The organism is Sphingomonas sp. SORGH_AS_0950, assembly GCF_030818415.1.
Classification (GTDB): domain Bacteria; phylum Pseudomonadota; class Alphaproteobacteria; order Sphingomonadales; family Sphingomonadaceae; genus Sphingomonas.
In genome coordinates this window covers 2,712,010-2,822,246 of sequence record NZ_JAUTAE010000001.1, presented here as the reverse complement: position 1 = coordinate 2,822,246, position 110,237 = coordinate 2,712,010, and the positions used below count along the sequence as shown (strand labels likewise).

Below are 110,237 nucleotides of genomic sequence, written 5' to 3'. Positions count from 1 at the left end.
CGTTGAACCACTTGCCCGACAGCGCCGCCTTGGCACCGTGCGTCAGGTGACCACCGGCGTCGAGCGACAGGCCCATGATCGTGTCGCCGGGCTTGGCCAGCGCCAGCATCACCGCGCCGTTCGCCTGCGCGCCCGAATGCGGCTGCACGTTGACGAAGTCGCAGCCGAAGATCTGCTTGGCGCGGTCGATCGCCAGCTGCTCGACCTCGTCCGACGGCGCGCAGCCCTGGTAATAGCGCTTGCCCGGATAGCCCTCGGCATATTTGTTGGTGAAGACCGAGCCTTGCGCCTCCATCACCGCCTTGGAGACGATGTTCTCGCTGGCGATCAGTTCGATCTGGGTCTGCTCGCGCTCCAGCTCGTGCGACACACCGGCGAAGACGGCGGGGTCGGCATCGGCCAGGGTGCGGGTGAAGAAGCCGGCGGGCTGGACGTCGTTAAGCGTGCTCATTGCGGATATCCTTGGGCGTTCAATTCTGGGCGGGGGCAGCGGACAGCATGTCGACGCGGCGCTGATGACGTCCGCCCTCGAACGGGGTGGACAGGAAAGCGGTCAGGCAGGCCTTGGCCATTTCCTCACCGATGACGCGTGCGCCCATGGCGATGGCGTTGGCGTCGTTATGCTGGCGGGCGAGCGCGGCGGACAGCGGCTCGGAGACGAGCGCGCAGCGACAGGCGGGATGGCGGTTGGCGGCGATCGAGATGCCGATACCGGAGCCGCACAGCGCCACGCCGCGCTCGGCGCGACCATCGGCCAGGGCCTCGGCCACCGCATGGCCGAAATCGGGATAATCGACGCTCGCCGTGCCGTCGGTGCCCAGGTCGAGCACCTCATGCCCCTGTTCGCGCAGCCAGTCCGCCAGCACGGTCTTCAACGAGACGGCGGCATGATCGGATGCGATCGCGATGCGCATGGGACGGGCGCTCCTGACGGGGTAGGAATGGAATGAGCGCGCCTTTACGCGCGCACGGGGCGGATGGCTACCCCTTCGCGCAACGGAACGTGCGCCATGGCCAGGGGTTCTGCGCGGCATGACGCGTATCCTGATCCTCGCCGCCCTCGCCACCCTCTCCGCCTGCTCGCGCGAGGCGCCCGACTCGGTGACCAACGGCGCCGCCCCGGCCAGCGGCCCCCAGGCGGCCGCGACGGCGGGCCCGGCGGGCGACGGCGCGACCTTCAACGGCGTGCCCAAGAAGAAGGCGCCGGATTATGTCGGCCGCTGGATCGGGGTGGAGGGCATGGTCCTGAACGTGAAGCATGCCGCGACGCCCGGCCGCTATCGCCTGGAGATGCAATGGGACCTCGACCACAGGGGCGAGTTCCGGGGCGATGCGGTGGGCGACACCATCGTCTTCGAGCGCAACGGCGTGCGCGAGACGCTGCGCCCGACGGGTGGCGATGCGACCGGGCTGAAATATCTGGCGGGAAAGACCGAGTGCCTGACGGTCAAGACGGGCGAAGGTTACTGCAAGTCGTAAGGCGGGGCCGTCGGGCACGGACTCGCCTTCCCGCGAATTCCAGCGTCCAACAGCCCTATCACCCCCTGTTCCCCGGCGAAGGCCGGGGCCCAGTTACCACGCCCCCGATCGAGCGGACTGGCCAAGCGTGGGAGGCCCAAGCGAAGCCTTGGCGCATGCCTCCCACGCATCGCTCTGCGCACCATTGCCTTTGCAGCAACTGGGCCCCGGCCTTCGCCGGGGAACATGGAATTACGGAGAGGCCTTAAGCCGCCATCTTCAGTTCAAGCCGTTCCCAGATCTCGACCAAGGCCGACACCAGTTCCGCCATCATCGCCTCGTCATGCGCGGGGCCGGGCGTGAAGCGCAGGCGTTCGGTGCCGCGCGGGACGGTCGGATAATTGATCGGCTGGACGTACATGCCATATTCAGCGAGCAGGATGTCGCTGATCTTCTTGGCCTTGACCGGGTCGCCGACCATGACGGGCACGATATGCGTCTCGCCCAGCATCACCGGCAGTCCCGCGTCGCGCATCATCGCCTTCAGCCGGGCGGCGGCGGCCTGCTGGCCCTCGCGCTCGACCGCGCTTTGCTTCAGGTGGCGGACGCTCGCCAGCACGCCTGCGACCAGCACTGGCGACAGCGAGGTGGTGAAGATGAAACCCGGCGCATAGGATCGGATCACATCGACGATCATCCGGTCGGCCGCGATATAGCCGCCCATCACGCCAAACGCCTTGCCCAGCGTCCCCTCGATCACGGTCAGCCGGTGCGCGACCCCGTCCCGCTCCGAAATGCCGCCGCCGCGCGCGCCGTACATGCCGACCGCATGGACCTCGTCCAGATAGGTCAGCGCATTATACTTGTCGGCGAGATCACAGATCGCTGCGATCGGCGCGACATCGCCCTCCATCGAATAGACGCTCTCGAACGCGATCAGCTTGGGCACGCCCGGATCGGCCGCCGCCAGCAATTCCTCGAGATGCGCCAGGTCGTTGTGGCGGAAGACCCGCTTCTCGCACCCCGAATTGCGGATGCCCGCGATCATCGAGGCGTGGTTGAGTTCGTCGGAGAAGATCACGCAGCCGGGCAGGATCTTGGCGAGCGTCGCCAGCGTCGCCTCGTTGGAGACATAGCCGCTGGTGAACAGCAGCGCGGCTTCCTTGCCGTGCAGGTCGGCCAGTTCGCCTTCCAGATCGACATGATAATGGGTGTTGCCGCCGATATTGCGCGTGCCGCCCGAGCCCGCGCCGACATCGTGCAGCGCCTCCTCCATCGCGGCGATGACCTTGGGATGCTGTCCCATCGCCAGATAGTCGTTGGAGCACCAGACCGTGATCGGCTTGGGTCCGTTATGACCGGCAAAGCAGCGCGCATTGGGGAACATGCCCTTGTTGCGTAAGATGTCGATGAAGACGCGGTAACGTCCCTCGGCGTGCAGGCGGTCGATCGCCTGGGTGAAGACGCGGGAATAATCCACGCGCACGTCCGTACCGTCCATGCTCATGGGTTGGGAATGTAGGACGATGCGGCGAGCGATGCGAGTCGATAACCGCGATGACTGTGATCGATCATGGTGGACATATTGTCCCAGCGCCCCCACGGTTCCCGATGCGGATCGCTCGCAAGCCCCGTTCGGGCGGGGCGAGCGATGCTATAGCGCCTCGATCCGCGAAAAGCCGCGCGCCGCCAGCCCCGGTCGCAGGGCGGCCTCGCGCGCGCCCAGATGCGTGAACACCGCCACCCCCTCTCCCGCCGAGTCGGGCCACTCCTGCCCCTGGGTCAGAAACGCGATTCGCCGCGCGATTCCCGGCCCGCCATCGACGAAGCGCACCGGATGCGGCGCCGCAGCCGTCAGTTCCGCCTCGACCAGCGGGAAATGGGTGCAGGCGTTGACGATCACGTCGATCGCCTCGCCCCCCGGCTGCCCGAACAGCCCGTCGAGCACCGCCGCGAAGGATTCGGACGACGGCGTCTCGCCGCGCAGCCTGGCCTCGGCCAGTTCGACCAGCTCGGCCGAGCCGTGCCGGATCACCCGGCAATCGCCCGCGAACCGCGCCGCCAGATCGTCGACATAGGCCTGTCGCACCGTCGCGCGCGTGCCGAGCACGCCGATCACCCGCGTCTCGCTCATCGCCGCCGCCGGCTTGATCGCGGGCACGGTGCCCACCACGGCCACGTCGAGCGCGGCGCGGACCGCGGGCAGCGCGATGGTCGAGGCGGTGTTGCATGCGATGACGATCAGCCTTGGCCGATACCGCTCCGCCAGCCGCCCCAGCAGGGCGGGTACCCGCCCGGCAATCTCCGCCTCGGTCTTTTCGCCATAGGGAAAGCCCGCGCTGTCCGCGACATAGACGAAGGGCGCGGTCGGCAGCAGGGCGCGCGCGGGGCCCGCGATCGACAGTCCGCCGACGCCGGAATCGAAGAACAGGATGGGACGCGCATCGCTCATCCCGCCGTCTTTAAGCGCCCCCCGACGCCGAGACCAGAGCGGGCCGCGATTGGACAGGCCGGGATCGCTGTTCTATGTCTGTCCCGGAGAACCGGGGGAAGACCATTGCCGACCGACATCATCTGGGGACCGCCGAGCTGGGCCTTGCTGATCGGCTATCTGCTGGGGTCGATTCCCTTCGGCATCATCCTGACCCGGATGGCGGGCGCGGGCGATCTGCGCAGCATCGGATCGGGCAATATCGGCGCGACCAACGTATTGCGCACCGGCCGCAAGGGGCTGGCCGCCGCGACGCTGATCCTCGACATGTTGAAGGGGGTCGCCGCCGTGCTGCTGGTCCGCCACTGGCTGCCCGGCCAGGAGGTGCTGGCGGCGGCGGCGGCGTTCGTCGGCCATTGCTATCCCGTCTGGCTGAAGTTTCGCGGGGGCAAGGGCGTCGCCACGCTGATGGGCGTCGTCACCGCGCTCTACTGGCCGCTGGGCCTGATCTATGCGGTGGTCTGGCTGGGCCTGCTCGCCACCATCCGCATCTCGGCGGTGGCGGGGATGATCGCGGCGATCAGCGCGCCGCTGGCCGCCGCCGTGCTCGGCCGGTTCGACCTGGTCCTGCTGCTGATCGCGCTCGCGCTGATCGTCGTGTGGAAGCACGGGTCGAACATCGAGCGGCTGCTGGCGGGCACCGAGCCGCGCATCGGCAAGACGCGTGGCTGACGCCCGGTTCGCGCAGCTCCGGCTGCTGCGGACGCATGGCATCGGCCCGGTCACCTGGCGACAATTGATGGCGCGCTTCGGCGCGGCGGAGGCGGCGCTGGACGCGGTGCCGATGCTCGCCCGGCGCGGCGGCGGCGATGGCCCGCGCATCCCCGATCCCGCACTGATCGCCCGCGAGATCGAGGCGGTCGCACGACTCGGCGCGCGGCATGTCCTGCTGGGCGAGGCCGAATATCCGCCGCTGCTCGCCGAGCTCGACACCGCGCCGCCCGCGCTGATCGTGCGCGGCGACATCGGGCTGGCGCATCGCGGCGGGGTGGCGCTGGTCGGCGCGCGCAATGCCTCGGCCGCGTCCTGCCGCTTCGCGCGGGGGCTGGCACAGGATCTGGCGGCGCAGCATGTGCCCGTCACCTCGGGGCTGGCGCGGGGGATCGACACCGCGGCGCATCTCGGCGCGCTGGAGGGCGGCACGATCGGCGTCATCGCCAGCGGCATCGACATCGCCTTTCCCCCCGAAAATGCCCGGTTGCAGGAAGAGGTGGCGACGCGCGGCCTGCTGATCGCCGAACAGCCGCCGGGCACCCAGCCGCTGGCCCGCCACTTCCCCTCGCGCAACCGGATCATCGCCGGGCTGGCGCAAGGGACCGTGGTGGTCGAGGCCGCGCCGCGTTCGGGCTCGCTCATCACCGCGCGGCTGGCGGGCGAGGCGGGGCGCGAGGTGATGGCGGTGCCCGGCCACCCGGCGGACCCGCGCGCGCAAGGCTGCAACATGCTGATCCGCGAGGGCGCGACGCTGATCCAGTCGGCGGGGGACATTCTCGAACAGATTCGCCCGATCGACCCGCGCATGGTCCGCGCACCCGATAGCGCCTACACCCCGCCGCCGCCGCAGGAGGCGAGCGATGCCGACCGGCGGCGGGTCGGCGACCTGCTCGGCCCGGTGGCGGTGAGCGTGGACGAAATTATCCGCCAGAGCGGCCGCCCGCCCGCCATCGTCCAGACGATCCTGCTGGAACTGGAGCTGGCCGGACGGCTGGAGCGCCATGCGGGCGGCCGGGTGGCGCTGGCATGATCCAGACGGAACGCCTGACCCTGCGTCCCTATGAGGTGGCGGATTTCGACGCCTATTCCGCGATGGTCGCCGATCCCGTGGTGGTCCGTCACGCCGGTCCGCCGATGTCGGGCGAGGAAGCGTGGATGCGGCTGTTGCGCTTCGTCGGCTATTGGTCAGTATTCGGCCACGGGCTGTTCGCAGTGCTCGACCGGGTCACCGGGCAATATCTCGGCGAGACCGGCTTCATGGACTTCCGCCGCGAGGTCGTGCCGAAACTTTCACCCTCTCCACCCGAAGCAGCCTGGGTCTTCACCAGCGCCGCGCATGGCAAGGGCTACGCGTTCGAGGCCGCGACCGCCGCGCATCGCTGGATGGAGCAGCATCATGCGCCCGCCGCGACCCAGTGCATCATCGCGCCCGCCAATCTCGGCTCGATCCGCCTGGCGGAGCGGCTGGGCTATGCCTTGCACGACCGGCCGACCTATCGGGGGGAAGCGCTGCGTTTCGTTCGAGAGCGTTGAACGGGGCACCCGCACCTGCCCGAACCGCCACCGCCAACGACCCAACCCCGCTTGACGGCCCCCCGCCCCCTCCCCATCCTCGCGTACGCACATAAGGGACGCGTTTCACCACTCATGCAGCTTGTCATCGTCGAATCGCCCGCCAAGGCGAAGACCATCGAGAAATATCTGGGTTCGGACTACCGCGTCCTGGCGAGCTATGGTCACGTCCGCGACCTGCCGCCCAAGGACGGCTCGGTCGATCCCGACCAGAATTTCGCGATGGAGTGGGAGAATTACGCGGACAAGGCGCGCCAGCTGAAGGCGATCGCCGACGAGGCCAAGAAGGCCGACCGCCTGATCCTGGCCACCGACCCTGATCGCGAGGGCGAGGCGATTTCGTGGCATGTGCAGGAGGTGCTGAAGAACCGCAAGGCGCTGCCCGACAAGGTGGAGCGGGTGACCTTCAACGCGATCACCAAGCCCGCCATCCTGCACGCGATGCAGAACCCGCGCGAGCTGGATACCGACCTGATCGACGCGTATCGCGCCCGCCGCGCGCTCGACTATCTGGTCGGCTTCACGCTGTCGCCGGTGCTGTGGCGCAAGCTGCCCGGCGCCAAGTCGGCGGGCCGCGTCCAGTCGGTGGCGCTGCGCCTGATCGTCGGGCGCGAGCGCGAGATCGAGGCGTTCAAGCCCCAGGAATATTGGTCGGTGACGGCCGATATGGAGCAGGACGGCACGCCCTTCGTCGCGCGGCTGGTCCAGTGGGAGGGCAAGAAGCTCGACCGGCTGTCGATCGGCACGCAAGGCGACGCGACCCGCGCCAAGGCCGATGTCGTAGCAGGCCGCTTCGCGGTCCAGTCGGTCGAGACCAAGCCCGCGACGCGCAACCCGCCGCCGCCCTTCACCACCTCCACGCTGCAACAGGAAGCCGCGCGCAAGCTGGGCTTCTCGGCCGATCACACCATGCGGATCGCGCAGCAGCTCTATGAGGACGGCGCGATCACGTACATGCGTACCGACGGTGTCCAGATGGACGGGTCGGCCATCTCGGCGGCGCGCAAGGCGGTGGCCGAGCGCTATGACGCCTCCTATGTCCCCGACAAGCCGCGCGTCTATCAGTCCAAGGCGAAGAACGCCCAGGAAGCGCACGAGGCGATCCGCCCGACCGACTTCTCGCGCGACCGCGCCGGTTCGGGCGATCATGGCCGCCTCTACGACCTGATCTGGAAGCGTGCGCTGGCGAGCCAGATGGCCTCGGCGCGGATGGAGCGGACCACCATCGACATGGCCGACGGCACCGGCCGCCATGTGCTGCGCGCGACCGGCCAGGTCGTGCTCTTCCCCGGCTATCTGGCGCTCTATGAGGAAGGCCAGGACGACAGCCAGGACGAGGAGGCGCGCCGCCTCCCCCGCCTGCGCGAGGGCGATGCACCCGCCAAGAAGGAGGTGAAGGCCGAGCAGCACTTCACCCAGCCGCCGCCGCGCTTCTCCGAGGCGTCGCTGGTCAAGCGGATGGAGGAACTCGGCATCGGGCGGCCGTCCACCTATGCCTCGATCATCAAGACGCTGAAGGACCGTGCCTATGTCCGCGTCGAGAAGAATCGCTTCTTCGCCGAGGAGAGCGGGCGGCTGGTGACGGCGTTCCTGGAACGCTTCTTCGAGAAATATGTCGGCTATGACTATACCGCCGAGCTGGAAGAGGAGCTGGACGACGTGTCCGGCGGCCGCGCCCAGTGGCAGGCGGTCCTCGACGCCTTCTGGCGCGACTTCAAGCCGCGCACGTCCGAAGTCATGGAGCAGCAGCCCTCGGCGATCACCGCCGAGCTGGACCAGTTCCTGGCACCCTATCTCTTCCCCGAAAAGGCCGATGGCTCGGACCCGCGCCTCTGCCCCAATTGCGGCGAGGGCAGGCTGGCGCTGCGCGGCGGCCGGTTCGGCGCATTCATCGCCTGCTCCAACTATCCCGAGTGCAAATATACCCGCCGCTTCGCGCAGGGCGGCGAGGGTGCGGGCGAGGATTCAGGGCCGGAAACGCTGGGCCAGGACCCCGAAACCGGACTGCCGGTCGAGCGCAAGTCGGGTCGCTTCGGTCCCTATATCCAGCTGGGCGAGGGCAAGGACGCCAAGCGCGCCTCGATCCCCAAGGATGTCGATCTCGACCTGGAATGGGCGCTCAAGCTGCTCAGCCTGCCGCGCACCATCGGCAACCATCCCGAGACGGGCGAGCCGATCACCGCGTCGATCGGGCGCTATGGCCCCTATCTGGCGCATAGCGGCAAATATGCCCGCCTGACCTCGACCGCCGAGGTTTTCGAGACGGGCATGAACGCCGCCGTGGTCAAGCTGGCCGAAGCGGCGGCGGGCGGTGGGCGTGCCGCGCGCGGCACGGCGTCGCGAGAACCGCTCAAGGTGCTGGGCAAGCATCCACGCACCGAGGCGGAGATCAAGCTGATGGAGGGGCGCTATGGCCCCTATGTCACGGACGGCGAGACGAACGCGACCATCCCCAAGACGGTCGACAAGGACCAGCTGACGCTGGAGGAAGCCGCGCAGCTGATCGACGCACGGGCGGCGGCGGCTCCGGCCCGCAAGAAACCCGTAAAGAAGGCCGCAGCCAAGAAGGCGCCTGCCAAGACGGCGGCCAAATCCGCGACGGAGAAGAAGGCTCCGGCCAAAAAGGCCGCGCCCAAAAAGACGGCTGCGAAAAAGGCGGCGGACTGATCGCGATTGCATGACGGCGTAAATGGTCGGCGGGGATAAGCCTCGTCGATCATTCCGGTCGGCCGATGACGGAGCCGTTCCCGCGCCTGCGATCCCGAATCCCTCATGTCGCGGACATGGCGGCCTCTACGCTCCGCCTTTCCCCTGCACCGGGAACACCTTGTTCAGCATTCGCCATGCGAGAGAACCGAACAACAGCCCGGTCAGCCAGACGAACGACCTGCCTCTTGCGTTATTGACCACCATCCAGTGCGGTAAATGGCCGTATCGCTCCAGCATGATCGTGACCGACATGCCCACCAATGTCGCGACCCCGACATGAACGGCGACGCGCCCAAGACGGAGGGTCACCTGGCCGTCACTCTTGTCGTCCATCGCCCCCCCAAATCGAAAACGATCAGGGCCATCTATCGGCGGGGTGTCAGGACCTCAAGCCGCACGCATCTGCGGGACATGGCCGTAGAGCATGGCGCGGGCCTGGCGCTGCGCTTCGGCGATTTCGCGCGCGGTCATGTCTTCGGCCACTTCGGACCGTGCGATCTGCGCGGGCAGGAAGCCCGCGACCGCCGCCAGGTTGAACCATTTGTGCGCTTCGATCAGGTCCAGGCGGGTGCCGCCCGAGCCGGTCGAAAAGGCGACGCCCAGATCGTACATCGCCGCGCCGTCGGTCGCCATCTGGTCGGCGATCCGGCTTTCCATCAGGAACTGCGCGGATTTGCTGCTATTGGCCATATCCATGCCCCTCTTGCGGACACCGTGTCCACGAGCATGGGTCTATGGCCATAACGGTCACAAATTGGTTAACTCATTAACCGAGTGTGATAGCGATATTATCGATCAGTCTGGTCGATCCCATGCGCGCTGCGGCCAGCAGGCGGCGGGGACGATCGGCGGCGGGATCGGGGGCCAGCGTCTCGGCATCGGCCAGGGCGACATAGTCCACCTCGAACCCGGCGGCGGTCAGCGTGGCGCGGGCATCGGCCAGCACCGTCGCCACCTCCTCGCCCCGCCCGATCGCCCGCGCGGCGACGCCCAGCGCGCGGGGCAGCGCCACCGCCTTGGCCCGCTGTTCCTCGTCGAGATAGATGTTGCGCGACGACAGCGCCAAACCGTCATCGTCGCGCTGGGTCGGCACGCCGACGATATCGATGAGGAAATCGAGATCGGCGACCATGCGGCGGATCACCGCCAGCTGCTGGAAATCCTTTTCGCCGAAATAGGCGGCGTCGGGGCGGACCTGGTTGAACAGCTTGGCAACGACGGTGGCGACGCCGTCGAAATGGCCGGGACGCGCCTCGCCGTCAAAGCCCTCGCTGACGCCCGCGACATGGATGGTGGTCGCATGCCCCTCCGGATACATGGTCTCGACGCCGGGCATCCAGACGGCATCGCATCCCGCCTCGGTCAGCATGCGCAGGTCGGACGCCTCGCGCCGGGGATAGCGGCCCAGATCCTCGCCCGCGCCGAATTGCCGGGGATTGACGAAGATCGACGCGACCACCTTGGTTCCCGGCCGCTTCGCCGCCTCGATCAACGCGATATGCCCGGCATGGAGCGCGCCCATGGTCGGCACGAACGCCACGCGCGCCCCCTCGGCCCGCAACGTGCCGAGCGTCGCGGCCAGCGCTTCGCGATCCCGAATGACTTCCACTGATTTTACCCCTCGTTCCCCACGCCGAGGGCTTCTATGAAGGGTGGCAACGGGGATCAATAAGGAAGCGACGAGTTGCCGGAGCGGCTATCTTCAACCCACGTGATTGTTTTTGCCAATGAAAAAGGTGGCACTGGCAAATCGACGACGGCGGTCCATGTCGCCATCGCTTTGGCCGCCAAGGGGGCCCGAGTCGCCTGTCTTGATCTGGATCATCGTCAGCGTACTGTCGGCCGGTATCTGGAGAATCGCGCCGAGACGATCCGGCGCACGGGCCATGCCCTGCCCATGCCGGTCCATGCGACCCATACCACCCAGACCGAGGAGGGGTTCGAGGAGCTGTGGTTCGGCCTGTCGCAGGATGCCGATTTCCTGATCGTCGACACGCCGGGCCGCGACGACCATTTCGCGCGGACGGCGGCGGCCTTGTCCAACACGCTGGTCACGCCGATGAACGACAGTTTCGTCGATTTCGACCTGATCGGCCAGGTCGATCCGGAGAGTTTCCAAGTCACGCGCCCCAGCTTCTATTCCGAGCTGATCTGGGACGCGCGCAAGCAGCGGGCGCGCGCCGACGGCACCACCATCGACTGGGTCGTGCTGCGCAACCGGCTTCAGCATATCGAGGCGCGCAACATGCGCCGCGTGTCGGACGCGCTGACCCAGTTGTCGCGCCGGGTCGGCTTCCGGATCATTCCGGGGCTGGGCGAGCGGGTCATCTATCGCGAAATGTTCCCCAACGGCCTGACCATGATCGACTCCAAGGAATTCGGCGCGATGGGGCTGGGCCATGTCGCCGCGCGGCAGGAACTGCGCGAGATGATGGCCGCGCTCCAACTGCCCGAGCCGGGCGAGGACGGTTCCGCGCTGGGCGGCACGACCGAAACCGACGCGGCCGCATGATCGGATACGGGATGCGGACGGCGTGAAATGGCTGATCGCGCTGGCGGTGATCTGGCTGGTGTGGCGCTACATGCCCCGCCCGGCCAGGGCGGCGCGCACGCCCCGCCTGCCGCGTGACGAGGCGGAGGCTCTGGCGATCCTCGACCTGCCGCCGCATGCCGATGCCGAGGCGATCCGCCAGGCGCATCGGCGGCTGGTGAGCCAGGTCCATCCCGATCGCGGCGGATCGGCCGAACTCGCGCGGCGGGTGAACGCCGCGCGCGACCTGTTGCTGGACCGGCGTGGTGGCTGAACGCGCCGCCGCGATCCATCCCAGCGCGTGCCGCGAATATGACGTACGCGGCACCGTGCCCGAGACGCTGGACGAATCCGCCGCCTATGCGGTCGGGCGCGGCTTTGCCAGCCGGGTGCGGCGCGCAGGCGGCTCCCGCGTCGCGGTCGGGCGCGACGGCCGGCTCAGCTCGCCCGCACTCGAGGCCGCGCTGGTCGAGGGGCTGTGCGAAAGCGGCGTCGATGTCGTCCGGCTGGGGCTGGGCCCCACCCCGATGGTCTATTTCGCCGAAGCAACCCTAGGGGTGGACGGCGCCGTACAGGTAACGGGCAGCCACAATCCCCGCGACGACAATGGCTTCAAGATGGTGCTGCACCACCGCCCGTTTTTCGGCGAGGATGTGCAGGACCTGGCGCGGATGGCGCGGACGCGCGACTGGACCACAGGCCAGGGGCGGGTGAGCGAACACGCCATTCTCGACGCCTATGTCGACCGGCTGATGGCGGGCTATGCCGGGGGTGCCTATCGCATCGGCTGGGACTGCGGCAGCGGCGCGGCGGGCCCGGTCATCGAGAAGCTGGTCCAGCGCCTGCCGGGTGAGCATCACACGCTGTTCACCGATGTGGACGGTCATTTCCCGCATCATCACCCCGATCCGACGGTCGAGAGCAACCTAGACGCGCTGAAGCGACTCGTGGCCGAGAAGTCGCTCGACTTCGGATTCGCTTTCGACGGCGACGGCGACCGGATCGGCGCGATCGACGGGCTGGGCCGCGTGATCTGGGGCGACCAGATCCTGATGCTGCTGGCCGGGCCCGCACTCGCCGAGCATCCCGGCGCGCCGATCGTCGCGGACGTGAAGGCCAGCCAGGCGCTGTTCGACCATATCACGACGCTGGGCGGCCAGCCGGTGATGTGGAAGACCGGACACAGCCTGATGAAGACCAAGATGGCCGAAACCGCCGCACCGCTGGGCGGGGAGATGTCGGGCCATATGTTCTTCGCGGGCGAATGGTACGGGTTCGACGATGCCCATTATGCCGCGATCCGCCTGATCCGCAGCGTGCATCTGGCAGGCCGCTCGATGACCGAGCTGCGCGGGGCGATGCCCGCGATGGTCGATATTCCCGAAACGCGGATCGTCATATCCGAATCGGACAAGTTCGCGATCGTCGACCGGGTGGCGGCGGCGCTGGCCCGTGACGGGGCCGAGGTCAACGACACGGATGGCGTCCGGGTGCGGACGGCGGATGGCTGGTGGCTGTTGCGGGCGTCCAACACGCAAGCCGCGCTGACCGTGCGGGCCGAGGCCGGGAATGCGGCGGGGCTGGAGCGGGTGCTGGCGGAGTTGGACCATTACCTCGCGATGGAGGGGGTACACCGGTAACGCCGGGCGTGGCCTTCGACTTCGCTCAGGCCGAACGAAGGTTGGGGAAATCGGCGTAACATCCGTCGCTCCGTTCAGCCTGAGCGCAGTCGAAGGCCAAGGGACGCCCCTCCGGAGCGCCCCCCACTCCCCGATCAGATGTCCCCGATCATCTCCGACAGCACTTCCAGGCACGACACGCCCAGCTTCGCCGACCGCTCGCCCGACCAGCCATGGACCGCGTCGGGATTGGGATCATGGTCCTTGAACGGCATTTCCAGCGTCACCGACACCGCGCCGAACCGCTCGGCGAGCTGGTTGGTGGACATGGCGAGGTTGGCATTGCCCGCGCTTGCCTTTTCATAGCCCATCTGGGTCTGGAAATCGGGGGTGTGCGCAGCCAGGCGGCGACCGAATTCATAGAATTTGGCGCCATGCTCCTCGGTCCAGCTCGGAATCCCCTCGAACCCGGCGATGAAGTTCGCCGGGATCGCCTCGTCGCCATGGACGTCGATCGCGAAGTCGACGCCGGTCCGGTCCATGCGGTCGCGCACGCACAGCACTTCGGGGCTGCGCTCGGGGCTGGGCGCGTGCCATTCGCGGTTGAGGTTCACCCCCACCGCATTGGTGCGCAGATGCCCGCGCCGCGTGCCGTCCGGATTCATGTTGGGCACGATATGCACCGTCGCCGCCGCCAGCAGCGACTCCGCCGCCGGGCTGGTCAGCCAGTCGAGCGCGCCCTCCATCCACCATTCGGCCATCGATTCGCCCGGATGCTGGCGGGCATAGAGCCACACCTGCTTCGCACCCGAACCGAGGCGGAAATAGTCGATCGGCTGGCCGTCGAGCGTCTGGCCGATCTCTTCGTGATGGACGCCGCGCGCGGCGATCCGCGCGACCAGGTCGTGGTGGCGCTCCATCGTATAGGGCGCGAAATAGGCGAACCAGACCAAGTCCGATTCGCCCGTCCACTGCCACTCGATCACCCCGTCGGCATAGCGGGTCGGGGTCATGCGCCAGTCCTGCCGGTCGGTCGAGGTCCGGACATGATAGCCCGGCCAGCCATCGGCAAAGGCCGAGCCTGCACCGTTCAGGATCCGGAAGGTCAGCGTGCGCCCCTTCACCCCACCGGCCCGGAAATAGAACCACTGGTAGAAGTCCGAATCCCGGTCGTTCACGATCTCCAGGTCGACCCGGTCGCCCTCGATCCCGACAAGGCGGATATTGCCGCCATCGAAGGCGGCGTTGATGGTCAGCGTCATCGGCTTACTTCACCTCGATGGTGCGGCCCGACTCGCCGGGGAATTTGGTGAACAGCGCATCGGCCAGCTTGGCGGCCTGGGCCTGGGCATCGACCTTCGCCACCGCCTCGATCGGGGCGATGTTGCGCGCGCTGCCTTCCCAGATCGGCGACTGGTCGGCGCGGCGCTTGATCTGGACCGACAGCTCGGTGCCGATGATCTCCTGCGGACGGCTCTTGCCGATCGGGAAGCTGACGCCCCCGCCCAGCCCGACACCGCCGCCACGACCGCCCGAGAAGCTGCCGCCGCCCAGGCCGATCGAGAAGGGCGACGGGCGCGGCGGGCCCAGCCGGTTGGCGCGGGTGAAGGCCACGGTCGCGATATAGTCGGGCTGCGCATCACCCTGGGGCAGCGTGTAGCCGTTGCGCAGCAGCGCGGTTTCGACCGCGGCGGCATAGGTCTTGAACTCGATGCTGGCGGGGCCGGTGTTCGACAGCGGCTCGACCCGGACGGTCCCGCGCGCGATCGGCTCGCCCAGATGATAGCGAATCACCTCGGTCGGTGGCAGGCGCCCACCCGTGGTGGAACAGGCGGCCAGCGTTCCGGCGGCGGCCGCGAGGATCAGGAGCGAGCGGGCTTTCATGAGTGGGGGGCACCTTGAAGATGTTACGGATGGGCAACGCATGACATATGGGGGTTGATCCAGCGGCGGAAGAGGCCGCGTAGCGGATGACCGTCATGTCATGCCCCAACCTTGACTTGGCCGCCCTTTGCCACTAGGCGGCGACGCTTTCCAGATCACCCTCCAGTTCAAAAGAAGCGAATCGATCATGAAGATCCGCAATTCCCTGAAGTCGCTCAAGGATCGCCACCGGGACAACCGCGTGATCCGCCGTCGCGGCCGCACCTATGTCATCAACAAGACCAACCGTCGTTTCAAGGCGCGCCAGGGCTAATCGCTCTTGGGGCTGATCGAACAGGACGAGGCTGGCGGCGTGTCCGCGGCCCGTTCCGATCGGCCGACCGCCGTCATCTTCGACGTCGGTCGCGTACTCTACGACTGGGATCCCCGGATCCTGTATCGGCGCCTGATCGCGGACGATCGGGCGCTCGATGCGTTTGTCCGCGATGTCGTCACGACCGAGTGGCATTTCCAGCATGATGCGGGCCGCGACTTCGCCGACACCTCGGCGGAGCTGATCGCGCTATACCCGCAGCATCGCGACTTGATCGCCGCCTGGGGCCCGCGCTTCGGCGAGAGCATCGGCGATCCGATACCGGGGATGCATGAACTGGTCGCCGAACTCGATTCGGCGGGCGTCCCGCTGTTCGCGATCACGAACTTCAGCCATGAATTCTGGCCGCCCTTCCGGGCGCGCGAGGCGGCGTTGTTCGATCGTTTCCGCGCCATCGTGGTGTCGGGCGACGAGAAGCTGGTGAAGCCCGACCCCGCCATCTACGCCCTCGCGCTCGCCCGGTTCGGGCTGGAGCCGGGGCAGGCGGTATTCATCGACGACAATCGCGCCAATATCGATGCGGCGGCGGCGATGGGAATCCATGCGCTGCATTTCACCGACGAGGCGACGCTTCGGCCGCAGCTTCGGGAATTGGGGTTGGTGGCCTAGCCGCACGGCCAGCCCGTGCGCTTTGACTTCGCTCAGCGTGAACGGAACGCGGGAGCAAACTCCGTTCAGCCTGAGCGTAGTCGAAGGCCACGCCCCGACCTCACCGCGCCAGCGACGCCAACTGCGCCTGATTGGCCTGGCTTGCCTCGGTATCCAGCAGCGCCGGATCGAGATGATCTCCGACCATCTGGTCGGTGACGATCACATTGGTCCCGACCGTAGTGATCGAGAACAGCTTCTTGGCAAAGGCGCTGGGCAGCCGGATACAGCCATGCGAATCGGGAAATCCGGGATTGTTGCCCGCGTGCAGCGCCACGCCGTCCCAGGTCAGCCGCTGCATGAACGGCATCGGCGCCGAATTGTAGAGATTGCTGCGATGCATCTCGCGCTTCTGCAGGATCGGGAAGATGCCGACCGGCGTGTCCTTGCCATCCTTGCCCGTCGATACCGACGCCGCCGCGATCATCGTGTCGCCACGATAGACATAGGCGCGCTGCATCGGCAGGCTGACGACGACCGTCACCGGCTGGGCGACCGGATCGACCGCCGCCATTTGCGGATCGGCCCAGACGAATCGGTTGGGCGCCAGCGCGGCGGCGGCCTGGGCGATGGTGGCGGTGGCAGGCCCCTCTTCGGCGAAAGCGGGTGCGGCCAAACCCAGAGTGGTCACCCCGAGCAGGGCGGCAAAAGCGAAAGCCTTCATATCCCTTTTCCTTGGCGAGTTCATAATTTCTTAAACACGTCAAGCCACATTTGGTGCCGAGCGAAATTTTTTACGCTGAGCCGGAACTTTCGCCGAATCGATGGAACCAAGCGATCAACCGATAGGGGGAAGGGCAGAAAAACGGCCCCTTCCCTGCTATCTAGGAGTCGCGGGAATTCTGGGGTTTGAAGGATCATAATGCTCGAAAATCTGGACGCTGCGCCGGGTCGGCGCGCGCTGTTGAAGAACGCGCTGGTGTTGGCCGGGGCGCTCGCGGTTCCGGGTGCGGCAAACGCCCGGGGTCGCCTGACCGCGGGGGATCTCCGCCCACTTCGCCAGCCGCCGGTTCCGAAACATCCCACGCTGCCCGGTGCGCCCGATCCGATCCCGGCGCAGCCGATCCTGGCCTCGTCGCGGGTGGTGCGTCCGGAACTGCTGCGCGCGGCGATGGCGTCGCTGCAACGGCATAACGGACGGATCGGCCAGCGCGACCGGATGGCGATCGTCGACTTCGCGGTCGGCTCGTCCGAACCGCGCCTCCACCTGATCGATCTGGTCAGCGGCAAGAGCCAGTCGCTGCTCGTCTCGCACGGCAGCGGGTCGGACCCGTCGCACAGCGGCTATCTCCAGCGCTTCTCGAATGCGTTCAACTCGAATGCCAGCAGCGAGGGTGCCTTCCTGACCGACGATTATTATGTCGGCAAGCATGGCCGGTCGCAGCGTCTGGTCGGGCTCGATCCGACCAACGACAATGCGCTGGGCCGCGCGATCGTGATCCATTCGGCCTGGTACGCCAATCGCGACATGATCCGCACCCATGGCATGCTGGGCCGCAGCCAGGGCTGCTTCGCGGTCGGCGAGAGCGACTTGGACCGGGTGTTCGCCAATCTCGGCCCCGGCCGGATGATCTACGCCGCAAAGGTGTAAATCCCATCCTCCCCAAGCTTTGCTTGGGGAGGGGGACCGCCGCGAAGCGGTGGTGGAGGGGCAGGGGCGTTCTCGACAGGGTGACACCCCTCCGTCATCGCTGACGCGATGCCACCTCCCCTTGCAGGGGAGGAAGGGAAACGACATTGCGATCCCCGATGGCGGGGGTTAAGCCCCCGATCCTCATGGTCCAGCCGCTCATCATCGCCGTCCCCAAGGGACGCATCCTGGCCGAGGCGCTGCCGCTGCTCGCCGCCGCCGGCATCCGGCCCGAACCGGCCTTCACCGACAAGGACAGCCGCGCGCTGCGCTTCGCGACCGATGTCCCCGGCATCGAGCTGATCCGCGTCCGCGCCTTCGACGTCGCCACCTTCGTCGCGCATGGCGCGGCACAGCTGGGTATCGTCGGATCGGACGTGCTGTCCGAATTCGGCTATTCCGAGCTGTACGCGCCCGTCGACCTGAAGATCGGCCATTGCCGCATCTCGGTCGCCGAGCCCGTCGCGATGGCGGAGGGCGACGATCCGCGCGGATGGAGCCATGTCCGCGTCGCGACCAAATATCCGCATATCACCAGCCGCCACTTCGCCGCGCGGGGCGTGCAGGCCGAGTGCGTCAAGCTGAACGGCGCGATGGAGCTGGCCCCGACGCTGGGCCTGGCACCGCGCATCGTCGACCTGGTGTCGTCGGGCCGCACGCTGAAGGAAAACGGGCTGGTCGAGGTGGAGGTGATCGAGGAGGTCACCTCGCGGCTGGTCGTCAACCGCGCTGCGATGAAGACGCGCAGCGCCGTGGTGCCGCTGGTCGAGGCGTTCCGCCGCGCGGTGGCCGAGAGGGAAGCGGCATGATCCGGCTGAACACGCAAGAATCGGGCTTTGCCGCCGCGTTCGACGAACTGGTCGATGCCCGGCGCGAGAGCGATGCCGATGTCGCGCGCGACGTGCAGGTGATCCTGCGTGCGGTGCGCGACGATGGCGAGGCGGCGGTGGCGGCCTTCACCAAGCAGTTCGACGGACACGACCTGGCCGAAACCGGCTGGCGGATCGAACCGGCCGATTGCCGCGACGCCTATGACGCGCTGGAGCCCGAACTGCGCGCCGCGCTCGACCTCGCCGCCGCGCGCATCCGCGCCTATCACGAAAAGCAGAAGCCGACCGACACCGACTATGTCGATGCGCAGGGCGTACGGCTGGGCGCGCGCTGGACGGCGGTCGACGCGGCCGGAATCTATGTCCCCGGCGGCCGCGCGGCCTATCCCTCCTCGCTGCTGATGAACGCGATCCCCGCCAAGGTGGCCGGGGTCGAGCGGCTGGTGATGGTCACGCCGACCCCGAAGGGCGAGATCAACCATCTCGTCCTCGCCGCCGCGCATCTGGCGGGGGTGGACGAGGTATGGCGGGTCGGCGGCGCACAGGCCGTGGGCGCGCTGGCTTATGGTGCGGGCCGCATCCAGCGGGTCGATGTCGTCACCGGCCCCGGCAATGCCTGGGTCGCGGAGGCCAAGCGCCAGGTCTATGGCATGGTCGGCATCGATATGGTCGCGGGCCCCTCCGAGATCGTCGTGGTGGCCGACGGCAAGAACGACCCCGACTGGATCGCCGCCGACCTGTTGAGCCAGGCCGAGCACGACACCGTCACCCAGTCGATCCTGTTCACCGACGATACCGACTTCGCGACCCGCGTGGCCGAAGCCGTCGACCGGCAGATTCCCGAACTGGCGACCGCCAGCGTCGCGCGCACCGCCTGGGATGCGAATGGCGCGATCATCGTGGTCGATTCGCTGGAGGCCGCGATGCCGCTGGTCGACCGGCTCGCGCCCGAGCATCTGGAACTGGCGGTGGACGATCCGCAGGCCCTGTTCGACCGGCTGCGCCATGCGGGCTCGGTGTTCCTGGGCCGCCATACCCCGGAAGCGATCGGCGATTATGTCGCCGGGCCGAACCATGTCCTGCCCACGGGGCGCCGCGCGCGCTTCGCCAGCGGGCTGTCGGTGCTCGACTTCATGAAGCGGACCAGCTTCCTGGGCCTGACCGAGACTGCGCTGGCCGAGCTCGGCCCCGCGACGGTGGCGCTGGCGCATGCCGAGGGGCTTCCGGCACATGCCAAGTCGGTGGCGCTGCGGTTGCGGCTCAACCGATGATCGTCGCGCCCGCCGCGCCGGAGCATCGGGAAGGATGGCTGGCGTTGCGGGCGGCGCTCTGGGGCGAGGAGGCGGGCGATCCGGCGGATTTGCCCGAGGGTGACGGCAATTTCGTTGCAATGGAGAATGGCCGGGTGATCGGCTTTGCCGAGGCGGCGGTGCGGCGGGATTACGTCAATGGCTGCGACGGCTCGCCGGTGCTTTTTCTCGAAGGGCTGTATGTCGATCCGGGCCATCGCCGCCAAGGGGTGGCCGGGGCGCTGGTCGCGGCGGTGGCGGATTGGGGCCGGGCGCAGGGCTGTGCCGAGTTCGCGTCAGACGCCGAGTTGGCCAATACCGACTCGCATGCGATGCACCGCGCGCTGGGGTTCGCCGAAACCGAGCGGGTGGTGTATTTCCGTCGGGAGTTGTGAGGGTTTCGGCCCTTGGCCTTCGACTTCGCTCAGGCTGAACGGGGCTTAGTATCCAGCCCAGTTCCCCAACCTCCGTTCAGCCTGAGCGAAGCCGAAGGCCACGTCCCACCCAGCCTCTCCCAAAATACGTGACGAATTGGCGACAGCCCGGTAAAGGCCCGCCAATGACTCGTCCCACCGCCCGTACCCAGGCGCGCGCCGCCGCGCGCCTTGCCGCCGTTCAGGCGCTTTATCAGCACGACATGGAACAGACGCCGCTGGCCACGCTGCTCCACGAATTCCACAATCACCGCATCGGCGCGACCATCGAGGATGTCGAATATGCCGATGCCGACATCGATTTCTTCGACGACATCGTGAAGGGCGTGCATGCCCGCCTGGGCGAGATCGACCGGGCGATCGAGGACAAGCTGGCCAAGGGATGGTCGCTGAACCGGCTCGACAAGCCGATGAAGGCGATCCTGCGCGCCGGCACCTACGAACTGCTCGCGCGGCACGACGTGCCGGTCGGCGCGGTCATCAGCGAATATGTCGACGTCGCCCACGCCTTTTACGAAAAGCGCGAATCGGGCTTCGTCAACGGCCTGCTCGACGCGATCGCCAAGGTCGCGCGGGCCTGAAGCCCCACCCGCCCCGATGACCGAGGCGGAGTTCATCGCCGCGTTGCGCCGGATGCCGCTGCATCCCGGCGCGCGCGGGCTGATTGACGACAGCGCGGTGCTGACCGCCGCGCCGCTGGTCGTCACCACCGATACGCTGGTCGAGGGGGTGCATTTCCTGCCCCATGACCCGCCCGCCGATGTGGCGTGGAAGCTGGTCGCGACGAACCTGTCCGACCTCGCCGCCAAGGGGGCGCTGGTCGAGGGCGTCCTGCTCAACTATCCGCTGGGCGACGCCGCCTGGGACCGCGCGTTCCTCGCCGGGCTCGACGCCGTGCTGACCCGGTTCCAGGCCCGGCTGATCGGCGGCGACACGGTGACGATGCGCGGGCCCCGGACGCTGACGCTGACCGCCTTCGGCCGCGACGCCGCCGCTCCGTCGCGCGACGGGGCCAAAGCGGGGGACGGCCTGTGGGTCACCGGGACGATCGGCGATGCCGGGCTCGGTCTCGCGATCGCGATGAAGGGCGATGGCCCCACCGCCCTGCGCGACGCCTATCGCCGCCCCGTCCCGCGCCTGGCCGAAGGCCGCGCGCTGGGCCCCGTGGTTCATGCGATGATGGACGTGTCGGACGGCCTGCTGATCGACGCGATGCGCATGGCGGGCGCGAGCGGGCTGGCGGTGGCGATCAACCTCGACTCGGTCCCGCTCTCCGCCGAGGCGCGCAGCCATGGCGGCGAGGATCGCGCCGCCCGGCTGGCCGCGGCGACCGCGGGCGACGATTACGAACTCCTCTTCGCCCTGCCCCCCGACACCCCGCCCCCCGTCGCGGCGACGCAGGTCGGCCAGTTCGGTCCGGGCGAAGGCCTGCGCCTGTTCGACGCTGGCGGCCCGGTTCCCCTGCCCGCACGGCTTGGTTTCGAGCACGCGCCCTCGCGCTGAATTTCCTTTTCCACGCCGATCGCCCACTGCTAACCTGCATCATCAGGGCATGGGGAGATCGCCCGGCCAAGGGGGGATAGCGTGACGACGGGTGTGACGAGGATGCTGGGCGCGTCGGTGATGACGCTTGCCCTGATGAGCCTGACCGCGATGACTCAGGACCAGGCCGCCCCGCCGCCCACGGCCGCCAGTCCGTCGGCGGCCGCCGCGCCCGTCCCGGTCGAGGCCTTTGCCGCGCTGCCCGAATTCGACAGCCCGGCCTTGTCGCCCGACGGCACCCGCATCGCCGCCAAGCGCGCGATCGACGGCAAGCAATATCTGATGGTCGCCCCGCTGATAAAGGGACAGGGCAAGCCTGCGCTGGCCGCGCTCAGCGACAAGGTCGACGTGAATTGGTGGCGCTGGGTCAATGACGAATGGCTGGTCGTCGGGCTGGGCAGCCAGGACACGATCCGGGGCGAGGATTATTACGTCACCCGCCTGATCGGCATCCGCGCCGACATGACCAAGATGGTGCGGATCGATTGGGAGAATTCGGGCTTCCGCGCCGACGAACTGCTGTGGACCGCACGCGACGGCAGCACCCGCATCCTGTTCGCCAAGCAGACCGGCATCTACGAGATGCAGGACGTCTATCCGTCGGTGTACGAGGCGGATGTCGCGACCGGGCGGGTCAAGCGGATCGCCTCCGGCCAGACCGATGTGTGGGACTGGTATGCCGATGGTGACGGCCAGTTGCGCATGGGCGTGCGCTATAGCGACGACACCCGGCAGAAGAGCGTCCTCTATCGCCGGTCCAATGCCGAATCGTTCCACACCATCGCACGCGCCAATGGCCGCAAGGACGAATCGGTGTTGATTCCGCGCATCTTCCGCGCCGACGGCACCGCACTCGCGATCGATGACAGCGACGGCTATGACGCACTCTACGAAGTCACGCTTCCCGACCTGAAGCTGGGCCGCAAGCTCAGCAGCGTCACCGGCTATGACATTGACGGGGTCATCGGCAACGAAGCGGGCAACGACATTTCCGCCATCCGCTATACCGACCAATCCTATCACGACGCCTGGACCGATCCGCGGATCAAGGAATTGCAGGGTCTGATCGACAAGGCCGTCGCGCCGCGTCGCGCCGAGATCACCTCCTGGGACAAGGTGCGGAACCGCTTCCTGGTCGAAGTCGGCGGCGCGTCCCAGGCGGGCGCACTCTATTATTGGGACATCGATTACGGGACCATGCAGTTCCTGACCTGGAACAATGCGCAGTTGCGCGGGCGGCGCCTCTCCCCGGTGCGCAGCGTCCGCTATAGCGCGCGCGACGGCACGTCGATCGAGGCGATACTGACATTGCCGCGTGGCAAGTCGGACAGGAACCTGCCGCTGATCGTGCTGCCCCATGGCGGGCCGTTCGCCCGCGATTCGGAAAGCTGGGACTGGTGGACCCAGTATCTGGCGGAGCTGGGCTATGCCGTGATCCAGCCCAATTATCGCGGCTCCTCCGGCTATGGCACCGCTTTTGCCCGCAAGGGAGAAGGCGAATGGGGCCTGAAGATGCAGGACGACCTCAACGACGCGGTCACCTATCTCGCCAAGGAAGGCATTGCCGATCCCAAGCGGGTCTGCATGGTCGGCGCCTCCTATGGCGGTTATGCGGCCATGCGCGCGGCACAGCGCGACGGAGCGCTGTATCGCTGCGCCATTTCCTATGCGGGCGTCTCCGACCTTCAGGCGATGAAGCGCTACGACTCGCGCTTCCTGTTCAGCAAGACGCGCGCCGACTGGCTGCAGAAACAGGCACCCGACTATCACGCGGTGTCGCCGCGTTTCGGCGCCGCCGACATGACGATCCCGCTGTTGATCGTGCACGGCAAGGCGGACAAGCGCGTGCCCGTCAACCAGTCGCGGATGATGGTCGCGGCGCTGAAGGCGGCGGGCAAGCCGGTCAATTACATCGAACAACCGCTGGCCGACCACCATTTCACCCGCGCCGAGGACCGGCTGGAATTCCTGAAAGCCATGGCCGCCTTCCTGGCCAAGCATAACCCGGCCTGACCGTTCCCTCGCGGTTGCGGGGGGCCGCTCCCCACCTTGCCGAAGGCGTCCCGCAACCCCATATCCCAGGTAGATTCGGCGCGCCTTTCCTTTTGGGGCCATTGCGGCTATGGCGGCGCCTCTTCGACATACCCTATAACACGACGAACCGAGGTATTTTTTGGCCAAGGAAGAACTGCTCGAGATGCGCGGCCGCGTGGTGGAACTCCTCCCCAACGCGATGTTCCGCGTCCAGCTCGAGAATGATCACGAGATCCTGGGGCATACGGCAGGCAAGATGCGCAAGAACCGCATCCGCGTGCTGGTCGGCGACGAAGTGCTCGTCGAGCTGACGCCGTACGACCTGACCAAGGGCCGGATCACCTACCGCTTCAAGTGAGCGACCGGCCCCACATGCCGCTCGTCCTTGCATCCTCCTCCCCGCGCCGCCGCGATCTGCTGGCGCGGCTGGGAGTCGTGCCCGACCGAGTCGCCTCCCCCGATATCGACGAAGCGCCGCGCGCCGCCGAGCTTCCCCGCGTCTATGCGCTGCGGCTGGCGGTGGAAAAGGCGCAGGCCGTCGAGCGTGCCGAGGGCGAGATCGTCGTCGCGGGCGACACCACCATCGCGCTGGGCCGCCGCATCCTGCCCCCCGCCGAGACCGAGGCGGTGCAGCGCAAGCTGCTGCGCCTGATGTCCGGACGGCGGCACCATGCGCTGTCGGCGGTGTGCGTGATCGACGCGACCGGCAAGGCGCGCACCCGGCTGGCCGACACCATCGTCGCGTTCAAGCCGCTCTCCGAGGACGAGATCGACGCCTATGTCGCGTGCGGCGAGGGGCTGGGCAAAGCGGGCGGCTATGCCATCCAGGGCCGCGCCGAGGCGTTCGTCCGCTTCCTGCAAGGGTCGCATTCGGGGGTGATCGGCCTGCCGCTGTTCGAGACCCGCGCCCTGTTGAAAGCCGCCGGGCTGCCACTTGTCTGAATGGCTCTATGAGGCCGGGATCGGCGAGGCACGCGCCGCGCTGGTCGCGGATGGCCGGATCGTCCAGGCCGCAATCGAGCCGACCGCCACCCTGACCGTCGGCACGGTGGCCGAAGGGCGGCTGGTCGAACTGCTCCCCGGCCGACAGGGCCGGGTGACGCTGGCGGGCGGCGGCGAGGTGCTGCTGTTGCCGGTGCCCAAGGGGATGACGCAAGGCTCCGCGCTGACCGTCATCGTCACGCGCGAGGCGATCCCCGAGCGCGGCCGCGCCAAGCTGCCCAAGGCGCAACAGGCCCCCGACGACGCGACGCCCGCCCCCGGCCCCGATCTGCGCGCCCGCATCGCCGCCACCGGCCTGCCGGTCCGCGAATTGCGCGCGCATCAGGCGGACGATCTGGAAGCGGCGGGCTGGTCCGAACTGCTCGACGAGGCGGTGACGGGCGAGATCGGCTTTGGCGCGGGCGTGCTGCGGATGACGCCGACCCCGGCGATGACGCTGTTCGATGTCGACGGCTCGCCCCCGCACGAGCCGCTGGCGATCGCGGCGGCGCGTGCGGTGGCCGGGGCGATCCTGCGCCACGGCATTGGCGGGTCGATCGGGATCGATTTTCCGACACTGGAGGGCAAGGGCCCGCGCCAGGCGGTGGCGGAGGCGCTGGATGCCGCGCTCCCCCTTCCCTTCGAGCGTACGGCGGTCAACGGCTTCGGCTTCCTCCAGATCGTGCGCCCGCGCCCGCGTGCCTCGATCCCCGAGCGGCTAGCGATCGACCCCGTCGGTGCCCGTGCCCGCGCGATCCTGCGCCAATGGGAGCGTGAGCCGCCCGGCCCGGCGATGGTCCACCGGCTCCCCGGCCCCCTTTACGATCGATTGATGGCCCAGCCCGACTGGCGCGACGAATGCGCGCGCCGCACGGGCCGCCCGCTGCAACTGGAACGCGCATGACCACCTGCCCCATCTGCGACAAGCCGACCGCCGCCGACCACGCCCCCTTCTGCTCGCGCGGCTGCAAGGACCGCGACCTGCTGCAATGGCTGGGCGAGGGTTATCGCATTCCGGTCAAAGAAAATGACGAAGAGGGGCTGGACACGGGACAAAGCCACCCGTAAAGGCACGCCTCCAATCGCAATCGCGGTGTGGGCCCAAGTAGCTCAGTTGGTAGAGCATGCGACTGAAAATCGCAGTGTCGGTGGTTCGATCCCGCCCTTGGGCACCATTTTTCTGACATCGATGATGTTTTGACGGTTCGTTTCTGGCGGGCTGTTTTCGCGTGGCTGGCGTTGACCCATGGCCTTCGACTTCGCTCAGGCTGAACGGGGCGTAGGATCGGGTCCTGTTTACAAACATCCGTTCAGCCTGAGCGAAGTCGAAGGCCACGCCCCACACCACTCCCCCTACCCAACCCTCCCCTGACGGGAGAGGGGCTTCAGGGTTACGGGCTGCTCCTCACGGATAACTGACGGTCTTCGGAATCTCCGGAATCTCGATCCGCTCGGCATCGTCCCCCGGCACGGTCGGAAACTCCCGCGCGCGCCAGGCCCGCTTGGCCTCCTCGATCCGTTCGCGGCGGGAGGAGACGAAATTCCACCAGACGTGGCGCGGCGTGGTGAACGCATCGCCGCCGCACAGCATCACCCGCCCGCCCGATTCGGAGCGCAGCGTCGCCGCGATCCCCGGCTTCAGAATATAGAGCCGCTGCGGCTCCAGCGGCATCCCCTCCAGGCTCGCCTCGCCCAGCGCGCAATAGACGGCGCGTTCCTCGGCGGAGGCGTCGATCGGAATGCTCCCGCCCGGCTCCAGCGCGATGTCGGCATAGATGGTGCCCGCATAGGTGGTCGTCGGCGCACGCTCTCCCCACAGCTCGCCCATGATGACCCGCGCGATCGCGCCCTGCCCCTGAATCACCGGCAGCGCCTCGGCCCCGATATGCTCGAAGGCGGGGTCGATCTCCTCCTGCGCTTCGGGCAGCGCCAGCCAGGTCTGGATGCCCGACAGGATCGACCCCTGCGGCCGCGTCTCGCCGGGCGAGCGTTCGGAATGGACGATGCCGTGCCCGGCGGTCATCAGATTCACCGCCCCCGGCTCGATCATCAGGTCGGTGCCCAGCGAATCGCGGTGCCCCAGCGCGCCGTCGAACAGATAGGTCACGGTCGACAGGTTGATATGCGGATGCGGCCGCACGTCGATCCCCGATCCGGGCGCCAGCTGCGCCGGGCCCATCTGGTCGAAGAACAGGAAGGGGCCGACCATCGTCCGCTCCTTGTTGGGCAGCGTCCGGTGCACCTTGAACCCGCCCAGGTCGTGGGTGGACGGTTGCAGCGTGCGCAGCAGGAAATCGTCAAACATGGGTCGCCTCCGTGGCGTCGAGCAGCTCGATCAGGTCGGTCGGGAAATAGGGTTCGGCGTGCGCGGCCAGTTCGTCGCGGGTGAACCAGCGCTAGCTCTGCATGACCCGCTGTTCGAGCGCGGTATGGCCCGCGCCCGTCACCTCATGCGCGTCGATGTCGACGCGGAAATAGCGTTCGTCGGCATCCACCTCGACCCCCTCGATGGTGCGGAATTCGACCTGCCGCCGGGCGACCTGCGGCCCGCAATCGCGGTCGAGCCCGGTTTCCTCCAGCAGCTCGCGGCGCGCGGCGTCCTCATAGCTCTCGCCCGGATCGACCGCGCCGCCCGGCGTGCACCAGAAGGGCGGGCGATCGCCGGGGGTGAAGCGGAACATCAGCGTCCGGCCCGCCCCATCCACCAGGAGGATGCGCGCGGCGGGACGGGGCAAGCGGGTCATTCGGCATCAAGCTCCGGATAATGGCGGAAGATTCCGTCTTCATTGAACGCCTGTCGCCGCTCGCTGTCCAGATAGGCGGCGATGCCGGGCAGGGTCTTCACACGGTCGTGCAAGCCGATCAGCGCGGGATAGTCGCCTTCGACCGCCGCCATCCGTTTCGGGAACATGTAGCGCAGGCCCGCGACCAGCTGGAACAGCGAGGTGTCGACCGGCGACCAGCGTCCGCCCGCCATCCAGTCGCGGTCCTCGAGCGCATCCTCGAAATAGCCGAGGAATTTGGGGATTCGCTCGCCCCGAAACTGCGCGGCGGCGCGCGCGGCCTCGGGCTTCTGCTCGTGATAATAGGCGCCGGTCGCGACCGGGTGATGGACGTTGTGGACCTCGGCCACCATGTCGCTGATCGTCAGTTGCAGCTGGTGGAGCCAGAGACGCTCCCCCTCCGGCGCCAGGTCGTGCCGCTCGGTCAGCCAGTGGAGGATGTTGGCGACCTGCACGATCGCCTGTCCCCCGGCACGCAGATAGGGCGGCGCGAAGGGCGGGCGATCGCCCTTGCGCATATCCGCGAGCAGCGCCTCCGCGCCCTCCACCACGCCCCGGTCGCGATAGGGCAGACCTGCGGCCTCCAGCGCCAGCCGGACGAACTCGCCGCGTCCCGGCAGGCCGGGCCAGTACCACAGGTCATAGGGCATGGGCTTATTCTCCGGGCGCCTTCGCGCTGATCGCCAGCGCATGGATACGCTCGGACAACAGATCGGCCAGCGCGTGGTTCACCCGGCGCTGGCGGGCGACGCGCGACTCCCCGGCGAACAGGGGCGATTCGACGATGACGCGAAAATGGCTCTCGCCGGTGCCGTCATCGCCCAGATGGCCGCGATGCATCGCGCTTTCGTTGATGACCTCCAAATGGGTGGGGGCCAGCGCCTGCGTCAGGCGGGCGGTGATCTGGTCGGCGACAGGAGCGGTGGTGATATCGGTCATGGCCCCTATATAGACGGTTTTTCGGGACAAGCGGATAGCCGTGGTACGTCGGTCGAGCAGCGATACCTCCAAGGACAAACCCGGCGCGCGGTTTCACGGCCGGGTCGAGAATACCGGCCGCGCCTGCGACCATGCCGGTTGCGCCGAAGCGGGCGAGTTTCGCGCGCCCCCGCCCGAGGGCACGCGCAGCGGCGACGGACCGGGGCAGTTCCGCTGGTTCTGCCTGGAGCATGTCCGCGCGTTCAACAGCCGGTACAATTTCTTCGAGGGCATGAGCGCCGACGAGATTCACCGCGCGCAACGCCCCTATGCGGGCTGGGAGCGCGAGACGCGCGCCTTTGCGCAAGGCGGCACCGATCCGGGGCCGCGCTGGGCCGATTTCTCCGATCCGCTCGACGCCATCGCGGCGCGCTATCGCCGCGAGGCCGCGCCCGAACGCAGCGACGGCAAGCCGCTGTCGGGGCAGGATCGCGAAAGCCTGAAGGTGCTGGGGCTGGAGGCGAATGCGGACCGCAGCGCGCTGCGGCGACGGTATAGCGAGCTGGTGCGGCGCTATCACCCCGACCGCAATGGTGGCGACCGGAGCCATGAAGGACGGCTGCAAAAGGTGATTGCGGCCTATCAGCAGTTGCGTCAGGCCCCCGCGTTCGCCTGAACCCCTTATTTCTCCCCTGCAAGGGCAGAAGCGGGTGGAAGGGTGTTACCCTTTCGATAGCGGGACACCCCTCCGTCAGGCCTGCGGCCTGCCACCTCCCCTTGCAGGGGAGGAATTTAGGGCGGATCGATATTCAGGACTTCTTCTTCCCCTCTCCCCTGGACAGGGGAGAGGGTTAGCGAAGCTTGCCAGCCTTCTGGCTAGCGCAGCTTGGGTGAGGGGTACAGCGAGCCCAAAGGCTCGCGCGCTCGCGGTGCGAGCGTCCACCCCTCGCCCAGCTCCGACTAAGCCTTTGCTCTCGCAAAGGCCAAGTCTGCGCAACCCTCTCCCCTCTGCGAGGGGCGAGGGAAGGAAAGGATCCGCCCCAGTTACCTCCGCGGCCCGACCAGCCCGAATCGCGCGCCCTGCGGGTCCAGCGCCGACAGCGAATAATCGCCGCCGGGAATTTCCATCGGCCCGAACACGATCGTCCCGCCATGCTCGGTCACGCGCGCCGCCGCGGCATCGATGTCCTCCACCGCGAAGTAGAAATGCCATCCCGGCACGCCCCCCGGCGGGCACCCCATCAACGCGCCCAGCACCACCGGCCCATCGGCCAGGAAGCGATATTCACCCAGCTCGCCCATCGGCATCCCGCCGCGATGGGCCCAGCCGAAATGCCGCTGGAAAAAGGCGAGCGCCCGGTCGGGGTCGCTGGCGATGCGCTCGTTCCACACGACATGCCCGGTCGCGGGGCCGGTGCCATGCTCGACAAAGGCGCGCGACGGGCGCTCCTCCTCCGCCGCCATGATATAGAAGGGCGCGCCCAGCGGATCGGCGACCAGCGCCATCCGCCCGACGCCCGCCATGGTCCAGGCGGGCATCAGCACCGATCCGCCATCCTCGACGATGGTGGCCAGCGATTCGTCGACATCGACGACCGGCAGATAGCCCAGCCAGACCGGCTTGCCCGCCGCCCCCGGCGACCGCTGCATCAGGCCGCCGATCGCCTCGCCCTCGGTCGTGGCGAAGATTCGGTAATCCAGGTCGGCGATGCCGCTGTCGCCCACCTGCCAGCCGATCACGCCCGCATAAAAGGCCTGCGCCGCCGCCGCATCGTCGGTCAGCAATTCGTACCAGATGAAATTCGCCATTACCCCACCCCATCTTATTGCCGATCTGTCAGGGCGTTATGACGCTCCCCGGAGCCGATTCGGCGGCCCGTCGGCTCCCCCGACGATGACGCCCAAGCCCTGCCGACGCAATCGCCGCGACCGGGCCGATCCGCCATCTTCCTGCGATCACCGCCATTGAGTAGGGAGCCGCGCTTGGCCTAAGGCGTTGAGCGACGAGACGAGGGCCTGATGACCAACATCCCGAATACGCTTCCCGACAGCCGCGATACGACGATCCTCGACGCACCCGACAAGATGGTGTCGGTGCGCGACCTGTTCGGCATCGATACCGACATGGAGGTGCCCGCCTTCTCCGAAGCCGATGAGCGCGTCCCCGATCTCGATCCCGCCTATGTGTTCGATCCCGACACGACGCTGGCGATCCTGGCCGGTTTCGCGCACAATCGCCGCGTGATGGTGCAGGGCTATCACGGCACCGGCAAGTCGAGCCATATCGAACAGGTCGCCGCCCGCCTGAACTGGCCGTGCATCCGCATCAACCTGGACGCGCATATCAGCCGTATCGACCTGATCGGCCGCGACGCCATCGTCCTGAAGGACGGGCAGCAGGTGACCGAGTTCCGCGAAGGGCTGCTCCCCTGGGCGCTCCAGACGCCGACCGCGCTCGTCTTCGACGAATATGATGCAGGCCGTCCCGACGTGATGTTCGTGATCCAGCGCGTGCTGGAGACCGAGGGCAAGCTGACCCTGCTCGACCAGAATCGCGTCATCCGCCCCAGCAAGTGGTTCCGCCTGTTCGCCACCGCCAACACCATCGGCCTGGGCGACACCAGCGGCCTGTATCACGGCACGCAGCAGATCAACCAGGGCCAGATGGACCGCTGGAACATCGTGGTGACGCTCAACTATCTGCCCGCCGCGACCGAGGCGCAGATCGTGCTCGCCAAGTCGGGCGAATATGACAAGCCCGAGGGCAAGCAGCTGGTCGAGAACATGGTCCGCGTCGCCGACATGACCCGCAAGGGCTTCATCAACGGCGACATCTCGACCGTGATGAGCCCGCGCACGGTCATCACCTGGGCGCAGAACACGCTGATCTTCAACAACGATCCGGGCTTTGCCTTCCGCCTGTCGTTCCTGAACAAGTGCGACGAGAACGAACGCGCGCTGGTCGCGGAATATTATCAGCGCGTGTTCGGCAAGGACCTGCCCGAGAGCGTCGTCAGCCGGGCCTGATTCCCTTGGGCAACGAAACCCCTCTCGACCGGTTCAAGGCGGTCCTCGGCGGCACGGCGCGCACCATCGCGCAGGAGCCGGAGGTGGAGCTGGCCTTCACCGCCGACGCGCCCGCGCAATCGGGCAAGCATATCCGCGTGCCGATGCCCGGCCGCGCGCTGCCGCCCGAACAGGTGGCCGAGGCGCGCGGCTTTGCCGATGCCTTCGCGCTACGGCTGAAGCTGCACGACACCGCGCTCCATGCCCGCGCCGCGCCGGCCGAGGCGGTGGCGCGCGCGGTCTATGACGCGGTGGAGACCGCGCGGATCGAGGCGCTGGGCGCCCGGGGCTATGCCGGGATCGGCGACAATCTGGCGCATGCGCTCGACGTGCGGCTGCGCTCCGATCCGATGACGCGCGCGCGCAACCGCGACGAGGTGCCGCTGTCGACCGCGCTCGGGCTGCTGCTGCGCGAGCGGATGACGGGGCGTCCCTCGCCCGCCGAGACCGCACCCGCGCTGGCGCTGGTCCGCGACTGGCTGGAGGGGGCGACCGATCTCGACGCGCTGGCGGGCGCGATGGACGATCAGAAGAGGTTCCAGACGCTGGCCGCGCGCATGCTCGCCGACCTCGAACTCGCCGAGCCCCCCGCCGAGCCCGAACAGACCGATGAGGGCGGCGACGACCAAGAGGGCGAGGACCAGCAGAATGAGGACGAAAGCGACGATCAGGACGACGAACAGGGCCAGGGCGAAGGCGAGGTAGAAGCCCGCGCCGAGAAGCGCGACTCGGACAGCGAGGACGGCGAATCGCAGGAGCAGAGCCAGGATTCGCTCGACGATCTCGACGGCGAACCCGGCGAGGACGGTGACGAAGGCAGCCAGCCGACCCGCCCCAACCGTCCGATGAACGATCTGGCGTCGCAATTCGACTATAAGCCCTGGACCACCCAATATGACGAGGTGATCGCGGCGGGCGAGCTGTGCGACGCCGACGAGCTGGCGCGGCTTCGCGGTTATCTGGACCAGCAGCTGGCGCATCTGCAATCGGCGGTGTCGAAGCTGGCCAACCGGCTGCAACGCCGGTTGATGGCGCAACAGTCGCGGTCGTGGGACTTCGACCAGGAAGAGGGGATTCTCGACGCGGCACGGCTGGCGCGCGTGGTGGTCAATCCCGGCCAGTCGCTGTCCTACAAGATCGAGCGGGATACCGATTTCCGCGATACCGTCGTCACCTTGCTGATCGACAATTCGGGCTCGATGCGCGGGCGGCCGATCGGCATCGCGGCCATCTCCGCCGACATCCTCGCGCGCACGCTGGAGCGGTGCGGGGTGAAGACCGAGATCCTGGGCTTCACCACCCGTGCGTGGAAGGGCGGGCAGAGCCGCGAAACCTGGCTGGCCGCCGGGCGTCCGCCGCAGCCGGGGCGGCTGAACGACATTCGCCACATCGTCTACAAGCAAGCCGACGAGCCGTGGCGGCGCGCGCGCAACAATCTCGGCCTGATGATGCGCGAAGGGCTGCTCAAGGAGAATATCGACGGCGAGGCGCTGATGTGGGCGCATAGCCGGTTGATTGCGCGGCCCGAGGAGCGGCGCATCCTGATGGTCATCTCCGACGGCGCGCCGGTCGACGACTCGACGCTGTCGGTGAATTCGGGCAGCTATCTGGAGCGGCATCTGCGCCAGGTGATCGGCTGGATCGAGAGCAAGAGCCCGGTCGAGCTGGTCGCGATCGGCATCGGTCATGACGTGACCCGCTATTACGCCCGCGCGGTGACGATCATGGACGCCGAGCAGCTGGGCGGCACGATCATCGAGCAGCTGGCCAGCCTGTTCGACACCCCGTGAGCCGGATCGCGCCCCCGGCGGAGGGTTTCGTCGGGCCGGTCAAACGCTCGATCACGATCGCGGGCCACGCGACCTCGATCAGCCTGGAGCCGGTCTTCTGGACCGCGCTGGAAGAGGCGGCGGCGGCGCATGCCCTGCCGCTGTCCGCGCTGGTGGCGGAGATCGACGCGCTGCGGATCGGCGCGGAGGATCCCCCCAATCTGGCAAGCGCGATCCGGTCCTGGCTGTTCCTGCGGCGGTAATCCGGTTCGCGAAGGGGCGGAGATGGGCTTGGTCGACGCGCCACGGATGAGTATTGCCCTTGGGCGAAGGGGGGCGTGGGCTTCGACTTCGCTCAGCCTGAACGGATGGAGGGACTTATGCCACCCGGACCCTTGGCATGACCGCAGCATGATCGCTTTCGACACAGACCATGCCCCCATTCCCTCCCCCCGTTCGGCCTGAGCGAAGTCGAAGGCCATGGGATGACGGTTGCCCCCGGGGCGAAGGACGGGGCGTGGGCTTCGACTTCGCTCAGCCTGAACGGATGGAGGGACCTACGCCGCCCGAACCCTTGGCATGATCAGGGCTTAATCGCTGTCGACACCGACAACACCCCCATCCCCTCCCCCCGTTCGGCCTGAGCGAAGTCGAAGGCCATGGGATGGCGGTTGCCCCCGGGGCAAAGGACCGGGCGCGGGCTTCGACTTCGCTCCGCCTGAGCGGAGGTGGGGAAGACACCCCCCCCGATTGACGCCGCCGCTCGGCTCCGGCAGGGCGCGCCGTCTGTTTCGGGGTATGTGTGGCCGGCATTACGCATCGCGACCGGGGATTGCGGGTCCATCGCTGGCTGGGGCTGGTGAGCGGACTGTTCGCGGTCGCGCTGGCGCTGTCCGGCGCGATCCTGGCCTGCGCGCCGCTGATCGAGCGGATCGCCGCGCCGGACCGATACCGGATCAGCGGCGAAACCCGGATCGCCGCACAGGCCTATAGCGACGCCGCGTCTCGCCGTCTGCGCCCCGGCGAGCGGATCGCCACGCTGGCGCTCGGCGAGGGATCGGCGCCGGTCGTCGTGACGCTCGACCGGGCGAGCGACCGTGCGCAGCGCCAGCTGTTCCTCGACCCGCCGACCGCGCATATCCTCGCCAGCGGCTGGCGCGACGGCGGGGTGATCGGCGCGGTCCGGCGTCTGCATGACGGGCTGTTCCTGGCGGGGGCGGGACGATGGATTGTGGGGATCGCCGGGATCGGCATCGTCCTGACCGGCCTGAGCGGGTTCTGGGCAGCGTTGGCCCGCCAACGACCCGCCAGGCGCTCTGGCCGGAGAGGCGACGCCGTCAGGGCCTGGCATCGGGGGATCGGATTCTGGTCGGCGGTCCCGGTGCTGGCCATGACCGTCAGCGGCATCGCGCTCGCCTTGTCCGGTACGGCCACCGCGCCGCGCCCCGCGCCGCCGGTCGCCCGCCCCGCCCTGCCCGTCGCGCGGGTGGTGGCGAGCGCGCAGCGCTGGTCACGAGGGTCGCTCTCGGCGATCGACTGGCCGACCGAGCGATCGGCGGACTGGACCTTGTCTTTCGCGGGGTCCGCGCCCGGCGTCGTCAAGGTCGCCGATGACAGCGTCGGCGCGGTCGCCGCGCCGGGTCATGCCGCGCCGGTGATGCTGTCCTGGGCGCGCCGCCTGCATGATGGTCGCGCCATGTCCTGGGCCGGGCGCGCGCTGGCGGTGCTGGTCGGCCTGCTGGCGCTGGGAACCGCGGCGACCGGGCTGATCGCCTGGACGCGGCGTCCGAAGGTCAGACCCGCTCGACGCTGAGCAGGTCGGTCGCGTCGAGGCCGAGCAGGTCGATATGGTCGCGGATGCGCGGCCATTGCACCGCCAGGAAGCTCTCGCGCTCGGCGGCGCGCAGCCGCTCGGCGGCCCCCGGCATCACGAACATGCCGACGCCGCGCCGCACCTCGACATAGCCGTCGTCCTGAAAGCTCTGATAGGCCTTGGCGACCGTCAGGGGGTTCGCCCCCTGGTCCGCCGCCAGCGCGCGGACCGAGGGAAGCTGGTCCCCGGTCCGGTAGGTGCCGTTGAGAATGCCCGCCGCGATCGTCCCGCGCAGGCGGATATAAACCGGGCTGTCGTCGCCGCTAAGAGCTGTCATGCCAAGTTAATACAGCAATGCCTCAGCAAAGTCGAGGGGCTATGGTGACAACGTTTGCACGATCGTCGCGGCAGCGGCTCGGCCTATCCGCCCCAGCTCGACACGATCCGCGCCATGTCCGGGCGCGGCCGTTCATCGAGCGGGCGGCCCGGCGTGCCGAGGAAGACGAACCCGACGATCCGCTCGGGCGCGGCGCCGAATGCGTCGCGCACCGCATCGGAAAAGGCGGGCCAGCCGGTCAGCCAGCCCCCGGCATAGCCCATGGCATGCGCGGCATGGAGCAGGTTCATGCACGCCGCCCCCGCCGACAATTCCTGTTCCCACAACGGGATGTGGCTTTCGATGCGGGGAGAGGACAGGACGACGACCAGCGACGGCGCCTGATGCGCGAACTGGTCCAGCGCGGCGATCTCGGTCGCGCCCGCCTGGGGCCGTTCGGCGCGGTACGCCGTTGTGATGACCTCCGCCAGTCGGCCGCGCGCCTCCGTCGGCACGATCACGAAGCGCCACGGCGCCAGCTTGCCGTGGTCCGGGGTGCGCGCGGCGATGGTCAGCATCTCGGCCAGCTGGGCGGCGTCCGGCCCCGGCGCGACCAGATCGCGCGGCTTGCCCGAACGGCGCGTCGCCAGCAGCGAAAGCGGGGTCGTACGGTCGTTGAACACCATGTCGGAGGAGGAATCGCTCATGGGTTCGATCCTTACGGCGTCGCGCATGATATTTACAGTCGCGGCTTTGCCGCTAGGTTACCGAACCATTACGCCCCAGCGTGCCGACCGGCGCGCGGGGCGATTTCGATGGAGTAAACGCCGGCATGGCGACTGCGTATGAGGCCGCCGCGCGCGGCAAGACGGTTTTGGGGCATCCCCGAGGCCTGTTCCTGTTGTTCTTCACCGAAATGTGGGAGCGTTTTTCCTTCTACGGGATGCGCGCCATCCTGGTCTTCTACCTGACCAAGCATTTCCTGTTCACCGACGAACCCGCCTTCGGCATCTACGCCGCCTATATGTCGCTGGTCTATTTCACGCCGGTGATCGGCGGTTATCTGGCCGACCGCTATCTGGGGGCCAGACGCGCGGTGCTGGCGGGGGGCATCTTCATCGCCTTCGGCCATTTGCTGATCGCGGTGATGGAAGGGCCGCAGGGCGCGCAAGGCGTCTATCTGGAGGGCTTCTACCTGGCGCTGGCCGCGATCGTGATCGGCACCGGGTTCCTCAAGGCCAATATCTCGGTGCTGGTCGGGCAACTCTATGCCCGCGACGACATGCGGCGCGATCCCGCCTTCTCGATCTTCTATATGGGGATCAACGGCGGCGGCGCGCTGGGGCCGATCGTGTGCGGCGTGCTGGGCGAGACGGTGGGCTGGGCCTATGGCTTCGGCGCGGCGGGCATCGGCATGTTGCTGGGCCTGGTCGCCTTTATCGGGCTGAAGCGCGAACTCCACGGCGCGGGTGAAGCGCCCTCGCTGCCCGCGTTGCGCGCGCCGGTCGTGGCCGGCCTGTCGCGCGAATGGCTGATCTATCTGGGCGCGATCGTGGCGACGCTGGTGACGTGGCAGTTGATCCGGCATCAGGACGCGGTCGGCACGCTGCTGATCGTGTTCAGCATCGGCACGGTGGGCTTCATCCTGTGGCGGGCGGTGTTCACCCTGGGCAAGATCGATCGCGACCGTATCCTGGCCGCGCTGTTCCTGATCGCGCTGTGCCCGCTCTTCTGGGCGCTGTTCGAACAGGCGGGCTCCTCGCTCAACGTCTATACCGACCGCTCGGTCGATCGCAGCCTGCTCGGCTGGACGATCCCGGCCTCGGCCTTCCAGTCGGTCAACTCGATCTTCATCATCCTGCTGGCCCCGGTCTTCGCGGCGGTCTGGACCCTGCTCGCCAAGCGGGGATGGGAACCGAGCGCACCGTTCAAGTTCGGCATCGGGCTGGTCGGCGTGGGCGCGGGCTTTCTGGTCCTGGTGGCGGGGGCCGCGCTATATGCCGGAGCGCCGACGCCGGTGATCTTCGTCATCCTGGTCTATCTGATCCACACCATGGCCGAGCTGTGCTTCTCGCCGGTCGGGCTGTCGGCGATGACGCGGCTGTCGCTGCCCAGCATGACCGGGCTGATGATGGGCACCTGGTTCCTGGCGACGGCGGCGGGCAATTTCATCGCCGGGCTGATCGCGCAGGCGACCGGCGGCGAGGGCGCGGGGCCGGACAAGGTGCTCGACGTCTATACGCGGATCGGCTGGTTCTCGATCGGGATCGGCGTCGTCGTGCTGGTCGTCTCGCCCTTCATCGCCAGGCTGATGCACCTCGACCTGCTGAAGGCCGATGCCGCACTGGCGGGCGACAAGGAACTGGCCGAACCGGCGGCGGCGGGCGTCGATACGCGGCTGGAGCAGAAGCCGCTGTGAACCAAATGGGGCGGTTCGGGATGACCCAGCCGCCCCTTTTTCCCTACCCCCCTGCTCTTCCGATCACCCCCACCTCCGTTCGCACTGAGCGAAGTCGAAGGGCGCGGGATGACGCCTGCGGACAGGCCGGGGCGTGGGCTTCGACTTCGCTCAGCCTGAACGGAGGTTCGGGGGTATTACTCCGGCGAGCGGCTCAGAGCCGCGTCATCGCCATCGCCCGCTCGCCATAACGCGGCCCCGCCGTGCCGCCCCGCGGAGCCGCTTCGTCCAGCGTCGCCAGCTCCCCGGCCGAGAGCGTCAGTTCGGCCGCCTTCATCGAATCCTCCAGCGTCACGCGCCGCTTGGAGCCGGGGATCGGCACGATGTCGTCGCCCTGCGCCAGCAGCCAGGCGAGCGCCACCTGCGCGGCACTCGCGTCATGCGCGGCGGCGATCTGCTTCACCACTTCGACCAGTGCCATGTTCCGGTCGAAATTCTCCTCCGAGTAACGGGGATCGTTCCGCCGATAATCGCCCTCGGGCAGATCTTCGCGCCGGGTGATCTGCCCGGTCAGGAACCCGCGCCCCAAGGGGCTGTACGGTACGAAGCCGATGCCCAGCTCGCGCACCACGGGCAGGATGTCGGCCTCGACATCGCGCTCCCACAACGAATATTCCGACTGGACCGCCGCGATCGGGTGGACGGCGGCGGCGCGGCGGATCGTCTCGGCGCTGGCCTCGGACAGACCCAGCCGCCGGACCTTGCCCTGTTCGACCAGCCGCCCCATCGCGCCGATCGTATCCTCGATGGGGACGTTGGGATCGACCCGGTGCTGGTAGAACAGGTCGATCGTCTCGACCCCCAGCCGCCTGAGCGACCCCTCGCACGCGCGCTGGACATTGGCGGGGGTGGAGTCGACGCCCGTCATGCCGTTCTCGTCATAGCGGAAGCCGAATTTGGTCGCGATCACCACCGCGTCGCGCTGGCCGCGAATGGCACGGCCGACCAGTTCCTCATTGACCAGCGGGCCATAGATTTCGGCGGTGTCGAACAGGGTCACGCCCAGCTCGATCGCGCGGTGGATGGTCGCGATGCTCTCCGCCTCGTCGGCCTGGCCGTACATGTTCCGGCCGACACCGGCCATCGGCATGCAGCCGAGACCCAGCGCAGAAACCTCGAATTCGGGGCCGAGCGTGCGGTATTTCATGGGGTGTCCTCGTCGATGGTGCGGCTGGCTCGGGAAACGGTCGCGGTCGCGGCAAGGTCCATGCTGACATTGCCGAGCGTCCGGAAGATGTCGGGAATCGTCTCCACCGCGATCAGCAGCCCCAAAGGCGCGGCGGGCACCCCCAGCGCGACGCAGACCGGCGCGATCGAGGCGAAGAAGGTGATCTGGGACGGCAGGCTCGCCGAGCCCAGCGAGCACAGGATCGCCACGACCACGGCGGCCGCGACCGAGGCCATGCCGGGCACGATCCCGAACCAGTCGGCGATATAGAGCGCCACCGCGACGTTCATCGCGGGCTGGGTCGCGCGGAACATCGCGACCGCCATCGGCAGGACCAGGCTGGCGGTGCCCGGCGCGATGCGCAGCACCTTGGTCCCCTCGACCATCGCGGGCAGGCTGGCGAGCGAGGATTGGGTGGAGATCGCCACCGCCTGCGCCGGGGCCAGCGCGCGGGCGAAGCGCGCCAGCGGCACACGCGCGCCCAGCATCGACACGCCGTAAGCCATCAGCATCACGATCACCCCGATGCTGGCGATGATCGCGATATAATGGGCCAGCGCCCCGAACGCGCCCCCGCCCGCGCTCGCCCCGACGACGAAGGCCAGCGCGAACACGCCCAGCGGCGCCAGCCACAGCACCCATCCGATCAGGACCAGCATCGCATCGCGGATCGCGGTGAAGAATCGCAGCAGCAGCGCACGCCCCTCGCCCTCGATCCGGGTGATCGCAAAGGCGAAGGCCAGCGTGAACAGGATCAGCGACAGGAGCGCATTGTTGGTGGCGGCGGCGAAGATATTGGTCGGCACGATGCCGGTCACGAACTCGGCGACGGGCGGCGGGGCGGCGACCGGCTCGGCATGGCCCAGCGCCGCCTTCAGCGCCTCCGCCGCGTCGCGCGGGATCGGCACCGCGTGCAGCAGCGCGGGCGTGACGACAGCGGCCATCGTCGCGGTCAGCGTGACCAGGATCAGGAAGGTCAGGATCGCCCGCGCGGCGATCCGCCCGGCCTGCGCCGCCTCGGCGGTGGCGGTCACCCCCGTAATCAGCAGCGTGACGACCAGCGGGATGACCGTCATCTGCAACCCGTTCAGCCAGAGCGTGCCGACCGGCCGCGCGACCGCGACACCCGCTTGCGCCACCCCGGGCGAGGCCGCCGCCAGCCCCACCCCCGCCAACAGACCGGCGGCCAGACACAATAGGATCAGCGTGGCTCGGGACATGAAGGGGCCTCGGTTCCTTTGAGCTTTTGGAAAGGTCACGCTAAACGGGGCGCGACCGCATGGTGTTTCCTCTTAATCCGGCAGGGACTTGGCCGCATGGCAAGAAAATATTTCGGCACTGATGGCATTCGCGGCGCCACCAATGGCGCGGTGATGACCGCCGAGATGGCGATGAAGGTCGGCATGGCGGCCGGTGCCTATTTCCAGCGCGGCGATCACCGCCACCGCGTCGTGATCGGCAAGGACACCCGCTTGTCGGGCTATATGCTGGAATCGGCGCTAGTCGCGGGCTTCACCAGCGTCGGCATGGACGTGGTGATGCTCGGCCCGCTGCCCACGCCTGCGGTCGCGATGCTGACCCATTCGATGCGCGCCGATATCGGCGTGATGATCTCGGCCAGTCACAATCCCTTTGCCGACAATGGCATCAAGCTGTTCGGCCCCGATGGCTACAAGCTGTCCGACGAGGCCGAGGAATCGATCGAGGACCTGATCGAGCAAGACGTGCCGCTGGTGGCCTCGGGCAAGATCGGCCGCGCGCGCCGGGTCGACGACGCCGCCGGGCGCTATATCCACTTCGCCAAGTCGACATTCCCGCAGGCGCTTCGCCTGGACGGCCTGCGTGTCGTGATCGACTGCGCGAACGGCGCGGCGTACAAGGTGGCCCCCGCCGCCCTGTGGGAACTGGGCGCGGACGTGGTCGCGATCGGCGTGACCCCCAATGGCACCAACATCAATGACGGCGTCGGCTCGACCGCGCCGCAGACGCTGGCCGAGACGGTGGTGGCGAGCGGCGCGGATATCGGCATTGCCCTCGACGGCGATGCCGACCGCCTCATCATCGTCGACGAGACCGGCGCGGTGGTCGATGGCGACCAGCTGATGGCGATGATCGCGACCAGCTATGCGCGCGAAGGGCGACTGGCGGGCGGTGGCCTGGTCGCCACCGTCATGTCCAATCTGGGGCTGGAGCGGCATCTGGCCGCGCAGGGGCTGGGCCTGATCCGTACCAAGGTCGGCGACCGCCATGTCCTGGAGGCGATGCGCACGCGCGGATACAATGTCGGCGGCGAGCAGTCGGGGCATATCATCCTGTCCGACTATGCCCGCACGGGCGACGGGCTGGTCGCCGCGCTCCAGGTGCTGGCCGAGCTGAAGCGCGCGGGCGCGCCCGCCAGCGAGGTGCTGCACCGCTTCGATCCGCTGCCCCAGCTCCTGAAGAATGTCCGCTTCGCGGGCGGCAAGCCGCTGGAGCATGAGAAGGTGCAGGGCGTCATCGCCGCCGCCGAGGCCGAACTGGCCGGGCGCGGTCGCCTGGTCATCCGCCCGTCGGGCACCGAACCCGTCATCCGCGTGATGGCCGAGGGCGAGGACAAGCGCCAGGTGGAGACTCTGGTCGACCGCATCTGCGACGTGGTGCGCGAGGTGGCCGCCTGATGCTGGAGATGCGTCCCGATTGCGAGCGCTGCGGCGCGGACCTGCCCCCGTCCCAGGGCGGCGCCTTCATCTGCTCGCTGGAAACCACCTTCTGCGCCGAATGCGCCGACGAACTGGACGAGATCTGCCCCGATTGCGGCGGCGAGCTGCTCGACCGGCCGACCCGCATGGGCCGCGTGCTGAAGGCCAATCCCGCCTCCACGCAAGGCCGTTTTCGCGGCTGACCTCGACCCCGCGTGCCCGCCGCTCTATGCGGGCCTCATCACTTTGAAGGAGTTTCCATGCCCCAGCTCGTCCTGATCCGCCACGGCCAGTCCGCCTGGAATCTCGAGAACCGCTTCACCGGCTGGTGGGATGTCGACGTGACCGCACAGGGTGCGGCCGAGGCGCGCGCGGCGGGTGCGATGATGGCCGAGAAGGGCCTCGACTTCGACCTGACCTTCACCAGCCTCCAGACCCGCGCGATCAAGACGCTGAACCTGGCGCTGGAGACGATGGGCCGCCTCTGGCTGCCGACCGAGAAGCATTGGCGGCTGAACGAGCGCCATTATGGCGGGCTGACCGGCCTGGACAAGGCGGAGACGGCGGCCAAGCATGGCGACGAGCAGGTCAAGATCTGGCGCCGCAGCTTCGACGTGCCACCGCCCCCGGCGGATGCGGGCGGCGAGTTCGACGTGTCGGGCGACCGCCGCTATGCGGGCATCGACGTGCCGCAGACCGAGAGCCTGAAGGACACGATCGCGCGCGTCCTGCCCTATTGGGAAGAGCGCATCGCGCCTGCGCTGCGCGACGGCAACCGCGTGCTGATCTCGGCGCACGGCAACTCGCTGCGCGCGCTGGTCAAGCATCTGTCGAACATCCCCGACGACGAGATCACCGGCCTGGAAATCCCGACCGCGCAGCCGATCGTCTATGAGCTGGCCGACGACCTGACGCCGACGGACCGCTATTATCTGTCCGAGCGCTAAGCGATCGGGAGACGGGGGGCGATCTAACCCGCGATCGCCTCACGTCCCAACCTCTTCGCGCCATCGCGGCTTCGCGTGAACCATTTGATTTCACGCGAAGCCGCGAAGCCGCGAAGATTTTTGTTCGCGCGGAGGCGCGGAGGCGCGGAGAGTTGGTCCGCGCGGCAGGTCTATTGTTCCCATCGGAGCCTGCCATCGTCTTCCGTTCGACGGGGAGGGCTACGCGGCGGCCCCTACCGACACCTCCGCGTCTCCGCGTCTCCGCGCGAACCAAACTCCATCCTCCGTTCAGGCTGAGCGAAGTCGAAGCCCACGCCCCCACGCTCCGGCAAAATCGCCCGCCACCATACCCGAACGCATACGGAAACTTGCCCCCCTCGCCCCGTCCCGCTAGGCAGCCCGTTTCCCCGGCAACGGGGCCAAAGGGGCTAAGGCGGAACAGCGGATATGACGTCGGTCGGGATCATCATGGGGTCCACTTCGGACTGGGAAACCATGCGGCATGCCGCCGAGACGCTGGAGGCGCTGGGCGTGGCGCATGAGACCCGAGTCGTCTCCGCGCACCGCACGCCGCAGCGCCTGTTCGATTACGCCACCACCGCCGCCGATCGCGGGATCAAGGTCATTATTGCGGGCGCGGGCGGCGCGGCGCACCTCCCCGGCATGGCCGCGTCGATGACCCATCTGCCGGTGCTGGGCGTGCCGGTCGAGTCCAAGGCGCTGAAGGGCATGGATAGCCTGCTCTCGATCGTCCAGATGCCCGGCGGCATTCCCGTCGGCACGCTGGCCATCGGCAAGGCGGGCGCGATCAATGCGGGCCTGCTCGCCGCCTCGATCCTGTCGCTCTCCGACGAAGACCTCGCCGAGCGTCTGAAGGACTGGCGCCAGCGCCAGACCGACGGCGTCGCCAACGATCCGCAAGGGTAAGCCGATGCTGAAGCCGGGTTCGACGATCGGGATTCTGGGTGGCGGCCAGCTGGGCCGGATGCTGGCGGTGGCGGCCGCGCAACTGGGGTATCGCACCCATGTGCTCGCCCCCGACGAGGAAAGCGTCGCGGCGCAGACCGCGTCCGCGCTGACCCGCGCCGATTATCACAATACGGTCGTGCTCGCCGACTTCGCCGCCGCCTGCGACGTCGTCACCTATGAGTTCGAGAATGTCGATGTGACGCCGGTCGAATGGCTGGCCGAGCGGCTGCCCGTCCATCCCGCGCCCGCCGCGCTGCGCGTCGCGCAGGACCGGATCGCCGAGAAGAGCTTCGTCGAGAAGGTTGGCGGCCGCCCCGCCCCCTGGGCCGCGGTCAATTCCGCCGCCGACCTGACCGCCGCGCTGGAGCGGATCGGCTGCCCCGCGATCCTGAAGACCACGCGCTTCGGCTATGACGGCAAGGGCCAGGCGCTGATCCGCGAGATGGCCGATGCCCCCGCCGCCTGGGAAGCGATTGGCGGCCCCGCCGTGCTGGAGGGGTTCATCCATTTCAGCCATGAATTCTCGATCCTGGTGGCGCGCGGGACCGACGGGACGACCGTCCGCTACGACCCGCCGCACAATATCCACCGCGACGCGATCCTGCGCACCTCCACCCTGCCCGCGCCGCCCGAGATCGGGGCGCAGGCCGAGGAGGCGACCGCGCTCGCCATCCGCATCGCCGAGCAGCTGGGCTATGTCGGGGTGCTGGCCTGCGAATTCTTCGCGACCGAGAACGGCCCCGTCTTCAACGAGATGGCCCCGCGCGTCCACAATTCGGGCCATTGGACGATCGAGGGCGCCGAAACCTCGCAGTTCGAGAATCATATCCGCGCGATTTGCGGCCTGCCGCTGGGCGACACGTCGCTGACGGGTGCGTGGGTGCAGATGGAGAATCTGATCGGCGACGATGCCTGGGACGGCGCGTTCACCGAAAAGGGCACCCATCTCCACCTCTATGGCAAGGCCGAGTCGCGGCCGGGGCGCAAGATGGGGCATATCACGCGCGTGACGCGCTGAGCGGGCGTCACGCTATCGCCGGACGGTGAAGGTCACGGGCACCAGCACCTGCGCCTGATAGACCTGATCGCCCTTCATCACCGGCCGGATCCGGAATTGCCGGTAGAGCCCCAATGCCGCCGCGCCGAAACCACGCCCCTTGGGACGCTCCGCCGCGATCGAACAGCTTTTGGGCGTTCCCGGCCGGGGCACGTCGCATAGCAGCACCGCGATGCCGCTGACCCCGCCCGCCCAAGCCATTTTGGGAAAGGCTTTGTCGATCAGCTCCTGCGGCGGCTTTTCGATCCATTCGGCAAGCGCGTAGCGGAGCCGCCCTTCGCCCGGACCATCGCCGTCGCCGCGTCCACTACCGGTGCCGCGCCCCTCGCCGCCCGTCCCGCGCCCGCTGGCGATTCCCGTCCCCAGCCCATCCGAGATCGCCGTCCCGACGCGCAAGGCCGGCTCGGCCGCCAATCCCGCCGCCGGGGCGGGCAGGTCGACCATGTCGAACCGGGCAGGCGCGACCGCCGCCGGGGCGGCCTGTCGGGCGGGACGCGCGGGCGCCGGGCGTGGCGATCCGCCCCCGGCGGTCGGACGCGGCACCAGGCTCTCGCGCTTGACCGGGGCGGGTGCGACCGGCGGCGGCGGCACGGGGACGGGCGGAGGCTCCGGCGGGCGGGGCACGTCGAACAGCGTCAGCAGCGGCCGGGCCGGGTCGTCGGTCAGGCGATGCCGGGGCTGTCCCCAGATCAGCAGCGCCAGGATCGCGGCATGGACCGCGACCGTGGCGACGACCGCCACCGATCGCCGCCCATGATCCCGCCGGACCGAAACGCTGTCCTGCATCGCGCTATTCTCCCGGACGGAGGATCACCGCGATGCTGATCGACGTCAAGTCCGCGCCCAGTCCTCGCCGATCCGGCGCAACACGTCGAGCGGCACGCGGCCGTGGCGCAGCACGGCGGTATGGAACGCCTTCAGGTCGAACCGCGCGCCCTGCTGCTTCCGGGCGGACTCGCGAATGTCGACAAAGACCGAATGGCCCAGCTTGTAGCTCGCCGCCTGGCCGGGATTGACGCAGTAGCGTTCGACCTCGCGCGTCGCGAACCCCTCCGCCTCGCCCTCGGCCTCGACGAAATGGCGGATCGCCTGTTCGCGGGTCCAGCGCATATGGTGAAGCCCGGTATCGACCACGCAGCGATTGGCGCGGAACAGCAGGAACTTCAGATAGCCCAGCTGCCCCAGCGGATCGTCGTCATACATGCCGATCTCGTCCGCCAGCTGCTCGGCATAGAGCGCCCAGCCTTCGCCATAACCCGAAAAGCCGTTGAGCTTGCGGATCAGCGGCAGCCGCGTGTTGGACAGCGCCAGCCCGCCCTCCATCTGATGCCCCGGCAACCCTTCGTGATAGACGGTCGTGGCCAGGCAGAATTTGGGCCAGTCGGCGCTGTCCTTCAGGTTGAAATAGACCAGGCCGGGGCGCGATCCGTCGATCGCGGGCCCCTGCGCAAAGGCCGCCGCCGCGCCCGCCTCGGTCTGGGGCGGCACACGGCGCACTTCGAAGCCATAGGGCGGCATGCGTTCGAACACCTGCGACAGGCGGGTGCGGATCGCATCCAGCCGCGCGTTGCAATAGGCGATGGCGGCGCGCTTGCCCTCGTCGGTATTGGGATAGAGCTGATCGGGATTCTTGTAGAGCGCGGCCATGCGCTGCCCCACCGTGCCCTTGGTGAAACCCTGCTTCTTCAGCAGCGCGTCGAGCCGGGCGGACAGCATCGCCGCCTGGTCGCGGCCGAAGCGATGGACCTCGTCGGGCGAGAAGCTGGTCGTCGTATTGGCCTTGAGCGCGACCGGATAATAGGCCGCCCCCTCGCGCAGTTTCCACACGCCCGCATCATGCGTCGCCTTGGCCCGCAACGCCTTGGCATAGGCGAGCTGGCGATCCAGCGCGGGCAGCACCTCCGCCTCATAGATTTTCGTGGCCGCCTGCGCATGGCGGTCGCCCAGCCCCTTTTCGGCGGCGCGGCGCGCGAGCGACCGGACGACCAGCGCCTCGCTCGCGGGCTGGCGGGTCTTGCCCATCTGTTCGATCGCAAGGTCGAGGATGAAGTCGGGCGGCACCACCCCCTGCCCCGCATCGTGGCGCATCCGGTCGGTCTGCGCGTCCATCTGCTGCCCGAAGGCGCGCAGCCGCATCAGATAGGCGTCGGCATCGCCCGCATTGGCGATCTTGTGCTTGGTGTCGAGAAAGTCGGGGACCGACTGATAGGCGCCCGACAGCTGCGACACGACATAGGGGCTGGGCCCATAGGAATAGCCGCCGAAATCGAACGCCTGCACTGCTTCCGCCGAGCGCCGGGTATAGAGGACCGATTCCAGGTCGATCCGCTCCTCTGGCGACAGGGTGGCGGGGTCGATCGCCTGGAGCCGGGCCAGATCGGCCTTGGTCGCCGCCTTCGCCGCCGCGATCCCGGCGGGGGACTGATCAGACAGACGCCCCCGCAGATCGGCATTGGCGCCGGTGTCGAGGCCAAGGCTGGTCGCGCCCTCCGGACTGCGGCGAAGCTGTTCCTGGACCAGCGTGTCGAACAGCGCGGTCAGGCGGGCGGATGCGCTGGTCTGGGCCAGAACCCCCTCGCTGCCCGCCGCCACGGCCAGCGCCGCCGTGCCCCCCAGGAAATGCCGCCGGTCGATCATGCTTGCCCCCTTTTGGTTTTCGACCGCCAGCGTAACGGGATTTGGCGGGAATTGAAGCGGTTATGGGGCGGGTGTCTGTGCATGGGCTTCGACTTCGCTCAGCCTGAACGGCTGCGGGCAAAGACCCATTCCACCCGACGTTCAGCCTGAGCGAAGTCGAAGGCCAAGGGAAACCCCCAAAGAAAAAGGGCGGCCCGTCCTGCGACGCACCGCCCTTCCCCCGCTCAAGGCGTAAAAATCACCCCGCGCGCGTGCCCGACAGCGGGAAGCTGCCGAACGCGCCCGCGCCGACCGATCCGGTCAGCGTGTCGCCATCGGCGGTCGCTTCGCAGTCCAGCGTCATCGGCATGGGCGAGGAGATCGACATCTTCCAGTGGATCGTGTTGCCCGACACGCTCCCCTCGATATCCATCGCCCCCATCTGGCCGCCGCCCGAGCCGGTGAAGCGATCACCCTCGGTGGTGACGGTCAGGGTCATCTCCTGGTCGCCCAGGGGCGACTTGACGGTGCAGTTCCAGGTGCCGTCGATGTCGGCCATATTCGCTCTCCCTTATTGTCCGGCGGCGGGGGCGGGCCCCGCCACATCGGCCGCCTCGACCACCTCGACCGGCAGGCCCAGCGTATCGAGCTGCGGCTTGACCGTCTTGGCATCGCCGACCACGACCCAGATGAATTGCCTGGGGTTCAACGCCGCCTCGATCGACTTGTTCAGCTCGGGCAGCGTCATCGCCTGATACCGCCGGGTGATCGTCGCATAATAATCGTCGGGACGGCGGAACAGGTCGTTGGCCTGCATCGCCGACAGCACCGCGCCCGACGTCTCGAAGCTGCCCGACAGCGAGCGGATCGCCCCGGTGATCGCGCGATCGAACTCCACCTGGTCCATCGGCTTGGTGGTCAGGAATTCGGTGACGTCGGTGCGCAGCGCGTCGATCGACGGGCCGGTCTTGTCCGCCTGCACCGGCGCCGACATGACATAGGGCGCCGCGAATTCCGAGGTCTGGAAGCCGCCGCGCACGCCATAGGACCAGTGCTTGTTCTCGCGGATATCGGTGTTGATCCGGCTGAGGAAGCTGCCGCCCAGCGCGTCGTTGGCGGTGTTCTGCACCAGCAGATTGTCGATGCCCTTCAGCCCCGTCGGCGCGCCCGCCAGGATCATCGACTGCGGGCTGTCGGGCCGGTTGACCAGCACGATCCTGGGTGCCGAGGGCTGCCCCGCCGCGAAGTTCTTGACCCCCGCCGCGCCCGTGCCGCGCCAGTCGCCCAGCACCCGGTCGAGCGCCGCCTTCACCTCGGCCAGCGGACGGTCGGAGGTGACGAAGATCTTTGCCTTGTCGGGCCGCAGCCACGCCTGCTGGAACGCGATCAGGTCGGCGCGGGTCAGCGCCGCCACCGCCTGCGGATCGCCCGCGCCCTGCGCCTTGGCATAGGGGCTGGTCGGCCCATAGACGAGCGGCGGCAGGACACGGCTCGCCAGCCCCTGCGGGCTGGTCAGCTCCTGCTTGATACCCGCCAGCGTCTGCGCCTTGACCCGCGCCAGTTCGGCATCCGGGAAAGCGGGGTTGCGGACGATATCGGCATAGAGATCGAGCGCGGGCGCCAGATTGGCGCTCGGCACGTCGAGGCCGACGACCGTGCGGTCGTTCGATGCACTCGACCCGATCGAGGCGCCCAGCCGCTCCTGCTCCTCGGCGATCGCGATCGTGTTGCGGTGGGTGGTTCCCTCGTCCAGCATCGACTGGACCAGGCGCTGCGTCCCCAGCTTGCCGGGCACGTCGGCGGCGATCCCGGCGTCGAACGACATCGCGATCTGCGTCACCGGCACGGCGGTCCGCTGCGCGTAGATCAGCTCGATCCCGTTCGCCAGACGGCTGCGCTCGACCGCCGGGAAGCTCAGCGGCTTGACCTCGCCGACTTCGGGCAGGCTGCCGCGCGTCCCCTTGACCGGCTGGTCGGGCGCGGCGGGCACATCGGCGCGCGGCGGCACCTTGGCCTCCTCATAGGCGTCGCGCGCGCCGGGCACGACGGTCAGCGTATAGGCCGGGCGCGACAGCCACTTATCGGCCACCGCCTTGACGGTCGCGGGCGTCTGCGCCGCGATCGCCAGCAACTGCTTCTTATATTTGCCCGGATCGTTGGAGTAGAGCGCCCCCTCGGCCAGCGCCACCGCCTTGCCGCCAAAGCCGCCGACCGATTCCAGCCCCTCGACACGGCCCGACACGAACCGGGTCACGGCGCGCCGCACCTCGTCGGCGGTCGGGCCGTTCTTCAGGAAGTCGGCCAGGATCTCCTGCATCCGCTTGTCGACCAGCGCCGGATCGACGCCGGGGCGGACGATCGCGGTCATGTTGAACATGCCGACCTGTGCGAAGGGACGATCGCTGGCCGACACCTGCACCGCCAGCTTCTCCTGCTTGACCAGGATATTGTCGAGCCGCGACGAGGCCAGCCCGCCCAGGATCGACCCCGCGACCACCAGCGGCGCGCTTTCGGGATCGTTCAGCCCCGGCACCGCCCAGTTGCGGCTGATCATGACGGCGGCGACGCGGTCCTTCATCTCCTCGTTGACGGGCGCGGGCAGGGTCGGGATGGCGACGGTCGGCAGGACGCTCTTGGGGCCCGGCTGGATCGCGCCGAAATATTTTTCCACCAACGGCTTGGCGGTGGCGACGTCGATATCGCCCGCCAGCACCAGCACGGCATTATTGGGGCCGTAATGCTGCCGGAACCAGTCCTTCACCGTGTCGAGCGTCGCGGCGTCGAGATCGGTCATCGAGCCGATGGTGGTATGGGCATAGGGATGGCCCGCGGGGAACAGCCCCTCCAGGATCTTGTACTGGGTCAGGCCGTAAGGCTGGTTGTCGCCCTGGCGCTTTTCGTTCTGGACGACGCCGCGCTGCTCGTCGAGCACGCTCTGCGTCACCGCGCCGAGCAGATAGCCCATGCGGTCCGATTCCAGGAACAGCGCGCGGTCGAGCGCGGCGGTCGGCACCGTCTCGAAATAATTGGTCCGGTCGAAATAGGTGGTGCCGTTATAGTCGGTCGCGCCCACCGACTTGAGCGGCGCGAAGAAGTCGCCCGGCGCATTCTCCGACCCGTTGAACATCAGATGCTCGAACAGATGCGCGAACCCGGTCTTGCCCTTGGGCTCGTGCTTCGAGCCGACGTCGTACCAGACGCTGACCGCGACGACGGGCGCCTTGCGGTCGGTATGGACGACGACGCGCAGGCCGTTCTTCAGGGTGAAGGTCTGATAGGGGATGTCGACCGCCTTCACGAGGGTCGATACGGGCGCGGGCTTCGCGGTGGCGGCGGCCTTGACCGCGGTCTGTGCAAGAACGGCCTGGCCCGGCAGGACGAACGCGAGGGCGGCGGCGCCGGTCAGCGCCACGGACTTGATACGCATGATCTTTTGAGTCTCCCCACTCAGTAAGGGGTCGAGCATAGCGGGCGCGCGACGGACCGCAATCCCGGTCCGACACAGCGATTTCGCCGCATCCCGCTTGCCACCCTTTCGCAATCGAAACGGCCATCCCATCTTGCGGACAGCATCATGCGCCCACCCCTTGTGTTGCCAATTTGCAACACCATCTGACCTGGAAAGCGACAGGAACCCCAGATGAACCTCGAAAAATTCACCGACCGCGCCAAAGGCTTTCTGCAAGCCGCGCAGACCGTGGCGATCCGCAACAGCCATCAGCGCATCGCCCCCGAACATCTCCTCAAGGCGCTGATCGAGGACGATCAGGGCATGGCCGCCGGTCTGATCCAGGCGGCGGGCGGCGACGCCAAGCGCGTCGAGCGCGAGACCGATGCCGCGCTCGGCCGTATCCCCGCCGTCTCCGGCTCGGGGGCGCAGTCGTCACCCGGCCTCGACAATGACCTGGTACGCGTGCTCGACCAGGCCGAGCAGGTCGCGCAAAAGGCAGGCGACAGCTTCGTCACCGTCGAGCGGCTGCTGCTCGCGCTGGCGCTGGCCTCCACCACGGCGGCGGGCAAGGCGCTGGCGGCGGGCGGGGTCAATCCGCAAGGACTGAACGGCGCGATCGAACAGCTGCGCCAGGGTCGCACTGCCGACACGACGGGGGCGGAGGACCGGTACGACGCGCTGAAGAAATTCGCCCGCGACCTCACGCAAGTGGCGCGCGACGGCAAGCTCGACCCCGTGATCGGCCGCGACGAGGAAATCCGCCGCACCATCCAGATCCTGGCGCGCCGGACCAAGAACAACCCCGCGCTGATCGGCGAACCCGGCGTCGGCAAGACCGCGATCGCGGAAGGGCTGGCGCTGCGCATCGCGAACGGCGACGTGCCGGATACGCTGAAGGACCGCAGGCTGATGGCGCTCGACATGGGCGCGCTGATCGCGGGTGCCAAATATCGCGGCGAGTTCGAAGAGCGGCTGAAGGGCGTGCTGGACGAGGTGAAGGCCGCCGAGGGCGACATCATCCTGTTCATAGACGAGATGCACACGCTGATCGGTGCTGGCAAAGGCGACGGGGCGATGGACGCCTCGAACCTGCTGAAGCCCGCTTTGGCGCGCGGCGAGCTGCACTGCGTCGGCGCGACCACGCTCGACGAATATCGCAAATATGTCGAGAAGGACCCCGCGCTCCAGCGGCGGTTCCAGCCGGTCTTTGTCGGTGAGCCGACGGTCGAGGACACCATCTCGATCCTGCGCGGGCTGAAGGAGAAATACGAACTCCATCACGGCGTCCGCATCACCGACGGCGCACTGGTGGCGGCGGCGACGCTGTCGAACCGCTACATCACCGACCGCTTCCTGCCCGACAAGGCGATCGACCTGATGGACGAGGCCGCCAGTCGCATCCGCATGGAGGTGGAATCCAAGCCCGAAGAGATCGAGACGCTCGACCGCCGCATCCTGCGCCTGAAGATCGAGCGCGAGGGGCTGCGCCGCGAAAGCGACGCCGCCAGCATCGACCGACTCGGCCATCTGGAGGAGGAACTCGCCAACCTCGAGGAACAGTCGCACGCGCTGACCCAGCGCTGGCAGGCCGAGAAGGACAAGATCGCGGGCGAGGCGAAGCTCAAGGAACAGCTCGACCAGGCGCGGATCGAACTCGATCAGGCGCAGCGTAGCGGTGACCTCGCGCGGGCGGGCGAGCTGTCCTATGGCCGCATCCCGCAGCTGGAGAAGCAGCTGGCCGAGGCGCAGTCCGCGACCGAGGGCGCGATGCTGCGCGAGGAAGTCACCGCCGACGATATTGCGGGCGTGGTCAGCCGCTGGACCGGGGTGCCGGTCGACCGGATGATGCAGGGCGAACGCGAGAAGCTGCTCCGCATGGAGGAGGTGATCGGTGCGCGCGTGATCGGCCAGGAGGATGCGGTCCGCGCCGTCTCCACCGCCGTCCGCCGGGCGCGCGCCGGGCTACAGGACCCGAACCGGCCGCTGGGCAGCTTCCTGTTCCTGGGGCCCACGGGCGTCGGCAAGACCGAGCTGACCAAGGCGCTGGCCGAATTCCTGTTCGACGATCCCTCCGCGATGGTGCGCCTCGACATGAGCGAGTTCATGGAGAAGCACAGCGTCGCGCGGCTGATCGGCGCCCCTCCCGGCTATGTCGGCTATGAGGAAGGCGGCGTCCTGACCGAGGCGGTGCGGCGGCGGCCCTATCAGGTCGTGCTGTTCGACGAGGTGGAGAAGGCGCATGGCGACGTGTTCAACGTGCTGCTCCAGGTGCTGGACGACGGTCGCCTGACCGATGGCCAGGGGCGCACGGTCGACTTCTCGAACACGCTCATCATCCTGACCTCCAACCTGGGCAGCCAGTATCTGGCCAATGTGGAGGACGGGCAGAGCGTCGAGAGCGTCGAGCCGCAGGTGATGGAGATCGTCCGCGCGCATTTCCGCCCGGAATTCCTCAACCGGCTGGACGAGATCATCCTGTTCCACCGGCTGGGCCAGAGCCATATGGGCCCGATCGTCGACATCCAGGTCGGCCGCGTCGCCAAATTGCTCAGCGATCGCAAGATCACGCTGCACCTGACCGACGCCGCGCGCGAATGGCTGGGCCGGGTGGGCTACGACCCGGTCTATGGCGCACGCCCCTTGCGCCGCGCGGTCCAGCGGCACCTCCAGGACCCGCTGGCCGAGGCAATCCTGCGCGGGCATGTGAAGGACGGCGCGACCGTCACCGTGGATGAGGGCGACGGCAAGCTGGCGTTGTCGGTGGGGTGATTTCACCACAAAAAAAGGGGCGGTGGCAAATGCCACCGCCCCCAGTTGTGGTCCATCTGGGATCTTAGAAGGTGACGCGTGCCGTCACCGAGAACAGGCGACCCAGCGCGTCGTAGGTCGACGGATAGGTGTTGCCGCTATTGTAGCTGGTCGAGCCGATCGACGAACCGACGAACGGCGGCTTGCGATCGAACAGGTTGCGCACTGCGAACAGCAGCGAGAACCGGTCGGTCGCCTGGAAGCGCGTCGTCAGGTCGAAATAATGATAGGCACCGATGCGCTGGAACGCGGCGACCGGGGCACCACCCGACTCAATGTCGGACGCCAGCGCCAGCGGCTCATACTTGGCCGGGGCCAGGTAACGCCACAGGACCGACAGATCGACCTTGCCCACCGACAGCGTGGTCCGCTGGTTGAACGAGAACTCGGGCTGGATCGAGCCGCAATTCACCGAATAATAGCTGGTGCACTCGCGGTAGATCGAGCTCGGGGTCGCCTGGAACTTCGAACGGCTGGTCCAGTTGCCGTTGAAGGCCAAGGCCAGCTTGCCGAAGCCCAGATCGTGACGATAGTTCGCCGCCACGTCGATACCGTCGGTCAGCAGCTGGCCGAGATTGGCCAGCGGCGTGGGCAGACCAGGGGTCGACGCCGAGCTGCCGTCGAGCCCGCCGGTCAGCGGATTGCGACGGATGCCGGTGCACGCCGTGCTGGTTGCGCTGGCAGCGGACAGATTGCCGAAGCAGCTGTTGATCACGTCGCCTTCGGTCGGCGAGCCGATCGCGTTGGTCACCTTGATGTTGTAATAGTCGACCGTCAGCGAGAAGCCCGACAGGAAGGTCGGCTGGATCACTGCACCCACGGTGAAGGTGGTCGCCTTCTCAACGCCCAGATTGGGGTTGCCGCCGCCGGTGATGTTGATCTGGCCCGACGAACCGTTGGCGATGTTGCCGATCGTCGAAGCCGGTGCGCCCTGCGCCAGGCAGACCGCGCGCAGATTGGCGTTGTTGACCGGCGCGGCGCCCGCGCAGGGGTCGTTGGCCAGGTTGCCCAGCTGGGTGATCGTCGGCGAGAACAGCTCGCCGATGTTCGGCGCACGCACCGCGCGGGTGTAAAGGCTGCGCAGCTTGAACGCCGCAACCGGCTCCCAGCTACCGCCGGCCTTCCAGGTCCAGTTGCCGCCCGAACGCGAATAGTCCGAATAGCGGGCACCGGCTTCCAGCGTCAGGCTGCGGAAGAACGGCTTGTCCTCGATCAGCGGCGCGACGACTTCGACGAACCCTTCCTTCACGTCATAGCGGCCGCTGGCGTCGGGCGAAGCCGCACCGTTGCCGAGCACTTCGTCGGGCGTCTGGGTGGCGACGTCCGAGCTCGTGCGCGCGGTATACTTACGATACTCGCCGCCCAGCGCGATGCTGATCGGGGTCGAGGCCAGCGGGCTGGACACGCCGAAATCGCCCGACACGACGCCGCGCAACGTGCCCAGCGTGGTCTGCACCGTGCTGCTGGTGTTGGCGCCGAGGATGAAGGCGAGCTGGTCGGCGGTGATGCTGCCAGCCGGACCGAACAGGTTGATCGGAACGCAGTTGTTCGACGTGTCGACGCAGCTCGTGGTGCTGGTTGCCAGCGACGCCTGCTGCAGACGCGAGAGCAGACCGTTGCCCGACTGGCGCTGAACATTCTCGCTCTCGCCATAGGTGCCGAACACGTCATAGCTGAAGTTGCCGAACAGCGCGCCGCGCACGCCGGCGCGGATGTTGAACAGCTGCGTGGTGTATTCGCTGATGCGGGGGCCCGCCTCTACGAAACGACGCGATGCCGCCGTGGTGAAGGTCCGGTAGTTGGGATCGGTCGGGCTGGTCGCAGAGTAATAGGAATTGCACTGCGCCTGGGTCGGAGCCTGGATACCCGCCGTGTTCGGATCGGCATCGACCGCATTCAGACAGAAGGTGTTGCGCGCGGCGGCCGGGATATAGGGGTTGCTGATCGGAATGGTCAGCGCATTGCCGAAGGTCCCCGACGGCGCGATGATCGTCGACACGGTGTTCTTCGAGAACATCGCCTGGCTGTAGAATTCCAGGTGATCCGAGACTTCATACTTCGTCGAACCGAAGATGTTGAAGCGCCGGAACGGCGTCTGATAGATGTTGTACGGATTGAAGTTGAACGAGTTGTACGTCGGGACCAGCGCACCCGTGGTCGGGTCGATCTGCTGGGTCACCAAATTCGGCACCGAGAAGCGCCCCGGCACGGTGGTGCCCGAACCGCCTGCCTGACCGGTATAGGAATCGATCGACTGGATGCCGAACGTACGATCGCCCTGATAGACGGGGTCGGTTTCCTGATAACCGATGCTCAGCACCGCATTGCCGCGGCCATCGTCCATGTTGGTGCCGACGGTCAGTTCGGTGCGATAGCTGTGGCCGTCGCCCTTGCCGGTGATCTGGTCGGTAACGGAGAAGTCGACGCCCGAGAAATCGCTGCGCGTGATGAAGTTGATGACGCCTGCGACCGCGTCTGCGCCGTACGTGGTCGACGCGCCGCCGGTCAGGATGTCGGTCCGCTCGATCAGCGCCAGCGGGATGTTGTTGAGGTCGGTCGCGCCGGTGAGATCGGCAGGCGCGATACGCGCGCCATCGACCAGCACGAGGTTGCGATTATAGCCCAGGCCGCGAAGGTTGACGAACGAGGCACCACCATTGCCGTTGTTGACCTGCGAACCCAGCGAAGGAACCGCACCCGGCAGCTCGCGCAGAATCTGCTCGGCGGTGTTCACCTGACGCAGCTGGATTTCTTCCTGGCCGACGACGGTGACGGGGCTGGTGGCGACGATGTTCGGATTGCGGATCAGCGTGCCGGTCACGACGATGTCGCCGCCGGTGGTGGCCGTCGAGGTCGACTCGCTGGTCTGGGTGCCCGGCTCCTGTGCGGCCGTCGGCGCGGCGACCGGGGCATTGCCCGTGGTCTGGGCGAAGGCAGGCATTGCACCGAAGACCGCGGTACCGGCCAGCAGGCTGGTCGCCAGCAACTGGCCCTTGAAGATCTGTTTCATGTCTTACCCCTTTTGAGCGCTCCGTAAGGGGGCAGAGCGCGTTCCTGCGCAGATTGACTCTGCTGCATGGCTTCGTGGGTAAACGGCCTATAAAAGCTTATACAACCGACATTTAGCTAAATTGCCACCTTTTTGCTGCATTGTAGCATAAGTGTCACAGCCACAGTGACCGACCTTTGCGGACGAGCGCAAGCCCCGCCCGACGTGTAACAATAATAGAAACTTGCGTCTTGGGCATTCACAAGGAATACCGTGCCTTAGCCGGTCATTCCCGATCCGGCGGCGCAAAGGGAAATGCGTCATGTCTCCATTCTTGCCTCTCGTCATGGCCCTGCAGGCCGTACCGGCGCCGTCCGCCACCCCGCCCGCCAAAGCTGACGCGGAAAAGGTGATCTGCAAGCGGATTGTCGAGACAGGTTCCTTCATAAGGGCGCACAAGACATGCGCGACGCGTGCCCAATGGGCGCGCAGCAGCGAAGCCAACAAGGCCGTCGCGCAGCGCATGGTCGAGGACAATAGCGGACGGCCCACCGGCCAATGACATGGCGGGCGGCGGTGGTCGGGCTCATGTCGGGCATCCTATTGGCACCTTCGGCCGCGACGGCTCAGGTATCGGACGGCGGCACGGTTCGCCAACTGGACCAGCTGAGCCAGTGCAGGGCGATGACCGACGACAAGGAACGGCTGGCTTGTTTCGATCGGGCCAGCGCAGCCATTCTGGCATCGCGGGCGGCCGGCGACCTGATGGTGCTCGACCGCAAGGCGGTAATCGCACGTAAGCAATCGCGGTTCGGGCTGGCGGTACCGACCAGTGAGATGTTCGGGGGCGGCAGAGCCGACGAGGTCACCGACGTCCGACAGTTGGACAGCACCATCAAAACCGCCAGCGCCGCCAAGGCCTATGGTCGCTGGAACCTGGAACTGGCCAATGGTTCGGTCTGGCAGACGGTCGATGCGTTGACCTTTGGCCCCAGCAAGGGCGATGCGATCACCCTGAAGGAAGCGCCACTGGGCGGCTATCGCGCGACGATCGCTGGCGGCCGCTCGATCCTGGTCAAGCGGATCCGCTGACCCCCCTCACCCCATCGGCCCCGTCACCAGCAGCGGGTCGAGCTTGCGCCCGCGCCATTGCAGGCTCCAATGGAGGTGCGGGCCGGTGGCGCGGCCCGTGGCGCCGACCGCGCCGATGGGTTGGCCCTGGCGGACATGGTCGCCGGGGCGGACGTCGATGCGCGACAGATGCAGGAAGGCGCTGTTGAGACCCTGGCCGTGGTCGAGCATCAGCAGATGCCCCTCCAGCGTGAAGGGCGTGTCCGCCGCCAGGATCACGACGCCGTCGGCAGGCGCGCGGACGATGGTGCCGGTGGCGGCGGCGATGTCGGTGCCGGAGTGATAGCTGCCCGGCTCGCCGCGATAGATTCGCTGTGCCCCGAACAGGCCGGAGATGCGGCCCCGGACCGGCCATATCAGCGGCTGACGCCAGCCCTCCGCATCGGTGACCTGGGCACGGGCGGCGCGGATCCGGTCGAGCTCGGGCGGGCGCAGCCGCTGGAATTCGGGATCGGGGACGGGATATTTGGGCAGGCGGTCGAGCCGCTCGATCCGCCAGGCGCGCGGCGCGACGGTCAGGCTCTGGCGCAACTGGCGACCGTCCGCCAGCGTCGCGACCAGTTCGGCGGCGGGTCCGGCGTCGCGGTCGAACCCGATCAGGAAGGCCCCGTCCGTCGTGAGCGGCACATCCTGTCCGTCGAGCGTCATCGCGACCGCGCCCGTGGGCGCCTGTCCCCGGATCAACCCGCCCTGGCTGAGTTCACCGGTCCAGCGGAACGCCGAGCGGGCGGCGGCGGCGGGCGACGCGACGGTCTGCGCCGGGACCGGGGACAAGCCCAGCCCCGCGACCAGCAGCCCCAGCGCGACACTGCCCGCCCTCCTCATTGCGGGGCGAGCACCTGCGCGGTCGCCTGCGCATCGGCATAGGCTTCCTGTCGGCTGGCGCTCCAATATTTCAGCTCCTCGAGCGGGATGCGACGGCCGGTCACCGCGCAGACGACATGGTCGCCCGGCGACAGGACACGAAAGCCATTGGCCAGATAATGGAGCCGCGCGGGGCGATCGGTGTTCGACATCAGCATCTTCGTCACTTTCGGGTCAAAGGAGCGTGGGCTGGTCCGGCCGGGATTGATCCGGCCTGGGCTCCCGTTTGGGCTTGTCATAGGTTTTGGGGGCGGGGCGCTCAACCCCGGCGCGGCTACCGTCCCCGTCCACCGCAACATCGACCGTGCCGTCGCGGAAACGCAGCGTCAGCGTGTCCGCCGCGCGCGCCGCCTCGGCCGAGGACAAGGTCTCGCCGCCGGGCCGCGCGGTGATGCGGGCATAGCCGCGCTCCAGGATCCGGTCGGGGTTGAGCGACTGGACCAGCCGCCAGGTCGCGGCCAGCCGGTCGCGCCCGCGCTCGACCTGGCGTTCCAGCACCGCCGGGCGCAGCGCCGCGCCCGCCCGGTCCAGCCCGCCGCGCGCCAGCGTCACCCGCCGCTCCAGCCCGCGATCGAGCCGCGCCCCCGCCTCGTCGGCGCGCTGGCGTTGGGGGCCCAGCAACTGGTCGCGCTTGGGCAGAAGGCGGGCCATGGCGTCCAGCCGCTCGCGCCCCCGCTCGACATAGCGGCGCGCGCAGCGTTCGGTCCGCTGGCGGTGGCTCGCCACCGTCAGGCGCAGGTCGGCCAGCACCGGCACCGCGATCTCCGCCGCCGCCGTGGGGGTCGGCGCGCGCAGGTCGGCGGCATAGTCGCACAGCGTCGTGTCGGTCTCATGCCCCACCGCCGAGATGATCGGGATGGTGCAGTCGGCGACCGCGCGGACCACCACCTCTTCGTTGAACGACCACAGATCCTCGATCGAGCCGCCGCCGCGCGCGACGATCACCAGATCGGGACGCGGCACCGGGCCGCCGGGCGCGATCGCGTCGAAGCCCCGGATCGCGGCGGCGACCTCCCTGGCCGAGCCCTCGCCCTGTACCTTGACCGGCCAGACGATGACGTGCGTCGGGCAGCGATCCTCCAGCCGGTGGAGGATGTCGCGGATCACCGCGCCGGTCGGCGAGGTGACGACCCCGATCACCGGCGGCATGAAGGGGAGCGGCCTTTTCCGCTCGCGCGCGAACAGCCCCTCGCCCGCCAGCTTCGCCTTCAGCTTCTCGAACAGGGCCATCAGCGCGCCCGCGCCCGCCAGCTCCATCCGCTCGACGACGATCTGGTATTTGGACCGGCCGGGGAAGGTGGTCAGGCGGCCGGTGGCGATCACCTCGATCCCGTCCTGCGGCTGGAAGGGCAAGCTATTCGCCGCCCCCTTCCACATCACCGCGTCGATGACGGCATTCTCGTCCTTCAGGCTCATATAGACATGGCCCGAGGTGGCGCGCTTATATCCGGAAATCTCGCCGCGCAGGCGGACATGGCCGAACTCGCCCTCCACCATCCGCTTCAGCTTCAGGCTGAGTTCGCCGACCGACAGCGCGAGCGCGTTGTCGCCGGCGATCTCCTCGGCTACCAGCCTCGCACTTTCGTCATAGGGATAAGGATCGGGCATGAACGTCCTGCTGCTGGGATCGGGGGGCCGCGAACATGCGCTGGCATGGAAGCTGGCCCAGTCGCACGGGTTAGATACGCTCTACGCCGCGCCCGGCAACCCCGGTATCGCCGCGCATGCGACCTGCGTCGGCTTGAACGCGACCGATCACGCCGCCGTGGTGGCGTTCGTGAAGGAACACGCCATCGGCCTGGTCGTGGTCGGGCCCGAGGCGCCGCTGGTCGACGGGCTGGCCGATTCGCTGCGCGCCGAGGGCGTGCCGGTGTTCGGCCCGAGCAAGGCCGCCGCGCAGCTTGAGGGCTCCAAGGGCTTTACCAAGGACCTGTGCCGCCGCGCCGACATCCCGACCGCGGGCTATGTCCGCGTCTCGACCCTCGCCGACGCGCAGGCGGCGCTCGCCACGACCTTCGGCCTGCCCGTCGTCATCAAGGCCGATGGCCTGGCGGCGGGCAAGGGCGTGACCGTCGCCTTCACCCGCGCCGAGGCCGATGCCGCGATCGCCGACCTGTTCTCCGTCCCCGGTGCCGAAGTCGTGATCGAGGAATTTCTGGCCGGCGAGGAGGCCAGCCTGTTCGTCCTGACCGATGGCGAGGCGCTCCTCCCCTTCGGCTCGGCGCAGGATCACAAGCGCGTCGGCGACGGCGATACCGGCCCCAATACCGGCGGCATGGGCGCCTATAGCCCCGCGCGCGTCCTGACCCCCGAGCTGGAGCGCCAGGCGATCGACCGGATCGTCCGCCCCACCGTGGATACGCTGCGCGCCGAAGGGACACCCTTTTCGGGCGTGCTCTATGCCGGGCTGATGCTGACCGAGCAGGGGCCCAAGCTGATCGAATATAACGCCCGCTTCGGCGATCCCGAATGCCAGGTGCTGATGCTGCGCTTCCAGGGCGATCTGCTGGCGGTGATGCTGGCGGTGGCCGAGGGGCGGCTGGCCGAGCTGCCCGCGCCCGCCTTCTCGGACGATCCGGCGCTGACCGTGGTGATGGCGGCTTCGGGCTATCCCGGCACGCCCAGCGCGGGCGGAAGCATCGATGCGATCGACGCCGCAGAGGCGACCGGCGCGGTCGTGTTCCAGGCGGGCACCCGGATGGACGGCGAGCAGCTGGTCGCCAGCGGCGGCCGCGTGCTGGCGGTCACCGCCAGCGCCGCCACCGTGGGCGAGGCGCAGGCCGCCGCCTATCGTGCGGTCGACGCGATCCGCTTCCCCGACGGCTTCTGCCGCCGCGACATCGGCTGGCGCGAGGTCGCGCGGGAGGCCGATGCGCAGGGAACCGAGGCCTGAGCCTGACGATTGGGCTCGCGATCGCGGCGATGGGACAATAGGGTAAGGCCATGAACGAGACTTCTGCGACGGCGCAAAGCCTGATCCCCGATGGCGTGGCGACCATCACCACCATCCATTTCGCCCTGATCGCGCTGGTCGCGGTGGCGGCGATCGCGGTCATCCTGATCGGGATGCGGCTCAAGCATCGCCGGAACAAGGCCACCCGCCAGGTCGAGGACAATGCCGAGGAAGCGGGCGTCGCGCTCCGCCAGCCCGACAGCGCCCCGATCCGCGAGGCCGAGCTGACGCAGCCCCGGCCCGTTCCGGAGCCCGCACCAGCGCCTGCACCCGCTCCGGCTCCGGCCGCCCCGCCGCCACCCCCGGTCATGCCCGCCCCTGCGGCACCCGAGGAATCGCCGGTGGCGGACGAGCCGCTGAACGCCGAGCCGGTCGCCGCGGCCGCCCCGCTGGCCGCCAGCCCCGCCGCCGAAGCTGCTCCGCAACCTGCTCCCGCCCAGGCCGCGCGGCCCGAGGATCAGCCGATCACGCTGCTCAAGGGCCTGGGGCCGAAGCTGACCCAGAAGCTGGCCGAACATGGCATCACCACGGTCGGCGACATGGCGGGGCTGAGCGAGGCGCAGGCCCAGTCGCTCGACGCGCAACTGGGACCGTTTTCGGGCCGGATGGCGCGCGACCGCTGGCTGGAACAGGCGCGACTGCTGGCGGCGGGCGACCGTGCGGGCTTCGAGGCGGTGTTCGGCAGGCTCTGACGGAACGGGGGCTTTGCCGGTCGGTTGAGGTGCGATGACGACACTCGATCCCGCCACCACCGCGCTCATCCTCATCGACCTGCAACGGGGCATCGTCCCGCGCGCCGGTGGCCCCCGCTCAGGCGACGAGGTCGTGGGCACCGCCAAGACGCTCGCCGCCCGCTTCCGCGCGGCGGGTGCGCCGGTCGTGCTGGTCCATGTCGGCTTCACGCCCGAGACGATGCCCAGCCAGACGGTCGACCGCCCCAGCCTGCCGCCCGAGGGCACCCCGCCCGACTTCAGCGAACTGGTCCCCGGCCTGGCCGAGCCCGGCGACATCGTCGTGCTCAAGCATCACTGGGGCGCTTTCACCGGCACCGACCTGGACCTGCAACTGCGGCGACGCGGGGTACGGACGGTGGTGATCGCGGGCATCTCGACCAATATGGGCGTGGAATCGACCGCGCGGTCGGCGTGGGAACTGTCCTATGACGTGGTCATCGCCGAAGATGCCTGCGCGTCGCAGTCGAGCGAACTCCACGCCTTTGCGGTCGACCATATCCTGCCGCTGATCGCGCGCGTGGTGGCGTCCGGGGATATTCGGTTGGAAGGTTGAGTCCCGCCATCGATCCCGCCCATGGCGGATCGCCATTCCGCGATGCCTTTCCTTCCCTCGCCCCTCGCAGAGGGGAGAGGGTTGCGCAGACTTGGTCTTTGCGAGAGCAAAGGCCTAGTCGGAGCTGGGTGAGGGGTGGGCGCTCGCTCCGCGAGCGCGCGAGCCTTCGGGGCTCGCTCAACCCCTCACCCAAGCTACGCTAGCCAGCGGGCTGGCAAGCTTCGCTAACCCTCTCCCCTGTCCAGGGGAGAGGGCAAGAAGAAGCAATACTGAATGTCGATCGGCCGTGACCTTTCGGTCAAGACGGGTGGGGGGAACGGCATGGAATTCCTGTTCGAGATCCTGATTCAATATGGCGGCGAAATCCTGATCCAGCTGCTGATCGAGACGGCTGCGGAGATCGGGTTACACAGCATGGGCGAAACCTTCACCAAGCCGAAGAACCCGGTCATTGCCACCATCGGCTTCACCCTTTGGGGCCTGGCGGCAGGCGGACTGAGCCTGTTGCTGTTCCCATCCTCGCCCATCACCAACCCGGACTGGCGCCGGATCAATGTGATCGTGACGCCGTTCGTCGCGGGCGGCGTCATGGCGGTGATCGGCAGCCTTCGGCGGCGCAAGGGCCTGTCCCTGATCCGCCTGGACCGCTTCGGCTATGCGTATGTGTTTGCGCTCGTCATGGCGCTGGTCCGGTTCCGCTGGGCCGGATAGGCGCGTCTTCGCGTCGCGGGGCCGCCGCAGCGGGCTATCGGTCTGCTACGCTTCGCTGACCAGAAGCTTGTCGATCCGCCGTCCGTCCAGGTCCACGACCTCGAAGCGCCAGCCCTGCTCGACGAAGCTCTCGCCCTCGGTCGGCAGGTGGCGGAACACCGCCAGCGCCAGGCCCGCCACGGTCGCATAGTCGCGGTCGTCGGGCAGGTCGATGCCCAGCCGGTCGGCCAGCGCGTCCGCCGCCATGGTGCCTGCGACCAGCAGCGAGCCGTCATCGCGCTCGACCACCGAGGGGGCCTCGCCCGGATCGGCGTCCGAGGCGAACTCGCCCGCGATCGCCGCCAGCAGGTCGGCCGGGGTCACGATCCCTTCGAAATGGCCGTACTCGTCATGGATCAGCGCCATCGGCACCTCGGCCTGGCGCAGCGCCAGCAGCACGTCCATCGCGTCGATCCGGTCGATGACGACGGGGGCCTTGCGCATCAGCTGCTTGAGGTCGAGCGGCTCGCCCCGGAACAGCGCCATGGCGATATCGCGCGCCTGCACCACCCCGACCACCGCGTCGATCGAGCCCTCCCCCACCGGCAGGCGGGTGCGCGGGCTTTCGAGCAGCTTGGCGCGGATCGCGGCATCGTCCAGCGTGCAGTCCAGCCAGTCGATCTCGGTACGCGGCGTCATCACCTCGCGCACCGGCCGGTCGGCCAGCCGCACCACGCCCGAGATGATCGAGCGTTCATGCTCCTCGATCACGCCCGACTTGGACGCCTCGGCGACGATCAGGTGCAGCTCCTCGGCGGTCACCTGATCCTCATTGTCGCGGTTCAGGCCCAGCAGCTTGAAGATCACCCCGCTGGTCGAATCGAGGATCCAGACGATCGGCGCGGTGCCGACCGCCAGCCAGCGCATCGGCACCGCGACGAAGGCGGCGATCGGCTCGGGCTTGCGCAGCGCAAACTGCTTGGGCACCAGCTCGCCTAGGATCAGCGAGGCATAGGTGGTCAGCCCGATCACCAGCGCGAAGCCCAGCGTCGCGGCGGTCGAGGGCGCGATGCCCAGCGTCTCCAGCCGCGCGGCGGTCGGCGTGCCCAGGCTGGCACCCGAATAGGCGCCCGCGATGATGCCGGTCAGGGTGATGCCGATCTGCACCGTCGACAGGAACTTGCCCGGATCGGCGGCCAGCGTCAGCGCGGCCTGCGCGCCCTTGCGGCCGCTGCGCGCCATCGCCTCCAGCCGGGCGCGGCGCGACGACACGATCGCCAGCTCGCTCATCGCGAACGCCCCGTTCAACGCGACAAGCGCGAGGATGATGAGGACGTCGATCCACGGAAAGGGGGGCAGCGGTGCCATCGGTACAGGGTGCTCATAGCGGGACGGGAGGGCCTTCGACAACTCCCGTCGTCATGTTCCGTTCAGATCGCTTGCGGAACAAGCGCCACCGGGTTCGCGTTTCCGGGAGTGAGACGCGACAATCTAACAAGGGTTATGCGCATGAAGACGTCCGCTAAGTTCCTGTCCATGGCCGCAATGTCGGCGGTGCTCGCCACCTCGGCCTGCACGACCGATCCCGAAACCGGACAGCAGCGCCTGTCCAAGGCCGCGATCGGCGGCATCGGCGGCGCGGTCGGCGGCTATCTGCTTGGCGACCTGGTCGGCGGTCGGCGCGACCGGACCGAGAAGATCCTGGGCGCCGGCATCGGCGGCCTCGCCGGGGCCGGGATCGGCGCCTATATGGACAAGCAGGAGCGCGACCTGCGCGCGCGGACCGCGGGCACCGACGTGCAGGTGGTGCGCCAGGGCGACGACCTGCTGCTGAACCTGCCCTCGGGCATCACCTTCGCCTATAACTCGTCGCAGGTGCAGCCGCAGTTCCGCCAGACGCTGGATCAGGTCGCCGACATCCTGTCTCAGTATAAGCAGACCTATATCGACGTGTACGGCCACACCGATTCGACCGGCAGCGATGCGTACAACCAGCGCCTGTCTGAACAGCGCGCGGTCTCGGTCGCGGATTATCTCGCCTCGCGCGGGGTGCAGCCCGCCCGCATCGGCACGCGCGGCTTCGGCAAGTCGCAGCCGATCGCCTCGAACGACACCGAGGAAGGCCGCGCCGCCAATCGCCGCGTCGAGATCAAGATCGTGCCGATCCGCGAGGGCGACCTGCGCTGATCGAATCGTGATTCGCGACCATGGCAAAGGGCTCGGACGGGATACCGTCCGGGCCTTTTTGCTTTGTCCGGAAGCGCATCATCCGCCCTTATGGACATGGATGCGTATGAATCCTTCGGCAAGCGATGGTGGCTCGAATTGCCCGGCAACGGACAGGATGGCGGCTTCCGGCACGATCTGATCGGCGGGGCGGCATGCGTTGCGTGACAGGGCGATGGCGACCGGGGTATCGATCCACACTGCCTCGATCGGCATGTCGGCCTGCTTGGCGATGGCGACGATCCTCGCCCGGTGCCGAATGCCGGGTAACGCCGCATCGAAATAGACGGTTGCCGGGCAGACAGGTTGAGAGGCAATCCAACAGGTCTTGCCCGAACCCTGGATACCGCAGACCAGAATGACCCGCCCGGGCCGGGGAAGGCGGGACAGCGCCTGTTCCAAGGCCGCATAGCACCAGGCCCAGGCGGCTTCGTTCCGCTCGGCCGTCCAAACTCGCCCATGATCGGTTTCGAGAAAGGCGTCCGGGTTGATGACGATCTGATGAGTCGCCGACATCGTCTGTCGCCTGCCTTATCGCCGGACCGCGAAGAAATCGCGCAACAGGCCCGCCGCCTCCCCCTCGCCGATCCCGGCATAGATGTCCGGCCGGTGGTGGCAGGTCGGCTGCGCGAAGAAGCGGGGGCCGTGCTCGACCGCCCCGCCCTTGGGATCGCTGGCCGCATAATAGAGTCGCGCGATCCGCGCATGGGCGATGGCCCCCGCGCACATCGCGCAGGGCTCCAGCGTGACCCAGAGGTCGCAATCCTCCAGCCGGTCGCGGCCTAGTGTCGCGGCCGCCGCGCGAATCGCCTGGATCTCGGCATGGGCGGTGGGGTCGTGCAGGCGGCGCGGCGCGTTGGCCCCCGTGGCCAGGATCACGCCATCGCGAATCACCACCGCGCCGACCGGCACCTCTCCGGCCTGCCCCGCCTGGGCAGCGGCGTCGAGCGCGGCACGCATCGGGGCGGGGAGCGGAAACATGCCCCCTCCCTGCCGCGCGCGGCGAACAGGGGCAAGAGCGGTGCCCCTGCCCCTTATGGCTTATTGCGCGTTGTCGGCGGGCTTTTCGACCTTCACCGTGGGCACCTCGACGGTCTTGGTCTCGGTGCCGACCGAGACCTTGGGCCCCTCGGCGCGGAAGGCGGGGGCCTGCACCACCGCCGGACGGGTCTGGTCGATATTGACCCAGCCCATCGCCATGGCCCCGGCGACCAGCAGGAGGACGATGCCGATAAGGACGAGAAAGGCGCGCATGGGTCTGGCTCCATCAGGTTCGTTGCCGTAACAACGCCCCGTTCACCGGGCCGGTTGCACGGGCCCCGATGGGGAATCGGTTGACGCGGACGCCGGTACGGGTTATCCGCGCGGCCTTTCCGGGCATTGCCTGAAACCAGGATAACGATCATGTCGCGCATTTGCGAGCTGACCGGCAAGGGCCGGCAGGTGGGTAACAACGTTTCCCACGCCAACAACAAGACCAAGCGTACGTTCCTGCCGAACCTGCAGAACGTCACGCTGATTTCCGACGCGCTGGAAAAGAGCGTCCGTCTTCGCGTTTCGACCCACGGCCTGCGTTCGGTCGAGCACAATGGCGGCCTCGACAACTGGCTCGTCAAGACCTCGGACGACCAGCTCAGCCTGCGCGCCCGTCGCCTGAAGCGCGACGTCGTGAAGAAGCTGGCCTCGACCCAGACCGAAGCCGCCGCCGCGTAATTTCGCGACGCGACTGCCGAGGTTTCGAAGCCCGCCGCTCCCCGGAGCGGCGGGTTTTCGACGTTTGGTTGGGCGTGCGTAGGGGCATGGGCCAGGTCGGATCGACAGTCAGGATTGCGTCTTCTTCCCCTCTCCCCTGGACAGGGGAGAGGGTTAGGGTCAGGACCCATTGATGTGAGCGTCGCGATCTGATTCAGGCTTCCGCAAGGAGACCGGGATGAGCGACCTGTTTTGGCTGACGGACGAGCAGATGGAGCGCCTGCAGCCGTTCTTTCCCAAGAGCCACGGCAAGCCGAGGGTGGACGACCGGCGGGTGCTGAGCGGCATCGTGTTCGTCAACAAGAACGGGCTGCGCTGGCGAGATGCGCCCAGCGCCTACGGCCCGCACAAGACGCTGTATAACCGGTGGAAGCGCTGGGGCGAGCGAGGCGTGTTCACGCGCATGATGGAGGGGTTAGCTGCGGGCGATGCCGAGCCCAAGACCGTGATGATCGACGCGACCTACCTGAAGGCGCACCGCACGGCATCGAGCTTGCGGGTTAAAAAGGGGATCTCGGCCGCCTGATCGGTCGGACCAAAGGCGGCATGAACACCAAGCTCCATGCCGTTGCCGATGCGAACGGCCGCCCCTTGAGCTTCTTCATGACCGCCGGCCAAGTCAGCGACTACACCGGCGCGGCAGCGCTGCTGGACGAACTGCCAAAAGCGCAGTGGCTGCTCGGGGACCGCGGCTACGACGCCGACTGGTTCCGCGACGCCCTCCAGGCCAAGGGCATCCAGCCCTGCATCCCGGGCCGGCGATCACGCAACGAGCCGGTCAGGTACGACAAGCGTCGCTACCGGCGTCGCAGCCGCATCGAGATCATGTTCGGCCGCCTTAAGGACTGGAGGCGCGTCGCTACCCGCTACGATCGCTGCCCCACGGCCTTCTTCTCCGCCGTCGCTCTCGCTGCCACCGTTATCTTCTGGCTGTGATCAACGAGTCCTGACCCTAGCGAAGCTTGCCAGCCTGCTGGCTAGCGCAGCTTGGGTGAGGGGTTGAGCGAGCCTGTAGGCTCGCACGCTCGCAGAGCGAGCGCCCACCCCTCACCCAGCTCCGACTAAGCCTTTGCTTTCGCAAAGACCAAGTCTGCGCAACCCTCTCCCCTCTGCGAGGGGCGAGGGAAGGATAAGGCATCATGGAATGCCGATCGGCCCTGGGGCGTGGCCTTCGACTTCGCTCAGGCTGAACGGGTGTCAGCATCCGTGTCCGCGATTCGCCTGGTCCATTCCAAACCGCCGTTCGGCCGATGCGAAGCCGAAGGCCGCGCGAATCGCCCGATCAGCGTCGGTCCAGCCGGAATTTCAGCAGATAGCTGCGCTCGATCGGCAACTGGTTGTCGTCCGACACCAGCCACAGGATCGTCGCCCCGCCCTCCTGCGTCACCGCGACCCCTTCGAAATTGTCGTGGATCAGCGGCGCGTCGAGTTCGGCGAGCAGATGCCCCCGCACCACCCGTCCCGGCGCGATTCGCTCCGCCGGGACCAGCATGATTCGATTCGAGAATCGGAACGGCAGCCGGAATCGCCGCTCGACCACGATCAGCGCGCCGTCGGGCAAGGCGGCGACGTCCGCCACATCGTAATCGGGCGACACGCGATAGGCGAACAGGCGCGGGCGGTGGCGCAACGGATCGCCCGCGAAGATCAGCCCCTGCCGCGTGGTCTTGCGCGACGCCTCGCCCCCACGCCACAGCGTGCGGCGAATCTTGGCCTCTTCGGAAATGGTGACGAATCGCCCGTCGGGCATCCGGGCCAGCGATTCGGGGCCGCCATTGATCGGCCAGCGCTTCATGCCGCGCGGCGCGACGAATCCCTCCGCGCGGGCGAAGCCGGGGGCATAGCGCCAGATCTGGTTATAGCGCTCGAACCCCACCCATAGGGCGCCGGTGCGCGGATCGACCGCCATCGATTCGCTGTCGCGGTCCCATTTCTGCCACCCGATCCCCGGCCCCGCGGGCAGGTTGGCGAAGCGGATGCCGTGCGGACGCCAGTCCCCGCCCATCGCGAACTGCACGACATTGCCGCCGTCGCTGAGCAGGGTGAAACGGTCCCCCGTCACCGTCAGCGACGAGAATCCGCCAAAGGCCGGATCGCGGCTGGTCAGCGCCACACCGCCCAGATAGGTCAGCGCGCCCAGCGTCCGGCGCGACGGATCGCGCGGGTCGAGCGCGACGCGGCGCACGTCCATCTGCCCCCGCTGCTCCAGCAGGCCCAGCCGCGCCTCACCCGACCATCCGGGGATACAGGCCAGCAGCAACAGGCAGGACAGGAGGATACGCATGGCGCCTCATACGCGCCGCGCCGCAACACGACAGCGCCAAAAATACGGCCGCCCGATCGGATCGGCACAGGCTGGCGCGGATGAACGGCGGATAACCGGGGCATTCAGGAAAGGCTCAAGCCGAATCGTCCAGAAGCGGATCAACGGCGGACGGGACCGCCGATCGAAACGAAATATCGGGAGTGATACCATGATGAAGACCCTGACCCTGGCGGCGACCACGCTGGCGATGCTCGGCGGCGCTGTCCTGCCTGCGACCGCCGCGGATGCGCACCGCTATCGCCGGGCCTATCATGCCGATCGCTACGACCGGGGTTATGAGGATGGCGCGCGCGCCGAATATCAGGCGCGCAAGTGCCGCCGCTCCGGCACCACCGGCACCATCGTCGGCGCGGTCGCGGGTGGCCTGCTGGGCCGGACGATCGACACCGATGGCGACCGCACGCTGGGCACGCTGATCGGCGGCGGTGCGGGCGCGCTGGCGGGCCGCGCGATCGAGCGGTCGGGTCGTCCGGGCTATTGCCGCTAACACAGTTCGGGCGGGCGGGGCCTGTATCTGCCCCACCCGCCCCGGTTTTCCTCGCGTAGCGTATCGAGGACGGAACGCCGATCTCCCCCGTGGAGGTCGGCGTTCTTGCATCAGTACATGTGCTGGCCGCCGTTGATCGACAGGGTCGAGCCGGTGACGAAGCCCGCCTCGTCCGAACACAGGAACGCGACGCCGCGCGCGATCTCATGCGCCTGGCCCAGTCGGCCGACCGGGATCTTGGCGACGATCTTCTCCAGCACGTCGGCGGGGACGGCGGCGACCATGTCGGTGTCGATATAGCCCGGCGCGATCGCGTTCACGGTCACGCCGACGCGCGCGCCTTCCTGCGCCAGCGCCTTGGTGAAGCCATGGATGCCCGACTTGGCGGCGGCATAGTTGACCTGGCCATACTGGCCCGCCTGGCCGTTGATCGAACCGATATTGACGATGCGACCCCATTTGCGCTCGCGCATGCCGGGGAACACCGCCTTGGCCATGTTGAAGCAACCGCCCAGATTGGTGTCCATGACCTCCTTCCACATCTGGTAGGTCATCTTCAGCAGCGTGCCGTCACGGGTGATGCCCGCATTGTTGACGACGATGTCGACCGGGCCCAGTTCTTCGGCGACCTGCGCGGCGCCCGCCTGGACCGCGTCATAATCGGCAACGTCCCACTTATACGCCTTGATCCCGGTGCGTTCGGAGAACTCGCGAGCGCGTTCGTCATTGCCCGCATAATTGGCGGCGACGGTCACGCCCGCCTCTTTCAATGCCAGGCTGATCGCCTCGCCAATACCGCGCGTACCACCCGTCACAATCGCGACCCGTGCCATCAAACCTCTCCCATTTTCCGATTGTGGCTTAAAAGGGGCAGAGGTCATCCGCAATGGCGAAGACCGGGCGAAACGTAATATTACGCTACGGCAACCACCCCTGAAGCTCGCGTGCGATCAATCCGCGCAGCATCGCGATCCCGACGTCACTGTCGTTGAGGCAGGGCAGATAGGCGAAATGGGTGCCGCCCGCGCCCTCGAAACTTTCGCGACCGCGAATCGCCAGTTCCTCCAGCGTCTCGATACAGTCGGCCGAGAAACCCGGCGCCAGGATCGCGACCTTGCGGATGCCCCGTCCGGGCAGCGCCTCCAGCACGGTGTCGGTCGCGGGCTCCAGCCATTTGGCGCGGCCGAATCGCGACTGGAACGCGACCAGCAATTCGCGGTCGCCCAACGTGTCCTTCATCGCCTCGGCCAGCAACCGCGCGGTCTTGCGGCAATGGCAGTGATAGGGGTCGCCCAGCTCCAGCGTGCGCTGCGGCATGCCGTGGAAGCTGGCGACGACCGCCTCGGGGGTGAAATCCAGCGCGGCGAGCTGCGTCTCCAGCTGCGTCTTCAGCGCGTCGATATAGAGCGCATCGTCATAATAAGGCGGCAGGGTGCGGATCGCGGGCTGCCAGCGCATCGTCGCCAGATGCGCGAAGGCCCGGTCATTGGCGGTCGCGGTCGTCGCCGCGCAATATTGCGGATAGAGCGGCGCGAGCAGGATCCGCTCGCACCCCGCATCCTTCATCGCCTGTACCTGGTCGGCAATGGCGGGACGGCCATAGCGCATCGCCCAGTCGACCATGACGCCGGGCCCGAACGCGTCCTTCAGCGCCGCCGCCTGCGCCTTGGTGATGGCGGCGAGCGGCGAGCCGTCCTCGCGCCAGACCAATGAATAGGCATGGGCCGACTTCTTGGGCCGGGTGTTCAGGATGATACCGCGCAGGATCGGCTGCCACAGCAGGGCGGGAATCTCGATGACGCGGCGGTCCGACAGGAATTCGCCCAGATAGCGCTTCACCGACTTCGGGTCGGGCGCGTCGGGGGTGCCCAGATTCATCAGGAGCACGCCGATCTTCGGACGCGGGACGGGCGGATGGTCGGGGGGCAACATCAGGCGGACAACTCCATCGGCAGGCTTCGTATCCGTGGGAAGCCCGGCAGGGTGGCAAGCGCATTGGCGATGGCGGGCGCGACCGGCGGCACGGCCAGTTCGGACACGCCGCCGGGGGCTTCGTCCGAGCGGATCAGCTCGACCGTGATGTCGGGGGTGTCGGCCAGACGCGGCAGGTTCAGCGCCCCCAGCCGCGCGGGCTCGGCCAGTCCCTGGACGAAGCCGACCGCGCCGCCGCGCCATGCGGCGAGCCCGAAGATCAGCCCGCCCTCGATCTGCTGGCGCACGATGTCGGGGTTGACGATCCGCCCGGCATCGACCGCCGCGACCAGCCGGTCGACGATCGGCCGCCCCGCGGCGTCGCGGTGGACCTCCGCCATCACCGCGACGAAGCTGCCGCGAAAGGCGTGCGCCGCCACGCCCTGCCCGCTGCCCGCGCGGCCCCCTTCCCATCCGCCCAGCGACGCGGCGGTGGACAGGCAGCGCGCCAGGCGCGGCGCCTCGCCCAGCATCGTCATCCGCCAGGCCAGCGGATCGGCCCCGGCGGCCTGCGCGCATTCGTCGAGAAAGGATTCGGTCACAAAGCCATGACCGACATGGGCGCCGCCGCGCACATGGCCGGTCGGGATGGGCAGCTCGACGGCGTGATGATCCACCGCCAGCGCCGGGATCGCATAGGGCGGCACCGCTCCCCCCATCGCATAGGCGTCGCCCCGCGCCATGCCCGCCCGGACGAACCCGCCGGGCATCAGCCGCCCGGCCAGATCGCGGCCGGTGTCCGGCGCGGCGACGCGCGCCCGCCACGCCAGCAGCCGCCCGCCCGCCACGCGCGCGGTCATCTCGGCCCGCATCGGCGCGCGGTACGCGTCGCGGCGCAGATCCTCGGTCCGCGACCAGAGGAGGTTGACCGGCCGCTTCAACCGGACCGCGATCACAGCCGCCTGCGCCGCCGCCTCGCTCTCAAGCGCGATGCCGAAGGATCCGCCGATCGGCATGGGGTGGACGATCACCCGGTCCGGCGCGATCCCCGCCGCCCGCGCCGCGATTTCGCGCGCCCGGACCGGGGCCTGGGTCGGCAACCACAGCTCCAGCCCGCCGTCGCGCCAGGCGGCCACCGCCGCGCGCGACTCGATCGCGGCATGGACCCCCACCCCGATCCGATAGCGTGCCGCGATCCGCCCCCCGCCTTCCAGCGCAGCCTCGACATCGCCCTGCGAGGCGACCGAGTGCCCCTTCCCCGCCAACGCCGCGTCGAGCGCGCGGGCCATGTCCGCCGTCGTCGGGATCGGCCCCTCGGTCACGGCGCGCGGTGCCAGCGCATCGAGGCCCTTTTGCGCGATCCACCAGCTGGCGGCGGCGACCGCGACCCAATCGTCGCCCTCGACCACATCGACCACGCCCTGCACCCGCATCGCCGCCGCGCGGTCGATCGCGATGGAGCGGGTCCGCCCCCAGGGGGCATGGCGAACCGCGACATGCACCATATCGGGCAAGCGGATATCCGCGGTGAAATTGGCCGAGCCATCGACCTTGGCGGGTGAATCGAGCCGGGGCAGGTCCCGGCCCGCCAGCGCGCCCGCACCGCCGCTGCCCAGCGGCAGGGGCTCGGGCACCGTCTCGCCCGCCGCCGCCTCGGCCAACTCGGCGAAGCGCAGCCGCTGCGCGCCATGGGTGATGAAGCCCTGCTTCGCCTCGCATGCGGTCCATGCGACGCCCCAGCGCCGCGCCGCGGCCTGCGCCATCAGCGCGCGCGCGGTCGCGGCGGCGGCGCGTGCGGGGGCCTCGAACATGCGGATCGAACTCGACCCGGCGGTCAGCATCACCATGGCCCGGCGCAGCCATTCGGCGCGCACCGCCTCGGGCAGCCGGTCGAACGCGCCCTCGAACAGCGAATCGACCCCGACGCTATTGGCATAAAGCGGGCCGAGCGGCGCGGACTCGACCGCGACCGTCCGCCAGTCCGCGCCCAGTTCGTCGGCGACGACCTGCGCCAGCGTCGTCGCGATCCCCTGCCCATGCTCGGCCTGGGGCACCGCGACGGTGACGATGCCGTCGCGCCCGATCTTCAGCCATGCGCCGAACGCCTGCTCGCCCGGCTCGGTGGCGAGATCGGGCACATAGGCGCGCGGCCACAGCCCCCAGGCGACCAGCAACCCCGCCCCCGCGCCCCCGCCGATCAATATGTTGCGCCGGTTCAGTTCCATCCCCGCCAGCCTTAGCCGACAGGCAGGAGCAGACAAGCCGGGGGTTTCGCTGTCTCAAAGCGACGGAGTCGATTGTTCGCGCGATGCCGCGAAGTCTCTTGGTTCGCGCAGAGGCACGGACGGCGCAGAGGGGGACCCGCCGCACGATCATCCCGCCATCTCGATCGGCAGACACTGTCATGCATGATAAGCAGACTGGCCTGGCGGCCGGACCGGACACCTCTGCGCCCTCCGCGCCTCTGCGCGCAAAAATCTTCGCGCCTTCGCGGCTTCGCGTGAATCCCGTTCGGCGACCGTCCTGGCGTGGCCTTCGACTGCGCTCAGGCTGAACGGCGGGAGGGAATGGGTCTGGATACAAAAGACCGTTCAGCCTGAGCGCAGTCGAAGGCCACACCCCACCCCACCAAGCCCCCACGGCACCGAAGCCCCGGTCTTGGTGTTGTCTCACGACCGCTCTATGGAGACGGGCCAGAAAGGGAAACGCGCTTGATCCTGTCCATGCTCGCGGCCGCCGGCGGCCATATCCGGTTCGAGGATCTGGGGTTGCACCCGGACATCTTCTCGATCGGCTTCTTCACGCTGCGCTGGTACAGCCTGGCCTATATCGCCGGTATCCTGTTCGGATGGTGGTATCTGGGCCGGATGCTCGACCGGCCGGGCGCGCCGATGTCGCGGACCCATGCCGACGATCTGGTCTTCTATGCCACGCTGGGGATCATCCTGGGCGGGCGGATCGGCTATGTGATCTTCTACGCGCCCGAGATGTTCCTGCACCCGGTGCGGATCCTGCGCCTTTGGGACGGAGGCATGAGCTTTCATGGCGGCGCGGTCGGCACCGGGGTCGGTGTCATCCTGTTTGCGCGCAAGCACAAGCTCAACTGGCTGCGCATCCTCGACTATCTGGTCTGCGCCGCGCCGGTCGGACTGTTCCTGGGTCGCCTGGCCAATTTCGTGAACGGCGAGCTGTGGGGCAAGCCGTCGGACGTGCCCTGGGCGATCGTCTTTCCGCGCACCGTCCCCTTCGGCCTGCCCGACCCGGCGCGCCACCCCAGCCAGCTGTACGAAGCGGGGCTGGAGGGGCTGGTCCTGTTCGCGGTGATGAGCTTCGCCTTCTGGCGGACCAAGGCGCGCTACGATCCCGGCAAGCTGTCCGGCCTGTTCCTGCTCGGCTATGGCATCGCCCGCTTCATCGTCGAGTTCTTCCGCGAACCCGACCAGCAACTGCGCGCCTTTGCACAGATGACCGGGCTGCACATGGGCCAGTGGCTGTGCGTGCCGATGATCCTGGGCGGGCTGTACCTGATGAACAGCGCCAAGGCCCGCCGCGTCCGCGTAGAGCCGATCGCGGGCAGCGACAGCGTCGCCTGACGCTCTTGCGGGCGGGCGTGCCGGGGGGCAGAGCGGGGGCATGACGAACCCGCTGATCCCCCCCGCCGATCATAAGCCCGAGCCCGAGGACGCGCTGCCCGAACGGCTCGCCCGCGCGATCGCGCTTGCCGGACCGATCCCGGTGGCGCAGTTCATGGCCGCCGCCAATGCGCATTATTATGGCACCCGCGATCCGCTGGGCGCGGGCGGCGACTTCACCACCAGTCCCGAGATCAGCCAGATGTTCGGCGAGCTGGTCGGCCTGTGGTGCGCCGACCTGTGGGACCGTGCGGGACGGCCCGAGATACATTGGGTCGAACTGGGTCCGGGGCGCGGCACGCTGGCGGCGGATGCGCGGCGGGCGATGGCGAAAGCGGGACTGACGCCGACCATCCATTTCGTCGAGACCAGCGCGACGCTCCGCACCGCGCAGCGCGAGCGGGTCGCGGACGCCCAGTGGCACGACACCGTCGAGACGCTGCCCACCGACCGGCCGCTGGTCGTCGTCGCCAACGAATTCTTCGATGCGCTGCCGATCCGCCAGCTCGTCCGGCGCGGGGATGGCTGGCATGAGCGACTGGTCGCCGCGCAGGACCTGTTGTTCCTGCCGATCGCCGGGCCGCCGGTGCCCCCGGAGATCATCCCCGAACCGCTGCGCACGGCCGAGGCCGGGTCGGTGATCGAGGTGTCCCCCGCGAGCGTCGCGGTGATGCGCGGCCTGTCCGCCCGGATCGCCGCGCAAGGGGGCGCCGCGCTGATCGTCGATTACGGCTATGAAGGCCCCGCCATCGCCGACACGCTCCAGGCGGTGCGCGTCCATGCCTATGCCAATCCCTTCGACCGGCCGGGCGAACAGGATCTGAGCGCGCATGTCGACTTCACGACGCTGGCCGCCGCCGCGCAGGGCGCCGGCCTCGCCGCCTTCGGGCCGGTGACGCAGCGCGACCTGCTCGGCGCGCTGGGGATCGACCAGCGCACCGCCGCGCTGGCCCGCGCGCATCCCGACCGCGCCGATGCGCTGCTCGCCGATCGCAACCGGCTGATGCAGGACATGGGCACGCTGTTCCGCGCGCTGGCGGTGACGCGGCCCGACTGGCCGGTGCCTGCGGGCTATGGCGCATGATCGCCTATCGCGACGCAGGCCCGGACGACGCCGCCCCCCTCGCCGTCATGGCGCGGACGGCGTTTACCGAGACGTTCGGCCATCTCTATCCGCCCGCCGACCTGAACGCCTTTCTGGACGAGGCCTTCGGCCCCACCGGCCTGCCGTCGCAGATCGGCGATCCGGCCTTTTCGATACGCCTGGCGCTGCAGGGGGATGCGGTGATCGGCTTTGCCAAGATCGGCCCCGTCGCCTTTCCCGGCGACTGGCCGGACGATGCGGTCGAGCTGTACCAGCTCTATGTCCTGTCGAGCCATCTGGGCGCGGGTGTCGGCCCCGCGCTGATGCGATGGGCCATCGACGCGGCCCGGCTTCGCGGCGCGCGCGACCTGATGTTGTCGGTCTATGTCGACAACCACCGCGCCAAGGCCTTTTACGCGCGCCACGGCTTTGTCGATGTCGGGCGCTATGACTTTGCGGTCGGCGACACGATCGACGAGGACCGGATCATGAGGCTGTCGCTATGACCATCGAAACGCTTCGCACCCCGCTATTGGGGGATGTGCCGCACGGTTTTCTCGGGCGGCGCGGCGGCGTGTCGGCGGGGATTCATGGCGGGCTGAATGTCGGGCTCGGCTCGCAGGACGATGCCGATGCGGTGGCCGAGAATCGCCGCCGCGCGCGTGACGCGGTGCTGCCCGGCGCGCGGCTCGTCACCTGCTACCAGATCCACTCGGCCGAGGCGGTGACGGTGCTGACCCCGCCCGAGGACGATGTCCGCCCGCATGGCGATGCGCTGGTGACCGACCGGCCGGGGCTGCTGCTCGGCATCCTGACCGCCGATTGCGCGCCCGTCCTGTTCGCCGATGCCGAAGCGGGGGTGATCGGCGCCGCGCATGCGGGCTGGAAGGGCGCGTTCGGCGGGATCACCGACGCCACGCTGCTGGCGATGGAGGCGCTGGGCGCGCGGCGCGAGCGGATCGCCGCCGCGATCGGCCCGTGCATCGCCCGCGCCAGCTATGAGGTCGATGCCGCCTTCCTCCGGCGCTTCGTCGAACAGGCGCCCGAGAATGAGCGCTTCTTCGCCGATGGTCGCCGCACGGACCATTACCAGTTCGATCTGGAGGCCTATGTCACGCATCGCCTCGCCGCCGCCGGGGTCTCGCGCGTCGCCGCGCTGGGCGAGGACACCTATGCGCAGGGCGACCGATTCTTCAGCTTCCGCCGCGCCACCCACCGCACCGAGCCATCCTATGGCCGCCAGATTTCGCTGATCGGCCTGGCCTGAGCCTCGCCAAAGCCGTTTGCCGCGCTATCCTGCCCGTATCGCCGCCGACAGAGCGGCCCCCTCGTTCGCAAGGAAACCGACATGCCGACCGAATCCGATCTGACCGGCGTCCCGCCCCAGACTCAGAGCCCGGCCACGGCCGAGCGCAGGAGCGATGCGACCAGCATCGGCGACCGCAAGCTGAGCCCCGCGACGCTGATGATGGGCCATGGCTTTGACCCGACCCTGTCCGAAGGATCGCTCAAGCCGCCGATCTTCCTGACCTCCACCTTCGTCTTCCCCAATGCGGCGGCGGGCAAGCGCCATTTCGAGGGCGTGACCGGCAAGCGGCCGGGCGGCGCGGACGGCCTGGTCTATTCGCGCTTCAACGGGCCGAATCAGGAGATATTGGAGGATCGCCTCGCCATCTGGGACGAGGCGGAGGACGCGCTGACCTTTTCCAGCGGCATGGCGGCGATCGCCACGCTGTTCCTGTCGATGGTCCAGCCGGGTGACGTGATCGTCCATTCGGGTCCGCTCTATGCCGCGACCGAGACGCTGATCGGCCGCATCCTGGGCCGGTTCGGGGTGAAGTGGCTCGACTTCCCCGCCGGTGCGACGCGCGAGGAGATCGACGCGGTCATGGCCCGGGCGGCGGAGATCGGCCGGGTCGCGCTGATCTATCTGGAAAGCCCCGCCAACCCGACCAACGCGCTGGTCGATATCGAGGCGGTGGCGGCGGCGCGCGACGCGGCCTTTGCCGATTCGGCGGAAAAGCCCCCGATCGCGATCGACAACACCTTTCTGGGCCCGCTGTGGCAGCGGCCGCTGCGCCACGGGGCCGATCTGGTCGTCTATTCGCTGACCAAATATGCGGGCGGCCATTCGGACCTGGTCGCGGGCGGCGTGCTGGGGTCCAAGGCGCACATCGCCACCATCCGGTCGATGCGCAACACCATCGGCACCATCTGCGACCCCAACACCGCCTGGATGCTGCTCCGCTCGCTCGAGACGCTGGAGTTGCGGATGAGCCGCGCGGGCGAGAATGCCGCCAAGGTCTGCGCGTATCTGCGCGATCATCCCAAGGTCGAGCGTGTCGGCTATCTCGGCTTTCTCGACAGCACGCCCGGCCTGGAGCGGCAGGCCGATATCTATCGCCGTCACTGCACCGGGGGCGGTTCGACCTTTTCGCTCTATCTCAAGGGCGGCGAGGCGGAGGCGTTCCGCTTTCTCGACAGCCTGCGCATCGCCAAGCTGGCGGTCAGCCTGGGCGGGACCGAGACGCTGGCGAGCCACCCGGCCGCGATGACGCATCTGTCGGTCCCCGACGAGCGCAAGGCGGCGCTGGGCATCACCGACAATCTGGTGCGCATCTCGATCGGGGTCGAGGATGCGGGCGACCTGATCGCCGATTGCGAACAGGCGCTGGCCGCGATCTGACCGGACGAAGGGGGGAGCGCCGCCTCCCCCCTCACGCCGCGGCGAGCGCGGTATAGAGCCGCGCGGTCAGCCGCCCCAGCGTCGCGCGGAACAGCGTGGGATCGCCCAGCGCCCGCGACAGGGTGATCGCCCCCTGGATACCGCTGACCACATCCTGCGCCAGGGTCAGCGCGCGGTCGTCGTCCACCCCGCCCCGCGCCAGCGCATCGGCCAGCACCGCGATCCAGCGTTGGAAATAGCCCGCGATCGCGACGCCAAAGGGTTCGCGCGTCGCTCCCAGACCCCAGGCGCCGATCAGGCATGCCTGTTGCCCGGAGCGGTAATAACGGTCGATCGCGACCATCATCGCATCGATACCGCCGCGCGGGTCCTCCGCCTGGGCAAGCGGCGCGAAGACCTGGCGTTCGAACCAATCGCCGATCTCGGCCAGCACCGCCTCGGCCATCTCCTGCTTGCCGCCGGGGAAGAAGTGATAAAGGCTGCCCCGCCCCAGCCCGGTCGCCGCGCCGATCAGCGACAGGCTGGCCCCGGCATAGCCATGTTCGCGGAACACCTCGGCCAGCCCCGGCAGCGCGTCGGCCCGCTCGGCGATCAGCCGCGCCACCGCTACAGCCCCAGATCGCTCAGCGAGGGATGGTCGGCCGGACGGGTGCCGAGCGGCCAGCGGAACAGCCGCTCGGCCTCGACGATCGGCAGGTCGTTGATCGACGCGATCCGCCGCCGCATCCGCCCGTCCTCGGCAAAGTCCCAATTCTCATTGCCATAGGATCGGAACCACTGGCCCCGGTCATCATGCCATTCATAGGCGAAGCGAACCGCGATCCGGCTCCCCTCCTGCGCCCAAAGTTCCTTGATCAGCCGATAGTCGCGCTCGCGTGCCCATTTACGGCGCAGGAAGGCGACGATCTGATCGCGCCCCGTGATGAACTCGGCGCGATTCCGCCAATGGCAGTCGGGAGTATAGGCCTGGGCGACCCGCTCGGGATCGCGGCTGTTCCACGCATCCTCGGCGGCACGGACCTTCTGTGCTGCGGTGTCGCGGGTAAAGGGTGGCAAAGGCGGGCGTGATGCCATGGCAGATGGGATCGCGTGATTGATCTTGTACCGATTGGTACAGTCACAACCGACGCGAGGCAAGGGCTGGCATGAGGGCGAGAATCAAAGCGCCACAAACATATAGGTGGTGGCATGACGCGCTCATCTAGAATCGCTTCTTCTTCCCTCTCCCTTGGACAGGGGAGAGGGTTAGCGAAGCTTGCCAGCGTGCTGGCTAGCGCAGCTTGGGTGAGGGGTTGAGCGAGCCCAAAGGCTCGCGCGCTCGCTTCGCGAGCGCCCACCCCTCACCCAGCTCCGACTAAACCTTTGCTTTCGCAAAGGCCAAGTCTGCGCAACCCTCTCCCCTCTGCGAGGGGTGAGGGAAGGAAGGGCATCGCGGAATGTCGAGCGGCCGTAGATGACGAGGGAGTGGGGGCGTGTCCGCAAGCATATGGTTTACGGCGATGCCCCACCCAACCCCTCCCACGGAGGGGTTGGACTCATATGGATTCGATGCGATGCCATCATGGCTCAAGGACCGTTCACAGCAGCGAGGGCCCCAGACGCCAGCGCGGCCGAGACATGCGCCGCTGTCCGAATCGCCCCATCCCAGAAACGAAAAGGCCCGGCGTCGCATCGCTGCAACGCCGGGCCCTGTCGCCCGAAAAGGGATGGCTTATTCAGCCGAGGGGATCAGCCCTCGTTCTGCAGGTTCACCGCGGCATACTTGCCGCGACGATCGACCTCGATCTCGAACTGCAGACGGTCGCCCTCGTTCAGCGAACCCATGCCGGCGCGCTCGACGGCCGAGATGTGAACGAACGCGTCGGGCTGGCCGTCGTCGCGCTGAATGAAGCCGAAGCCCTTCATTGCGTTGAAGAACTTGACCGTGCCGGTCGCCTTCTCGCCGGTCAGCTGGCGCTGCGGGGCGCCGCCGAAACCACCGGCCGCACCGCCGCGGGGACCGCGGTCACGGTCGCCGCCGAAGCCGCCTTCACGCGGTTCGCGGGGTGCGCGATCCTGGACCGGAAGCGGCTCGCCTTCGATCTTCAGCTCGGTGGCCGAGATGCGGCCGCCGCGATCGACGAGCGTGAAGCCGAGCGGCTGGCCTTCCGCCAGGCCAGTCAGGCCGGCCTGCTCGACCGCCGAAATGTGGACGAACACGTCTTCGCCGCCGTCATCACGCACGACAAAGCCGAAGCCCTTCTGCGCGTTGAAGAACTTGACGACGCCCGTGCCCTCGCCAACGACCTGGGGGGGCATGCCGCCGCCACGACCGCCGCCGAAGCCGCCACCGCCGCCGCCACGGAAACCGCCGCCGCCGCCGCCGAAGCGGTCACCGCCGCCGAAGCCGCCACGATCGCCACCACCGCCGAAGCGGTCGCCGCCACCGAAGCCGCCGCCGAAGCCGCCACCGCCGAAGCGATCACCGCCGCCGAAGCCGCCACCAAAGCCGCCTTCATCGCCGCCGCCGAAATTGTCCCGCTTGTCGCGACCACGCGTGCCGCGATTGCCTCGGCTACCTCTATCGAAACCCATAAGCCCTGTTCGTCTTCCCGGTTCGCCCGCAAATGCTATCTTCAAGAACCGTGCGCCGGACGAAGAGCGCGGGTCTTTTGGCGCCAAACCTTTTGCGCCTAGTTGCTATCCATAACGCAGAAGCTCTCCCATCGCGAACGAAATCGTGCACGCGCCTCTCTGTTCATCGCGAACGAGGCAGATTGCGTCGGAATTGTGGCCGAAACTCCACAATTCCTGTGGAAAAAAGCGGAGGCATCGGCCCGCCGATTCGGCCGATCGCGGTTGAGGCTTTCCCCCGCCCCCGCTAGGGCAGGACATATGACCGTTCATCTGCATGAAGAAGACATCCCCGCCGACCTGTTCGCCGCCGGCGCCGCGATCGCGGTGGATACCGAGACGATGGGCCTGATCACCCCGCGCGACCGGCTGTGCGTCGTCCAGCTGTCGGATGGCGGCCCGGACGAGCATCTGGTGCGCTTCGGCCCGGACAGCGACTATGCCGCGCCCAATCTGCGCGCGCTGCTGGCCGATCCGGCGCGGCTGAAGCTCTATCATTTCGGGCGATTCGATATCGCCGCGATCCGCCATTATCTGGGCGTCGTCGCCGCGCCCGTCTATTGCACCAAGATCGCCTCGCGGCTGATCCGCACCTATACCGACCGCCACGGCCTGAAGGAGCTGGTCCGCGAGCTGCTGGGCGTTGAGCTGTCCAAGGCGCAGCAATCGTCCGACTGGGGCGCGCCCGAACTGTCCGATGCGCAGCGCGAATATGCCGCCTCGGACGTGCGCTATCTGCACCGGATGAAGGTCGAGCTGGACAAGCGGCTGGTGCGCGAGGGGCGGATGGAACTGGCCCAGGCCTGTTTCGATTTCCTGCCCGCGCGCGCCGAGCTGGACCTGGCGGGCTGGCCCGAGGTCGATATCTTCGCCCACGCCTGATCCGCCCCGCCCTTTAGGAAGCCGCCGCCATGTCCGAGATCGCCGATCGCGTCCGCACCCAGCGCCAGCGCTGGGCCGCGCCGGGCAGCCGCCACGACCGGTTCGTGACGGCGGCGCGCTGGATCCTGCCCAGCGCGATCGGCGTGCTGACCGCGTTCCTGGTGATGGCGCCGATCTATTCCTCCAGCGAGGTGTCCTTCGTCCTCGACAAGAAGAAGGTCGAGGTCGCGCGCGAACGGATGAAGATCCAGGCCGCGCAATATCGCGGCGTCGACGACAAGGGGCAGCCCTTCTCGCTCGACGCGGGCTCGGCGATCCAGCGCAGCTCGGCCGAGCCGGTGGTGGAGCTGAACCGACTGGCCGCCGCGATCCAGCTGTCCGACGGTCCCGCCACGGTGCGCGCCAATTCCGGGCTGTACGACATGCGGACCGAGCAGGTGAAGCTGGACGGCCCGCTCAACGTCCAGTCGCAGGGCGGCTACAACCTCCAGACGCAGAACGCGACGATCGACCTGCAACAGCGCACGCTGGTATCGGGGGGCGCGGTGACGGGCCGCATGCCGCAGGGCCATTTCAGCGCCGACAGGCTGCGCGCCAATCTGGAGGATCGCACCGTCCGGCTGGAAGGCAACGCCCGCTTGCGCATCGTGCCGTAAAGCACGAAATAGCCGACCATGAACAAGTTCATCGCCGCGACGGCTCCTGCCCTCATCGTCCTTGCCGTGTCCGCGGCGGCGCAGGTCCGGCACAACAGCCGCGCGCCGATCGATTTCGGCGCCGATGTCATCGAGTTGCAGGACAAGCAGAATCGCGGCGTCCTGTCGGGCAATGTCTCGCTGCGCCAGGCGGAGATGACGCTGACCGCCGCGCGGATGACGATCACCTATACGGGCCAGGTGATCGGCGGGAAGCCGCAGGTGTCGCGCTTCGACGCGTCGGGCAATGTCGTGGTCAAGCGCCCCAACCAGACCGCGCGCGCCAATTACGGCATCTATGACCTGAACCGCCGGGTCATCACCATGCTGGGCAACGTCACCCTGACCCAGGACGGCAACACGGTGAATGGCGGGCGGCTGACCATCAATCTCGACACCGGGCGCGCGGTGATCGACGGATCGTCGGTGGCGGGCGGCGCATCGGGCGGCAATGGCGGCACGGTGTCGCGCGCGCCGTCGGGCCGGGTCACGGGCACCTTCTCGGTCCCCGATCGCAACTGACGCGTGACGCCGGGCGCCCGCCCGCGCTACCGTGGTTGCCAATGAAGGGAACAGACTGGCCGATGGATATGGAAACCCCGATTCGCGAGGCGCAGGAGCACAGGCCCCCTGTGGCCGAGCCGCCCGTGGCGAACGGCCTGCAGGTCGTGTCCATCGCCAAGAGCTATGACAAGCGCACCGTCCTGACCGACGTGTCGGTCTCGGTCGGGCGCGGCGAGGTGATCGGGCTGCTCGGCCCGAACGGCGCGGGCAAGACGACCTGCTTCTATTCGGTCATGGGGCTGGTGAAGCCCGATTCGGGCCGCATCATGCTGGACGGCGAGGATATCACCGGGCTGCCCATGTATCGCCGCGCGATCCTGGGCCTGGGCTATCTGCCGCAGGAAACCTCGATCTTTCGCGGGCTGTCGATCGAGAAAAACATCCTGACCGTGCTCGAACTGGCCGAGCCCGATCCCGCCGAGCGCGCGCGCAAGCTCGACAAGCTGCTCGAGGAATTCGGGCTGACCCGCCTGCGCGCCGCGCCCGCCATGGCGCTGTCGGGCGGCGAGCGGCGCCGCGCCGAGATTGCGCGCGCGCTGGCCGCCGATCCGTCGATCATGCTGCTCGACGAACCGTTTGCGGGCATCGACCCCATCTCGATCGCCGACATCCGCGATCTGGTGAAGGACCTGAAGCGGCGCGACATCGGCGTGCTGATCACCGACCATAATGTCCGCGAGACGCTGGACATCGTCGACCGCGCCTACATCATCTATGACGGCCGCGTGCTGTTCACCGGATCGCCCGAAGAGCTGGTGGCCGATGCCAATGTCCGCCGCCTCTATCTGGGCGAGGGCTTCTCGCTCTGACCGCATGAGGACCGCGCCCCGCTCCGCCCCGTTCCGCTTCATCGCCTTTGCCGGGCGATGGGCACGGGGCGTCGGATCGGGGGTATCCGCATGAGCCTGGCCCCGCGCCTCGACATCCGCCAGTCCCAGTCGCTGGTGATGACGCCGCAGCTGCAACAGGCGATCAAGCTGCTGGCGCTGTCCAACCTGGAGATCGAGGCGTTCATCGCCGAGGAGGTGGAGAAGAACCCTCTGCTCGACGCGACCGCGATCCGCGACGTCGCCACCCCCGAGCGTCCCGAGCGCGAGGCGCCCGCCGGTGCCGACGAGCTGGTCGCGGGCACCGCGCCCGCCGAGGATCGCGGGCTCGACCTGGATTATGCGACCGAGAGCCATCAGCAGGACAGCGTCGCCGATGGCGGCACCGGCCCCGACGGCGGGCTGTCGCTGAACGGCGCGGGCACGGGCGGGGGCCTGGGCGGCGAGGATGGGCCCGACTGGGATTCGTTGGCCAATGATGCACCGGGGCTCGCCGAGCATCTGGGCGCGCAGGTCGCGATGATCCTGTCGGGCGCCGACCTGACGATCGCGACCCATATCATCGACCTGCTGGACGAGGCGGGCTATCTGACCGCACCGCTGGCCGAGATCGCCGAGCGGCTGGGCGTCCCGCTGGCGCGCGTCGAATCGATCCTGTCGGTCGTGCAGGGGCTGGAGCCGACGGGGGTCGGCGCGCGCGATCTGGCCGAATGCCTGGCGCTCCAGGCGCGCGAGGCCGACCGCTACGATCCCTGCATGGCGCGGCTCATCGCCAATCTCGACCTGCTGGCGCGCGGCGACCTGGTCCGGCTCAAGCGGATCTGCGGGGTCGATGACGAGGACATGGCCGACATGATCCGCGAGCTGCGCGGCTATGATCCCAAGCCCGGCTGTCGCTATGGCGGCGAACCCGCACAGGCGGTGGTGCCCGACCTGTTCGTCACCCGGACCAAGGCCGGCTGGGGCATCGAGCTGAACACCGCCACCCTGCCCCGCGTGCTGGTCAATCGCCGCTATTATCAGGAACTGCGCCACGGACCGCAGGACAAGGGGTCCAAGGCCTGGCTGGCCGATTGCCTGGCCAGCGCCAACTGGCTGATGAAGGCGCTCGACCAGCGGCAGCGGACGATCATCCGCGTCGCGACCGAGATCGTGAAGCAGCAGGAGGCGTTCTTCCTGAACGGCGTCGCGCATCTGAAACCCCTGACGCTGGCGCGGGTGGCCGAGGCGATCGGGATGCACGAATCGACCGTCAGCCGGGTGACGAGCAACAAATATCTCAGCTGCGCGCGCGGGCTGTTCGAGCTGAAATACTTCTTCACCAGTGGGATTGCGGCGGCGGATGGCGGCGATGCGGTGTCGGCGGAGGCGGTGAAGAGCGCGATCCGGACGCTGATCGCGGGCGAAGGCGCCAAGATCCTGTCCGATGATACGCTGGTCGAACTGCTCCAGGCCAAGGGCTTCGACATCGCCCGGCGCACCGTCGCCAAATATCGCGAATCGATGGGGATCGGCAGCTCGGTCCAGCGACGGCGCGCGCGCGCGCTCAACGGCTGACCACCCCGCCATCTTGTACGTGGACCAAGGTGTATTATATTGAACATACACTGGCACAGGAGTGCGCCGTCGATGGGCAAGAAGAAGCACAAGAAGAAACAGAAAAAGGCGGCACGCGCCGAGCAGGCCGGGCCCGCCACGGCGTCGCCGTTGCACCGGGTCGGGCAGGTCCTGCTGGATCAGGCGCGCAGCCCGATGGGACGCCAGCTGATCGCCACCGGCCTGGTGGTCGCCGCCGCCGCGCTGGCGCGCGATACCCAACGCCCGAGCACCGAAGACTCCTCCGAACCCCCGCCGCAGGACGGCCTGCCGCGCGATCCCGCTCCGTCGGTCCCCGGCGTTTCGGAAGCAGCGGCCTTTGCGGGCATGGCGCTGTCCGCGCTCGACCAGTTCATTCGCCGCAAGACGCCCGAGGACAAGACATAGACGCGGTCGTTCGTCCCCCTCACCTTCAGGCCGGGGTCGACCGCATGGGACGCCCCGCCCATCATTGCGATGCGATACCCGCGTCGACATGATCGCTTGTCGGCGCTGACGCCTCTGGTGGTCATCGAATCAGGTTGGACGGGGGGAGCGACCCGGGTCGCTCGACCCCCGGCACCGACGCGCGATGCCGGTCTTTCCGGCGGCTTCCACTCCTGCTTATCTTGTCATTGAAGCGCGGCGATGCGGCAACCTAGGCGCATGCCCGCCGAATGCATAGCAAAAAAAAGGCTGGTCCGAGGACCAGCCGTGAAAGTTTTTAGGAGAGGATGCCTGAAAGGCCCGCTCTCTTTGGCCGATCGACGCGATTAGCACAACTGCAAGCTAAACAATTTTTGTTGCATTTTTTGCAATCGTGGAACCGAAGGGGCGTGGAAACAGCTGGGTAATTGCTTGCAAAACCACGCTGATGACGGAGCCGTCATCCAATTCTTGATCTGGATTTAAACATGCTTCGCCAAGCATTGCCCGGCTTGCCGACCCTATCGCCGTGCATCTGTGCCCATCAGCCGCAGCAACGCCGTCCCAAATAGAGATATTGGCGCCTCACCAAGTCAAACGAATAGAGAAACGGATATATTTGACCCATTTCCGCTCCGGACGGTTGACGCGGCGAGATTGACGGTTAGGTCAAACCATAAATAAAAAAGGAGCGTATCATGGCCGACGACCCTATCGATGTGAATGCCGTAGAACTGGCGACCGAACTGACCATCGCGTGGCTGGGTAATCCCAACACCCGCACTTCGTCCGAAGAGGTTCCGGCCTTTCTGCACAAGATGCACGAAACCGTATCTTCGCTTCTGGGCAGCGCGCCGCAGGCCGCCGATGTCGAAGCGCCGACCGAATATGTTCCGGCGGTTTCGGTCCGCAAGTCGCTTGCGTCGAAGGATCACATCGTCTCGATGATCGACGGCAAGCCCTACAAGACTCTGCGCCGCCATCTGGCGACCCATGGCCTGACGCCTGAGGAATATCGCGAGCGCTACGGCCTGAAGCCCGACTATCCGATGGTCGCCGAGAGCTATTCGGAAAGCCGTCGCGCGATGGCCAAGAAGATCGGCCTGGGCCGCAAGCCCGGTCCGCGCAACGCGGGCGCCGCGCCTGCCGCGCGCAAGCCGCGCAAGGCCGAGGCCGCCGACGCCGAATAAGCGACGACGCGATCGACCGATCGCATAAAGGCCCGTCCGACCGTCCTGCTCGTCTCCCGGAGCAGGATGGTCGGGCGGGCCTTTTGCTTGGGTGGGGTTGTCATCCCATCCCTTTCCCCTGGACAGGGGAGAGGGAAGAATACCCCTTACGGACTGTCGATCCCCCAAAGACGCCCGGACGAAGCGGACCGTCCCGCTTACTGCCCGAAAGCGCCCTTGCGGTAGAGCAGCGTGATCGCCACGCGGCGGTTGCGCGGGTCGGAGGGGTTGTTCGCGATCATCGGTTCGCGATCGGCGACGCCCTCGATCCGCTCGAACCGCGACTCCGGGAGCCCGCCCGATGCCAGCCGGCGACGGGTCGCCTCGGCGCGGCTGGACGACAGCAGCCAGTTGTTCATCGCGCGCGGATCGCCATAGGGCACGCCGTCGGTGTGGCCGCGGATCATGATCGTGTTGGGCACGTCGGCGACCGTCTTGGCGATCGTGCCGATCAGCTCGGACGCCTCCGGGGTCAGCGTGGTCGTCCCCATCGCGAACATCGAATAATTGGCATTGTCGACCAGGTCGATGCGCAGCCCGTCGTCGGTCGGGATGAAACGCACCTGCTGCGCCAGCTTCTTGAGCTGGGGCGTGACCTCCATCTTCTTCAGAAGCTCGCGCTTGACCGCGTCGAAGGTCTGCTGGTCGCGCGCCATGCTGTCGGGATTGCGCAGCGAGCCCTTGTTGCCGGTGCCCGCCTTGTTGCCGCCCTGGCCGTTGATCTTCATGACCATGGTCTGGGTGATGGCCGCGCTGCTTTCCTTGCGCATCTGGCCCAGCCCCGCGCCGCCGTTCAGGACGCCGCCGCCGATGCCCACCGACTTGGTGTCGAGCAGGGTCGGCGCGAAATAGTCGGCGATGCCCTTGCGCTGCTTCTCGGTAGTGGCGCCCAGCAGCCAGAGCAGCAGGAAGAACGCCATCATCGCCGTCACGAAGTCGGCATAGGCGACCTTCCACGCGCCGCCATGATGCCCGCCATGACCATCGGCGATGATCTTCTTGACGATGACGATCTTGGGCGGCTCGTTCTTGCCGTGCGGTGCGCGGGCCATGGCTTATTTGCCCCGCAGGCCGTCGAACACCTCGGCAAAGCCGGGCTGGTCCTTGTGCGCGATGCCGGAGCGTGCCGCCTCGATGACCAGCGGCTGCGGATGGCCGTGGAGCGAGGCGATGATGATCTGCTTGACCACGTGATAGATGGCCGCGTCGGCGTCGATCACCTGCTTCAGGCGGCCCGCGAACGGGTTCACGATGCCATATGCCAGAAGCACGCCCATGAAGGTGCCGACCAGCGCCGAGCCGATCATGCCGCCCAGCACGCTCGGCGGCTTGTCGATCGAACCCATGGTCTTCACGGCGCCGCGCCTGCCGCGCGCAAGCCGCGCAAGGCCGAGGCCGCCGACGCCGAATAAGCGACGACGCGATCGACCGATCGCATAAAGGCCCGTCCGACCGTCCTGCTCGTCTCCCGGAGCAGGATGGTCGGGCGGGCCTTTTGCTTGGGTGGGGTTGTCATCCCATCCCTTTCCCCTGGACAGGGGAGAGGGAAGAATACCCCTTACGGACTGTCGATCCCCCAAAGACGCCCGGACGAAGCGGACCGTCCCGCTTACTGCCCGAAAGCGCCCTTGCGGTAGAGCAGCGTGATCGCCACGCGGCGGTTGCGCGGGTCGGAGGGGTTGTTCGCGATCATCGGTTCGCGATCGGCGACGCCCTCGATCCGCTCGAACCGCGACTCCGGGAGCCCGCCCGATGCCAGCCGGCGACGGGTCGCCTCGGCGCGGCTGGACGACAGCAGCCAGTTGTTCATCGCGCGCGGATCGCCATAGGGCACGCCGTCGGTGTGGCCGCGGATCATGATCGTGTTGGGCACGTCGGCGACCGTCTTGGCGATCGTGCCGATCAGCTCGGACGCCTCCGGGGTCAGCGTGGTCGTCCCCATCGCGAACATCGAATAATTGGCATTGTCGACCAGGTCGATGCGCAGCCCGTCGTCGGTCGGGATGAAACGCACCTGCTGCGCCAGCTTCTTGAGCTGGGGCGTGACCTCCATCTTCTTCAGAAGCTCGCGCTTGACCGCGTCGAAGGTCTGCTGGTCGCGCGCCATGCTGTCGGGATTGCGCAGCGAGCCCTTGTTGCCGGTGCCCGCCTTGTTGCCGCCCTGGCCGTTGATCTTCATGACCATGGTCTGGGTGATGGCCGCGCTGCTTTCCTTGCGCATCTGGCCCAGCCCCGCGCCGCCGTTCAGGACGCCGCCGCCGATGCCCACCGACTTGGTGTCGAGCAGGGTCGGCGCGAAATAGTCGGCGATGCCCTTGCGCTGCTTCTCGGTAGTGGCGCCCAGCAGCCAGAGCAGCAGGAAGAACGCCATCATCGCCGTCACGAAGTCGGCATAGGCGACCTTCCACGCGCCGCCATGATGCCCGCCATGACCATCGGCGATGATCTTCTTGACGATGACGATCTTGGGCGGCTCGTTCTTGCCGTGCGGTGCGCGGGCCATGGCTTATTTGCCCCGCAGGCCGTCGAACACCTCGGCAAAGCCGGGCTGGTCCTTGTGCGCGATGCCGGAGCGTGCCGCCTCGATGACCAGCGGCTGCGGATGGCCGTGGAGCGAGGCGATGATGATCTGCTTGACCACGTGATAGATGGCCGCGTCGGCGTCGATCACCTGCTTCAGGCGGCCCGCGAACGGGTTCACGATGCCATATGCCAGAAGCACGCCCATGAAGGTGCCGACCAGCGCCGAGCCGATCATGCCGCCCAGCACGCTCGGCGGCTTGTCGATCGAACCCATGGTCTTCACGATGCCGAGCACGGCGGCGACGATGCCGAGCGCGGGCAGCGAATCGGCCAGGCTCTGAAGCGTGCCCTGCGGCCCCTCGACCTCGTGGTGGTGGGTCTTGATCGCATTGTCCATCACCTCCTCGACCGCATGCACGTCGAGCGTGCCCGACGAGACGACGACCAGCCGCAGCGTGTCGGCGATCAGGTTGACCAGCGTATGGTCGGCGACGAGGCGCGGATATTCGGCGAAGACCGACGAGGACTTGGGGTCCTCGACATGCGGTTCCAGCGCGATCGGGCCTTCGGTGCGCAGCATCTTCATCAGCTTCGAGACGAGGAAGATGACGTCGAGATAGTCCTGCTTCTTGTATTTCGGACCCTTGAAGATCTTGCCCATCGCGCCGCCCAGCGCCTTCAGCTCCTTGCCGGAATTGCCGATGACGAGCGCGCCGACGGCCGCGCCGCCGATGATGAGCATCTCGTGCGGGATCGCCTCGAACACGGGGCCCAGCTTGCCGCCGGTGATGGCGAAGCCGCCGAACACCATGCCGAGCAGGATGACGAGGCCGATGGCAGGAAACATGGTGAACCGATTCTCCCGAAGACCGGCGCTGTGCCTGTCAGACCACCCGCCTACGCCTCTTAGGTCAAAATAGGGTTACCGGGCGCGGGCCCGGACAGCATCACTTGAGGTAATCGAACAGCGACAGGTTCGACAGCTTGGTGAAGCTGGCCTGGGTCGCCTGCAACACGGTCATCGTCTGCTGCAACTGGGTGATGGTCGTGACGGCATCGGCGTCTTCGACGCTGGAGCGGAGCGCCGTGCGGTCGGTGGCGGCCTTTTGCTGCAACCCCTGCTGCAATTCGACACGCGCCGCGCGCGCGCCGACCGAGGCCTGCACGCTCGCGATATTGTCGTTCGCGGCACTCAACTTGTTCATCGCGTCCTTGATGGACGCGCTGACGTCACCAGATCCTGACTGAAGTGCGGTAACCAGGTTGTTAAGCACGTTGAGCGTGTCGTCGCTGCCCGCCTTGAACACCCGGTCCGCGCCGACCGACACGTCGATCGACTGGCCGTCGGCGATCGGGATGTCGGAGACACTGGCCCCCGAATAGACATAGGTGCCGTTGACCTGCTTGACGGCATCGGTTCCCGCCGCCGCGCCGAACAGCGGCAGGCCGCGCGCATCCTTGGAATTGGCAAGCCCGACCAGCGCGTCGCGAATCGAGGCGATCTGGTCGCCCACGCTCGACCGGTTGGCGGCCGACAGCGTGCCGTTGGCGGCCTGGGTCGCCAGTTCCAGCGCCTTCTGCACCTGCTTGCCGATCTGGCCCAGCGTGGTGTCCGCCTGTTGCAGCAGCGATCCCGCCACCGTCAGATTGGTCTTGTAGACCGCGTCATTGGCGTCGCGCCGGTTGAACTCGGCGATCTGGGCCGATGCGGCGGCGTCGTCGGATGGGGTCTGCAGCTTCTTGCCGGTCGAAATCTCGACCTGCAGCGCATTCGCCTTGCCCGTCAGCTCCGACATCCGGCGCGACGCCGTTTCATAGAAGACGTTGGTGGAAATCTGCATGGCCGTTACCGGAGCTCGAGAATGGACTGGAAGGTGTCGCGCGCGGCCTGGATGACGCGGCTCGACGCGGAATAGGCCTGCTGGAACCGCATCAGCGTCACCGCCTCCGAGTCCAGCGTCACGCCCGAAGCCGCCGACAGCGTGGCCTTGGCGCCGTCGCTGATCGCGGTCTGCGCCTCGGCGACGGTCTGGCGCTGCTTGAGCGTGGTGGCGTTGCCGGTGACGATCTGGGTCAGCCGGTTTTCGAAATTGCCGGTGCTCGTGTTGCTGCGCGCCTGTTCGAGCAGGGTCAGATTGTCGGCGTTGCGCGATCCCGCGCCATTGCTGGCCGCCGCGATGCCGGAGCCGCTGGTCAGCAACAGGCTCATATTGGCGGTGCCGTCGGTCAGGGCGAACATCTTTGCGCCCTGCTGACCGTTCACGTCCTGGCCGCCCGCCTGCAAGGTATTGACGGTGTTGACGAAATCCTTCGCGACCTGGTTGAAGGCGCCGCGCGTGGCGTTGATCCGCTCCGCCCCGTCGAGCATCCCCGCCATCAACCCGCCGGTGGGGATGAAGTCCTGAAGCTCGCCCTGCACCGCCACCTTGAAGGACACGCTGCCGTCGGTTCCGCGCTGATAGGTCACCGAACCCGTCACGTCGGGTGCGGCCAGCACCGGCCCGGCGCGATCGCCCAGCCGCACCGTCGCGCGCCCCAGATAGTCGGTGGTGCTGGTGATGTCGGCCAGCGCGCTCATCTTGGTCAGGATCTGGTCGCGCTGGTCGGTCAGTTGCGCCGCCGCCGCCGTTCCCGCCTGGGTCCGGCCCAGCCCGTCATTGACGCGCACCAGCGAGACGGCGAGCGAGGACAGGTCCTGCGCCGCCTGCCGCGCCTGGCCGTCGAAATCGGACTGGACCTGGTCGAAGGCCGCATTGGTCGCGCTGAAGGCGCTGGCGGTCGACCGCGCCGCCTCCAGCATCGTCGCGCGCAGCGCGTTCGAGCTCGGATCCGAGGCCAGGGTGCGCGCGGCGGTGAAGAAGGAGGTCAGGCGGGTCTGCACCTGATCGCCGGTCAGCGTGCTCTCGATCCGGCTCAGCCAGGTCGCCCCCGTCTGGGTCCGCGACAGGTCGGAGGTGGCGGCGCGCACCGCGGCGGTGGCATAGACGTCGGTCGAACGCGCGATGCCCAGCACCACCACGCCCGAGCCCGCCGACACCTTGTTCGCCGACAGCCCCGCCGCGGGCGAGACCTCCTGCGTCGTGACCGTCCGGCGCGAATAGCCGTCCGTCGCGACATTGGCGATATTCTCACCAACGGCGGTCAGCGCGGTTTGATATGCGCGGACGCCCGAAGCGCCGATAGAGAGCAGATCGCTCATGCGACTCGTGCTACATTATTTCTGGTTAACGGCAGGTTGAGATTTGGCGAGGAAGGCGGTGACCGCCTTGCCGATGCCCAGCGGCGCCTGGACCGCCATCGTCTGCGCGACCTGTTGATCCTGCATGTCGCGGAACGTGTCCAGCGCCTTCGATTCGAACATCGTGTCGCCCAGCTTGGTCTGGCGCATCGCCTTGAGCATCATGCCGGTGAAGATCGCCTCGAACTGGGTGCCCGCCTTGTCCAGATTGGCGCCGTTGGACAGCCGCCGGGTGTCGGTCGACACGCTTCCCGAAATCGCCGAGGCGGGGGCGGAAGTCGGCGAAATCGCCGAGCTGGGTGCGATGCTCTGGGTCACAGGACGATCAACTCCGCTTTCAGCGCGCCGGCTTCCTTCAGCGCTTCGAGGATGGCGACCAGGTCGGACGGGGCCGCGCCGATCGCGTTCACCGCCTTGACGATGTCGGCGAGCTTGGGACCGGGGGCCAGGACGAACATCGGACGACGCTCCTCCTCGACCGAGACGCCCGATTTCTGGGTGATCGCAGTCTGGCCGCCGCTCAAGGGGCCGGGCTGGCTGACGCGCTGCTGCTCGTCGATCTTCACGGTCAGCTTGCCGTGAGTCACCGCCGCCGGGCCGACCCGGACCGCCGAGTTGATGACGACGGTGCCGGTGCGCGCGTTGACGATCACCTTGGCGGGCGGCTCGGCGGAGGCGACGTCGAGATTCTCGATCTCGGACATCAGCGTGGCGCGGACATCGGCACCCATCGGCGCGCGGACCGCGACCGACACGGCGTCCATCGCCTGCGCAATGCCCATGCCGAGGCGCGCATTGATCGCCTGCGCGACATTCTGCGCGGTGGTGAAGTCGGCGCGCGCCAGGTTGAAGGTCAGCATCGGCGCGGTGTCGAAGCCGGTCGCGACCGCACGCTCGACCGTCGCGCCCTCGGGGATGCGGCCGGTGGAGGGGACGTTGACGACGATCTTCGACCCGTCCGCACCCTCGGCACCCAGGCCGCCGACCGCGAGATTGCCCTGCGCCATCGCATAGATCTGGCCATCGGCGCCCTGGAGCGGGGTGAGGATCAGCGCGCCGCCGCGCAGCGACTTGGCCTTGCCCATCGAGGACACGGTGATGTCCAGCTTCTGCCCCGGCTTGGCGAAGGGCGGCAGCTCGGCGGTGACCATCACCACCGCGGCGTTCTTCATCCCCGGATTGGCGCCCGGCGGCAGTTGCAGGCCGAACCGTGAAACCACCGCCTTCAGCGACTGGACGGTATATTCCAGATTGTCGTCGCCCGTGCCCGGCAGGCCGACGACGACGCCGTATCCGGTCAGCTGGTTGGTGCGGATGCCCTGGAAACCGCCCAGATCCTTGATCCGGTCGGCCGAGGCCGGGGCCGCGATCAGGAGCGTGGCGAGGAGCGTGAGGAGGAAGCGGATCATGTCTCTATGCCTCAGAACGGGCTGACGGCCTGGAAGAAACGGCTCAGCCAGCCCTGGCGGCTGGCGCGGGCGACGTCGCCCTTGCCGGTATAGGCGATCTGCGCATCGGCGACGCGGGTCGATTCGACGCGGTTGTCGATGCCGATATCGGCCATGCGGACCAGCCCCTTGATCCGGATGAACTCGTCACCGCGGTTCAGCGTCACGCGCTTCTGCCCCTGGACCAGCATGGTGCCGTTGGGGAATACCTGCGCCACGGTCACGCTGATCTCGCCCGACAGCGAGTTGGACTGGTCGGCCGCGCCCGAACCGTTGAAGTTGCGGCTGCCGCCCATGCCGATATCGGTCGACTTGAGCAGCGAGCCCAGCGGGCCGGTGGTCGGCGGGTTGATCCCCAGATCGCCCTTCGAGCCGAGCTTGGAGGTCGCCGACTTGGACGCCGCCGTGCGCTCGACGAGGACGATGGTCAGCGGATCGCCGACCCGGCGCGCGCGCCATCCCTCGTACAGCGCGGCATAGCCGTCGGCCGCCTGGAAGATCGAGCCGTTGGCGGGCTGGACCGGCTGGGCGGGCATGGGCGCGGGGCGGGTGGTGGTGAAATCCTCGACCGGCTGCTTCTTGCCGAAGAGGCTGGCCTGCGCGGGCAACGGCGCGAGCGCGGCGACGACCATCGCGGCGGCCGCCGTCGACAGCGCCAGTTCGATCCAATAGTCGAAACGGGAAAGAGCCAGACGCATCACCGGCCTCACAGATTCTGGTTGGCGTATTGGAGCATCTCGTCGGTCGACTTGATCATCTTCGAGTTGACCTCATAGGCGCGCTGGGTCTCGATCATGTCGACCAGCTCCTCGACGACGTTGACGTTCGACCCTTCGAGCATGCCCTGGCGGATCTGGCCGCGCCCCTCGAGCCCGGCGACGCCCATGCCGACCGCGCCCGAGGCGGCGGTCTCGGTCAGGTAATTGTCGCCCTTGGACTGGAGGCCCGCCGGGTTGGGGAAGGTCGCGACCTGGATCTGGCCGATCTCGGCGGGGGCGACCTGGCCCTGGATGGTGGCCGACACGGTGCCGTCGGAGCCGATGGTGATCTGGGTCGCGCCCTGCGGCACGGTGATGCCCGGCATCACCTGATAGCCCTCGGACGTGACCAGCAGCCCCTCGGCCGAGCGCGAGAAAATTGCCCGCGCGGGTATAGCCCAGCGTCCCGCCCGGCATCTGCACCTGGAAGAAGCCCTCGCCGTCGAGCGCCATGTCCAGGCTGTTGTTGGTGGTCTGCATCGACCCTTGCGTGTTGATCCGCGCTGTGCCCTGGATGCGCACGCCGGTGCCCAGGTTCAGGCCGGTCGCATATTTGCTCTCGGTCGAGCTGGCGGCGCCCGGCGCGGTGATCGTCTGATAGGCCAGCGTCTCGAACGCGGCGCGATCGCGCTTGAACCCGGTCGTGTTGACGTTGGCCAGGTTGTTCGAGATGACCCGCATGCGCATATCCTGGGCGTCGAGCCCGGTGCGCGCGATGTGCATGGCGGCGGAAGACATAAACCCCTAATCCTCAGCTCGGCAGCCGCATCAGCGATGCGCTGTTCTCGTCCATCGACTTGGCCTCTTTCATGAGGTTGGCCTGCACCTCGTAGCTGCGCTGGTTCTCGATCATGTCGACCAGCGTCTGGGTCATGTTGACGTTCGACCCTTCCAGCGCGCCCGACTGGACGGTGGCGTCCATGTCCTGCGGCAGCGCCCCGCCGCCCTTGACGCGCAGCAGATTGTCCAGCCCCTTGACCGTCTGGCTGCCGCGCGTGTCGGCCAGCTTCATCCGGTCGATCACCTGCGGCTGGGTGCCGGGCCCCGCGCCCAGCGGCACGATCGACAGCGTGCCGTCGGGCGAGACGCTCATCGAATTATAGGGGGGCACGGTGATCGGGCCGTTCTGGCCGATCACCGGATAGCCGTCGCCGGTCTGCAGCACGCCCGAGGCCGTGACCTCCAGGTCGCCGCGACGGGTATAGGCTTCCGACCCGTCGGGGGCCTGCACCGCCAGCCACGCGCTGGAGGTCGCGACCGCGACGTCCAGCGGATTGCCGGTATGCTGGACGGTGCCGGGCTGGCGGTCGGCGTCGGTCACTTCCTCGGCGGTGGGCATCCGCGCCTCGAACGCCGCGCCGCCGCCCTTCAGGTCGATACGGTCGAACACGACCCGGTCCGAACGGAAACCGATCGTCGAGGCATTGGCCATGTTGTTGGCGATCGCCGACTGCGCCGACATGTGCGCCCGCAGTCCCGTCGCCGCCGTATAGACCAGCTTGTCCATCGCTGCCCCCCGTTACCTGTCCCGTTACCCGGCCCGTTTCGCTTAGCTGCGGATGTTGAAGATGGTCTGCGAGATCTGGCTCGACGTATCGAGCGCCTTGGCATTCGCCTGGAAATCGCGCTGCGCCGCGATCAGGTTGACCAGCTCCTCGGTGATGTCGACGTTCGACCCCTCGATGGTGCTCGACCGGATCGCGCCATAGGCGCCCTGGTTGGCGGTGCCGAACTTGGCCGCGCCCGACTTGCCGGTCGCCTCCCAATAGCTGTTCCCCTCCTGGCGCAGGCCCGGCATGTTGACGAAGGTCGCCACCGCGACCTTGCCCAGCGCGGCGGTCTCGCCGTTGGAGAAGGAGGCGGTCACCAGGCCGTCGTCGCCGACCGACACGCCCGACAACAGGCCCACCGACTTGCCGTCCTGGGTGCGCGAGGCGACCGAGAAGATCGAACCCGACTGCGACGAGCCGGTATAGTCGATCGACAGCGGCTGCGACGTGGTCGAGGTGCGCGGGGTGAAATTGTCGAACTTGGTCGCCCCGGTCGGCGACTTCAGGTTGCCGCCCGAATCGAAGGTCATCTTGATCGGGTCCTTCGACCCGCCATTGGTCGTCATCTGCTGATCGCCGACGAAGCTGTAGACCAGCCAGCTGCTGCTGCCGTCCGAGGGCTGGATCGCATTGCCATTGGCATCGACCGGCAACGGCGCGCGGACATAATAGTTGGTCAGCGTCATGGCATTGCCCGCCGTGTCGTAGATCTTGGTCTGGGTCGTGTTGTTGTACGTGCCCATGTTGGTGCGGTCGAACGCGGCGGTCGGCGCGACGGCGGTGCTCGACAGGTTGATGGCCATCGTCACCTTCTTGGTGGCGACCGGCGTGCCGCTGGTCGTGGGCAGCTGAAGGCTGGTCAGGCCGTCATTGCCGAACGCGGTGACGTTGCCGTCCTTGTCGACCGGGAACACCTGGACGCGGTTGCCCTGCGTGTCGGTCACATAGTTCTTGGTGTCGACCTGGAACGAGCCGTTGCGCGTGTACTGGAGCGTACCCGCGGTGCCGCCCGCCTGCACCGTGAAGAAGCCGTCGCCCGAAATGGCGAGGTCCAGCGCGTTGGAGGTGCTGGTGTAATTGCCCTCCTTGAACTCCTGCCGGTTGGCCTTGACCACGGTGCCCGAGCCGACCTGCTTGAACGGGTCGGTGGCGAAATTGGCGGCCATCACGTCGGCGAATTCGGCGCGGCTCTTCTTGAAGCCGTTGGTGCCGACATTGGCGAGGTTGTGCGAGATGACCGACATGTCGGTCTGCGAAGCCTGAAGGCCGCTGAGCGAGGTGTAGAAGGACATGGGCTATCTTCCTGGTACGTGAAGGGGGATCAGCCGACGGCGCGGACGGCGGAGAGCTGGACCTGGCCCAGACCGGCGACGGTCAGGACCGGCGAGCCGGTGGAGGGCAGCGAGACGGACTGGACGGGCGCCCAGACCAGCGAGCGGCTGGTGACGGCGGTGCTGCCGTTGTTGGCGGACACCGAGATGGTGAAGGGCCCCGATCCGGCGCTCTTGCCGTCGGCGGTCTTGCCGTCCCAGTCATAGCTGGCCGCGCCCGCCTTCTGCGCGCCGAGCGACAGCGTCTTGAGGACCCCGCCGCTGGCATCGGCGATGGTCACCGTCACGTCGGACGCCGCGGCATCCAGTTCGACCTGGCCCGCCAGCCCGCCGCTGGTGCGGCCATAGGCGGTCGTGCCCTGGGTCAGCACGGTCTTGCCGACATAATTCATCGCGGCCGACGGCGTGGTCCCGGTCAGCTTGTTCGCGAGCGAGGTCAACGTGGTGTTCATCTCGGAGATGCCCGCCACGCTGGAGAATTGCGCCATCTGGGCGACCATCTGGGTATTGTCCATCGGCGAGAACGGATCCTGGTTCTTCAGCTGCGCGGTCAGCAGCTTCAGGAAATCGGCCTGACCCAGCGTGGTGGACTTCTTGGCCGCCGTGGTGGTCGAGGACGAGCCGGTCGACCCGGTTCGCGCGATGCCCAGACTGTCGAGCGTCGACTCGAGCGCGGTGGATGTCATGATCAGCGTCCCAGCTTGAGGGTATCGAGGATCAGCGACTTGGCCGTCTGCATGACCTCGACATTGTTCTGGTAGGTGCGCGAGGTCTCCATCATGTCGACCAGCTCGCGGGTCTCGTCGACGGCGGCCTCGTAGATATTGCCGTCCTTGTCGGCCAAGGGGTTGTTCGGATCGTGCCGCTTGGCGGGGTCCTCCCCGGCGGTCACGATCTTCTCGACATCGACGGTGGACAGGCCGGTCGCGGCGTCGAAGCTGGTGCGGAAGACCGGCTTCATCGTCTTGTACGCAGTCTCGGCCGACCCGGCGACGCCGCCCGCATTGGCGAGGTTCGACGCGGTGGTGTTCATCCGCACAAGCTGCGCCGACATGGCGCGGCCCGCGACCTGGAAGATGGAGAGAGGCGTGTCGGCCATCGCTTATTCGCCCTTCAGCGCACGGGTGATGGTGGAGATGCGGCCGTTCAGGAACGACAGCGTCGTCTGATACTGGACGGCGTTTTCGGCGAAGGCGGTCTGTTCCTGGTTGAGTTCGACCGTGTTGCCGTCGAGCGAAGTCTGGAGCGGCACGCGATACTTCGTCGCGCCGGCGATCCCCTTGCCCTGGCCCTGGTCGGAGCCGCCCTCGATCGCGGCGAGCGCCGCCTTGAAATCGATGTCGCGCGCCTTGAATCCGGGGGTGGAGGCGTTGGCGATGTTCGAGGCCAGCACACCCATGCGCTGCGCCCGGACTTCCAGCGCCGCGCCGTGAATTCCGAAAAGCGTTTCTGCGGCCATCGTTCAACCTCCTTTCCCACGCGGATCATCGCGATAGCCGGGGATACGCAATCACCGTGCCAACCTGTCGAAAGGCGCGGAAAGGCGCGGGGTCGGGCTGGCCCGGCCGCCCGGCCCGCCCACCCTCCGGCAAGGCGTTGCCGCCTTTTGCCGGTAGGCGGCAACGAAGCGGCAGCAGGGTCCTGCCGCCCCGCCCGTGCCGCGCGCGCCGCCCCGACGCGCTCCCCCCACCGGGTGCGACTTTGGCGAATCCGCACAGGCATTTGGCCCGGTCTTTGCGTGGCGGCGCGCATGATAGCCCTTCCACCGCTCCACCAGTTCTTCGACTCCGCGGCGCTCGCCATCGTGCTGGGCGGGACGCTGATCGCGACGCTGTTGCGCACGCCATGGCGTGACGGGCGGCGCGCGCTCCGGGCGCTGGCCGTACTGGTACGGAAGCCCTTCGCCGCCGAGCCGCTGATCGAACAGATCGCGCATCTGTCGCGCGTCGCGCGGCGGCACGGGGTGCTGACGCTCGATCGTTCGGTCGTCACCGACCCCGATCTGGCCGAGGCGATCGCCGCGATCGTCGATGGCGAGGGGCCGGAGGCCGTGACCGCGCGGCTCGACCTGGCGCGGCAGGGCCGGATCGAACGCCATGTCGCGGTCGCCGATATCTGGACCGGCGCGGCCGAGGTGGCGCCCGCCATGGGCATGGTCGGCACGCTGATCGGACTGGCGGCGATGTTCGCGACGATGAACGATCCGCAGCGGATCGGCGGCGCGATGGCGATCGCGCTGCTTGCCACCCTCTATGGCGCGCTGTTCGCCAATCTGGTCGCCCAGCCGATCGCGATGCGGCTGCGTCGCGCCGCGCGGATCGAGGCGTTCGAGCGGACCCGCATCGTCGCCCCGCTCGCCGCCCTGGCCGCGCGCGAGGCCCCGCGCCCCTCGCGCGGATCGACGGCGTCGTCCAAGTCGGGCCCGTCCTCGCCGCCCAGCCTGATGAGCGTGGCATGAGCGATCCGGTGTTTCCCGATCCCGTGCCCTCGCGGCCGATCTGGCTGATCACGCTGGCCGACCTTGCCCTGTTGCTGGTCGGCTTCCTCGTTCTGGTCCAGGCGACGGGGGCGGAGCGGCGGCCCGCGCTGCTCAACGGACTGCGCGCGCAGTTCGGCGCCAACACCGATCCCGCGTCGCAGGCGCTCCGCCTGCCCCCCGCCCCGCCGCCCGCCATGCCGGTCGCCACCGCCTCGCTGAGCTTCGCCCCCGGTTCGGCCGAGCCGGTCGATCCCGACCCGCTGCTGGGCCCCTGGGCGCGCGAGGCGCTGGCCGATCCGCGCATCCGCCTGTCGATCACCGGGGCGACCGACGGCAGCGCCGCCGATGTCGATCCCGTCACCCATAGCGCGGTCGTGCTGGCCGCCGATCGCGCCCGCGCCGCCGCCGCGCTGATCGGCCCCGCCGCCGCCGACCGCCTGATCCTTTCCACCGCCGCCAAGCCGGGCCCGCGCATCGCGATGGTCACGCTCGTCTTTGCCGGCGATCCGCCACGGAGACCCTGATGATCCTGTCGCTGCTTCTGGCCGGTGCCGCCGGCTTTCAGGATATTGCCGCGCTCGACGCCGCCGTCACCGCCTTTACCGGCCGCCCCGTCGGGGTGGAGGGGGGCGCCCGGTCGCCGGTCGATGCCAGGCTGAAGCTCAGCCAATGCCCCACCGTCGCGCTGTCATGGCGCACCGAGATGCACGACGCGGTGGTCGTCACCTGTTCCAGCCCGCAATGGCGCATCTTCGTGCCGGTGCTGGCCGTGCCGAAGCCCGCCGCCGAGCCGCGCCCGATTCCCGTCGCCGCCGCCCGGGTGGAGCCGGTCATCCGGCGCGGCGATCCGGTGGTGATCGAGGCGGGATCGAACGGCTTTTCGATCACCCGCGAAGGCGTGGCGATGGCCGATGCCGCGCCCGGCGCGCATTTCCTGGTCCGCATCGATTCGTCCCGCCAGCCGGTCCAGGCGGTCGCGCTGGCCAGCGGTCGCGCCACCCTGCCCGGCTGGGCCGAATAGCGGAATGCCCATGGGCCGGAAAATCGGGGGCGAGAGCGTAAATTCCCCCTAAAGATTCCCCGGATTCGGCCGTTACCCTCCATGTCAGCGGAACCAGAAGGTGCGGACATGGTGGATGTAACAAGGCTGAGTGCCGGGGAAGCGAGGATCGGGCGGATCGCCGCCGTGACGCGTCCCAACGCGCTCGCGGCGAGCACCCAGACCGCTCCGAACCCGGCCAAGGCGGCCAGCGAGACCAGCGGCGTCGGCAATCTGGCACGCGATCTGGCGGCCCAGCCGCCGGTCGACATGGATCGCGTCGCCCAGATCAAGAAGGCCATCGCCAATGGCGATTTCCCGATCCTGCCGGCGACCATCGCCGACCAGATGATCGCCCTGAAGCTCGACTGGAACGGTAAATGACGCGCCGTGACGCCCTGATCCAGGTCATCGAGGCCCTGCACCGCGAAATCGCGGCGCTGAAGTCGAACGACGTGGTCGCCCTCGAACGCGCCACCTCCGAGAAGCTGGCCGCGATCGAACAGGTCGCCGCGCTGGGCACCGGCCCCGCCGGACCCGAGCTGCGCGAGCTGGCCGACGAGGCCAACCGCCTGAACGAGACCTGCCGCATCTATGTGAACCTGATGGCGGCCAATGTCCGTCGCAAGCTCCAGACCCTGACCGGGGATGCCGGCATGGGCTATCGCCCCGCGATGCGCGCCTACGCCTGATTGCCGCTTGCCGGGCGGCAAGCCGTTGCCGCTTTGCCGCCACGCCCCCTGCCGACCCTGATGGCCGGTCCTGCCGGTCCCCAGCACGAAAGCCCGCTTTGCCGGGCTTTTTTCCTGTCCCGCGCCGGATTCGCACCGCCCCCCGGCAGAGTCGCGGGGAATTGGCACGCCCTTTGCTGAGTAGAGCCCGAACAAGGGCTTTTACCGAACAGCATGACCGTCCAACCCGTCTCTCAAACCAGGATCCAATCGGCCATCGCGCTGGCGTCCAGCCGCACGGGTGTCGATTTCGGCTATCTGCTGGGGCAGGCCAAGCTCGAGTCCGGGCTGAACGCGAATGCCCGTGCGGGGACCTCCTCGGCCTCGGGTCTGTACCAGTTCGTCGAGCAGAGCTGGCTCGCGGTGGTCAAGAAGCACGGCGCCGAGCATGGCCTGGGCTGGGCGGCGGATTCGATCGGCCAGTCGGGCGGACGCTATCATGTGTCGGGCGAGGCGCGCACCGCCGTCATGGGGCTGCGCAACGATCCCACCGCCGCCTCGCTGATGGCGGCCGAACATGCCTCGGACAACAAGAGCGCGCTGGAGGCGACGCTGGGCCGCGAGGCGGGCGGCACCGACCTGTATATGGCGCATTTCCTGGGCCTGGGCGGCGCGACCAAGTTCCTGAGCAAGATGGCGTCGAGCCCGCAGGCGACCGGCGCCGCGCTGTTCCCCGCCGCCGCGCGCGCCAACCGCTCGGTCTTCTACGCCGCGAACGGCCAGCCGCGCACGCTCTCGGACATCTATAACCGCTTCGCCGACAAGCTGGCGGGCAGCAGCGCCGACAGCGACGCGACCCGCGCCGCCAACCTGCAATTCGCCGCACAGGCGCTCGCGCTGAAGGGCATGGGCGAGGATGCGACGGTCGTCACCGGTAACAACGAAAGCGCCGCCGACGCCATGGCCTGGGCCAACAGCACGATGAACCGGCTGGGCCTGCGCAACGGATCGGCCAGCATCACCGACAGCGACAGCGTGCTGCGCCCCAAGCCCGACCATGCGCGGCTGGCGTACATGATGCTCGCGAGCATGGGGGGTTAAACGATGGGCAAGCTGTTTTCCGGCGGCCGCACCATGGCCCTTCCCGCGGCGATCCTGCTGCTCGTCCTGGTCATGGTCGTGCCGATCCCGCCCGCGCTGCTCGACATCTTCTTCGTCGCCAATATCGCGATCAGCCTGGCCGTCCTGATGGTCGCGCTGAACGCCGAAAAGCCGCTCGACTTCTCGGCCTTTCCGACCGTCCTCCTGTTCGCCACGCTGTTCCGCCTGGGCCTCAACGTCGCCTCGACCCGTATCGTGCTGGTGCACGGTCATGAGGGCGAGAGCGCGGCGGGCCATGTCATCGAGGCGTTCGGCACCTTCCTGATCGGCGGCGACTATGTCGTCGGCCTCTTCGTCTTCGCGATCCTGATGATCATCAACCTGATCGTCGTGACCAAGGGCGCGGGCCGCGTGTCCGAAGTGTCGGCGCGCTTCACCCTGGACGCGCTGCCCGGCAAGCAGATGGCGATCGACGCCGACCTGAACGCCGGGCTCATCACCCCCGACCAGGCCAAGGCGCGCCGCGTCGAGGTGTCGACCGAGGCCGATTTCTACGGCTCGATGGACGGTTCGTCCAAGTTCGTGAAGGGCGATGCGGTCGCCGCGATGCTGATCCTGGCGGCCAACATCATCGGCGGCCTGATCCTGGGCCCGGTCAGCCACGGCATGGGCGTGGCCGATGCGGCCAAGACCTATATCCTGCTGGCCATCGGCGACGCGCTGGTCGCGCAGCTGCCTTCGCTGATGCTGTCGATCGCCGCCGCCGCCATCGTGACGCGCGTGTCGTCCGACAAGGATCTGGCGGGCCAGATCGGGTCGCAGTTCGGCGCGTCCAAGACCTGGATCCCGGTCGCGGTGATCCTGGGCCTGCTCGGCGCGCTGCCCGGCATGCCGCACCTCGTGCTGCTGCCCGCCGCCGCCATTGCCGGGTTCACCGCGTGGAAGCTGCGCCAGATCGAGAAGCGCCCGGTCCCCGTCCCCCCGCCCCCCGCCGCCGAGCCGGTCGATCCCTCGCGCATCGGCTGGGACGAGGTCATCGACGGGATGCAGGTGCATATCGACATCGGCTATGGCCTGGTGCCGCTGGTCGACGAGCGTCGCGGCGCCCCGCTGATGGCGCGCATCACCGGCGTCCGCCGCCAGCTGTCCAAGGAACTGGGCTTCGTCGTGCCGCAGGCGCGGGTCCGCGACGACATCAATCTCGGGCCGTTCAACTACCGCATCCTCATCAACGGCGTCGTCGCCGCCGAGGATCAGGTGTCGCCCGACGAGATGCTGGCGCTCGACACCGGCCAGGCCTTCGGCACGCTGGACGGCAAGCCGGTCCAGGACCCGACCTTCGGCCTGCCCGCGACCTGGATCCTGAAGGGCGACGCCGATGCCGCCACCGGCATGGGCTATCTGGTCGTCGATCCGGGCACCGTCATGGCGACCCATCTGAACCACATTCTGGGCTCCAACGCCGCCGAGCTGCTCGGCCCCGACGAGGTCCAGTCGCTGCTCGACGGGCTGAAGGAGCGCGCGAGCCAGCTCGCCGCCTCGCTCAGCCCCAACCCCCTGCCGCTCACCACCCTGACCCAGGTTCTCAAGGGCCTTCTTTCGGAGAATATCACCTTGAAGGAGTTCCGCCGCATCGCCAGCGCGATCGCCGTGGCGGCCCAGAAGACGCTCGACGCCGAAGAGATTGTCGAGCTGATCCGGCCGCAGCTGGGCGCGCTCATCATCCAGAAACTGTGCGGGATGCGCGAACCGCTGCGCGTCATGACGCTGGACGGCCAGCTCGAAGGGCTGCTGGGCCAGGCCATGCGCGCCGACACCGCGCGCCGCCATGTGATCGAGCCCGACCTGGGTCGTCGCATCACCGAGGCGCTGACCCATGCCGCCCAGCCGCTGATCGCCGAGGCCAAGCCGTTCGCGCTGGTCGTCCAGCCGGGCGTGCGGCTCGCGATGCGCAAGCTGCTGCGCACCTGCATGCCCGACACGCCGGTCCTGTCCTTCTTCGAGGTGCCCGAGGAGAAGGCGGTCGAGGTCGTCGCCGTGATCGGCGCTCCGCAGGCGCTGGCCGCATGAGCGCGCATCCCCTGAGCGGCGCGTTCGTCAGCGCCCAGAGCCTCAACCCGGCGAATTTCGATCCGGCGCTGGCCAACCCCACGGTCGCCGACCGCCCGATCACCTATCGGCCGACCGTCCGTCGCCCCGGCGGCGACACCGATGCGATCATCCGCCAGCATCTGCCGCTGGTCCGCCGGATCGCGTGGCATGTGCATGGATCCATGTCGAGCCTGATCGAGGTCGAGGATCTGGTCCAGGTCGGGCTGGTCGCGCTGGTCGAGGCCGCCGCCTCGTTCGAGGAGCGCGGGGTCGAGTTCGGCCATTATCTGAAGTCGCGGCTGCGCGGCGCGATGATCGACGAGCTGCGCCGCCAGGCGACGACGACGCGCGGCGCGATGCGCCGCCGCCGCCAGTATAGCGAGGCGGTCACCACCCTGTCGCAGTCCGGCGGCCAGGCCCCGACCGACGAGGCGGTGGCGGAAAAGCTGGGCATCTCGGTCGAGCGGCTGCGCGCCGACTACAAGACCGCCGAGGCGGTGCGGATGGAGGCGATCGACGATGTCTATGCCGACGACCTGCCCTGGTTCGCCGACGACACCCCCGACGCCTTCGAGCAGCTGGCCGAAAGCGACCTGCGCGACGCGCTGATCGCCGCCATCTCGGCGCTGCCTGAGCGCGAGGCGATGGTGATCCAGCTTTACTATGTCGAGGAACTCAACCTGGAGGAAATCGGCCAGGTGCTGGGCGTCGGCGCCGCGCGCATCTGCCAGATCAAGAGCGCGGCGCATGCCCGCCTGAAAAAGGCGCTCGCCAGCCAGCGATAAGGCGATTCCTCCCCTGCGAGGGGGAGGAACGGGCCCGCGCCATTTCCGATGGCGCCATCTTCCTCTAAGCGCGTCCCCGATGACCGGGGACGCCGATGTTCGCACGCCATGAACGCCGACTGATCGCACGCTATCTGTGGCCGGGCGCGGGCGGGCGGCTGGTGTTGCTGGTCGCCGCGATCGGATGCACCGGCGTCATGATCGGCGTCGCCGCGCTGGTGCTGGTCATCGCGGTCATGAACGGCGCACAGACCAGGCTGGCCGACAGCGTCGCGCCGGTCGATGGCCATCTCAGCGTCACCGTCCCCGCCCGTGCCGCGATGACCGAGGGCCAGGTCGCCGCCGTCATCGCGCACCTGCCCGGCGTCGCGCGCACCGAGCCGATTCGCGAGCTTACCGCCGCGCTGTCGATCGACGGGCGGATCACCCCCATCCAGTTGCAGGGTCGCGACCCGGCGACGCTCGCCCGGCTGGTCCCGACGATGCGGTCGGCGCTGGCCCATAGCCCGGACCCGGCGAACGCGGTCGCGATCGGACAGGATGCCGCGCTGCAACTGGGGCTGTTCCCCGGCGATACCATCGCGATCGGCCGGGTCCGGCTCGGCCCCGACCATATGCCGTCGCTCGACCTGTTCGACGCGAGGGTCGCCGCCTTCTATCCCGACGAGGACAAGGGGAGCGACCGGGTGACGGTGTTCGCCCCGCTCGATTCGCTGCCCATCCTGAAGGACGACGCCGCCGTCACCCGCCGGATCGCCGTCGTCCTGAGCGACCCCGCGCGGGAGGCGGCGGTCGCGGCGGCGATCCGCAGGCGACTCGGCCCCGGCTATCCGATCACCAGCTGGCGGCAGGCGAATCGCGCGCTGCTCGCCGCGCTCGTCACCGAAAAGATTGGGATGACGATCGCGGTCGGGCTGGTGACCCTGGTCGCGCTGTTCAACATCCTGTCGTCGATGACGCTGCTGGCGCGGGCCAAGCGGCGCGAGATCGCGATCCTGCGGACGATGGGCGTGTCGGTGGCGAGCATCGCGCGGATCTTCACGACGGTCGGCAGCATCATCGCGCTGACCGGCGCGGGCGTCGGCCTGGCGCTGGCGGCCGGATTGCTGACCCAGCGCGCCGCGATCGTCGCTGCGGTGCGCCATCTGTCCCCCGCGCGGCAGGCGGAATGGGACGTCTTTCTGTCCTTGCCGATCGGGATTTCGCGAACCGAGCTGGCCGCGATCGGCCTGAGCGTGGTGGCGGGGGCGGTGCTGGCCAGCCTCTATCCCGCGTGGCGGGCGGGGCGGACCTCGCCCGCGCTGGTGCTGCGCGCCGATTGAGCGCGGACATGAGTAAACCCCGGCGGCACGGAGGCCGCCGGGGTTTGTCCTGCAAACCGGCCTGGCGAGGGACTCGCGGCCGGTCGGCCCCGTCACCCGAGTGGGGGCGCGGTGCCGGGGCGCTCAGGAACCGGGTGTTACTGGCCGAGCAGCTTGAGCACGCCCTGCTGGGACTGGTTGGCCTGGCTCAGCATCGCGGTCGATGCCTGGCTCAGGATCTGGGCCTTGGCGAGCGCGGTGGTTTCGGCCGAGAAATCGGTGTCCTCGATACGGCTGCGCGCATCGGTCAGGTTGGTGACGTTGGAGGTCAGGTTGTTGACCGCCGACTGGAGCCGGTTCTGCGTGGCGCCGAGGCCCGCGCGGATATTGGCGACCTTGCCGATGGCCGAGTCGAAATTCTCGAGCGTCGCCGTGGACTTCACCGAGCTGTCGGTCGGCGGACTGGCATTCGGATCGCCCAGGACCATGACGTTGGTCATTTCGGTCGCCGTCGTCAGGTCGCTGAAATTCATGGTGATGGCGTCGCTGGTGTTCGCGCCCGCCTGGATCTGGACCGCGCCCGAATTGCCCGCGGTGCCGTTCAGCAGCTTCTGCCCGTTGAACTGGGTGTTGCGAAGGATCGTCGAAACCTGTGCCGCCAGGGCGTTCTGTTCCGAGGTGATGTTCGCCTTGTCGTTGGTCGAATAGATGCCGTTGGCCTTCTGCACCGCCAGTTCGCGCATCCGCTGGAGCATGTTGCTCACTTCCTGGAGCGCACCTTCGGCGGTCTGCGCCATCGAGATGCCGTCATTGGAATTGCGGATGGCCTGGTTCATGCCGCGCACCTGCGCCGACATCGAGGCGGCGATGGCGAGGCCGGCGGCGTCGTCCTTCGCGGAATTGATTCGCTTGCCGGTCGACAGGCGCTCCATCGATACATTCAGCGCTTCCGATGCGGCGCCGTTGGCGCTCGACGCGCGTAACGCCGAAATATTACTGGCGATAACCGTCATGGTCGTTCTCCAAAGCCGGAGCTCTCCGCCGCCCCCAAGGCGAAGGTCGAGCTGCCAAGACGGGTAACGACCGCCTGGGACCAGACTTTAGAGAAAAGAGTCGTTTGGGCGCGTTTTTTCGGGCGGAGCCCCCCGGCACCCTATTATAAGGTACCGGGGGGTCCACCTTCCGCGACCGAGGGGATAACCGCGGTCGGCATTCGCCCAGGGCGTTAGCCGAGGAGCTTCAGCACGCCCTGCTGCGACTGGTTGGCCTGGCTCAGCATCGCGGTGGACGCCTGGCTCAGGATCTGCGCCTTGGCGAGCGCGGTGGTTTCTTCCGAGAAGTCGGTGTCCTGGATGCGGCTGCGCGCTTCGGACAGGTTGGTCATGTTCGAGGTCGCGCTGTTGACCGCCGACTGGAGACGGTTCTGGGTGGCACCCAGGCCCGCGCGGATCTTCGACACGTCGGCGATCGCGGCGTCGTAATTGTCCAGCGTGTCCGACTTCAGCGAGGTCGAACCCGAAGCCGGGGCGAAATCGACC

117 protein-coding genes, 1 tRNA gene and 3 pseudogenes (2 of these 121 only partly in view) are annotated in these 110,237 nt (G+C 68.1%); 65 read left to right on the top strand and 56 right to left on the bottom strand.

Going from position 1 to position 110,237, the window contains the following annotated elements; translation table 11 throughout:
* A protein-coding gene (glyA, locus tag QE385_RS12620; RefSeq protein ID WP_307102337.1) for a serine hydroxymethyltransferase crosses the window boundary here: on the bottom strand, window positions 1-451 show its start. Its footprint begins 848 nt before the window's first position; 451 of the gene's 1,299 nt are visible here — the first part of the coding sequence; its start codon is at window positions 449-451; its stop codon lies off the left edge, out of view.
* Between the two features lie 19 nt (window positions 452-470).
* Window positions 471-914, bottom strand: a complete 444-nt coding sequence (gene rpiB / locus QE385_RS12615) for a ribose 5-phosphate isomerase B (protein ID WP_307102335.1) — start codon at window positions 912-914, stop codon at window positions 471-473.
* A gap of 118 nt (window positions 915-1,032) precedes the next feature.
* On the opposite strand from rpiB, the gene QE385_RS12610 reads away from it, so the two are divergent.
* Window positions 1,033-1,479: a hypothetical protein gene (locus QE385_RS12610; RefSeq protein WP_307102333.1), complete on the top strand. Its 447-nt coding sequence runs from the start codon at window positions 1,033-1,035 to the stop codon at window positions 1,477-1,479.
* Window positions 1,480-1,723: 244 nt separating this feature from the next.
* Here the strand turns inward: QE385_RS12610 and hemA are convergent, their stop codons facing one another.
* Entirely contained in the window at window positions 1,724-2,965 is a 1,242-nt protein-coding gene (gene hemA, locus QE385_RS12605; RefSeq protein ID WP_373424665.1) for a 5-aminolevulinate synthase, read from the bottom strand.
* 147 nt (window positions 2,966-3,112) lie between these two features.
* The gene (murI, locus tag QE385_RS12600; RefSeq protein ID WP_307102328.1) at window positions 3,113-3,910 is read right to left on the bottom strand and encodes a glutamate racemase; all 798 of its coding nucleotides are present in this window, start codon (window positions 3,908-3,910) and stop codon (window positions 3,113-3,115) included.
* A gap of 105 nt (window positions 3,911-4,015) precedes the next feature.
* Between murI and plsY the strand changes: the two genes are divergently transcribed.
* From plsY to topA, 4 genes are all read left to right on the top strand, one after another.
* On the top strand, window positions 4,016-4,621 hold the full coding sequence (plsY, locus tag QE385_RS12595) for a glycerol-3-phosphate 1-O-acyltransferase PlsY (RefSeq protein WP_307102326.1): 606 nt from the start codon (window positions 4,016-4,018) through the stop codon (window positions 4,619-4,621).
* Entirely contained in the window at window positions 4,614-5,693 is a 1,080-nt protein-coding gene (gene dprA / locus QE385_RS12590) for a DNA-processing protein DprA (RefSeq protein WP_307102324.1), read from the top strand. The genes plsY and dprA overlap by 8 nt, the downstream gene beginning before the upstream one ends.
* Window positions 5,690-6,196 carry a GNAT family N-acetyltransferase gene (locus QE385_RS12585; RefSeq protein WP_307102323.1) on the top strand — a complete coding sequence of 169 codons (507 nt, stop codon included), beginning with the start codon at window positions 5,690-5,692 and terminating at the stop codon, window positions 6,194-6,196. The genes dprA and QE385_RS12585 overlap by 4 nt, the downstream gene beginning before the upstream one ends.
* A 114-nt stretch (window positions 6,197-6,310) precedes the next feature.
* Window positions 6,311-8,902 carry a type I DNA topoisomerase gene (topA, locus tag QE385_RS12580; RefSeq protein ID WP_307102321.1) on the top strand — a complete coding sequence of 864 codons (2,592 nt, stop codon included), beginning with the start codon at window positions 6,311-6,313 and terminating at the stop codon, window positions 8,900-8,902.
* Window positions 8,903-9,028: 126 nt separating this feature from the next.
* On the opposite strand, the gene QE385_RS12575 is transcribed toward topA, so the two are convergent.
* The 3 genes from QE385_RS12575 to panC all read right to left on the bottom strand — a co-directional run bounded on the left by QE385_RS12575 (window position 9,029) and on the right by panC (window position 10,553).
* The gene (locus tag QE385_RS12575; protein ID WP_307102319.1) at window positions 9,029-9,277 is read right to left on the bottom strand and encodes a hypothetical protein; all 249 of its coding nucleotides are present in this window, start codon (window positions 9,275-9,277) and stop codon (window positions 9,029-9,031) included.
* Window positions 9,278-9,331: 54 nt separating this feature from the next.
* Window positions 9,332-9,634 (bottom strand): hypothetical protein, encoded by a 303-nt coding sequence (locus QE385_RS12570; RefSeq protein WP_307102317.1) that lies wholly within the window; start codon window positions 9,632-9,634, stop codon window positions 9,332-9,334.
* 76 nt (window positions 9,635-9,710) lie between these two features.
* Window positions 9,711-10,553 carry a pantoate--beta-alanine ligase gene (gene panC / locus QE385_RS12565; protein ID WP_307102315.1) on the bottom strand — a complete coding sequence of 281 codons (843 nt, stop codon included), beginning with the start codon at window positions 10,551-10,553 and terminating at the stop codon, window positions 9,711-9,713.
* A gap of 75 nt (window positions 10,554-10,628) precedes the next feature.
* On the opposite strand from panC, the gene QE385_RS12560 reads away from it, so the two are divergent.
* Genes QE385_RS12560 through pgmG form a run of 3 tightly spaced genes read left to right on the top strand, consistent with a single transcriptional unit; the run spans window position 10,629 to window position 13,114 of the window.
* Window positions 10,629-11,456, top strand: coding sequence for a division plane positioning ATPase MipZ (locus QE385_RS12560; protein ID WP_307102313.1), 828 nt, complete (start codon window positions 10,629-10,631; stop codon window positions 11,454-11,456).
* Window positions 11,457-11,478: 22 nt separating this feature from the next.
* Complete coding sequence (locus tag QE385_RS12555; RefSeq protein WP_307102311.1) at window positions 11,479-11,748, top strand: DnaJ domain-containing protein; 270 nt, start codon at window positions 11,479-11,481, stop codon at window positions 11,746-11,748.
* Window positions 11,741-13,114: a phosphoglucomutase/phosphomannomutase PgmG gene (gene pgmG / locus QE385_RS12550; RefSeq protein WP_307102309.1), complete on the top strand. Its 1,374-nt coding sequence runs from the start codon at window positions 11,741-11,743 to the stop codon at window positions 13,112-13,114. The genes QE385_RS12555 and pgmG overlap by 8 nt, the downstream gene beginning before the upstream one ends.
* Window positions 13,115-13,248: 134 nt before the next feature.
* Here the strand turns inward: pgmG and QE385_RS12545 are convergent, their stop codons facing one another.
* Both QE385_RS12545 and QE385_RS12540 read right to left on the bottom strand, forming a co-directional pair.
* Complete coding sequence (locus QE385_RS12545) at window positions 13,249-14,355, bottom strand: M14-type cytosolic carboxypeptidase (RefSeq protein WP_307102307.1); 1,107 nt, start codon at window positions 14,353-14,355, stop codon at window positions 13,249-13,251.
* A 4-nt stretch (window positions 14,356-14,359) separates the two neighbouring features.
* The gene (locus QE385_RS12540; protein ID WP_307102305.1) at window positions 14,360-14,977 is read right to left on the bottom strand and encodes a DUF4136 domain-containing protein; all 618 of its coding nucleotides are present in this window, start codon (window positions 14,975-14,977) and stop codon (window positions 14,360-14,362) included.
* A gap of 187 nt (window positions 14,978-15,164) precedes the next feature.
* Here QE385_RS12540 and ykgO point away from each other — a divergent pair, with 187 nt between their 5' ends.
* Both ykgO and QE385_RS12530 read left to right on the top strand, forming a co-directional pair.
* Entirely contained in the window at window positions 15,165-15,290 is a 126-nt protein-coding gene (gene ykgO, locus QE385_RS12535) for a type B 50S ribosomal protein L36 (RefSeq protein ID WP_003046794.1), read from the top strand.
* 39 nt (window positions 15,291-15,329) lie between these two features.
* Window positions 15,330-15,959, top strand: a complete 630-nt coding sequence (locus QE385_RS12530) for an HAD family phosphatase (protein ID WP_307102301.1) — start codon at window positions 15,330-15,332, stop codon at window positions 15,957-15,959.
* Between the two features lie 100 nt (window positions 15,960-16,059).
* Here the strand turns inward: QE385_RS12530 and QE385_RS12525 are convergent, their stop codons facing one another.
* On the bottom strand, window positions 16,060-16,662 hold the full coding sequence (locus QE385_RS12525) for a L,D-transpeptidase family protein (RefSeq protein ID WP_307102298.1): 603 nt from the start codon (window positions 16,660-16,662) through the stop codon (window positions 16,060-16,062).
* Window positions 16,663-16,860: 198 nt separating this feature from the next.
* Here QE385_RS12525 and QE385_RS12520 point away from each other — a divergent pair, with 198 nt between their 5' ends.
* From QE385_RS12520 to QE385_RS12465, 12 genes are all read left to right on the top strand, one after another.
* Entirely contained in the window at window positions 16,861-17,589 is a 729-nt protein-coding gene (locus QE385_RS12520; protein WP_307102297.1) for a murein L,D-transpeptidase catalytic domain family protein, read from the top strand.
* Window positions 17,590-17,774: 185 nt separating this feature from the next.
* Window positions 17,775-18,437, top strand: coding sequence for an ATP phosphoribosyltransferase (gene hisG / locus QE385_RS12515; protein WP_261271083.1), 663 nt, complete (start codon window positions 17,775-17,777; stop codon window positions 18,435-18,437).
* A complete protein-coding gene (gene hisD / locus QE385_RS12510; protein ID WP_307102295.1) occupies window positions 18,434-19,729 on the top strand; it encodes a histidinol dehydrogenase in 1,296 nt (431 codons plus the stop codon). Before hisG ends, hisD begins: the two co-directional genes overlap by 4 nt.
* The gene (aac(6'), locus tag QE385_RS12505; RefSeq protein WP_307102292.1) at window positions 19,726-20,142 is read left to right on the top strand and encodes an aminoglycoside 6'-N-acetyltransferase; all 417 of its coding nucleotides are present in this window, start codon (window positions 19,726-19,728) and stop codon (window positions 20,140-20,142) included. Before hisD ends, aac(6') begins: the two co-directional genes overlap by 4 nt.
* 164 nt (window positions 20,143-20,306) lie before the next feature.
* Complete coding sequence (nusB, locus tag QE385_RS12500) at window positions 20,307-20,762, top strand: transcription antitermination factor NusB (protein ID WP_307102290.1); 456 nt, start codon at window positions 20,307-20,309, stop codon at window positions 20,760-20,762.
* Window positions 20,763-20,778: 16 nt separating this feature from the next.
* Window positions 20,779-21,684 (top strand): thiamine-phosphate kinase, encoded by a 906-nt coding sequence (gene thiL / locus QE385_RS12495; protein WP_307102288.1) that lies wholly within the window; start codon window positions 20,779-20,781, stop codon window positions 21,682-21,684.
* 81 nt (window positions 21,685-21,765) lie between these two features.
* Window positions 21,766-23,736: a S9 family peptidase gene (locus QE385_RS12490; RefSeq protein WP_307102286.1), complete on the top strand. Its 1,971-nt coding sequence runs from the start codon at window positions 21,766-21,768 to the stop codon at window positions 23,734-23,736.
* 160 nt (window positions 23,737-23,896) lie between these two features.
* The gene (gene infA / locus QE385_RS12485; protein ID WP_007403889.1) at window positions 23,897-24,115 is read left to right on the top strand and encodes a translation initiation factor IF-1; all 219 of its coding nucleotides are present in this window, start codon (window positions 23,897-23,899) and stop codon (window positions 24,113-24,115) included.
* A 14-nt stretch (window positions 24,116-24,129) separates the two neighbouring features.
* A complete protein-coding gene (locus tag QE385_RS12480; protein WP_307102284.1) occupies window positions 24,130-24,699 on the top strand; it encodes a nucleoside triphosphate pyrophosphatase in 570 nt (189 codons plus the stop codon).
* On the top strand, window positions 24,692-25,642 hold the full coding sequence (locus QE385_RS12475; protein WP_307102282.1) for a ribonuclease: 951 nt from the start codon (window positions 24,692-24,694) through the stop codon (window positions 25,640-25,642). Before QE385_RS12480 ends, QE385_RS12475 begins: the two co-directional genes overlap by 8 nt.
* Window positions 25,639-25,806, top strand: coding sequence for a DNA gyrase inhibitor YacG (locus tag QE385_RS12470; protein ID WP_307102281.1), 168 nt, complete (start codon window positions 25,639-25,641; stop codon window positions 25,804-25,806). Before QE385_RS12475 ends, QE385_RS12470 begins: the two co-directional genes overlap by 4 nt.
* Window positions 25,807-25,837: 31 nt before the next feature.
* Window positions 25,838-25,913 (top strand) — tRNA-Phe (locus tag QE385_RS12465).
* Window positions 25,914-26,143: 230 nt separating this feature from the next.
* Here the strand turns inward: QE385_RS12465 and QE385_RS12460 are convergent.
* The 4 genes and pseudogenes from QE385_RS12460 to QE385_RS12445 all read right to left on the bottom strand — a co-directional run bounded on the left by QE385_RS12460 (window position 26,144) and on the right by QE385_RS12445 (window position 28,460).
* Window positions 26,144-27,043, bottom strand: coding sequence for a pirin family protein (locus tag QE385_RS12460; RefSeq protein ID WP_307102279.1), 900 nt, complete (start codon window positions 27,041-27,043; stop codon window positions 26,144-26,146).
* A pseudogene (locus QE385_RS12455) lies at window positions 27,036-27,482 on the bottom strand (NUDIX hydrolase). Before QE385_RS12455 ends, QE385_RS12460 begins: the two are co-directional and overlap by 8 nt.
* A complete protein-coding gene (locus QE385_RS12450; RefSeq protein WP_307102277.1) occupies window positions 27,479-28,171 on the bottom strand; it encodes a glutathione S-transferase in 693 nt (230 codons plus the stop codon). Before QE385_RS12450 ends, QE385_RS12455 begins: the two are co-directional and overlap by 4 nt.
* Before the next feature lie 4 nt (window positions 28,172-28,175).
* Window positions 28,176-28,460, bottom strand: a complete 285-nt coding sequence (locus tag QE385_RS12445; RefSeq protein ID WP_307102274.1) for a BolA family transcriptional regulator — start codon at window positions 28,458-28,460, stop codon at window positions 28,176-28,178.
* A 40-nt stretch (window positions 28,461-28,500) separates the two neighbouring features.
* On the opposite strand from QE385_RS12445, the gene QE385_RS12440 reads away from it, so the two are divergent.
* Complete coding sequence (locus QE385_RS12440; protein ID WP_307102273.1) at window positions 28,501-29,115, top strand: J domain-containing protein; 615 nt, start codon at window positions 28,501-28,503, stop codon at window positions 29,113-29,115.
* Window positions 29,116-29,483: 368 nt separating this feature from the next.
* Here the strand turns inward: QE385_RS12440 and QE385_RS12435 are convergent, their stop codons facing one another.
* Window positions 29,484-30,248: a VOC family protein gene (locus tag QE385_RS12435; protein WP_307102271.1), complete on the bottom strand. Its 765-nt coding sequence runs from the start codon at window positions 30,246-30,248 to the stop codon at window positions 29,484-29,486.
* A 210-nt stretch (window positions 30,249-30,458) separates the two neighbouring features.
* Between QE385_RS12435 and cobS the strand changes: the two genes are divergently transcribed.
* The 4 genes from cobS to QE385_RS12415 all read left to right on the top strand — a co-directional run bounded on the left by cobS (window position 30,459) and on the right by QE385_RS12415 (window position 35,087).
* On the top strand, window positions 30,459-31,466 hold the full coding sequence (cobS, locus tag QE385_RS12430) for a cobaltochelatase subunit CobS (protein ID WP_307102269.1): 1,008 nt from the start codon (window positions 30,459-30,461) through the stop codon (window positions 31,464-31,466).
* Between the two features lie 5 nt (window positions 31,467-31,471).
* Window positions 31,472-33,295, top strand: a complete 1,824-nt coding sequence (cobT, locus tag QE385_RS12425) for a cobaltochelatase subunit CobT (protein WP_307102267.1) — start codon at window positions 31,472-31,474, stop codon at window positions 33,293-33,295.
* On the top strand, window positions 33,292-33,537 hold the full coding sequence (locus QE385_RS12420; protein ID WP_307102264.1) for a ribbon-helix-helix domain-containing protein: 246 nt from the start codon (window positions 33,292-33,294) through the stop codon (window positions 33,535-33,537). The genes cobT and QE385_RS12420 overlap by 4 nt, the downstream gene beginning before the upstream one ends.
* Window positions 33,538-34,076: 539 nt before the next feature.
* Window positions 34,077-35,087 carry a PepSY domain-containing protein gene (locus QE385_RS12415; protein ID WP_307102261.1) on the top strand — a complete coding sequence of 337 codons (1,011 nt, stop codon included), beginning with the start codon at window positions 34,077-34,079 and terminating at the stop codon, window positions 35,085-35,087.
* Here QE385_RS12415 and QE385_RS12410 read toward each other — a convergent pair.
* Both QE385_RS12410 and QE385_RS12405 read right to left on the bottom strand, forming a co-directional pair.
* A complete protein-coding gene (locus QE385_RS12410) occupies window positions 35,068-35,424 on the bottom strand; it encodes a GntR family transcriptional regulator (protein ID WP_307102259.1) in 357 nt (118 codons plus the stop codon). The genes QE385_RS12415 and QE385_RS12410 overlap by 20 nt on opposite strands.
* A gap of 83 nt (window positions 35,425-35,507) precedes the next feature.
* Window positions 35,508-36,086, bottom strand: a complete 579-nt coding sequence (locus QE385_RS12405) for a nitroreductase (protein ID WP_307104715.1) — start codon at window positions 36,084-36,086, stop codon at window positions 35,508-35,510.
* 149 nt (window positions 36,087-36,235) lie between these two features.
* Here QE385_RS12405 and QE385_RS12400 point away from each other — a divergent pair, with 149 nt between their 5' ends.
* On the top strand, window positions 36,236-37,822 hold the full coding sequence (locus tag QE385_RS12400) for a peptide MFS transporter (RefSeq protein WP_307102257.1): 1,587 nt from the start codon (window positions 36,236-36,238) through the stop codon (window positions 37,820-37,822).
* 193 nt (window positions 37,823-38,015) lie between these two features.
* Here the strand turns inward: QE385_RS12400 and QE385_RS12395 are convergent, their stop codons facing one another.
* Both QE385_RS12395 and QE385_RS12390 read right to left on the bottom strand, forming a co-directional pair.
* On the bottom strand, window positions 38,016-39,008 hold the full coding sequence (locus tag QE385_RS12395; protein WP_307102256.1) for an aldo/keto reductase: 993 nt from the start codon (window positions 39,006-39,008) through the stop codon (window positions 38,016-38,018).
* Entirely contained in the window at window positions 39,005-40,249 is a 1,245-nt protein-coding gene (locus QE385_RS12390; protein ID WP_307102253.1) for a dicarboxylate/amino acid:cation symporter, read from the bottom strand. The genes QE385_RS12395 and QE385_RS12390 overlap by 4 nt, the downstream gene beginning before the upstream one ends.
* A 96-nt stretch (window positions 40,250-40,345) precedes the next feature.
* Between QE385_RS12390 and glmM the strand changes: the two genes are divergently transcribed.
* From glmM to QE385_RS12365, 5 genes are all read left to right on the top strand, one after another.
* Entirely contained in the window at window positions 40,346-41,686 is a 1,341-nt protein-coding gene (gene glmM, locus QE385_RS12385; RefSeq protein WP_307102251.1) for a phosphoglucosamine mutase, read from the top strand.
* Window positions 41,686-41,910 carry a DUF1272 domain-containing protein gene (locus tag QE385_RS12380; protein WP_294238197.1) on the top strand — a complete coding sequence of 75 codons (225 nt, stop codon included), beginning with the start codon at window positions 41,686-41,688 and terminating at the stop codon, window positions 41,908-41,910. Before glmM ends, QE385_RS12380 begins: the two co-directional genes overlap by 1 nt.
* 57 nt (window positions 41,911-41,967) lie before the next feature.
* Window positions 41,968-42,654 carry a 2,3-diphosphoglycerate-dependent phosphoglycerate mutase gene (gene gpmA / locus QE385_RS12375; RefSeq protein ID WP_307102248.1) on the top strand — a complete coding sequence of 229 codons (687 nt, stop codon included), beginning with the start codon at window positions 41,968-41,970 and terminating at the stop codon, window positions 42,652-42,654.
* A 447-nt stretch (window positions 42,655-43,101) separates the two neighbouring features.
* Window positions 43,102-43,581: a 5-(carboxyamino)imidazole ribonucleotide mutase gene (gene purE, locus QE385_RS12370; RefSeq protein ID WP_307102247.1), complete on the top strand. Its 480-nt coding sequence runs from the start codon at window positions 43,102-43,104 to the stop codon at window positions 43,579-43,581.
* Window positions 43,582-43,585: 4 nt separating this feature from the next.
* A complete protein-coding gene (locus QE385_RS12365; protein WP_307102245.1) occupies window positions 43,586-44,641 on the top strand; it encodes a 5-(carboxyamino)imidazole ribonucleotide synthase in 1,056 nt (351 codons plus the stop codon).
* A gap of 12 nt (window positions 44,642-44,653) precedes the next feature.
* Here the strand turns inward: QE385_RS12365 and QE385_RS12360 are convergent, their stop codons facing one another.
* The 4 genes from QE385_RS12360 to QE385_RS12345 form a co-directional block, all read right to left on the bottom strand.
* Window positions 44,654-45,466: an energy transducer TonB gene (locus QE385_RS12360; RefSeq protein WP_307102243.1), complete on the bottom strand. Its 813-nt coding sequence runs from the start codon at window positions 45,464-45,466 to the stop codon at window positions 44,654-44,656.
* A gap of 45 nt (window positions 45,467-45,511) precedes the next feature.
* A complete protein-coding gene (locus QE385_RS12355; RefSeq protein ID WP_307102241.1) occupies window positions 45,512-47,317 on the bottom strand; it encodes a DUF885 family protein in 1,806 nt (601 codons plus the stop codon).
* A gap of 238 nt (window positions 47,318-47,555) precedes the next feature.
* Window positions 47,556-47,855: a hypothetical protein gene (locus QE385_RS12350; RefSeq protein ID WP_307102239.1), complete on the bottom strand. Its 300-nt coding sequence runs from the start codon at window positions 47,853-47,855 to the stop codon at window positions 47,556-47,558.
* Window positions 47,856-47,867: 12 nt separating this feature from the next.
* A complete protein-coding gene (locus QE385_RS12345) occupies window positions 47,868-50,723 on the bottom strand; it encodes a pitrilysin family protein (protein WP_307102237.1) in 2,856 nt (951 codons plus the stop codon).
* Window positions 50,724-50,936: 213 nt separating this feature from the next.
* Here QE385_RS12345 and clpB point away from each other — a divergent pair, with 213 nt between their 5' ends.
* The gene (clpB, locus tag QE385_RS12340) at window positions 50,937-53,516 is read left to right on the top strand and encodes an ATP-dependent chaperone ClpB (RefSeq protein ID WP_307102235.1); all 2,580 of its coding nucleotides are present in this window, start codon (window positions 50,937-50,939) and stop codon (window positions 53,514-53,516) included.
* Between the two features lie 64 nt (window positions 53,517-53,580).
* Here clpB and QE385_RS12335 read toward each other — a convergent pair whose 3' ends face one another.
* Complete coding sequence (locus tag QE385_RS12335; RefSeq protein WP_307102233.1) at window positions 53,581-56,565, bottom strand: TonB-dependent receptor domain-containing protein; 2,985 nt, start codon at window positions 56,563-56,565, stop codon at window positions 53,581-53,583.
* A gap of 301 nt (window positions 56,566-56,866) precedes the next feature.
* Between QE385_RS12335 and QE385_RS12330 the strand changes: the two genes are divergently transcribed.
* Together QE385_RS12330 and QE385_RS12325 are read left to right on the top strand one after the other, a co-directional pair.
* On the top strand, window positions 56,867-57,106 hold the full coding sequence (locus QE385_RS12330) for a hypothetical protein (RefSeq protein ID WP_307102231.1): 240 nt from the start codon (window positions 56,867-56,869) through the stop codon (window positions 57,104-57,106).
* 122 nt (window positions 57,107-57,228) lie between these two features.
* Window positions 57,229-57,636, top strand: a complete 408-nt coding sequence (locus QE385_RS12325) for a hypothetical protein (protein ID WP_307102229.1) — start codon at window positions 57,229-57,231, stop codon at window positions 57,634-57,636.
* A gap of 6 nt (window positions 57,637-57,642) precedes the next feature.
* Here the strand turns inward: QE385_RS12325 and QE385_RS12320 are convergent, their stop codons facing one another.
* Genes QE385_RS12320 through xseA form a run of 3 tightly spaced genes read right to left on the bottom strand, consistent with a single transcriptional unit; the run spans window position 57,643 to window position 60,147 of the window.
* Window positions 57,643-58,500: a M23 family metallopeptidase gene (locus QE385_RS12320; RefSeq protein ID WP_307102227.1), complete on the bottom strand. Its 858-nt coding sequence runs from the start codon at window positions 58,498-58,500 to the stop codon at window positions 57,643-57,645.
* Complete coding sequence (locus QE385_RS12315) at window positions 58,497-58,697, bottom strand: DUF2093 domain-containing protein (protein ID WP_307102226.1); 201 nt, start codon at window positions 58,695-58,697, stop codon at window positions 58,497-58,499. The genes QE385_RS12320 and QE385_RS12315 overlap by 4 nt, the downstream gene beginning before the upstream one ends.
* A 16-nt stretch (window positions 58,698-58,713) precedes the next feature.
* A complete protein-coding gene (gene xseA, locus QE385_RS12310; RefSeq protein ID WP_307102224.1) occupies window positions 58,714-60,147 on the bottom strand; it encodes an exodeoxyribonuclease VII large subunit in 1,434 nt (477 codons plus the stop codon).
* Here xseA and purD point away from each other — a divergent pair.
* The 4 genes from purD (at window position 60,146) to QE385_RS12290 (ending at window position 63,490) form a co-directional block, all read left to right on the top strand.
* Entirely contained in the window at window positions 60,146-61,432 is a 1,287-nt protein-coding gene (purD, locus tag QE385_RS12305) for a phosphoribosylamine--glycine ligase (protein ID WP_307102222.1), read from the top strand. The genes xseA and purD overlap by 2 nt on opposite strands.
* A 50-nt stretch (window positions 61,433-61,482) precedes the next feature.
* Complete coding sequence (locus QE385_RS12300) at window positions 61,483-62,184, top strand: hypothetical protein (protein WP_307102220.1); 702 nt, start codon at window positions 61,483-61,485, stop codon at window positions 62,182-62,184.
* Window positions 62,185-62,218: 34 nt separating this feature from the next.
* Window positions 62,219-62,779, top strand: coding sequence for a hydrolase (locus QE385_RS12295; protein WP_307102218.1), 561 nt, complete (start codon window positions 62,219-62,221; stop codon window positions 62,777-62,779).
* A 273-nt stretch (window positions 62,780-63,052) separates the two neighbouring features.
* On the top strand, window positions 63,053-63,490 hold the full coding sequence (locus QE385_RS12290) for a hypothetical protein (RefSeq protein WP_307102216.1): 438 nt from the start codon (window positions 63,053-63,055) through the stop codon (window positions 63,488-63,490).
* A gap of 45 nt (window positions 63,491-63,535) precedes the next feature.
* On the opposite strand, the gene QE385_RS12285 is transcribed toward QE385_RS12290, so the two are convergent.
* Window positions 63,536-64,837, bottom strand: coding sequence for a hemolysin family protein (locus tag QE385_RS12285; protein ID WP_307102214.1), 1,302 nt, complete (start codon window positions 64,835-64,837; stop codon window positions 63,536-63,538).
* A gap of 141 nt (window positions 64,838-64,978) precedes the next feature.
* On the opposite strand from QE385_RS12285, the gene QE385_RS12280 reads away from it, so the two are divergent.
* Window positions 64,979-65,656 (top strand): OmpA family protein, encoded by a 678-nt coding sequence (locus tag QE385_RS12280; protein ID WP_307102212.1) that lies wholly within the window; start codon window positions 64,979-64,981, stop codon window positions 65,654-65,656.
* Between the two features lie 78 nt (window positions 65,657-65,734).
* On the opposite strand, the gene QE385_RS12275 is transcribed toward QE385_RS12280, so the two are convergent.
* From QE385_RS12275 to QE385_RS12265, 3 genes are all read right to left on the bottom strand, one after another.
* Window positions 65,735-66,211, bottom strand: coding sequence for an AAA family ATPase (locus QE385_RS12275; protein WP_307102209.1), 477 nt, complete (start codon window positions 66,209-66,211; stop codon window positions 65,735-65,737).
* Between the two features lie 15 nt (window positions 66,212-66,226).
* Window positions 66,227-66,655, bottom strand: a complete 429-nt coding sequence (locus tag QE385_RS12270; protein ID WP_307104713.1) for a nucleoside deaminase — start codon at window positions 66,653-66,655, stop codon at window positions 66,227-66,229.
* A gap of 81 nt (window positions 66,656-66,736) precedes the next feature.
* The gene (locus QE385_RS12265; protein WP_307102207.1) at window positions 66,737-66,949 is read right to left on the bottom strand and encodes a hypothetical protein; all 213 of its coding nucleotides are present in this window, start codon (window positions 66,947-66,949) and stop codon (window positions 66,737-66,739) included.
* Between the two features lie 150 nt (window positions 66,950-67,099).
* Between QE385_RS12265 and rpmB the strand changes: the two genes are divergently transcribed.
* Both rpmB and QE385_RS12255 read left to right on the top strand, forming a co-directional pair.
* The gene (gene rpmB / locus QE385_RS12260) at window positions 67,100-67,408 is read left to right on the top strand and encodes a 50S ribosomal protein L28 (RefSeq protein ID WP_307102206.1); all 309 of its coding nucleotides are present in this window, start codon (window positions 67,100-67,102) and stop codon (window positions 67,406-67,408) included.
* A 217-nt stretch (window positions 67,409-67,625) separates the two neighbouring features.
* Window positions 67,626-68,383, top strand: a protein-coding gene (locus QE385_RS12255; RefSeq protein WP_307102204.1) for an IS5 family transposase whose coding sequence is annotated in 2 segments (ribosomal slippage) — window positions 67,626-67,959 and window positions 67,959-68,383 — 759 coding nt in all. Because the reading frame shifts where the segments join, the coding sequence is not laid out codon by codon here.
* A gap of 346 nt (window positions 68,384-68,729) precedes the next feature.
* Here the strand turns inward: QE385_RS12255 and QE385_RS12250 are convergent.
* Window positions 68,730-69,731, bottom strand: coding sequence for an esterase-like activity of phytase family protein (locus QE385_RS12250; RefSeq protein WP_307102201.1), 1,002 nt, complete (start codon window positions 69,729-69,731; stop codon window positions 68,730-68,732).
* Between the two features lie 190 nt (window positions 69,732-69,921).
* Between QE385_RS12250 and QE385_RS12245 the strand changes: the two genes are divergently transcribed.
* Window positions 69,922-70,260: a glycine zipper 2TM domain-containing protein gene (locus tag QE385_RS12245; protein WP_307102199.1), complete on the top strand. Its 339-nt coding sequence runs from the start codon at window positions 69,922-69,924 to the stop codon at window positions 70,258-70,260.
* A gap of 110 nt (window positions 70,261-70,370) precedes the next feature.
* On the opposite strand, the gene phbB is transcribed toward QE385_RS12245, so the two are convergent.
* From phbB to QE385_RS12230, 3 genes are all read right to left on the bottom strand, one after another.
* Window positions 70,371-71,093, bottom strand: a complete 723-nt coding sequence (gene phbB / locus QE385_RS12240; protein ID WP_307102197.1) for an acetoacetyl-CoA reductase — start codon at window positions 71,091-71,093, stop codon at window positions 70,371-70,373.
* Window positions 71,094-71,178: 85 nt separating this feature from the next.
* On the bottom strand, window positions 71,179-72,192 hold the full coding sequence (gene hemH / locus QE385_RS12235) for a ferrochelatase (RefSeq protein ID WP_307102194.1): 1,014 nt from the start codon (window positions 72,190-72,192) through the stop codon (window positions 71,179-71,181).
* Complete coding sequence (locus QE385_RS12230; RefSeq protein WP_307102193.1) at window positions 72,192-74,396, bottom strand: xanthine dehydrogenase family protein molybdopterin-binding subunit; 2,205 nt, start codon at window positions 74,394-74,396, stop codon at window positions 72,192-72,194. Before QE385_RS12230 ends, hemH begins: the two co-directional genes overlap by 1 nt.
* Window positions 74,397-74,882: 486 nt before the next feature.
* On the opposite strand from QE385_RS12230, the gene lgt reads away from it, so the two are divergent.
* From lgt to QE385_RS12205, 5 genes are all read left to right on the top strand, one after another.
* Entirely contained in the window at window positions 74,883-75,764 is an 882-nt protein-coding gene (lgt, locus tag QE385_RS12225) for a prolipoprotein diacylglyceryl transferase (protein WP_373424661.1), read from the top strand.
* A gap of 40 nt (window positions 75,765-75,804) precedes the next feature.
* Window positions 75,805-76,887 (top strand): class I SAM-dependent methyltransferase, encoded by a 1,083-nt coding sequence (locus QE385_RS12220; protein ID WP_307102191.1) that lies wholly within the window; start codon window positions 75,805-75,807, stop codon window positions 76,885-76,887.
* Window positions 76,884-77,393: a GNAT family N-acetyltransferase gene (locus QE385_RS12215; RefSeq protein WP_307102189.1), complete on the top strand. Its 510-nt coding sequence runs from the start codon at window positions 76,884-76,886 to the stop codon at window positions 77,391-77,393. The genes QE385_RS12220 and QE385_RS12215 overlap by 4 nt, the downstream gene beginning before the upstream one ends.
* Complete coding sequence (gene pgeF, locus QE385_RS12210; protein WP_307102187.1) at window positions 77,390-78,154, top strand: peptidoglycan editing factor PgeF; 765 nt, start codon at window positions 77,390-77,392, stop codon at window positions 78,152-78,154. Before QE385_RS12215 ends, pgeF begins: the two co-directional genes overlap by 4 nt.
* Before the next feature lie 81 nt (window positions 78,155-78,235).
* Window positions 78,236-79,573 (top strand): cystathionine gamma-synthase family protein, encoded by a 1,338-nt coding sequence (locus QE385_RS12205; protein ID WP_307102184.1) that lies wholly within the window; start codon window positions 78,236-78,238, stop codon window positions 79,571-79,573.
* A 31-nt stretch (window positions 79,574-79,604) separates the two neighbouring features.
* Here QE385_RS12205 and QE385_RS12200 read toward each other — a convergent pair whose 3' ends face one another.
* From QE385_RS12200 to QE385_RS12190, 3 genes are all read right to left on the bottom strand, one after another.
* Complete coding sequence (locus QE385_RS12200; protein ID WP_307102182.1) at window positions 79,605-80,177, bottom strand: TetR/AcrR family transcriptional regulator; 573 nt, start codon at window positions 80,175-80,177, stop codon at window positions 79,605-79,607.
* A gap of 2 nt (window positions 80,178-80,179) precedes the next feature.
* A complete protein-coding gene (locus QE385_RS12195; RefSeq protein ID WP_307102180.1) occupies window positions 80,180-80,647 on the bottom strand; it encodes a nuclear transport factor 2 family protein in 468 nt (155 codons plus the stop codon).
* Window positions 80,648-81,301: 654 nt separating this feature from the next.
* Window positions 81,302-82,147, bottom strand: a complete 846-nt coding sequence (locus QE385_RS12190) for a cold-shock protein (protein ID WP_307102178.1) — start codon at window positions 82,145-82,147, stop codon at window positions 81,302-81,304.
* Window positions 82,148-82,447: 300 nt separating this feature from the next.
* Here QE385_RS12190 and QE385_RS12185 point away from each other — a divergent pair, with 300 nt between their 5' ends.
* The 7 genes from QE385_RS12185 to QE385_RS12155 all read left to right on the top strand — a co-directional run bounded on the left by QE385_RS12185 (window position 82,448) and on the right by QE385_RS12155 (window position 88,345).
* Window positions 82,448-83,068: a ribonuclease D gene (locus tag QE385_RS12185; RefSeq protein ID WP_307102176.1), complete on the top strand. Its 621-nt coding sequence runs from the start codon at window positions 82,448-82,450 to the stop codon at window positions 83,066-83,068.
* Between the two features lie 29 nt (window positions 83,069-83,097).
* Window positions 83,098-83,724 (top strand): LPS export ABC transporter periplasmic protein LptC, encoded by a 627-nt coding sequence (gene lptC / locus QE385_RS12180; protein WP_307102174.1) that lies wholly within the window; start codon window positions 83,098-83,100, stop codon window positions 83,722-83,724.
* Between the two features lie 18 nt (window positions 83,725-83,742).
* Window positions 83,743-84,285: an LptA/OstA family protein gene (locus QE385_RS12175; protein ID WP_307102172.1), complete on the top strand. Its 543-nt coding sequence runs from the start codon at window positions 83,743-83,745 to the stop codon at window positions 84,283-84,285.
* A gap of 62 nt (window positions 84,286-84,347) precedes the next feature.
* Window positions 84,348-85,136 (top strand): LPS export ABC transporter ATP-binding protein, encoded by a 789-nt coding sequence (gene lptB, locus QE385_RS12170; RefSeq protein ID WP_307102170.1) that lies wholly within the window; start codon window positions 84,348-84,350, stop codon window positions 85,134-85,136.
* Window positions 85,137-85,226: 90 nt separating this feature from the next.
* Window positions 85,227-86,711 carry an RNA polymerase factor sigma-54 gene (rpoN, locus tag QE385_RS12165; protein WP_307102168.1) on the top strand — a complete coding sequence of 495 codons (1,485 nt, stop codon included), beginning with the start codon at window positions 85,227-85,229 and terminating at the stop codon, window positions 86,709-86,711.
* Window positions 86,712-86,783: 72 nt separating this feature from the next.
* The gene (locus QE385_RS12160; protein WP_307102166.1) at window positions 86,784-87,137 is read left to right on the top strand and encodes a hypothetical protein; all 354 of its coding nucleotides are present in this window, start codon (window positions 86,784-86,786) and stop codon (window positions 87,135-87,137) included.
* 716 nt (window positions 87,138-87,853) lie between these two features.
* Window positions 87,854-88,345 (top strand): MucR family transcriptional regulator, encoded by a 492-nt coding sequence (locus tag QE385_RS12155; RefSeq protein ID WP_307102164.1) that lies wholly within the window; start codon window positions 87,854-87,856, stop codon window positions 88,343-88,345.
* A gap of 197 nt (window positions 88,346-88,542) precedes the next feature.
* On the opposite strand, the gene QE385_RS12150 is transcribed toward QE385_RS12155, so the two are convergent.
* From QE385_RS12150 to flgB, 16 genes and pseudogenes are all read right to left on the bottom strand, one after another.
* Entirely contained in the window at window positions 88,543-89,436 is an 894-nt protein-coding gene (locus QE385_RS12150; RefSeq protein ID WP_307102160.1) for a flagellar motor protein MotB, read from the bottom strand.
* Window positions 89,437-89,439: 3 nt separating this feature from the next.
* Window positions 89,440-89,745 (bottom strand): annotated as a pseudogene (locus tag QE385_RS12145) (MotA/TolQ/ExbB proton channel family protein); the annotation flags it as partial.
* Window positions 89,736-89,900 (bottom strand): hypothetical protein, encoded by a 165-nt coding sequence (locus QE385_RS12140; protein ID WP_307102162.1) that lies wholly within the window; start codon window positions 89,898-89,900, stop codon window positions 89,736-89,738. The pseudogene QE385_RS12145 and the gene QE385_RS12140, both read right to left, overlap by 10 nt.
* A 93-nt stretch (window positions 89,901-89,993) precedes the next feature.
* Window positions 89,994-90,887 carry a flagellar motor protein MotB gene (locus QE385_RS12135; RefSeq protein ID WP_307102160.1) on the bottom strand — a complete coding sequence of 298 codons (894 nt, stop codon included), beginning with the start codon at window positions 90,885-90,887 and terminating at the stop codon, window positions 89,994-89,996.
* 3 nt (window positions 90,888-90,890) lie between these two features.
* Window positions 90,891-91,754 carry a flagellar motor stator protein MotA gene (motA, locus tag QE385_RS12130; RefSeq protein ID WP_219018840.1) on the bottom strand — a complete coding sequence of 288 codons (864 nt, stop codon included), beginning with the start codon at window positions 91,752-91,754 and terminating at the stop codon, window positions 90,891-90,893.
* 100 nt (window positions 91,755-91,854) lie between these two features.
* Window positions 91,855-92,748 carry a flagellar hook-associated protein FlgL gene (gene flgL / locus QE385_RS12125; RefSeq protein ID WP_307102157.1) on the bottom strand — a complete coding sequence of 298 codons (894 nt, stop codon included), beginning with the start codon at window positions 92,746-92,748 and terminating at the stop codon, window positions 91,855-91,857.
* Window positions 92,749-92,753: 5 nt separating this feature from the next.
* Window positions 92,754-94,106: a flagellar hook-associated protein FlgK gene (flgK, locus tag QE385_RS12120; protein ID WP_307102156.1), complete on the bottom strand. Its 1,353-nt coding sequence runs from the start codon at window positions 94,104-94,106 to the stop codon at window positions 92,754-92,756.
* Between the two features lie 15 nt (window positions 94,107-94,121).
* Window positions 94,122-94,463 carry a rod-binding protein gene (locus QE385_RS12115; RefSeq protein WP_307102154.1) on the bottom strand — a complete coding sequence of 114 codons (342 nt, stop codon included), beginning with the start codon at window positions 94,461-94,463 and terminating at the stop codon, window positions 94,122-94,124.
* A complete protein-coding gene (locus tag QE385_RS12110; protein WP_307102152.1) occupies window positions 94,460-95,554 on the bottom strand; it encodes a flagellar basal body P-ring protein FlgI in 1,095 nt (364 codons plus the stop codon). The genes QE385_RS12115 and QE385_RS12110 overlap by 4 nt, the downstream gene beginning before the upstream one ends.
* An 11-nt stretch (window positions 95,555-95,565) precedes the next feature.
* The gene (locus QE385_RS12105; RefSeq protein WP_307104708.1) at window positions 95,566-96,225 is read right to left on the bottom strand and encodes a flagellar basal body L-ring protein FlgH; all 660 of its coding nucleotides are present in this window, start codon (window positions 96,223-96,225) and stop codon (window positions 95,566-95,568) included.
* 74 nt (window positions 96,226-96,299) lie between these two features.
* Window positions 96,300-97,089: pseudogene (gene flgG, locus QE385_RS12100) on the bottom strand (flagellar basal-body rod protein FlgG).
* 13 nt (window positions 97,090-97,102) lie between these two features.
* On the bottom strand, window positions 97,103-97,858 hold the full coding sequence (locus QE385_RS12095; protein WP_307102150.1) for a flagellar basal body rod protein FlgF: 756 nt from the start codon (window positions 97,856-97,858) through the stop codon (window positions 97,103-97,105).
* A gap of 42 nt (window positions 97,859-97,900) precedes the next feature.
* Window positions 97,901-99,193 carry a flagellar hook protein FlgE gene (locus QE385_RS12090; protein WP_307102149.1) on the bottom strand — a complete coding sequence of 431 codons (1,293 nt, stop codon included), beginning with the start codon at window positions 99,191-99,193 and terminating at the stop codon, window positions 97,901-97,903.
* Window positions 99,194-99,222: 29 nt separating this feature from the next.
* Window positions 99,223-99,918, bottom strand: coding sequence for a flagellar hook assembly protein FlgD (locus tag QE385_RS12085; RefSeq protein WP_307102147.1), 696 nt, complete (start codon window positions 99,916-99,918; stop codon window positions 99,223-99,225).
* Window positions 99,919-99,920: 2 nt separating this feature from the next.
* A complete protein-coding gene (gene flgC, locus QE385_RS12080; RefSeq protein ID WP_307102145.1) occupies window positions 99,921-100,331 on the bottom strand; it encodes a flagellar basal body rod protein FlgC in 411 nt (136 codons plus the stop codon).
* Window positions 100,332-100,334: 3 nt separating this feature from the next.
* On the bottom strand, window positions 100,335-100,691 hold the full coding sequence (gene flgB / locus QE385_RS12075) for a flagellar basal body rod protein FlgB (RefSeq protein ID WP_307102142.1): 357 nt from the start codon (window positions 100,689-100,691) through the stop codon (window positions 100,335-100,337).
* Window positions 100,692-100,982: 291 nt separating this feature from the next.
* Here flgB and QE385_RS12070 point away from each other — a divergent pair, with 291 nt between their 5' ends.
* The 9 genes from QE385_RS12070 (at window position 100,983) to QE385_RS12030 (ending at window position 108,720) form a co-directional block, all read left to right on the top strand.
* Window positions 100,983-101,690, top strand: coding sequence for a motility protein A (locus QE385_RS12070; protein WP_307102139.1), 708 nt, complete (start codon window positions 100,983-100,985; stop codon window positions 101,688-101,690).
* A complete protein-coding gene (locus QE385_RS12065; protein WP_307102137.1) occupies window positions 101,687-102,235 on the top strand; it encodes a flagellar motor protein MotB in 549 nt (182 codons plus the stop codon). Before QE385_RS12070 ends, QE385_RS12065 begins: the two co-directional genes overlap by 4 nt.
* The gene (locus QE385_RS12060; RefSeq protein ID WP_307102135.1) at window positions 102,235-102,732 is read left to right on the top strand and encodes a flagella basal body P-ring formation protein FlgA; all 498 of its coding nucleotides are present in this window, start codon (window positions 102,235-102,237) and stop codon (window positions 102,730-102,732) included. Before QE385_RS12065 ends, QE385_RS12060 begins: the two co-directional genes overlap by 1 nt.
* Before the next feature lie 108 nt (window positions 102,733-102,840).
* Window positions 102,841-103,134 (top strand): flagellar biosynthesis anti-sigma factor FlgM, encoded by a 294-nt coding sequence (gene flgM / locus QE385_RS12055; RefSeq protein ID WP_307102133.1) that lies wholly within the window; start codon window positions 102,841-102,843, stop codon window positions 103,132-103,134.
* Window positions 103,131-103,442, top strand: coding sequence for a flagellar protein FlgN (locus QE385_RS12050; RefSeq protein ID WP_307102131.1), 312 nt, complete (start codon window positions 103,131-103,133; stop codon window positions 103,440-103,442). The genes flgM and QE385_RS12050 overlap by 4 nt, the downstream gene beginning before the upstream one ends.
* 213 nt (window positions 103,443-103,655) lie before the next feature.
* A complete protein-coding gene (locus tag QE385_RS12045) occupies window positions 103,656-104,522 on the top strand; it encodes a lytic transglycosylase domain-containing protein (RefSeq protein WP_307102129.1) in 867 nt (288 codons plus the stop codon).
* Between the two features lie 3 nt (window positions 104,523-104,525).
* The gene (gene flhA, locus QE385_RS12040; RefSeq protein ID WP_307102126.1) at window positions 104,526-106,592 is read left to right on the top strand and encodes a flagellar biosynthesis protein FlhA; all 2,067 of its coding nucleotides are present in this window, start codon (window positions 104,526-104,528) and stop codon (window positions 106,590-106,592) included.
* The gene (locus tag QE385_RS12035; RefSeq protein ID WP_307102124.1) at window positions 106,589-107,398 is read left to right on the top strand and encodes a sigma-70 family RNA polymerase sigma factor; all 810 of its coding nucleotides are present in this window, start codon (window positions 106,589-106,591) and stop codon (window positions 107,396-107,398) included. The genes flhA and QE385_RS12035 overlap by 4 nt, the downstream gene beginning before the upstream one ends.
* Before the next feature lie 95 nt (window positions 107,399-107,493).
* Window positions 107,494-108,720 (top strand): ABC transporter permease, encoded by a 1,227-nt coding sequence (locus QE385_RS12030; RefSeq protein WP_307102123.1) that lies wholly within the window; start codon window positions 107,494-107,496, stop codon window positions 108,718-108,720.
* Window positions 108,721-108,857: 137 nt separating this feature from the next.
* On the opposite strand, the gene QE385_RS12025 is transcribed toward QE385_RS12030, so the two are convergent.
* Together QE385_RS12025 and QE385_RS12020 are read right to left on the bottom strand one after the other, a co-directional pair.
* Window positions 108,858-109,712, bottom strand: coding sequence for a flagellin (locus QE385_RS12025; protein WP_307102121.1), 855 nt, complete (start codon window positions 109,710-109,712; stop codon window positions 108,858-108,860).
* Window positions 109,713-109,924: 212 nt separating this feature from the next.
* Window positions 109,925-110,237, bottom strand: the end of a protein-coding gene (locus QE385_RS12020) for a flagellin (RefSeq protein ID WP_307102118.1). Its footprint extends 548 nt past the window's final position; the window shows 313 of its 861 coding nt (coding positions 549-861); its start codon lies off the right edge, out of view — the gene reads right to left on this strand; its stop codon occupies window positions 109,925-109,927.

Bases quoted from the DNA above. Each gene is read 5' to 3' on its own strand.
- rpiB (WP_307102335.1), bottom strand. From the start codon at position 914: ATGCGCATCGCGATCGCATCCGATCATGCCGCCGTCTCGTTGAAGACC.
- QE385_RS12610 (WP_307102333.1), top strand. From the start codon at position 1,033: ATGACGCGTATCCTGATCCTCGCCGCCCTCGCCACCCTCTCCGCCTGC.
- hemA (WP_373424665.1), bottom strand. From the start codon at position 2,965: ATGAGCATGGACGGTACGGACGTGCGCGTGGATTATTCCCGCGTCTTC.
- murI (WP_307102328.1), bottom strand. From the start codon at position 3,910: ATGAGCGATGCGCGTCCCATCCTGTTCTTCGATTCCGGCGTCGGCGGA.
- QE385_RS12585 (WP_307102323.1), top strand. From the start codon at position 5,690: ATGATCCAGACGGAACGCCTGACCCTGCGTCCCTATGAGGTGGCGGAT.
- topA (WP_307102321.1), top strand. From the start codon at position 6,311: ATGCAGCTTGTCATCGTCGAATCGCCCGCCAAGGCGAAGACCATCGAG.
- QE385_RS12575 (WP_307102319.1), bottom strand. From the start codon at position 9,277: ATGGACGACAAGAGTGACGGCCAGGTGACCCTCCGTCTTGGGCGCGTC.
- QE385_RS12570 (WP_307102317.1), bottom strand. From the start codon at position 9,634: ATGGCCAATAGCAGCAAATCCGCGCAGTTCCTGATGGAAAGCCGGATC.
- QE385_RS12545 (WP_307102307.1), bottom strand. From the start codon at position 14,355: ATGACGCTGACCATCAACGCCGCCTTCGATGGCGGCAATATCCGCCTT.
- QE385_RS12540 (WP_307102305.1), bottom strand. From the start codon at position 14,977: ATGAAAGCCCGCTCGCTCCTGATCCTCGCGGCCGCCGCCGGAACGCTG.
- ykgO (WP_003046794.1), top strand. From the start codon at position 15,165: ATGAAGATCCGCAATTCCCTGAAGTCGCTCAAGGATCGCCACCGGGAC.
- QE385_RS12525 (WP_307102298.1), bottom strand. From the start codon at position 16,662: ATGAAGGCTTTCGCTTTTGCCGCCCTGCTCGGGGTGACCACTCTGGGT.
- QE385_RS12520 (WP_307102297.1), top strand. From the start codon at position 16,861: ATGCTCGAAAATCTGGACGCTGCGCCGGGTCGGCGCGCGCTGTTGAAG.
- hisG (WP_261271083.1), top strand. From the start codon at position 17,775: ATGGTCCAGCCGCTCATCATCGCCGTCCCCAAGGGACGCATCCTGGCC.
- hisD (WP_307102295.1), top strand. From the start codon at position 18,434: ATGATCCGGCTGAACACGCAAGAATCGGGCTTTGCCGCCGCGTTCGAC.
- nusB (WP_307102290.1), top strand. From the start codon at position 20,307: ATGACTCGTCCCACCGCCCGTACCCAGGCGCGCGCCGCCGCGCGCCTT.
- thiL (WP_307102288.1), top strand. From the start codon at position 20,779: ATGACCGAGGCGGAGTTCATCGCCGCGTTGCGCCGGATGCCGCTGCAT.
- QE385_RS12480 (WP_307102284.1), top strand. From the start codon at position 24,130: ATGCCGCTCGTCCTTGCATCCTCCTCCCCGCGCCGCCGCGATCTGCTG.
- QE385_RS12470 (WP_307102281.1), top strand. From the start codon at position 25,639: ATGACCACCTGCCCCATCTGCGACAAGCCGACCGCCGCCGACCACGCC.
- QE385_RS12460 (WP_307102279.1), bottom strand. From the start codon at position 27,043: ATGTTTGACGATTTCCTGCTGCGCACGCTGCAACCGTCCACCCACGAC.
- QE385_RS12450 (WP_307102277.1), bottom strand. From the start codon at position 28,171: ATGCCCTATGACCTGTGGTACTGGCCCGGCCTGCCGGGACGCGGCGAG.
- QE385_RS12445 (WP_307102274.1), bottom strand. From the start codon at position 28,460: ATGACCGATATCACCACCGCTCCTGTCGCCGACCAGATCACCGCCCGC.
- QE385_RS12435 (WP_307102271.1), bottom strand. From the start codon at position 30,248: ATGGCGAATTTCATCTGGTACGAATTGCTGACCGACGATGCGGCGGCG.
- cobS (WP_307102269.1), top strand. From the start codon at position 30,459: ATGACCAACATCCCGAATACGCTTCCCGACAGCCGCGATACGACGATC.
- QE385_RS12410 (WP_307102259.1), bottom strand. From the start codon at position 35,424: ATGACAGCTCTTAGCGGCGACGACAGCCCGGTTTATATCCGCCTGCGC.
- QE385_RS12400 (WP_307102257.1), top strand. From the start codon at position 36,236: ATGGCGACTGCGTATGAGGCCGCCGCGCGCGGCAAGACGGTTTTGGGG.
- QE385_RS12395 (WP_307102256.1), bottom strand. From the start codon at position 39,008: ATGAAATACCGCACGCTCGGCCCCGAATTCGAGGTTTCTGCGCTGGGT.
- QE385_RS12390 (WP_307102253.1), bottom strand. From the start codon at position 40,249: ATGTCCCGAGCCACGCTGATCCTATTGTGTCTGGCCGCCGGTCTGTTG.
- glmM (WP_307102251.1), top strand. From the start codon at position 40,346: ATGGCAAGAAAATATTTCGGCACTGATGGCATTCGCGGCGCCACCAAT.
- QE385_RS12380 (WP_294238197.1), top strand. From the start codon at position 41,686: ATGCTGGAGATGCGTCCCGATTGCGAGCGCTGCGGCGCGGACCTGCCC.
- gpmA (WP_307102248.1), top strand. From the start codon at position 41,968: ATGCCCCAGCTCGTCCTGATCCGCCACGGCCAGTCCGCCTGGAATCTC.
- purE (WP_307102247.1), top strand. From the start codon at position 43,102: ATGACGTCGGTCGGGATCATCATGGGGTCCACTTCGGACTGGGAAACC.
- QE385_RS12365 (WP_307102245.1), top strand. From the start codon at position 43,586: ATGCTGAAGCCGGGTTCGACGATCGGGATTCTGGGTGGCGGCCAGCTG.
- QE385_RS12360 (WP_307102243.1), bottom strand. From the start codon at position 45,466: ATGCAGGACAGCGTTTCGGTCCGGCGGGATCATGGGCGGCGATCGGTG.
- QE385_RS12355 (WP_307102241.1), bottom strand. From the start codon at position 47,317: ATGATCGACCGGCGGCATTTCCTGGGGGGCACGGCGGCGCTGGCCGTG.
- QE385_RS12350 (WP_307102239.1), bottom strand. From the start codon at position 47,855: ATGGCCGACATCGACGGCACCTGGAACTGCACCGTCAAGTCGCCCCTG.
- QE385_RS12345 (WP_307102237.1), bottom strand. From the start codon at position 50,723: ATGCGTATCAAGTCCGTGGCGCTGACCGGCGCCGCCGCCCTCGCGTTC.
- clpB (WP_307102235.1), top strand. From the start codon at position 50,937: ATGAACCTCGAAAAATTCACCGACCGCGCCAAAGGCTTTCTGCAAGCC.
- QE385_RS12335 (WP_307102233.1), bottom strand. From the start codon at position 56,565: ATGAAACAGATCTTCAAGGGCCAGTTGCTGGCGACCAGCCTGCTGGCC.
- QE385_RS12330 (WP_307102231.1), top strand. From the start codon at position 56,867: ATGTCTCCATTCTTGCCTCTCGTCATGGCCCTGCAGGCCGTACCGGCG.
- QE385_RS12325 (WP_307102229.1), top strand. From the start codon at position 57,229: ATGACCGACGACAAGGAACGGCTGGCTTGTTTCGATCGGGCCAGCGCA.
- QE385_RS12320 (WP_307102227.1), bottom strand. From the start codon at position 58,500: ATGAGGAGGGCGGGCAGTGTCGCGCTGGGGCTGCTGGTCGCGGGGCTG.
- QE385_RS12315 (WP_307102226.1), bottom strand. From the start codon at position 58,697: ATGCTGATGTCGAACACCGATCGCCCCGCGCGGCTCCATTATCTGGCC.
- purD (WP_307102222.1), top strand. From the start codon at position 60,146: ATGAACGTCCTGCTGCTGGGATCGGGGGGCCGCGAACATGCGCTGGCA.
- xseA (WP_307102224.1), bottom strand. From the start codon at position 60,147: ATGCCCGATCCTTATCCCTATGACGAAAGTGCGAGGCTGGTAGCCGAG.
- QE385_RS12300 (WP_307102220.1), top strand. From the start codon at position 61,483: ATGAACGAGACTTCTGCGACGGCGCAAAGCCTGATCCCCGATGGCGTG.
- QE385_RS12295 (WP_307102218.1), top strand. From the start codon at position 62,219: ATGACGACACTCGATCCCGCCACCACCGCGCTCATCCTCATCGACCTG.
- QE385_RS12290 (WP_307102216.1), top strand. From the start codon at position 63,053: ATGTCGATCGGCCGTGACCTTTCGGTCAAGACGGGTGGGGGGAACGGC.
- QE385_RS12285 (WP_307102214.1), bottom strand. From the start codon at position 64,837: ATGGCACCGCTGCCCCCCTTTCCGTGGATCGACGTCCTCATCATCCTC.
- QE385_RS12280 (WP_307102212.1), top strand. From the start codon at position 64,979: ATGAAGACGTCCGCTAAGTTCCTGTCCATGGCCGCAATGTCGGCGGTG.
- QE385_RS12275 (WP_307102209.1), bottom strand. From the start codon at position 66,211: ATGTCGGCGACTCATCAGATCGTCATCAACCCGGACGCCTTTCTCGAA.
- QE385_RS12270 (WP_307104713.1), bottom strand. From the start codon at position 66,655: ATGCGTGCCGCGCTCGACGCCGCTGCCCAGGCGGGGCAGGCCGGAGAG.
- QE385_RS12265 (WP_307102207.1), bottom strand. From the start codon at position 66,949: ATGCGCGCCTTTCTCGTCCTTATCGGCATCGTCCTCCTGCTGGTCGCC.
- rpmB (WP_307102206.1), top strand. From the start codon at position 67,100: ATGTCGCGCATTTGCGAGCTGACCGGCAAGGGCCGGCAGGTGGGTAAC.
- QE385_RS12250 (WP_307102201.1), bottom strand. From the start codon at position 69,731: ATGCGTATCCTCCTGTCCTGCCTGTTGCTGCTGGCCTGTATCCCCGGA.
- QE385_RS12245 (WP_307102199.1), top strand. From the start codon at position 69,922: ATGATGAAGACCCTGACCCTGGCGGCGACCACGCTGGCGATGCTCGGC.
- phbB (WP_307102197.1), bottom strand. From the start codon at position 71,093: ATGGCACGGGTCGCGATTGTGACGGGTGGTACGCGCGGTATTGGCGAG.
- hemH (WP_307102194.1), bottom strand. From the start codon at position 72,192: ATGTTGCCCCCCGACCATCCGCCCGTCCCGCGTCCGAAGATCGGCGTG.
- QE385_RS12230 (WP_307102193.1), bottom strand. From the start codon at position 74,396: ATGGAACTGAACCGGCGCAACATATTGATCGGCGGGGGCGCGGGGGCG.
- QE385_RS12220 (WP_307102191.1), top strand. From the start codon at position 75,805: ATGACGAACCCGCTGATCCCCCCCGCCGATCATAAGCCCGAGCCCGAG.
- QE385_RS12215 (WP_307102189.1), top strand. From the start codon at position 76,884: ATGATCGCCTATCGCGACGCAGGCCCGGACGACGCCGCCCCCCTCGCC.
- pgeF (WP_307102187.1), top strand. From the start codon at position 77,390: ATGACCATCGAAACGCTTCGCACCCCGCTATTGGGGGATGTGCCGCAC.
- QE385_RS12205 (WP_307102184.1), top strand. From the start codon at position 78,236: ATGCCGACCGAATCCGATCTGACCGGCGTCCCGCCCCAGACTCAGAGC.
- QE385_RS12195 (WP_307102180.1), bottom strand. From the start codon at position 80,647: ATGGCATCACGCCCGCCTTTGCCACCCTTTACCCGCGACACCGCAGCA.
- QE385_RS12190 (WP_307102178.1), bottom strand. From the start codon at position 82,147: ATGGGTTTCGATAGAGGTAGCCGAGGCAATCGCGGCACGCGTGGTCGC.
- QE385_RS12185 (WP_307102176.1), top strand. From the start codon at position 82,448: ATGACCGTTCATCTGCATGAAGAAGACATCCCCGCCGACCTGTTCGCC.
- lptC (WP_307102174.1), top strand. From the start codon at position 83,098: ATGTCCGAGATCGCCGATCGCGTCCGCACCCAGCGCCAGCGCTGGGCC.
- QE385_RS12175 (WP_307102172.1), top strand. From the start codon at position 83,743: ATGAACAAGTTCATCGCCGCGACGGCTCCTGCCCTCATCGTCCTTGCC.
- lptB (WP_307102170.1), top strand. From the start codon at position 84,348: ATGGATATGGAAACCCCGATTCGCGAGGCGCAGGAGCACAGGCCCCCT.
- rpoN (WP_307102168.1), top strand. From the start codon at position 85,227: ATGAGCCTGGCCCCGCGCCTCGACATCCGCCAGTCCCAGTCGCTGGTG.
- QE385_RS12160 (WP_307102166.1), top strand. From the start codon at position 86,784: ATGGGCAAGAAGAAGCACAAGAAGAAACAGAAAAAGGCGGCACGCGCC.
- QE385_RS12155 (WP_307102164.1), top strand. From the start codon at position 87,854: ATGGCCGACGACCCTATCGATGTGAATGCCGTAGAACTGGCGACCGAA.
- QE385_RS12150 (WP_307102160.1), bottom strand. From the start codon at position 89,436: ATGGCCCGCGCACCGCACGGCAAGAACGAGCCGCCCAAGATCGTCATC.
- QE385_RS12140 (WP_307102162.1), bottom strand. From the start codon at position 89,900: ATGACAACCCCACCCAAGCAAAAGGCCCGCCCGACCATCCTGCTCCGG.
- QE385_RS12135 (WP_307102160.1), bottom strand. From the start codon at position 90,887: ATGGCCCGCGCACCGCACGGCAAGAACGAGCCGCCCAAGATCGTCATC.
- motA (WP_219018840.1), bottom strand. From the start codon at position 91,754: ATGTTTCCTGCCATCGGCCTCGTCATCCTGCTCGGCATGGTGTTCGGC.
- flgL (WP_307102157.1), bottom strand. From the start codon at position 92,748: ATGCAGATTTCCACCAACGTCTTCTATGAAACGGCGTCGCGCCGGATG.
- flgK (WP_307102156.1), bottom strand. From the start codon at position 94,106: ATGAGCGATCTGCTCTCTATCGGCGCTTCGGGCGTCCGCGCATATCAA.
- QE385_RS12110 (WP_307102152.1), bottom strand. From the start codon at position 95,554: ATGATCCGCTTCCTCCTCACGCTCCTCGCCACGCTCCTGATCGCGGCC.
- QE385_RS12105 (WP_307104708.1), bottom strand. From the start codon at position 96,225: ATGGTCGTCGCCGCGCTCGCGCCGTTGCCCGCGCAGGCCAGCCTCTTC.
- QE385_RS12095 (WP_307102150.1), bottom strand. From the start codon at position 97,858: ATGGACAAGCTGGTCTATACGGCGGCGACGGGACTGCGGGCGCACATG.
- QE385_RS12090 (WP_307102149.1), bottom strand. From the start codon at position 99,193: ATGTCCTTCTACACCTCGCTCAGCGGCCTTCAGGCTTCGCAGACCGAC.
- QE385_RS12085 (WP_307102147.1), bottom strand. From the start codon at position 99,918: ATGACATCCACCGCGCTCGAGTCGACGCTCGACAGTCTGGGCATCGCG.
- flgC (WP_307102145.1), bottom strand. From the start codon at position 100,331: ATGGCCGACACGCCTCTCTCCATCTTCCAGGTCGCGGGCCGCGCCATG.
- flgB (WP_307102142.1), bottom strand. From the start codon at position 100,691: ATGGCCGCAGAAACGCTTTTCGGAATTCACGGCGCGGCGCTGGAAGTC.
- QE385_RS12070 (WP_307102139.1), top strand. From the start codon at position 100,983: ATGATAGCCCTTCCACCGCTCCACCAGTTCTTCGACTCCGCGGCGCTC.
- QE385_RS12065 (WP_307102137.1), top strand. From the start codon at position 101,687: ATGAGCGATCCGGTGTTTCCCGATCCCGTGCCCTCGCGGCCGATCTGG.
- QE385_RS12060 (WP_307102135.1), top strand. From the start codon at position 102,235: ATGATCCTGTCGCTGCTTCTGGCCGGTGCCGCCGGCTTTCAGGATATT.
- flgM (WP_307102133.1), top strand. From the start codon at position 102,841: ATGGTGGATGTAACAAGGCTGAGTGCCGGGGAAGCGAGGATCGGGCGG.
- QE385_RS12050 (WP_307102131.1), top strand. From the start codon at position 103,131: ATGACGCGCCGTGACGCCCTGATCCAGGTCATCGAGGCCCTGCACCGC.
- QE385_RS12045 (WP_307102129.1), top strand. From the start codon at position 103,656: ATGACCGTCCAACCCGTCTCTCAAACCAGGATCCAATCGGCCATCGCG.
- flhA (WP_307102126.1), top strand. From the start codon at position 104,526: ATGGGCAAGCTGTTTTCCGGCGGCCGCACCATGGCCCTTCCCGCGGCG.
- QE385_RS12035 (WP_307102124.1), top strand. From the start codon at position 106,589: ATGAGCGCGCATCCCCTGAGCGGCGCGTTCGTCAGCGCCCAGAGCCTC.
- QE385_RS12030 (WP_307102123.1), top strand. From the start codon at position 107,494: ATGTTCGCACGCCATGAACGCCGACTGATCGCACGCTATCTGTGGCCG.
- QE385_RS12025 (WP_307102121.1), bottom strand. From the start codon at position 109,712: ATGACGGTTATCGCCAGTAATATTTCGGCGTTACGCGCGTCGAGCGCC.